Source organism: Planctellipticum variicoloris (assembly GCF_030622045.1).
Lineage (GTDB): Bacteria > Planctomycetota > Planctomycetia > Planctomycetales > Planctomycetaceae > Planctellipticum > Planctellipticum variicoloris.
The window spans coordinates 2,018,504-2,133,846 of the sequence record NZ_CP130886.1 but is presented as its reverse complement, the minus strand read 5'-3'; the positions used below and the strand labels follow the sequence as shown (position 1 = coordinate 2,133,846).

The window sequence follows — 115,343 nt, the reverse complement described above, 5'->3', positions numbered from 1 at the left end:
GGTCAGTTGCCGAGCGACCGACGTCTGGGGAAGCTCAAGGATTTGAACGGGTACTTCCCGTTCGAGCCGAGCGCGACGTGGGAAGGCTGGCAGGAGCGCTCGGAAGCGGTGCGCCGGCAGATTCTCGTCGCGCTGGGTCTGTGGCCCATGCCGACGAAATTGCCGATCCAGGCCACGATTCACGGCAAAGTCGAGCGGGACGACTACACCGTCGAACGCGTCTTCTTCGAAAGCTCGCCCGGTCTGTATGTCACCGGCAGTCTCTATCGGCCGAAGGCTTCCGGTCCCGCCGTGAAACGACCCGCGGTGCTGTGCCCTCACGGTCACTGGGCGAACGGTCGTTTCTACGATCACGGCGAAGCAAAAGTGCAGAAGGAGATTGAGCTGAAGGCCGAGACCGACCCGGTCAGCGGGCGGTATCCGCTCCAGGCCCGCTGCGTCCAGCTCGCCCGCATGGGCTGCGTGGTCTTCCTCTACGACATGCTCGGGAATGCGGACAATCAGATCCTGCCGCCGTCGCTGATTCACGGCTTCGCGAAGCAGCGACCGGACCTCAGCTCGCCCGACCGCTGGGGACTCTTCAGCGCCCAGGCGGAACTGCGGCTGCTGAGTCCCTGCGGACTGCAGACCTGGAACAGCATCCGGGCGCTGGACTGGATCACGACGCTGCCGGACGTCGATCCGCAGCGAATCGGCGTCACCGGGGCCAGCGGCGGCGGGACGCAGACGTTCCTGCTGGGCTGCGTCGACCCGCGGCCTGCGGCGTTGTTCCCGGCAGTGATGGTTTCAACCGCCATGCAGGGGGGCTGCACCTGCGAGAACTCGTCGCTGCTGAGAGTGAATACGGGCAACATCGAGTTCGCCGCGCTGGCGGCGCCGCGACCGATCGGCATGACCGCGGCCAACGACTGGACCGTCGAGCTGGAGACGAAGGGACTGCCGCAGCTCAAGGAACACTTTGCCCGGCTGGGCGTACCCGGCAACGTCGTCGGCAAGTACTTCCCGTTCGAGCACAACTACAATAAGCCCAGTCGGCAGATGATGTATGCGTTCTTCGACCGGTATCTGCACCTGGGCGTGCAGCAGCCGACAGAAGAACGTCCCTATCAGCCGCTGACGCAGGCCGAAGCGACCGTCTGGTCGGCGGAACATCCGATGCCGCCGGCAGGCGATGACGCCGAATTGAAGATCGTCCGCTGGTTCGACGCCGACGCTCAGCAGCAAGTCAAGGCGCTGACGCCGAAGGATGCCGCTTCGCTTAAAGAGTATCGCCGCGTGATTGGCGGGGCCTGGGATGTGCTGATTGGCCGGGCGCTGCCGGCCCGCGGGCAGACCACTTCGGACGAACGTTCGCGGATCGAGCACGACGGCTATCACGAGATTCTAGGAACGATCGGTCTGTCGAAGCAGGGCGAAGAGATTCCGGGCGTGTTCATCGCCCCGGAAAACTTCGCCGGCGAAGTCGTGATCTGGCTTTCTGCCGAAGGCAAATCCGGGCTCTATGGCGCCGACGGGAAGCCGACGGCAGCGGTTCAGGCTCTGATGAACGCCAACCGGGGCGTGCTGGGGATCGATGTCCTTTACACCGGGGAATTCCAGTCGGACGGTGCGGCCCTCACCAAAGCCCGTTCTGTCGAGAATCCGCGCGAGTTCGTCGGCTACACGCTGGGCTACAACCATCCGCTGTTCTCGCAGCGAGTGCACGATGTCCTGACGGCGATCTCGCGGTTCCGCGACCTGGATTCGGTCCGGTCGATCGACCTGGTCGGCTTCGGCGAAGCCGGACTCTGGGCCGCGGCGGCAGCGGCTCAAGCTGGCGACGCCGTCCGGCGGGTGGCTATCGGGACGGGGGGATACCGATTTGCTTCGATCACCGACATCCGCGATCCGCTGCTGGTGCCTGGGGCCGTGAAGTACGGCGACGTCCCCGGCCTCCTGTCGCTGGTCGCGCCCCATCCGCTGTGGGTCTCGGGGGAAGGCGCGGCGCTGCCGAGTCCGACACGAGAAACCTACGCGGCCTCCGGCGCCGCCGGCGCGGTCACCTCCTATTCCGGAGCCGACGAGCAGGCCGCAGTCGCCCGCTGGCTGCTGGGCTGATCAGGATCCCTCTCGCGCAGGAGCAACTTCGAAACACAATCCGGGCGGGTGGCCGGGGCAGGAGCGTCTGCGCGATGCCCCGGATTCAGAAGACCGGGGCTTCCCTTCGGTCCAGCCCCGGCCACCCATCGCCCGCTGGCTGCGGGGCTGACGGCAGCGGAGTGATCGTATCAACCGCAGTGTTCAGACGGGCGGGGATCGGCTACGATTCCCGCCCGTTGCATTGGCGAGACGAAGGAGCGGAGCGGCAAAGATGGAACTGGTCGAGCGGCCGGTGCTGACGTGGCGATGGCTGAGCCTGCTGGCGATCGGGTTCGCAACGGCGGCCACCATTCTGACCCTGGTCCGCCAGGCGGGCGAACTTCCCGTCTACACGACCGCCGCCGAGCGATACCTTCGCGGCGAGCAGTTCTACCGTCCGGACGATCCCCCGGCCTTCACTTATCCGCCGTTTTCCGTGCTCCCGTTCGTGCCGCTGACGGCCCTGCCCCCTCTGCTCCGCAAGACGCCGTGGTGGATCGCCAACTTTTCGCTTCTGGCCGGCAGCCTGTGGCTGCTGACGTTGATGGTCTGGCCGGTCCTGCGAGCCGGGGTGCATGCGGGGCGGGTTCGCCCGTGGGTCCCCGCACTGGCGGTCGGCCTGCTGTCGGGGCGCTATCTGATTACCGCGCTCAACTATCAGTCGACGGATTACATCGTGCTGTTCTGCGTCGTGGCCGCCGGGTATGGACTGTCCCGATCGAAGGGACTGGCGGCCGGCACTTTTGCGGGTCTGGCGACGGCGATGAAGGCCACGCCACTGCTGTTTCTGCCGCTGCTCGTCTGGCAGCGGCGCTGGCTGGCGACCGCGGCGTTCGTGGTCACCCTGATCGCGGCGACGCTGTTGCCCGACGCCTTCGTATCAAACCCCGACGGCAAGCTGTGGAGCGTCACCTGGTTTGAGCGCTTCGTGTCCAAGGTCGACGTCGGCGCGGCGGCCTCCGCCGAGGGGGCCTGGTCGAGCTGGAATCCGCTGAATCAGAGTCTGCCGGGAACGCTCTACCGACTTGCGACACCGATCGAGACGGCTCCGGAGCGATACAATGTCGCCGTTGCTGCGCTGTCGCCGCATTGGATCAAGCGACTGACTCAGCTCTGCGAATTGGCGGTCGTGATCGCGATTGCGTGGTGCACCCGACCCGGACTGTCAAAGGATGACTCGGTCGGCGATGCGTCGCTGCGGCGTCTCGGAGAGACCGGCGCTGCGATCTGCGGAATGCTGCTCCTGTCGCCGATGACCAGCACGCAGCATCTTTGCGGCCTGTGCGTCCCGATGACGTACTGCGTGGTCCAGTGGCTGTACGTCCGGAGGACGGTCGCGCTGTCGATCGTGCTGGGAATGCTCACCCTGATGGCCTTATGCGGCGGCAAGGACATCGTCGGGCATACCATCGCCGACTGGACCCAGGCGGCGGGCGTGGACACGCTGGCGACGCTGGCTTGTCTGGTCGGATGCGCGACCAGCCTGATCCGCCGGGAGCGTCGCGGCGCGACGCCGTAATCGAGACAGCCTGCCGCTGAACGCGGCACGCCGAGACAGGTTGTCATCCGGCCATGCGGCCAAATACCGATCGATTCTGGAATGTCAAGCGAGCTCGCCCATCACGAGGGGCGCTTGGCTTGAAGTCACGTTCGCACTGATTTTGTGTGCTGAGTGAATCGGGGAGCGGACGCGATCTCCTGCAGAAACCGTCGTGAATTGCCGATCGATGACGCGAATTTGCCGGGCAGAACTGCACACAAAAGCGTCATGCCAGACCGTCGTTTTCTGACGAAATTGCGAGCAGATCTCCCGATTTTTTCCGAGTTCGCCCGTTCCTGTCTCGTTTGTCAGGCGAACATCGGTAATTTCCCGAAATGTGAGGGAATTGTGAAGAATCTTCGTGGAGGCCGCGGCGTTTTGACGTGTTACTTCTTGTGTAGCCCCCGCGCTCAACATGGGGAGCCGTTGATGGAGACAGGATGTCTGTCTCTGCGGCGCCCTCGGGTCATTGAAGGAGTCCGTGTCTGATGCCATCCCGCCCCGTCCCCTCGCGCCGCGCGTTTACGCTGATCGAATTGCTGGTGGTCATCGCGATCATCGCCATTCTGATCGCTCTGCTGCTGCCAGCCGTGCAGCAGGCGCGCGAAGCGGCCCGCCGCACCCAGTGCAAGAACAACCTCAAGCAGATCGGTCTCGCCCTCCACAACTACCACGACCTGTTCAACACCTTCCCCCCCGGGTACATCAGCAATACCAACAACGCCGCGGCCAACTGGCAGGGCTGGAGCTGGACGACGATGCTGCTGCCGCAGTTCGATCAGGCGCCGCTCTACAACAACTTTTCCAACTTCTTTTCGACCGGCATGGTCTCGGCTCTCGTCAGCACGGCCTACAATCCGGTGGTGACGAACAACAGCATCGTCGCCATGCGTTGCCCGAGCGACTCGGGGCAGCAGAGCGTTAACTTCGTGGACGTTCTGCCGACCGTCGGCGGTTCGGCGACGACGTACACGAATCTGTTCGGCCGATCGAACTATGTCGGGAACGTCGGCTGGTGGATCAACACCGCCAACAGCAACGCGCCGACCGGGATCGTGGATGGCGTAGCCGTCACGACGATGAATTACCGGGGCGTGTTCGGCGAGAACTCCAAGATCGGCCTGCAGTCGATGACGGACGGGTCGTCGAACGGGCTGCTCGTGGGCGAACGTTATTCGCTGGCGGCCGGCGGGCAGGCCTCCATCGGACAACCGGTGGGCCATGCGGTCTGGGCCGGGGCGGGCAATCGCGCGACGGCCGACGGCCTGGCGCTGGTGCTGGGGGATACGGCCGGGCTGACGCTGACGCCGAACTCGTTGGCGACGAAGGTTGGCACCAGCTCCACCAGTTCGATTCTGTCGTACCAGATCAACGGCAATAACAAGTCGAACAGCGTCCGGGGCCAGACAACGGGCTTCGGCAGCATGCACACCGGCGGCGCGCACTTCCTGATGGGGGACGGCGCCGTGAAGTTTCTGTCCGAGAACCTGGATGCCGCGATCTACCGGAATCTGGGAACCATCAACGACGGAATTCCGGTCGGCGAATTCTAGAGCTGAGCGGAATTGAATGCAGAGGCAACCTCGCGCGGCACATCATCAGTGCTGCGCGAGGTTGTTCGCATTTGAGACCTATGCGTCGATCGGCCATTTTGCGGACCGGTTCGAGCGAACCGTCGCGAACGGACTGGGACGCCGGTGCGGGCGACGCTAATATTGCGAGACGGATTTCGCCTGTTTCCCCGCTATGGAACCGATTGTCATGGCTCACTCCGATCTGGATCGCAGAGACTTTCACCGCCTGACCCTGGCGGCATTCGGCGGACTGATGACGGGGGCTGTCGGCTGCGGCGAGACCAAGCCGCCTCCGGCTGCAGCTCCGACGGCAGACGCTCCGGCCGCCGCTTCCGAGGAAATGGTCCTTTCGGCGGACGCCGAAGCGCTGATTCTGGACGAACCGCACACCTGCCGCGGGCTGAATACGTGCAAGGAACTGGGTCGCGGCAAGGACAACACGTGCGCGGGGCTGGGGACTTGCGCGAGCGTCGCGGACCATGCCTGCGCGACTCAGAATGAATGCAAGGGCCAGGGGGGCTGCGGCCAGGATCCCGGCATGAACGCCTGCAAAGGTCAGGGGAGCTGTCATATTCCGCTGATGGATAACGCCTGGGAGACGGCCCGGAAGGCGTTCGAGACGGCGATGAAGAAGCAGGGGAAGACGTTCGGAGCCGCTCCGGCGAAGGCCTCCTGAGACAGTTGGTTTTCGAACCTCGCTCCGCGCTCTGACTGCGGGGTGTCGCGATCATTCGAGGAGCCCTCCCCATGCCGCCGCGACTCGGCCTGCCAAATCTGGGGCTGGGGGTCGGGCTGCGGACGGTCCATTTTCCGTACCTGCTGCAGCACTGGCCTGCGGTCGACTGGTTCGAGGCGATCAGCGAGAATTTTCTCGACTCGCGCGGTCGGCCGCGGTGGGTGCTCGACCAGGTTGCGGAACGGTATCCGGTGGTCATGCACGGGGTCTCGCTGTCGATCGGCAGCAGCGATCCGCTGGATTTCGAGTACCTGGCGAAACTCAAGCGTCTGGCGACCGAGATTCGAGCGGTGTGGGTCTCGGACCACCTGTGCTGGACCGGCGTCGCGGGGATCAACACGCACGATCTGCTGCCGCTGCCGCTGACTGAGGAGTCGTTGCGGCACGTCGCGGAACGGGTGCGAGTCGTGCAGGATGTTCTTGAACGGCCGCTGGTGCTGGAGAATCCGAGCACTTATGTCGAGTTCCGGGAGTCGACGCTGAGCGAGCCGGCGTTTCTGTCGGCCCTGGTCGCGGAAACAGGCTGCGGGCTGCTGCTGGACGTGAATAATGTCTATGTCTCAGCGCGGAATCACGAGTTCGATCCGCGGGAGTATCTGCGGAGCGTTCCGGCGGACGCGGTGGTCCAGATGCATCTGGCGGGGCATACTGACTGCGGTACGCACGTGATCGACACCCACGACGGTCGGGTGGTCGCGGCGGTGTGGGACTTGTATCGCGAGGCCGAGCGGCTGACGGGGGGCGTTTCGACGCTGCTGGAATGGGATGCGAAGATCCCTTCGTTTCCGGAGGTGCATGCGGAGGTGATGAAGGCGAGGGGGGCGGGTATCGGGAATCGGGTATCGGGTCTCGCAGAGGAAGAGCGGCGAGAAGTCGGTTGCGCGACTGCGGACATGGAGCGGGCGACGCCGCCGCAGCCGGTGGTGCTGGTGGCGATGGAGGCCGAGTGAGATGGCGGCCGGGCGCGTGGAGGAATTGCAGCGGTGGATGCAGGAGCAGATTCGTCATCCGCGAGCGGCGGGCGGTGAGGCGGCTGTTGACAACGTGCTGACGGCTTCGAGTCAGCTTTCGGGCCGGCAGCGGCTGGGGATCTACCAGTCGGCGTATGTGGCGCGGCTGCTGGAGTGTCTGCGGGCGGAGTTTCCGGCGACCGCGGCTCTGGCGGGAGAAGAGTCCTTCGCGGCACTGGCGCAGGGGTATCTGGAAACGCGTCCTTCGCGAAGCTACACCCTGGGGGATCTGGGGGCCGGGTTTCCGAAGTTTCTGCGGTCGGTTCGACCTTCGCGGGATGCGGAGGGGGCCGGGCTGGACTTTGCGGATGCGTTGATTGAGACGGCGCGGGTGGAGCGGATCTACAGCGAGGTCTTCGACGGGTCCGGGCCGGAGGAATTGCCGGCGTTCGATCCGAAGCAGGTATCGCCGGAGCAGTTTGCCGGAGCCCGGCTGACGTTTCATGCCTGCGTGCGGCTGGTTCGGTTGCCGCTGCCCGTTCACGGTCTGATCACGGCGGTGCGGCGGGGAGAGGCCTGGGAAGTTCCGGCGGAGGAGCTGACGTGCCTGGTGATCACGCGGCGGGACTATGTGGTGCGGCGGTTCGCTGTCGAGCCGCTGGCGTTTGCCCTGCTGGAGCGGCTGCAGGCCAGCGAGGGGGTCGGTGCGGCGCTGACAGAAGTCTTCGGCGACGGGGAGATCACGGCGGCGATGCTGCGGTCGGTTGGAGAGTGGTTTGAGGCGTGGGCGGCGGCGCCGCTGTTTCGTGGCATGAATTCGAGACTGGAATTGGTGTGCCGGACTGAATCGGAGTGATGTGACGATGCACTACGAAGACCTGCCGCCCAGAGCTTGAATTATCGCTCTGCAGTGACAATCCGGCAGACCGTGTTGAAGCGTTACTGAGTGCAGCTCTTCACGAACCGGACGTCGCATGGGTCGCGGGGCTTCGCGTTGAGAATCTTCAGGATCAAAGATTCCCACTCAGGTGCGCTGCCCTGACTGCTATGTCACATCTTGCCAGGCGACAGGCGCCGCTGGATCTTCGGGTGATTCTTCCGCTGCTCAACGAGCTCAGTCGAGACGATGCCTTGACCGGGCGAGTCTCCGATGTTCGCGACGATCTCACGCACATTGGATACTCCGCGAACACTCCGAACCACGGATGTCAGTAATCTCTGAGCCCGTCAATCGCGGCGAATACCCGAGAATCCATCAACATCGAAGTGAATAGAAGACCGTGGTTGACGGTCCCTCGACTCTCAACAAAAACAGCAGCCGGGACGCGAACGTTCCGGCTGCTGTTTGAGAATCTCAACGGCTGATCGCCGCGGGTCGCTTAGTAGCGACGGCCGCCGCCACCGCCGCCGTATCCGCCGCCGCCGCCGGAACGGCCGCCGCCGCCGCCACCATAACCGCCGCCGCCGCCGCTACGCTCTTCGCGAGGACGGGCTTCGTTGACGGTCAGCGAGCGACCGCCGACGTCTTTGCCGTTCATCGCAGCGATGGCGGCGCTGGCGGCCTGGGCGTCGCCGAATTCGACGAAGCCAAAGCCCTTGGAGCGACCGGTGTCGCGGTCCATGACAACCTGGGCCGAACGAACCTCGCCGAAGCTGGAGAACATTTCTTCCAGCGTGCTGTTGGTCGTGTCGTACGTCAGATTGCCCACATACAGTTTCGTAGCCATCTTCCTCAGTCCTCTTCCGAGACGTCCTGCCGAACCCGACATCCGAAAAGGACCGGTCGTTGCGAGACGAGACTCAAATCCTGGCCGTCGCTACGCGTGCGGCGGCCCTCCGATCTGCTGCATCGATGACACCGATGCAGCGTGCTTCCAAAAAACAATCTTCGTGTGGCGAGTCGAACTACAGACGTTGCAAGAAGCTGTCTGCGGCTGATTGCCGGGTTGGTCGATTCGATTCCGACTGGGCTTCGTTCACAACCAGTTGCCGCCCCGCGAGGCTGGCGCCGTTGAGCCGGGTGATGGCTTCATCGGCGTCGTCCCAGCGCGGCATGCCAATAAAGGCGAATCCGCGGGCGTTTCCTGTCTGTCGATCGAGAACCAGTCTGACGGACGAAACACGTCCATAGTGTTCAAATACCGAACGCAACTCGCGCTCAGTGGTGGTGTAGGCAAGATTGCCTACAAAGATTTGCGTCACTCGAAACAGTATCCTTCGGAGATTCCGCCGGGGTGCGGGCTGCGACGTTCGCAACGACCATCTCGGCGGCTTGTGTATTCAGGCGATCCATTTCGGCCTGGATTCGCAGCGTGCATTGTTCCAGTTCGTCGCGGGTGGCGTCGGGGGGAATGAAGATTCCTTCTCCCGCCATCGCGACAATCAATGTTCCCGGCTTGGGCACGACCAGGTCGGTCCAGCCGGCGCCCCAGGACCAGGAGCTGCGACAGGCAAAAGCGGTGGGGATGACTGGTTTTCCAGTACGGGACGCCAGATAGGCGACCCCCGATTTCATGGTGCGGCGCGGACCGCGGGGTCCGTCCGGTGTCAGGACGATATGGCTCCCCTGAGTTTCGTTCAGCAACTGGCGAACGGCTTCGGCGCCCCCTTTGGAACTCGAACCGCGGACGCTGGAGATCCCCAGTGCTGCGAGCGAATTCGCGAGGAAGGTGCCGTCCTGATGCCGTCCGACCAGAGCTTTGGTGGCGGGTTGCCGTCCCAGAAAGAGGGGCATCAGCAGCGAATCATGCCAGACGCTGTAGATACAGGTGGTTTCTGCAGGGGGGAGGTATGGACTTTGAGCCGGATCGGCGTAGTGCAATTGACGTCGGACGGTGGCGAACAGGCCGCGGGCGGCGGCTACAGCGAGCCACGCCAGGCACCGTTCAATCATCGCATTTCGAATCCGCAAGTGCGCCAGCCAGTGCCGCATCCGTCGCGGCCAACAAACAACGAGCAGGGAAAGAGAAGGCCGGGAGTACGGAGGAATTCGCCGATTTGCGGAACGAAAGGGCCGGACTTCAGAGCTTCGGAAGCAACACAACTCCCGCAAAGAATCGGCCAAGGTCGTCAGGACGGAGACGGACTGAGGAGTCAATTTCAGAACTCAACTCAGGACGATCGTCGAAGAACGAGACAGCAGACTTTCCGGGGATTTTTCACCAACGCTGAGCAGGCTAGCAGGTCTGGCATCAGTCGGGAAGGCCAGAATCCTTGGAATCCGCGGATTTCGGCAGAATCGAGGGGGGGAGCCCCAAGGTGGGAAACATGGAATTCTGGTCGGTGGTCTCCGGCATTCCGAGTTTCCGATCGCGTTTCAGACGCTTGTCGTCCGCACGCTGGCGCTTGTCCTGCTCTCGTTGACGCTTGGCGAAGGTGTTGCGGTTTTTAGCGATGAGATGTTCCCTTGGATGAATTGAACGGTGCGTTCAGGACGAGCTATTTTATCAGAATCCGGTCGCGGATGCATCCGGAGATCTCCGCTGGCGACTGGTTTTCCAAGGATTGCTGCGAGGGATCGATCCGGTGCCCGACAATCATCCGATGGATTCCACGCAGAATGGGACGAATACGGCCACGGGGTTGTCGAGGTTTCCGTATGGTCGCTGGCTCGCCCGGCTGACCGTTGACGGCGGCTGGCTGTGGGTGCTGATGCTGCTGACGCACGAGCTCGGACACGGACTTGCCGCCTGGCTGACCGGGGGTGAAGTCGTTTCGACCGATTTGCGACCTGGCGCGCTGGGGCACACGCTCGTGGAGCCGAATCCGCATCCGCACTGGGTCGTCTGGGGAGGCTTTCTGTCGGGTTGCCTGCTGCCGCTGGGAGCGTGGGCCGCAATTCACAGGGCGGTTCCGAGAATCGCGGGGGACCTGCGTCTGCTGGTCGGATTCTGTCTGCTGGCGAATGGCGCGTATCTGGCGGCTGGCGGAGGAGAATCGCTGACAGACACCGGGGTGCTGCTGTCGCTCGGATGGCCGTATCCGGTGCTGATCGCGATCGGGCTGCTGCTGGCGATTCCGGGGTATCTGCTGTGCCGCCGGGAACTGGGGTTACGCATGACGGCTGTTCGTACCGGCGGAATCGGCTGGGCGTCGATCACAGTGCGCTGGTTGGCGCTGGCGATCTGGGTCGCCGGGCAGGCGGCGATCGCGGCGGCGCTGGCGGCGGAATGATTCGCGGAGCTGAGAAGCCAGAAAAGAGTTCACCACGAATTTCACGAATGGACGCGAATCGGGGAGAAGAATTGGAACCAGGGAGAACTCGGAAGACACGGAGTGAATGAAGCAGTTGCCGGTGGCGGTGTTTTACTCAAGTCAGCGGCAGTCACCCCGGCGCTATGCGAGAAACAAGTCTCGGAACCTGCAGGTCTTTTCCGAACGGGCGTCAGCGTTTTGCTGCCTGCAATACAATTTCGAGGGAGAAGTCGAGGTCATGCCGCGTCATTCCAAGTCCGCTGACAAGTCTGACACCCGCGCTCTGGCGGTCTACCTGGATGCGGACAGCCAGAGCCTGCTTGTGCAGGCGGCGGAGCTTCGACGAATCAGTGTCAGCGACTACGTCCGCGCCGTGACGATTCCCCAGGCACATCGGGAAGTCGAGGCGGCGCGCCGGCAGACGATTTCGTTGAGTGCCGAGGAACAACTGGCATTCTGGCAGGCGCTGCACGCTCCGGCAGAGTTGACTCCTGCCCAGAAGCAACTTGGGACGCTGATGCAGGGACGAAGGTGAGGCACCTCCCGTCGCGCGAAGCACGGCCGTGACGCACGAGGACCAACTTGACATCCGCCTGAAATGTCGTGACGCGAAATGCCAGCCGGTTACAGTGCGAGCAGCCCCTGGACGACGCCAACCAACTCGGCTTCCGGCGTCTGGGTGGCTTGGCCTGACCGGAGGTCTTTGACCTGCCAGACGCCCTGTTCGAATTCGTTGCTGCCGGCGATCAGGGCGATGGCGAAGCCTTTGGCGTTGGCGTACTTGAGTTGCTTGCCGAGGGCTTTGGAGTCTGGAAAGACTTCGGTGTTGATGCCCGCAGCGCGGAGCACGCGGCCGATCCGGATGTAGTCGCCGATTCGGCCGGCGTCGAACTGGGTGACCAGGACGGGGGCTGGCGTCGAGGCCGGAGCGAGAAGTTTTAATTCTTCCATGGCGGCGAGCAGGCGGTCGAGGCCGAGGCTGGCGCCGACGCCGGGCAGGCGTTCCTTCGTAAACAGGCCGGCGAGGTTGTCATACCGACCGCCCGAACAGACGCTGCCGATCCCCGGCAGATCGCTCAGGAAGGTTTCGTAGATGGTTCCCGTGTAGTAGTCGAGACCGCGGGCGATGGAGACGTCGAGCTGGATGCGCTCGGCGGGAATCCCCGACTGAGCGGCGACGGCGAACAGCTCTTTGAGCCGGGTGACGCCGAGCAGACCGGCTTCGTTGCCGGCCAGGAGCTGTTCGAGTTCTTCGAGAGTGATATCGGGGCGGGTGGCCTGCAGGACCTGGCGGGCCTGCGGCTCGGTGACGCCGACCTTCTGAACCATCTCTTCGACGACGGCGTCGGCCCCAATTTTGGCGAGCTTGTCGAGGGCGCGCAGGATGCCAACGGACAGTTCTGCGACGCCGAGCTGCGCCAGGACGCCGCTGAGCACGAGGCGGTTATTGACGCGGATCTGAAAGCGTTCGAAGCCGAGCGCAACCATCAGGTCGTGGATGACGAGGAGCGTTTCGATATCGGCCGCGTTGGACTCGGTGCCGATCGTATCGAAGTCGCACTGCAGGAATTCGCGGTAGCGGCCTTTCTGGGGCTTTTCACCGCGCCAGACGGGGGCGATGTGATACCGCTTGAACGGGGTGCCCAGTTCAGCGAGATGCTGAGCGGTGAAGCGTGCGAAGGGAACGGTCAGATCGAAGCGGAGTGCGACGTCGCGTTCGCCCGCGTCGAGGAAACGGAAAAGCTGTTTGTCGGACTCATCGCCTCCTTTGCCGAGAAGGATCTCGGCGTATTCGAGGGCGGGGGTATCGATGGGGCTGAAGCCGTAACTGCGATAGACCCGACGGGCGATCTCGATCAGCCGCTCGCGATTCAGCATGGCCGAGGGGAGATAGTCGCGGAAACCCTTGAGGAGCTGCGGGGTGATGAGCTTATCGGCCACGGACGGAAGACTTTCTGATCGCACGGAGGGAGGTCGGACGAAAGGCCGAACCAGCGCCACGCAGTGGTTGCTAGACGCTGATGACGGGCAACTGGGGGAGCGGCGGCTGGCCGGCTTTGGGTTTCGGACGGGCCTTGAGCGGCAGGACGGCCTCGGCGTATTCCCAGATCTGCTGGGAAGTTTCGAAGTATTTGTCGTAGCAGCCTTCGTTTTCGAATTCGCAGTTTTCGGTGGAGTAGGTCCGGCAGATCTGCGGGCGGTTCTCGTAAAAGCCGCAGAAATTGTTCGGGAGCAGGTGCTCGCAGTCGCCGTAGACAAGCAGGAACCAGGAGCCCTCGTCGACAAAAATGGCGGTCCGGCCGTGCATGATGTACCAGCGCATGTGATCGAAATCCTCCCAGGTGGTGGGAGTTTCAATCGGCAGAGCGAAGTAGCGGCAGCAGCGGGCGGTGCAATAGGCGCAGAGGACCTCGCCCGGTTTGAGATTGTCGCGGTGCAGTTTGCGGCGGGCCATGCCGAACCTTTTGCAGGATCGAGGGATGGGTGGCGAAACAGGTTCGGGGAAAGTGTACCGATTCGCGCGGGGGGAGGGTATGCTGTCGCTGCGGGGGGCGGGGGCGGGCCGGGTCGCTTGAGGAATTCCGGGGCCGTCGGCGTAATCGGAGCGTTCCGGCGCCAAGGTTCGCCCGGTTTTCCGGACCGGCGCTTTGTGCTTGACCGTCGTTTTCCGGGACTCTTATCATCGTGAGTCGAGGGAATGCGGCGAATTTGAAGTGCTGACGTCCCATTCGGGGGCGTGGCTGCGCGATGTGACGGGTGCGCCGGTCGGCGGAACCGTGCTGGCGGATGATCGCGACGCAGGACGATAACAGCGAGCAGGCATGGTCCGGGCTCGTGCAGGAACGAAATATGAATTTCTGGGGCAAGGTTCTGGCGTGGCTGGTGGTATTCGCCGGGCTCGGCGCCACGTATTGCACAGCCAAGCTGATTCAGGTCCGGAACAGTTGGACGGCGAAGCTGGCCAAGGCGACGAAGCAGTATGAGGAGCTGGCTCCCAAAGTGCGGGATGCGAAGGCGGAGCTTGAGCGTCAGCAGGAAGAGCTGCACCGCGCGACGACGTTCTGGGGGCCGTTTTCCGACATGGTGCCGACGCAGATCGCCGATCCCGCGGGGGGCAAGCTGCAGATCAACATCGGCAAGAATGTGGGGCTGAAAGAGGGGCAGTGGCTGTATGGCTTTGAGCTGCAGCCGGACGGGACTTCGATCTACCGGGGCGACTTCAGCGTCGAAACGGCCTTGGACGCTCAGTCGCTGATGCGTCCGAATTTTCGCGTGCGTCCCGAGGAAATCGCGACGTGGAAGGGGGCCAACTGGCGGTGGCGAACGACGATTCCGGCGACGACGACCAAGCTGTTTGACGATATGGAGCTGGCGCTGGTGCGGGCCGACGAACTGCTCGGCGCCCGGCGACAGACGCTGCAGATCCAGGACAAGCTGATTGCGGAAGCCAAAGACCAGCATGCGCAGCGGATCGCCGAACTGATCGGCGGCGATCAGTTGCCGCAGGACGAGCAGCTTGCGACCGAGTACCGGGCGGGTCTGGTGGCGGCCGTCGAAGAATCGGAAGAGCTGCGAAACGGCCTGCTGATCGAAGTCGACCGGCTGCGGCGCGAACTGTTGGCGCTGCAGCAGGACGTGGATCGGATCAAGTCGGACAACGTACAGTCCGTCGGGAAGCTGCCCCAACCCGCGCCGAGCGTTGCGGGTCGGCCGTAGAAGATTTCTGCGGACCGGCGCGACGCCGAAATCGGGCGAGAGTCCGTTTGCGCCGGACGAGAATCTGCGGTCGGGCGATGCGTCCCCCCTTGTCGCCGCACGTGCGGCCGACCATGATTCTGCGAGGCGGATACTTCGGCGGATCTCGATGATCGTCGACGTGGAGCTGCCGAGGACGCCGTCGAAGGCAGGAGGAGCAGCCGGCGGGCTGCGGAGAGTCGATGGGGATTCAGAACCGCGAATACGTGCGTGAGGACTACGGCCAGCGGCCGCCGGGCTGGATGGTCGAAGCGCCTGCGACGCGTGCGCTGATCATCGTCACGATCGCGGCGTTTCTCGGTCAGTGGCTGCTTCCCGGGCGCGGATCGCTGTCGCCGCTCGAAGAGTGGGGGGTGATGTATCCGCCGTATGTGCTGCAGGGGCAGGTGTGGCGTCTGCTGACGTATGCGTTTCTCCACAGCCGCGATTCGCTGTTCCACATCATCTTCAACATGCTGTTTCTGTACTCCTTCGGGCGGGAGATGGAGCGGCTGTACGGGCGCGTGGAGTTTACGGTCTTTTACCTGGCGTCGGCGATCGTCGCCGGCTCGCTGTATGCGGCGTGGGGGCTGTTCAATCGCGAGTTTGCGCCGATGCTGGGGGCCTCCGGGGCGGTGATGGCCACCGTGATGTTGTACGCGTGCCATTACCCGCGTCAGAAGGTGTTTCTGTTCGGGCTGATCCAGCTCGAAATCCGGGTGCTGGTGGCGCTCTACGTGCTGATGGATCTGCTGCCGGTCCTGACGGACATGCGCGGAGATTTCGCCCGCGGCGGGGTCGCGCACATGGCGCACCTCGGCGGCCTGCTGTTTGGTTTTCTGTACTACAAGTACGGCTGGAGCCTGACGGGCTGGTGGACGCGGGGGGGGGCGCGCCGCTGGACGTCGCAACTGATGCGACCGAATCGGGGCGAACGGTTGAGGGTCTACCATCCGGATCCCGAGCCGGAAAATCTGGACGCCGAGGTGGACCGGATCCTGGCGAAGATTCACGAGCAGGGGACGGAGAGCCTGACGCGTCAGGAGCGTGCGCTGATGGAGCGTGCGAGTCAGCGGTACAAGGATCGCAAGTAGACTGCGATGCGCGGCTATTTCACGTCCGGAAGGGCCGGAGTGCGATTGTCGAGCAGTTGCTGCACCAGGCTGTCGAGCGAGCTTTCGTAGGGCCAGTCGCGAGCGAGCCACTGCTGATTCAGGCGGACTTCCAGTTCGGCCGATCCCGATTTTTCGGGGCGCGGCTGGAAGTAGCCGTCTTCGCGGAGACGACCGACCAGTTCTTCGACTTCGTGCTGGGAGATGTCCATCCGGGCGATTTCGCGGGAGGCCGGTTCGTGCTCGATGCCGACCCGCTCGCGAAACAATTGTTGCCGGAGCCGCGCCAGATGCCGCCGCTCGCGGAGCCGCTCGACGACGGGAGTGCGGACGCAGTCGGGGCAGTCGGCGACCGGTTCGAGGCAGAGGACGGCGAGCGCCTGATCTTCGCGGCCGTCGGGATGGGGAGCTGTGACGGTCAGGACCGGGCGATACCAGTCGCGAGCGGAGGTTTCTGCGCCTGTCGCCGAGACCTGGCGGATTTCGGAGGGGGGGAGCAGCGCCAGCCGGTCGGACGCATGCGCCCGATAGACGACTTCCAGCCTTTCGTAGCGATCGGGCCGTTCGCCCCAGAAGGCGGCCTTATAGGACGGAATCCGGCAGCCGCAGAGGCCGGACACGCCGACGAATCCCAGCAGGAACATCCAATGACGACGATTGAAGCGCATGGTCCGGCTTCCCTGCCGCCTCGTTGCGTGCCGCGCGAGCCCACCCTCGAACGCGGTCTGAGTTCCGGACATCGCCCCCCGCCCCAGGGAGCGATTTTCCGAAGCTCATCAGAACTTATCGGTCAGTCGGGGGGCGAGTTTGCGGTGCGGCGCCCGCCTCCGACGGTCTCCTTTCGGTATCGCGGCGGAAAATCGCTACGACCCGAATAAACGCCAAAGTTTGACAGATTCCGGGCGACTGCGGCAGGCGTCTGGCGGTATCAGAATCCGCGCAATCGGCAAACTCCGGCGCGATTCCGGGCGAAATCGAAGACACGCCCCGCGGAAATTGCGAACTTCGCCGCGAATTGTGACGTAGGGTTCCCAAGTGGGCCGAGGAGCGGCGGAGATTCCCGATGCTGTTAGATTACGTCTACGATCACTTTCACTTCTATCACCGCTTTGCGCTGGGCTACTGGCACAATCTGGGCCCGGACGGGTACGCCGCAATTCTGGCCGGAGTGGCCCTGCTGGGCTACGCGCTGATGAAGAGCGCTGCGCACCGGTAGTTGCCCGGTTGCGCTCGCGGTCCGCGTCCGTCGCCGGGTATCATGCGGGGGCACTCTGACCGCTTGAGGCCCCGGTGACGACTCCTTCCTTGCTGCCCCCCGCGCTGACTCTGTCCGGAACCCCTGTGGACGATACGTTCGCCGAGGCGTTTCCGATGACTGCTGCGCGGCTGATCGTGACGGCGATTGACGAAGAGTGGGTCGAGACGGCGGCGAACGTCTTTTGCGGCTATGCCACCAGCGTGATTGCCTGCGATCTGGAGACCGCGATTGAGCGTCGGCTGAGCGGTGAAGAGACCTGGGACGGTCGGCCTGGTGTGAGCATCCTGGCGTTCGCCTTCAGTCGAGACCGGCTGGCGGCGGCGCTGGTCAATCGCGTCGGGCAGTGCCTGCTGACATGCCCGACGACCGCCTGTTACGCGGGGCTGCTGGAGGCTCCCGCCGACAAGCAGGTTTCGGTCGGCGGGCAGATCCGGTTTTTCGGGGACGGGTTTCAGGCGTCGAAAGTGATCGGCGGCCGGCGGTTCTGGCGGATCCCGGTGATGGACGGGGAGTTCGTGTGCGAGGATCGCTTCGGGACGGTCAAAGGAGTTGCCGGAGGGAACCTGCTGATCGCCGGTCGAACGCAGGCCGCCGCGCTGCAGGCCACCAAGTTGGCGGCTGCGGCGGCTCGCAGCGTTGCGGATGTGATTCTTCCGTTTCCCGGCGGGATCGTCCGGAGCGGCAGCAAGGTGGGCTCGCGGTACAAGACTCTCAAGGCCAGCACGAACGACGCATACTGCCCCTCGCTGGCGCCAGTGACGCCGACGTCGCTGCCGGCCGGGACCGGGGCAATGTATGAGATCGTCGTCGACGGTTTGACGGCGGAGGCGGTTGCGGCCTCCATGCGGGCCGGTCTGCATGCGGCGGCGGCGTGTCCCGATCTGACGCTGATCACCGCGGGCAATTATGGCGGCAAGCTGGGGCCGCACCATTTCCGGCTGCGCGACCTGATGAGCTGACTCGTTGACACTGGATCAGACGCCCGTATGAGTTCTCTCCCGCCCGCCGAGTCTGGAACCCGCGACGCCGATCTGGTCTGGCGGCGGTCGGTCTATCTGTGGATCGGACTCATTGCGGCCTGCGTCCATCTGGCGGTGATCGTTCGATCGCAACCGTTGCAGAGCGCCAACGATCGTTCCCGCTGGTGCACGATTGCGGCGCTGCTCGAGCAGGGGACGTATCGCATCGACGAAATCCGGCAGCGACCGGGCTGGAATACGATCGATCTGATTCACGTCGACGGGCACTTCTATTCGACCAAGCCTCCGCTGCTGGCGACGGTTGCGGCGGGGGTGACGTGGTGTGTCGAGCGGATCACCGGCTGGAACCTGACGACCTCGACTCAGCCGGTCGCGGCAGCGACGCTGATCGTGCTCAACTGGTTGCCGTTCTGTCTGAGTCTGATCTGCCTGGCCGGTCTGCTGGAACGGTTGGCGGCCAGTTCGCTGGCCCGAGTGGCGACGTTTGGAATGGCGTGCTTCGGGACGCTGCTGACTCCGTTTCTTTCGACGCTCAACAACCATACGGTGGCGGCGGCGAGCGTCGTGGTGGCTCTCTGGTCGCTGATGAAAGCCAGCGAAGTCACTGGACTCCGACGGATGCTGTGGCTGCTGGTGTGCGGGCTGGCGGCGGGGTGGACGGTCTGCAACGAGCTGCCGGCCGCGGCACTGGCGGCGTTGCTCCTGGGGCTGTGCCTCTGGCGCTGGCCGGCGGCCGCGATGGAGGGTTTTGTGCCTGGGGCCGCGGTGATGTGTGCAGCGTTTCTGGGGACGAACTGGCTGGCGACCGGCCACTGGAAACCGGCGTATGCCGGGTATGGTTCGGAACAGTATCTCTTTGTCATCGACGGCGAGCCGAGCTATTGGATGCACCCGCAGGGGGTCGATCGGAACCTCGATTCGCCGCCGGTCTATCTGATGCACTGTCTCATCGGACATCACGGCCTCTGGTCGCTGACGCCGGTCTGGCTGCTGGTCGTGGTGAGCTGGTTCCGTCCGCGGGCCCCGGGTGCGGGTCTCCTGCGGACGCTGGCCCTGAGCGGGACCGGGCTGACGGTGATCGTGCTCGGCTTCTACCTGACTCGGACGGGGAACTACAATTATGGCGGCGTGAGCTGCGCCCTGCGATGGATGCTCTGGCTGGTTCCGTTCTGGCTGCTGGCGCTGCCGGCGGGATTTGACGCGCTGTGGCGATTGCCCGGCGGCCGGTGGCTGGCGTTGCCGTTGATGGCTGTGTCGGTCTTTTCGGCGTGGGAGCCGCTCGGGCAGCCGTGGCAGCAGCCGTGGCTCTTCCGCCAGATGGAGCGGCTGGGCTGGATCGACTACTCGGAACCGCCCCCTCCCCTGCCCCGCACGCTATGGACCTGGTTCGATCGGGTTCCGGACGCCGCGGATGGCGTGCAGTTTGTGGAATTCACGTCTCCGGGCGCCCTGGGTGAAGTCAGGCGATGGAGACTCTCCGCTCTGAGCAACCGCGAAGTCCGCGGCAGGCTCTGCACGGAGATCGAATCGCGATTCGCGACCCCCGGGCAACCCGACCGGGTCCAGCGGTTCGCAATTGACCGGGCGCGCTTCGAAGCGGGCGAAACGCCTGGGAAATGTCTGGTCTGGCTGGACGACCAAGTGGAACTTTCCGCGCAAATGGCTGATCTGGCGCTGGTGCGCGGCCTGCCGCTGTTGAAGCAGTACCACGGGGGCACGTTTCGCTATGTCCATACGAAAGTCCGCCGGGATGCATTCCGGTGCCAGCGAGCGGCAGCGCAACTGGAGTTCGCCGCGAGCGAGGGAGCCTCGCCGCTGCGTTATCGGAGCGATCTATGGCTGGCCCCGGAACTGCCGTTCGGGACGGCCCAGCTCGAATTCACGGTGACTGATCCGGGGAGCGGCCAGATTCTGCGACAGGAACGCTGGACGGCGGCGCGTGTTTCCGCGCTGCAGGAGCAATCGGCAAGAGCGGCGGTCGATCGGGTGGAGAAGTGAGTTTTGAAGTCCGGGGAATGTTGCAGCGCGGCGAACCTCCGGGTATCGTCTGCGGTCCCTGAGAGAGGGAGCGTGTAGCTCAGCCGGTAGAGCAACGGACTTTTAATCCGTAGGTCCTGGGTTCGAGTCCCAGCACGCTCATTGTTTCGCCAGAAACCCTTGCAAGACAAGGGCTTCCAGCATCGACTATTGCTGATGGCGGCGTATTTCCGTCGCTGACGGAGTCGCTTTCGCGGCCGTTGCGAAGTGCTTGTCGGTCACCTGCAGAGAATGCCGGTGAGCAACGGCTGCGCTGTTGCCCGAGCCATGCGCACACCACGTGTGCCGCAATCTTCTCGTCGAACTAGAGAGATCCGCGGCCTTCTTTCGTTTCCGCCCGGCGATTGCGTCCTCGGTCAGATTCGCTGCATACTTCCGAGGCGTTCCATCTCGATCACGGGATGGAGCGGATTCACGCCGTTCGGAAGGCGGACGTCCCAGGAGAACCGCTTGCCGTCCACGCTCATGACGATCTTCGCGTTGCAGCAGTCCAGCGACCGCTCAAGGTCGAAGTCGTTTTGCGCCACGATCTCATCCGGCCCGACACTCGCCAATGCGAAGACTTTGCCGCCTGCCTGCAGCTCCAACCGGACTTCGGCGGAATAGGCTTCGAACGCAGGAACCGCGGCTTCCATGACTTCCCCTTCACTTACTCCGGAAGAACGAGCCGAACTCTACATCCGGCAGCGACGCCTGACAATCTCGGATCGACTTGGCAGCGGACAGGAAGGGATCGTTCTCGGGACCGACCGGGCGACCGCCATCAAGGTGTTCAGGTATGCTGCCCACTATCGCCGGGAACGCGACGTCTACCTGAGACTGATGGAACGTGCCGTCCAGAAGGTCGCCGGATTCAACGTGCCCACAATCACGGACCACGAAAATACGCTTCTCGTGGTCGAAATGACAATCGTCTCCGCTCCATTCGTGCTCGACTTCGCCACGGCCGGTCTGGACGAGCCAATTCACCTGGATGCCGAAGGATGGCTGGCATGGGAAGAGGATTTGCGGGACAGATTCGATGACGACTACCGAACGGTGAGGCTGGTCTTCTACGCTCTTCAGCGGTTTGGCGTATTTCTCAACGACATTCACCCCGGAAATATCCGGTGCCGGTAGCGACCTCCCAGGATAGCAGCAGACGCATCGGCCAGCCTGAATGTCGAGTGACTGCGGAAGCCCGTCAAACGCAAAGCCTCGCAGCCAAACAACCGCAACTGCAGGCGGGCGAACAAGAAAGCCCCGGCCAGATCGAATCTCGCCGCTGACCGGGGCCGGGATTACAGGCAGTTCCCCATGTTGCGACCGCGAACCCGCTCGCGCCAGTTCAAGTCATCTGCCGGTCCCGAAGATTTTCCGTGACGCTGATCCTGCGGCGGAATAGCATCCAGCAGGCGACTGGCGACCGAGTTCGAGTGTTCGCCAGTGCGACTTCAGCAGTCGAGCTGCTGGCCCTTGGAGAGCCCGACATGCGCTGGATCGTTGGAATCGTCCTGGGAATGCTGTCAACCACGGCCTCCGCCGAGGAGCCCGCCGTACACGCCCGTGAAGTCGACGCCGCAATCTCGCGCGGCCTCAACTTTCTGGTCCAGGATGCGGCGGCGTGGAAGGCCAAGCACAACTGCGTTTCATGCCATCACGCGGCGCTGGTGATCTGGGCGATGCAGGAAGCCCGCCAGAGCGGTTCCAAGGTCGATGAACCCGCTCTGGCTGAACTCACCCGGTGGGTGGCCGAGTCCGGCGACGGGCGAACCGGCGTTCCGCGCCCCGACGGGATACCCAAGGCGCTCAATGCCAAGGCGGTCTGGTTCGCTCTCGGACTCGCCGCCGATCCGAATCCCGCGCACGTGTCCCGGCAAGGACAGCGATTGATGCTGCAGACCATCGTCCGCGATCAGGGTGAAAACGGGCAGTGGTTTTCCTGGCCCAACACCCGCCCGCCGATTTTCGGGAACTCCGATGAGAGCATGACCGCCCTCGCGACGCTGGCCCTTTCGTCTGCGTCGGCGGCCGAAGATCAGACTGTCATCGCCGCTCGGGACAAGGGTCTGCGCTGGCTGGCGGAAACTCCATCCGACAACGATCCTCAATCGCTGGCCGTCCGCGTCATCCTCGGGGCGCGACTCCGCCGGCCGGCGGCCGAGTGGGAGCCGCTCGTCCGGCTGATCAAGGAGCGGCAGCAGGCCGATGGCGGATGGAGGCAGGCCGACAGCATGCCCAGCGATGCGTGGGCCACCGGCCAGGCGCTGTATGCCCTCGCTCAGGCAGGACTGGGATCAGACGATCTCTCGATCGAGCGGGGCCGCGCATCCTTGATCAAGTCCCAGCGTGCGAACGGTTCCTGGGCCATGACATCCCGTCCGACCAAACCCGGAGACGACGGCGCCGACAGTCTGATCCCGATCACCGGCGCGGGCAGCGCGTGGGCGGTCCTGGGGCTGGTTCGCAGCCGCTGAACCGGCCGCAAGCCATCGCGCCCTCGCCAGAACGCGACCCGAGTTCCAATGTGGATGTGATCAAGGGATAAGGAGATCACTCCAACAGGCCGGGCAAGGTCTGGGGGGCTGTCGCTGGGGGGCGACTCGGGCGAAGCATCAGCGGATGATCTCCCGCGGAGATGAGTCGGGGCGGGCTCACGTCTGCGGACGAACTGAAGAATCGATCAGACCGCGGCGGGCAAGACGAGGGCGATGGTCGGCGGGTCGGTCGCGAACTTCACGGGCGTGCCCGGAGAATTCCATTTCGTTTTGACCATCGCGATGGCGGCGATGGCGGGGGGCTGGGCGTCGTGGACGGGGGCCGCTGAGGTGATCAGGCCAGCGGGCTGGTCGGAATCGGGGTCCATGATCGGCGTCCCGGGCGCCGGCACGGCGGTCCCTTCCCAGCGCAGTCGCCGAAGTTCTTTGTTCGTATGTCCCAGGGCATCCAGCCGGGCGACTGGTTCCTGGCCCAGATAGCAGCCCTTTTTGAACGAGATGCTCCGTTCGGTCCGGGCGGCCTCCTGCGAGAGGTTGTCGGCGGTCAGATCCTGGCCGTACGTCGGGAAACCGGCTTCGATCCGCAACGATTCGAGGACTTCCGCGGCGCCCGCGATCACGCCGCGCTCGACGAGGGCGGTTTGCAGCCGCTTGATCGCCTCTTGCGAGCCACTTATCAGCCAGCCGGCGGAGCCGAGCCAGTCAATCCGGCGCAGGCGCATTGGCTGACCGCCCCACACGAAGGTTTGCTGACTCAGGAGAGGGGCATCATCTCCGGCGAATCCGGGGAACAGAGCCGACAGATGGTCGGGGACCTGCGGACCGGCCAGCCATAGTTCGCCCAGCTCATCTGCGCGGCCGTGCAGTTCCACGTCTTCGCGGATCAGGTACTTGTCGAAATGCGCCAGCAGGGCCGCTTCGACGCCTGGCACAGTCTCGATCCAGAGGCCGTCTTCAGCCGCGAAAACGGCGATGTATCCCAGCACACGGCCCATTGCGTTGCAGACGAAGGCCTCGCATCCCTGCCCGACCGGCAGGGCCTTGATGTCCTGCGTGCAGAAATTGTGCAGGAACTTGACCCGATCCACGCCACGCAGTTCGATCTGCGTCCGATCGGAGACATCGAACACAATCGCCCCAGTGCGGGCTGCGACTGCCTGCTCCGCCAACGTCTGCATCAACCGCCGCCTCGTCTCGACGTTCAACTCCCAACGCTCACCGGCATTATTGCAGGCCGAGCTGTTCCCGCAACCAGGCCGGTCGGTCGGTGGTGATCCCTTCGACGCCGGCGGCGATCATCTGCTTCGCCACTTTGGGATCGTTGACCGTCCAGACGAGCAGTTTCAGACCGGCGTCTTTGATGGTTTTGCCGAAGGCCGGCGTAATGGCATCGCAGGCGGACAGATCGACGCCGTCGGCGTGCAGTTCTTTGGCCTTCTCGACGAGTTGTTCGGCGGTGTGCGACCAGGCGCCGCTCTTTTTATCCTGCTTCAACCCTACGAGCCAGTAGACCTGCAGATCGGGTCGGGCTTCCTTCATCGCAGCGACCACGTCCGCGTTGAAGCAGATGACGGCCGTTTCCGCGGGCCGGCGACCGGCGGCCCGAAGTTCCTTGACGAGCGTCGGCACGATTTCGGGGCCGCACTTGATCTCGATCAGCAGGCGCTTGCCGGTCGGGATCGTCGGCAGGACTTCGCTGAGGACCGGCATCCGCTCCCCGGCGTACTTTTCATTCTTCCATTGGCCGACGTCGAGCTGGCGAAGTTCGGCGAGGGTCTGGTCGACGACGAGCTTGTCGACGCCGGCGCACTTCTTCGTGTCCTTATCGTGAGAGAGGACGATGTGGCCGTCTTTCGACAGCCAGACGTCGATCTCGACCGAGTCGGCGTTCTGTTCCCAGCCGAGCCGGACGGAGGAGAGCGTGTTTTCGGGGGCGTCGTACGAGGCGCCGCGATGTCCTGTGATTTCCACTTCGACCTGCTCCGCAGCGTTCGCGAAGGAACTGGTTGTCAGCATCAGCGTGGCCAGAAAGATCTGCAATCGCATGGATTTCGTCTCGACATCGGGTGGACGTAAATAAGAAAATGGTCGGCGGAGCCGGCCCTGCGGGGTCAGCCGGCCGGACAGAGGACCTGCAGCATGCCGCGACAGAAATCCGGAAGATCATCGGGTTTCCGGCTGCTGACGAAGTGGCGGTCGACGACGACGGGTGCGTCTTCAAAGATCGCCCCTGCGTTGACCAGATCGTCTTTGATGCCCGGCGAGCCGGTCACTTTGACGCCGCGGTAGACGTTGGCGGAAATCGGCATCCAACCGCCGTGGCAGATGGCGGCGACCAGTTTGCCGGCGTCGGCGAATTCCCTGATCAGGAACAGCACCTTGGGGTCGCGGCGGAGTTTGTCGGGCATCCAGCCGCCCGGGCAGAGGACGCCGTGGAAATCGGCGGACTCCATGTCGGCAATGGCGGCGTCGGCGACGCAGGGATAGCCGTTCTTGCCGGTATAGTTCTGTCCGGCCTTAGGGCCGGCGACGACGACATGCCCGCCCGCTTCGATCATGCGGAGTTTCGGGTACCACAATTCCAGATCTTCGTAGTCGTCGCCTACGAACATCAGAATCCGGCAGCCTTCGGGCAGAGTGGTGATTGTCATGGCGTCAGCTCCCGAACGGACAGTTTGGATTTACGCGGGGTCCGTTTCCGACCACAATACAAAAGGATGATGAACGCTGCGAGAAGACCGGCTTCCCGGCGGCCAGCTTACCTGGGAATCAGACGAATGTCGCAGCCGATGGAGTACCGGGCGCTCGTGGCCGACGACGATGAGTCGTTCCGGGCGGTGCTGTGCGAACTGCTGTCCCCATTTTTTGAGCTGGTCGAGGCGAAAAATGGGGCGGAAGCCGTCGAAATCGCACTTGCCGAGCCGGTGCATATCGCCGTCTTCGACTGGCAGATGCCGAGCCTGAATGGCTTGGAGGCGGTTCAGGAACTGCGGGAGCATCGGCTGGAGTTTCCCTGTCTGCTGGTGACCGCGAGCGAGCCGGATGAACTCGAACTGGCCGCCGCGGCCGCCGCGATCTTCAGCGTCCTCCGCAAGCCGGTCCGTCGGCAGATGCTGCTGAGCCGCCTCGCGGATGCAGTTCGCAGCAGCTACGCGGACGAATCCATGTCGGCCAGACTGGCGACGGGCTGACGGGACATCCGGAGTTCGCGACGAGGACAAGGTCCGGAGAGTGAAAAGTGAGTATTGAGTCGTGATCAGCGCAAAGTGACAAAAGCCGGCGGGTCTCGCCATCCCTGCTCTTTGCGTTTTTCAGGACTCACTTTTCACTCACTTCGCTCTTCTCCCACGTATTCTCCACGTCCTCCGCGGTGAGTCCTCTTCTTCCGGCTATTTCAGGACGCGGTCGAAGAGCCGGTATGCTTCCTCGCGCATCTCGGGCGGGAAGTCGTGCGGGCAGTCGGGGTGCTCGACTTTGAGATTGTCAGCAGCTCCGTAGAGGTTGAAGACCGGGCGGGCGGCGTCGGCGATGCGATCGACGCTGGCGTGCTGGAAATTGCTGTCGTGGAGCGGCGCGAAGATCAGGAGATGCCTGGGGGCGAGGGCGCCGATCAGTTCGTGGAAGTCGAACGGGATGTCCTGCAGGCGGCCTCGGAAGGCGGTCAGACGGAGCATGTAGCGGGTCTGACACCACCCCTGTTCGGGATGCCAGACGCGATCGACGCCGTTGTAGTAGTCGAGGTACGAATCCAGGCCGCAACTCGTCACGACGGCTTTGATGCGATCGTCGAAGACCGCCGTGTAGACGGAATTGTGTCCTCCGAGGGAATGGCCAATCGCGCCGAGAGCGTCTCGTTTGACGTAGGGGAGCGACTGCAGGAGATCGAGACCGCGGATGTTGTCCCAGACCGCCTTGAGCGTGCCGCTGTCCCAGCCGAGCGTTTTGAGATCGGGTTGATACTTCGCGAGCAGCGGATAGCTGGGGGCGAGGACGACGTAGCCTCGCTCGGCCAGCTCGCGGGCGAACTGTCGATTCGTGGTGTTGTTGATTCCGACGACCGTGCCGTGACCGATGACGTTGTTGGTGCCGTGCAAGGCCAGGATTCCGGGAGCGGGGGGGACTTTGCCGTCGCGGACGGCTTTGGGGATCAGCAGGTAAGCGGGGACGCGGCCACCGGGCTCGGACTGATAGGTGATGAGCTGGCGGATGTAGCTGCCCCCGTCGAACTCTTCTTCGACTTTGACGTCGAGCGGCGAACGCTTCTCGTCGCCAGGCAACTTGCCCATGACCGCCTGCATGCCTGCGAGGATTTCTGTTCGGCGCTTCTGCCAGTCGTCGACATTCTTAACCGGAATCTGCAGGTTGTCCGGGCCGCGGTAGACGAGCAGGTTGTCGCGCGGCAGTCGGGGTGCGGGGAGCTGGATGGCCTGGATCGCTGCGGCGGCGTCGAGTTCGGCGAGCTTGAGGCGAATGCTGACGACGTAGGGATCGGCGTTCGGCTCCCAGTGCCCGTAGGTGGTGGTGACGATAGTCCCGTCGGGGAGGACTTCGACGCCGGGATAGGCGCAGTCGGCTCCCTTGTGGTTGTCCATCAGGCGGACGCGATACTGGCCTTCGGCGCCGGAAACCAAGTCTTCATACTTGCCGACCCAGGCGACCCAGTCCCCTTTGGTTTTCGATTCGAGCGTGGTGTCACGGAAGCTGATAAAGATGCGGCCGTCGGGAGCGTACTTGCCGGTGTGTCGATCGCCGGTGAGGGAACCGGGGACTTCGTGGGGGGCGGTCCAGGTGGTTCCTTCGTCGTCGGAAAAAATGATGTGGGAATTTTTGCGACGTGAGTTTTCCCGCAGCAGCACGGCAAGCTGCTTGCCGTCGGGCGAGCGGATGCAGCCGGGCTCGCAGAGATGGACGTCGCTGGACTGATAGACGGATTCCGGCTTCGACCATGTCAGGCCGCCGTCGTCGGAGAAGGTCTTGTAGAGCGTGAAGGCCGGCGGCTTCTGCGGGTTGGCGGGTTGGCTGAAGAAGCGGCCGTCGTCGTGGAACATGGCGAGATAGCGGCCGGGAGTTTTGAGGGCCTCGACAAAGCCCATCACGACGATGCCGCCCCAGTCGCCGGCCTGTTTGAGTTCGGACCAGGTCTTGCCGTCGTCTTCGCTGACAGCCAGGCGGGCGGGAGAGAGTCCCGACCAGACGATGAGCCGTTTCTTCCCGGCGGCATCGACGACGCGATGGATTGTGGGGGTTTCGAGGCTGGTGGACCAGTTGGAGGGCGTGGGGAGTCGATCGCTCCAGGTGAGACCGCCGTCGGGGCTGCGTTTGTACTGGATTGCACCCTTTCCATGCCCCTTGGGATAGACGCAGAGGATTGTTTTTCCGTCTTCGAGGAGGACGGTGGTGGGGTGGCCGAGGTACTGGCCTGGTTCGCGGTCGACGATGACCTGACGGAACGTCTGCGGAGCGAGGTCGATCAGGGGGATCGTGTAGCCGCGAGCGGGAGGATCGGCGGCTTGAAGGGAGGCAGGGAACAGCACCAGTCCCAGGAGCAGACAGCGGAGCATCAGGGACCTCCAGCGGGGTACGGGGAAAGAGCGTCCAGCAGGAAGTGCTACACTACCAGCCAACGACCGTGAGTGCGAGTCGTTGCGGCGAGACTCATCGTCTCTGCCGCGGCGAAGAAATGGAGGACACTGAAGGTCCTGCGGCGCCCCCCCTGCCACGACTCACCTGGAACTTTAGTTGCTCTCTGCGGCAGCCGGCGGGTCGGAGTCCTTGCGGACGCGGATCCAGTGATCGGTCAGCACCAGTTTGTCCGCGACATTGACGGACGGCATATGGCAGCTTAGACAATTCGATGCCGACTGCGGGGAGGTGCATTCGCGGGCTTGCGACTTCTGCGGTCCATGACATTGCAGGCACGTCTGGACGTACGGCTGAAAGGACTTTTCTGCGGGGCGATGCGGATCGTGACATGTCAGGCAGTCCAGCCGGGCGGATTTCTCCCCCCCGTCGAGCTGGCCTTGTTCCAGAAAACAGCGACTCATCGCCAGTCCGACCGATGCAAACCGGACGAGGACGGTTCTCTCCGGCGACAGTTCCTCGGGGGTCAACTGGTCAGCCCGGCGATGGCATTCGCCGCAGCGATTCACCGATTCGAGCGGCGTCAGATCGGACCAGGACTGCAGGGAGAGAGGCCCGCCCTGCTCCATGGCCCGGGCATGCTGTTCTCCGCCTGCATGGCAGCGCTCGCACGAGACTCCTCGAAACAGCGCGTCGGTGCGAATTCGTCCCCGCTCGACAGGCAAGTGGGTGACGTGACAACCAAAGCACTCCAGAGTCGTAGCGTGATCGTGCGGAGCGCCTAGAGGCGCGATTCCCGAAGCGTCCGTCAGATTCGCGCCGGGAGTGACTCCCAGCTCGCCCGGCGGAAACCAGGAAACGCTTCCTTCGATCAGCTCCGTCGCACCGTCCGAGTTCACCATCAGGCTGACCGGAGTCATCGCATGCCGACCCGAGCCGAACATCCAGTCAACTCGAATGGCCTCGGGCGAGGCGTCGGACTTCATCCAGAGCTGCTGGTTCCGGTCTTCAAAGGAGACCGTCGGCCCGCCTGGGGCGGACTGATAGCTACGCCCTGCGAAACGTGACAGGATCTGGGGATCGTGGCCGTCGCTCAGAGTGCGGCTATGGGGCGATGCGGCCATCTCCTGGCAAACGCCCGGATGGCAGGCGGCGCAGCGTTCTGCGACCGGAGCGACGGCGTCGGCAGTTCGTAATGCGGGGTCGAACGAACTTCGGTCGCTTCTCTGCCCGATCAACCACGCCTGCATGCCCCAGCAAAGAACGATCACGACGCCCGCGAATACCAGTCTCACGCCATTCGATGTTCGTGGCAGAGGCATGCAAACGGGCTCCAGACACTCTGCCGAATACGACGAACGCAGGAATTCACAAAGGATGCGAGAAGCGTCTGTCGGCACGGACCGCAGGGTCTCCCCGACAGGGACGTAGTTCACATTGGCAGTCTCCGGTTTTCCGCGGGGGACTGCAAGCCGCGCCGATCGGCCCTGCGCGGTTTGCAAGGAGGGCGTTCCGTTCGCCGACTGGGCGACAGCATTCTGACATTTCCTGGCAAAGATTCGCTCCACAAGCCGGACAGTCCGGAGTTGAGTCCTGCTCCGGAATCCTGGACACTGGGCCTAGGCGGACGTAGATTCGAGCGAGTTGCCGATAGATCTCCCCGGATGTCTTGAGGATTCCGCTTTTCCGTCGGTTGGCCACAGCACCGATTTCCCGGTTCATCAACCGCCGGCATCGTTCTGCATGCGGACTGATGCATGAAATGGATCGCCGCTCCGGATGATGCACGATGTTACTGCAGCTCCTCGCGTGAACTCAATTGCCGCCTGAATGTGACATCATGAAGCTGCTCCTGCTTTCTGCGGTCTGTCTAGGAATCGGCTTCGCAGCACATCGTATGCAGCGTCCGAGCGTCGGCGACCTGGAGCAGCAGGCGACTGCGGCCTGGAACGAGGGTAGGCTGGAGGCCGCGGAAGGTCTGGCGCGATCGGCGCTGGGGCGGAAGGCTGATTCCGTGCGGGCGCGGGAGGTGCTCCTGCAGTTGTCGCACGCCCAGCAGCGACCGGAGATTCCACTGACACTCGCTCTGGCGGACTACGCGAGCGGCAAGTCCCAGGAGCGGACGCTGGCTGAGCTGGGGCGGATGGCCCTGTCCTGCAACTTGTTTCGCCTGGCGGACGGGTATTTCGCCGAAGGTGTCGATCGATTTCCCAAGAATGGAGCGATTCAGCGTCAGTACGTGGCACTCAGCGGACTGCGGCTGGATGCCGAGGAAATGCAGAGGCGGCTGACGCAGTGGGGGCAGCATGGGGCTCCCACCGCCGACCTGGTGATCATGTCGCTCGGTTTATGGTCGATTGACAGCCGCGGCGTCGAACCCTCGGAGACGTGGCTGCGAGCGGCGGTTGAAGCGGATGCAACGGATGTCGGATCGCGGCTGGGGCTGGGGCGATGCCTGCTGGCGATGGGGCGATACCGTGAATGCGTGGAGCTGCTCAAGCCGTACAGTCAGCATCCCCGGGCCGGTCTCCTGCTGGCCGTCGTTGACGCGACGACGCAGGACGCGTCGGCGGCGGCAGAGCTGCTTCCGACGACGGAGCCGACCGAGATGCGTGGCGAATACTGGTTCGCCCGGGGGCTCGTCGCCCTGGAGCAACGGGACGTTCCGGCCGCGGAGGAGGCTCTGGCGAGAGCCGTGCACTGCCAGCCGTTGAATAAGTCCTACCGGTCGCGTTACTGTGACGTATTGCGACGACAGCATCGGACGGAACAACTCCAGCGGCACGTCAAGGAACTCGAAATCGTGGTTCGGATCGTGCAGCGATCAATGCAGCCTGGGGTGAGCGACGATGCCGTTGCCCTCGGGGAGCTGGCGGAGTCGTGCCGGAGCGTCGGCGCGGACGAGGCGGCGCGGCTGATTTTCCAGGCGGTTCGCCAGTAAGGGGCGCCGATGCGAGCTCGTCGCTGGCAGCCCGTCTGGATGATCGTCCTCGTCGCGGCGGGCTTCGTTCTGAGCGAGATGATTGATCGCACGTCCGTCTGGACTGCGGATCGGAAGCTGTTTGCCAGACTGGGCGTGCGCCCCGAACCGCTGCCGAAGTTCGCCGCTGAAGCCGCGGCGGAGGGCTTTGCCGCCGGATTGCGGTTCAGCCCGCTTGAGGATTCCGGCGTTGCGTTCGTCTACGACAACGGCCCGGATGATCAGTTCCACCTTGCAGAGACGCTCGGTGGAGGGGTCGGCGCGATCGACTTTGACAAGGACGATCAACCCGATCTGATTTTCCTCGACGGCGGCGATCCGGTCCGCTGGCCGTCCAATCGGACTTCTCGCATCCATCTGTTTCGCAACTGGAACTCGGAGCGGTTCGAACCCGTGACTCCGGCCAGCGGCCTCACGTGGACCGGATACGGGCATGGCTGCGCCGTGGCGGATGTGAACAACGACGGATTCGACGACGTACTGCTGACCGGTTATCAGCAGAGCGGATTGTTTCTGAATCATGGTGACGGAACATTCGCGGAGTCCGAGATCTTGCGACTACTGACCGGCGAACGCTGGTGCGCCACGGCCTGCTGGTCAGATCTTGACGTGGACGGCGATCTGGATCTGTATATCACCTGCTACGCCGACAGTTCGAGAGACTTGCCGACGCCGTTCTGCGAGTCGAAGGGCGTGAGGATTCACTGCAATCCTCATTCGTACCGGCCGGTTGAGGACGTGATGCTCGAAAACAGCGGCGATGGCAGTTTTGCAGACCGATCGGAGTCTTCCGGGATTGGAAATTACCGGGAGTACGGGCTGGGAGTGGTCGCCGCGGACCTGGACCGCGATGGGACGCCCGAGATCTTTGTCGCCAACGATGGCGACCGCAATCTGCTGTTCCGACGGACCGCCGACTGGGTTTACGAGGAGATCGCCCTTGCCAGCGGGGTGGCGTTCAACGGGCAGGGAGAAACGATGGGGTCGATGGGGGTCGCGTGTGCGGACTTCGATCGCAACGGGCGCCTGGACCTGTTCACGACGAACTTCTCCAACGAATCGAACGCCCTCTTCCGCCAGGAAGAAGAGCTGATGTTCGTCGACAGCACTCAGGGGACGCTCGTGGATCGCACCAGTCGTCCGTCCGTGGGCTGGTCGGCGATCGCCTTTGATGCCGACTGTGACAGATTGACGGACCTGTTCGTCGCCAACGGCCACGTGACTCAGATGCCGGGCGAGGACTGGGCTCAGTTGCCGACGTTATTGCGCGGAGGCGAGAAAGACTTCCAGGAATCGCGTGGCGCCGGCCTCTGGTTTGAGCAGCACTGGAATGCGCGCGGAGCTTGCCGCGTCGACCTGAATCGAGACGGTCTGGACGATCTGGTGGTCAGCCTGATCGACTCGCCAGCCGCACTGCTGTTGAACGCGTCGGCCGAACCGGGTCACAGGATTCAACTGGAGCTTGTGGGGACGTCCTCGCCACGGTCGGCCGAAGGGGCGATTGTCGAAGTCGAAAGCGCATCCGGGACGCTCGTGCGCTTGTTGTGTCGCAACGCCGGCTACCTGTCGTCGCATGGTGGAGTCACGACGCTGGGCCTGGGAGCCGATTCCGTGGCGGGCGCGATCCGCATTGACTGGCCGAGCGGCGAGCGGCAAGAAATCCGGAACATCGCGGCGGGTCGGAAGATCACGGTCATCGAAGGCCACGACAGGATCATCGAAACCAGGTTCTCAGGTTCCGCCGAGTGAATGATGCAGCGTTTCCGGGGATGGATAATGTCATTGCAAAAAGGGCGACCAGGGGGATCTCACGGCCGGGCGACCGACGAGACCTGAATCTGGAGCTCAGTCCGTGCAGCGAATCACAGAGGCCTCTTGAGCGGCGGAGAGAATGTTGAGATGGAATCACGTCGCGTGTCGAGACAGAGCCTGCGGCAAAGCGGGGCTCCTGCTCCTCATCGGGTGCCTGGCCGTTCTGCCGCAGGAATTGGCGGGACAGGACGGGGGAATTCGATTTTCGGACGTCTCCCAGGAGACGGGACTTCGCTTCACGCACTATGCACCGCTGACTCCCGAGCGGCATCTACACCTGTTCATGGGCTCTGGGCTGGGCTGGCTCGACTACGACGGCGACGACTGGCCCGACGTGTACTTGTGCCAGGGCGCCGCATGGCCTCCCCGGAAGGAGAGCAATCTCGCTCGCAGCGACCAGTTGTTTCGAAACCGGCACGGGACGTTCGAGAATGTCACGGAAGTCTGCGGACTTCGGAATTTCGAGTACTCCATGGGGGCGGCCGTCGGCGACTTTGACAGCGACGGGTTTCCGGATCTGTACGTCACGAGCTTCGGTCCGAACAGCCTCTACCGGAATAACGGGGATGGCACCTGGACGGAAGTCGTCGGTCAGCCGGCGTTGAATGACGGGCGGTTTGGGGCCAGTTGTACGTGGGCGGATATTGAGGGGGACGGCGATCTGGATCTCTACGTGACCAACTACCTGCAGTTGGACCGCGCCGACTATCCGCTGTGCAGCCACGTCGAACTCGGACGACGCTATCCCGGCGGGTGTCACCCGCGCTACCAGAAGCATGAATACGATCTGCTGCTTCGCAACAACGGCGACGGCACGTTCGACGACGTCAGCGCGGCCTCGGGGCTGTTGGCGGAATCCCCGCGCGCCGGCCTGGGAGTTGTCGTCTGCGATTTCGACGAAGACGGCGATCAGGATTTCTACGTCGCCAACGACACCGTGAACAATCAGCTCTGGATCAACGCGGGGGATGGAACATTCACCGACGATGCCCTGTTGATGGGGGTGGCCGTGAACGGACTTGGCGTGGCTGAGGCTGGGATGGGAGTGGCAGCCGGAGACGTCGACGGCGACGGAATGACCGATCTGTTCGTGACCAACTACTTCAATGAGACCAACACCCTCTACAGAAACGATCGGGTCGCCTTTACGGACGTGACCGCCGAGTTTGGACTGGCCGCCCCCAGTCGGCAGCGGCTGGGCTTCGGAACATCGCTGGTGGACGCCAACAACGACGGCTGGCTCGACCTGTTCGTCGCGAACGGGCACGTGCAGTCGTATCCCCCCGAGCTCGACCGGCGCGAGCCGTTTGCACAACTGCCGCAGGTCTTTTGGAATCAGCGGGGAGCCCGGTTCCAGGAAGTTTCCGCCGAGGCCGGTCCCTATTTTCAACGGGCGATCGTGGGGCGTTCATCGGGACTGGCCGACTTCAATCGCGACGGCAGACTGGATATTGCCGTGCTGCATCTCAACGGTCCCGCGGCTTTGCTGCAGAATCTTGACGAGGCTGCCGGCCGGTCTTTGACTCTGAGGCTCGTGGGGACGGCCAGCAATCGCGATGCGATCGGCGCGCGAGTCGAAGTGCGCATCGGCGACCGCACGATCGTGCGGTCGTGCCAGGGAAGTCAGGGGTATCTTGCGACTGATGACCGACGAATTCCTGTCGGTCTCAGCGATGCCATGCAGGCGGATGTCGTGTCGATCCGGTGGCCGTCGGGAGCCCGAGAATCCTGGAAATCGCTGCGTGCCGGCCAGACGCACAACCTGATCGAGGGACGCGGCCTTGCAAACTGACGGAACTGCGAGGCGTGGCCGGGACGTCGCTGGCGGCCGACGACCGACGTTTGCGATGGCCCTCGCGGCGATCGGCGCGCTGCTGGTCGCCGGTTGCGGAACGGCTGCACCCGACTATCTGTCCGAGGCATCCTCTGCACTGGAGCGCGGAGATCGCGCGGCCGCCACGACCGCACTGCGGGCCCATCTGCGGACCGCCCCCGAATCGTCGGACGCACGGCTCAGACTGGCATCGTTGCTGCGGGAGTCCAAGCCGGACGAGGCCCTGGAGATTCTCGCTCGGATACCGAAGTCCGACCCGCAACGGATTGCGGCCATGCAGCAGGTTGCGATCATCCAGATCGTCGCCGGGCGGACCGCCGCTGCCGAGCAGGCCCTGAGGGAGGTGGTTGCCGCGCAGCCGGAGAACCTGGGGGCGCAGCTATCGCTGGCGGAACTGTATTTTCGCGACAGGATCCCGGAGTCTGCGCTTCCCCATGCGCTGGCGGCTGCGCGGCTGGCCCCCAATCGCGCCCAGACGTTTCTGCTGATTGCAGAAATTCACGACGAACTGCACGACTATGCCGCGATGATTGAGCCTCTGCAGGCGGCGATCGCCATCGATCCCGGCTCTTACGATGCAAGGTTGAATCTGGCGTACGCGTCCAACAGGATCGGCGACCTGGAGACTGCCGAGGTTCAGGCGAAATGGTGCCTCAATGCGAACCCTCGCGAGGTCTCTGCGCTCCGGATCCTGGCCACGATTGCGCGCGATCAGGGTCGATTCGCAGACGCCAGAAGTTTCATTGCGAAGGCCCAGCAGATTCAGCCGGAGGATGTCGATTGCCGCATTCTGGAAGCCGACATGCTCTTATACGAGCGCCAGCCGCAAGCCGCTTACGAGCGGCTCAAAGAGATCTTCAACGCACATCGGAGCACGGTGCGCTATCTGGGCGCCCTGGCGCGTGCCGCCGCGCTGGCAGGCGACCGGGAGGAGTCCCGGAAGCACTATCGGACTGTCGAAAGGCTGGTGCAGGAGTCGCGCAAGAAGGTCGAACCGAGGCAACCTCAAGCGCCCGGCGGAGACTCGGCTCCCCGCTGACCTGCCGGAGAAGCGACCGGACGGGCTTGCGGGAGTAGCGAGTTTCGTCGTCGGAATCCGAGAACGATTTTCCGGATTCACGCAGCGCCGGGAGCTGCCGGGAACTCCCTCGGAGATCGGCAGCAGCATTCCGGATCACGGCAGAGCGGGAGAGGGCTCTGAGGGAACCGGTGCCGGGTCTTCGTCGTTCCGAACGCGAATCCAGTGGTCGTGAAAGGCAGCCACGCCCTCGAATGCGACTTTCGGCATGTGGCAATTGATGCAGTCGGAACGGCTCTGGGGGCAGTCGGGGGCGGACTGCGAACGGTGACAGTTCAGGCAGATGGATTCGTAGTAAGCGGCGTCGCTGGAAACCTTTGCATGCGGATCGTGGCAGGTCGTGCATCGAAGCGCTCCCTCGGATTCCAGGAAGCAACGGCTTTGCATCAGCCCTGCCGGTTGAAATCGAGGCAGGATTCGAGAGCTCCGGACCAGTTCCGAGGGTTTCAACGACTCGGGAAGTCGATGGCACTCGCCGCACGCGCGAAGTTCGTCCAGGGCGGTTGGCCAGCGATGGGCCGAACTGATATCGGGGCCTTCCAGGCCGGCGCGCTTCGCTGCGATGTGATCCCTTCCGGGACCATGGCACCTTTCGCAGCCAACGTGCGGAATCAGGCCGGTCAACTGGTGATCTTCGATCGCGAATCGGGTCGTGTGACAGCCGAGACAATCCGTCAGCTTCTTCCCATCGAGAACGCGGCCGAAGTGCTCGACCTCTTCGACGGGCTCCGAGCGATCCGGATGACCGACGGTCAGTCCCAACCCGTGGAGCTGGTTGTAGTGGGTGGCCCGATGTTCGAGGCCGACGGTGCCCCCCTCCCGATGAGGCAGCAGCGTCAGGAACGAAACCGCGTGCGTTCCGGACCCGAGGGCATACGTCAGCGGGAACTGCTCCTCGCCGAAGACGGCCGGAAGGGAAACCGCAAGTCCCTCGCGATCAAAGTGATACCGCAGGTTCCGGCGACGTCGAGGATCTGCGAACTCGACGCCCGCCAGTTGCCGGGCAAGGTCGAGTTCAGCGGTCAGATGAAAGGTGTGAGCGTGCCCGCTGGTTTCGTAGGCCGCGGCAACTTCACGGTGGCACTGCAGGCAAGCGGCTGATCCGACAAACTCGTCGGATGAGTAGCTCGAAAGCTCGGGCGCGCTCGCAGAGAGAACGCCGCTCCGATTCTGGCGACTCAGCGAATAGCCCCACCAGACGCCGAACAGAAGCATGGCCATCAGGCCAGCAACGATGATTGTCATCCGAGTCATCGTTCGCGACCTGCAAAGGCAAAAGGCACGCTCTGCGCGAGCAGAGCGTGCCTGGAATACGGCTGAACTTCATCAGACGTCAACCGTCAATTAGAACTCGCCCTGGACCTCGCCGCCGGCTCGCGAGTGCGCGGCGTTCCAGATGTTCGAGTCGACGTTGTTCGAGGCGAACTTGACGGAGCCGTCGGCCATCAGGATATGAACGCCGCCGGTGTGAGTGCTGGACGCCGGACGGAAGCCATCGTGCACGCCTTCGTCGTTCTCGCCATTCCAGCTTACCTGATCGGCCCGGTTGTCGTTCGGACCGCCATCGCCGGTCTGTCCGGCAGTCGCACCGAGTTGCAGGAGTCCGCCGGGATTCCCGCCGCTGGCTTCAAACCCGCCGGACATCGAACCGAGCGTGCCGCCGCGGCCGAGAGTTCCCGTGACGCCGCAGCTTCCTTCGACCATCCAACGGCTGCACCGTCCCTGCTGGAGGCCGTAAGAGCCGCCGCCCCTGACTGCGGTGACTCGACCACGGTAAACTTCCGCGATGGCGATCGTGTTGCTCGTCCCGTCCTTGATATCGGTCATCGAAACGCGGGTGGCGCCCACGTTGTCCATCTGGAAAAACGCCTTCAAACGCGGACTTGTGATCGAGCCGGAAGTCGTAGCAAACCCCAACTTCGCCTGGGCGCTTGCCGAAACGACACCGGCATAGTTCGCTCCGGTCGAGGACCCGTTGCTGGGCGGAGTTTCGTCGGACGGACAAATGTAGACCGGGATCACGTTGTTGTTGAACGTCCCCCACGAATTCGTCGATCCCGGACAAGTCGCCTGCGAATGGTGATTGATGAAGTCAATCTTGTTATACGCTGCTGCCTGGTCGACGAACGGCAGGATCATGACGCGCCAGCTATATCCCCCCTGGTTGGTCCAGCCGTCCGGACCGCCCGCGCAATCCTGACCGTTGTTCCACGTCTTGTAAGGGGGAAAGACGTTGTGCGTGTCGTGGTAATTGTGGAGCGCCAGCCCGACCTGCTTCAGGTTGTTTTTGCACTGCGAACGCCGAGCGGCTTCGCGCGCCTGCTGCACGGCGGGGAGCAGCAGCGCAATCAGGATTGCGATGATCGCGATGACCACCAGCAGCTCGATCAGCGTAAAGCCATACAAATGGCTGCGCCTGGACCTCTGCGTTTGAAAACTCATGGCGAACTCCGTCAGAAAAGAGATAAAAAAGAAGTGCAGGTTAAGTCCCAACCGACCGCGGGCCACAGAGAAAGAATGCCGAACGGCTGACAATGGCCTGAGGAATTCTGGCCGAACTTGACCCATCTGGCCTCGTTTATATCGGCAGGCCTCGCCATTTTCCAGACAAATCGTTCCACAAAAGTCGAATCTTGACGTTTGGCAGAAGCTGAAATCCGCCCACCTCCAATGAGTGGCATTGGAGTCATGCCATGCAGAAGTCGTTGCAGTAGGAGACGGAGCACGCACACATCGATGTATCGCGACATTCCTGCAATGCAATTCCTCCGTCACTTCGATCTGCGGAATCAGGATTCGGAAGCTGGGCACGATGATCGGGAAAAAGTGGCAAGTCGCTGTTACCATGAAAGGCACATTGATGCGTGTCGCCGTTGATTCTCCTGATGGGGCTTGCCGCGCGAGATGATTCCAGCCCACCTGCAAGGCTGACGTCACGGAACCGCGGCCCATGATGTGGCTGCAATCGCCCCGGGCCGCGGGTCCTGCGACTGGCGCCGGAGCGGACTTGGCAGCAGGGAACGCTGCGCGCGCGTCTACTTCTTGCCCTTGCCGCCGAACTGCTTGGCGTATTCGGGGTCGTTCCCCAGATCTTGGGGAGCAGGGGCGATCTTTTCCGGCGGGACATTGGCGTTCGGATTGGATTTCCCGCAGCCGATGATGCTCAGTACAAATACCGAGAACACAAGAATACAGGTCGATTTCATCAAACTCACGGTCGGTCCCTTCAGAGTACGCACGTCGACGAAGCAAAAGTTCCGAATATCCGTGGCTCGGCTGTTGATGCCAGCCGGAATGAATTCCATCGTGTCGGCGTCGGTCGCTCCAAGAGGCGCCGCGACGTCCATCGCCAAGGCCAGAAGTCACATTCAGGGAGGGAGATCCGAGCTTGCCCGGCACGGTTCCGTAGAACAGAGTCTGTCTCTGATTGCCTGCCAGCGAAGGCTGTCCAATTGATCGACATTCACCATTCCGTCGATGTTAGGTTTTATCCAACTCCCGTCCCCTCGGCAACCCCCTGTATCGCCAGTTTCACGCGGTTCGTCGCATGGATGACGCGTTTTGAAGGGCCGGCGCGTCAGCCGTGAAGAGATGACGCTCTCCACGACCCAGAAACACGACTGCCTCAAAACACCAGCGACGCCGCCAGTATCTGGGCCATCGCACTTAATCGATGGTCCGGGAATTTCTCGAGAAAGTCTCGCAGAACCGTCTGTGCGGTGCGCGGCTCGCCTGCTTCCAGCAGCAGTTGAGCCTTCGCATACAGTGCCTCCGGTCGATCCTCGGGCAGCTCTGCCAGCGCCGCCGTGATATCGCGCTCGACATACAACCGAATCGCCTGCCTGAATCGATCGTCGGGCGGGACATCCGGGGCAGCGGGCCAGCTCAAGATTTCCTGAACCTCCGGGCGAATCGAGTCTCGAGGGCCAGCCAGCAGGCTTGACCGGAGACGCAGCTCACTGCTCCTGCCGACACGGAGTCGTTCCTGATAGCCGAGTGCAAGTTGATTCGCGTAGAACTCTTCGCGAACCGCGTCTTGAGAGCTGTCGGAAAGCGAATGCAGGACCTTCAAAGACCCGATATGCATCTGCATTGCACGAAAGACTCGCGCCAGGCGAAGGCCCTGGAACGTCGTTGAGCCTTCTCTAAACCACGCGAGAAACTCGACCGTACTGGAACTCTCCTCGCTCGAAGGCTGATAGGTCCAGACGCCGCGATCGACCATCTGACGCACGGACAGCGTTTCAACGATCTGGCGAGTGCATCCCGGGTCGCCCGCCTTTCCGTAAACCAGGCTGACGGCATTCAGCGACAGAGGTTTCCAGATCGTCGGTTCGAGCGACTCGACGAGCCGCAAATCTTCCGATGGAACCACCAGCGCCGTTGTGCCTCGGTCACGCAGGACCGTCCACCATCCACCCCAGCTTCCGTCCGCCCGGCGGTGCGGAATCTGCCAGCGGTCCGACAGGTCTCTGGTTAAAAGAACATGCTCTCTCAGGCGTCGATTCAACAACGCAGTGGTCGGAGTGTCGTAGGGACGCATCGCCCGCGCCTCATGCCAGCTCAGCAGCCCGGCCTCTCGCAGGCCAACGCAGTGCGCATTTCCCTCGAAGGAGACCTCGGCGAGCGAAGCCGCGAAGGCGTCAGGACCGATTCGGGGATCGATTCCCCAACCGAGGCCGCTGCCGCAGTCGTCCCACGGGCGGACTGCCGCGAAGCTGGCGCAGAGCACCACACCGACGGTCGCCAGGATCGGCCAGACGGGTTGGCCGGGCCGGATTGGTTCCGCCGTTTCGTCCCTTCCCGGAGCCTGGGGGGCGCCAGTGCGGGAGCGAGACTGAATTCGACACGCCGCCGCCGGCGGCACTGCCGGGACAATGGAACTCGAGGTCGCAACCAGCGCAATCCAGATCGCCGCCATTGGCAGATTGTCCGGTGACGCGGCGGCCAGAGCATGGGCCACGAACAGGACAAACAGGATGCGGGCCGAGAAATTCCTCCGCAAGGCGAGGACATACGCTGCGCTCAGTCCGACAAATGCGATGGCATCCGACCGGGCAGGGCGATCCCACCAGGGATGCCAGCCCGCCATCGTCAGAATCTCGGTCCTTTCGATCGTTTGCGGAACCGTGATGCATAGCGAATCGAGCGGAGTTCGCCACCCTGCGGGTGTCAGGCAGCAGGCGCCGAGCATCAGGAACGTGAACCCCAGCCCGACGACCGGCTTCTGTGGTTGACGATAGAGGTTGATCAGGACGACCGGTATTCCGACGATGCAGCGCGGGCCGAAGTTCGACCAGAGGCACAGCAGCAGCAACGCGACAACAATTGGAGCGCTGCTGTTCCGGTTCGCGATCTGCTCTGCGGCCAGATAGACCAGCACAAGACCGAGAGTGTCGAAGAATACGGAGCCAGGTTCCCATGCCTGACGGGCGGCGATCAGTGTCGTCACCAGCAGGACGCCATTCCATAACCACGATCCGGTCAAACTGGGCCGGGAAACGCGGCGCAGGAACAGGCCGGTGATCGCCAGCACGCAGGCCAATTTGAGCCACATCAGGCCGGACAGTCCGAACCACGAAAAGACCAGATAGGGAATCACGCCGCTGAGCCAGTCCGCTTCAGCACCGACGGTTCCGGCGATCAAGTCTGCCGTGGGATTCCAACTGCCGCTGACGAACGCTCGTCCCTTGCTGAGCTCCCACCAGAGGCCGTCTGACGATAAAGGATGGGCGGCCGTGAGGATCGCGCACAGCCAGATTGCCGCGGTGATCAACCGGCGATGCGGCGGCCTCTCGTTGGGAATCATTGCAGCGCGAGTCATTCGAACATCCCACGGGACCGAGCGACCAATCGCTCGAGAGGCCGGGTAAGTGCAGCAGGCCAGTCCGATTGCCGGGCAAGAAGCTGGAAGTCGCAGCCGCCCATCGAAACCAGGGTTCGGCGATTCCGGGAACTCTGCAGGTTTTGGCGGTGATTGGCAAGCCGGTTAGCGGCCGATGCGAGGCCAGAGACATCAGAGGAGAGTGAAGCGGTTCAGAAACGGATCGCGCCGGCGATGCTTGTCCCGGCGCCCCTGTCGCAGCGTCGACCGTCGTCACTCCTTCGCCTTGAGGTGCAGGTCCAGAAACCGGTACGCCTGCTGGCGAGTGGCCGTCGGGAAATCGTGGCTTGAGTCGGGGTATTCGGCCCGCAAGTGGTCGGGTTGCCCCAGCAGGCGATAGACCGGACGGGCGGCGGCCATCACATCGCGAACACCTTCGACATCAAAGTCGTCGTCACCCGTCGCAGCGCACGCCAGAAAGGGCCGGGGGGCCAGTCCGCCGACAATTTCGTGGAAGTCGAAGGGGAGTCGGCGCACATCGGCGCCGAACAGGCTGGAGATCCGAGGCATGTAGCGGGGACCGGTCCAACTCGGCAGGTCGTCCTTCTGCAAGTTGGTGAAACCGCAACTGGAGACGACCGCCTTTAAACGAGGCTCGAAGACCGCCGTGAAGAGGGCGTTGTGTCCACCGAGGGAGTGACCGATGACGCCGATCCGGTCGCGGTCGACTTCCGGCAGCGTCGCCAGCAGATCGACGGCGCGGATGTTGTCCCACACGGCCTTCAGGCTGCCGCTGGGGAATTCGGGATGTTGTGCGAAGTCGTACGCGTGCTCGCCCATCGAGGGATAGTCGGGAGCCAGGACGACGTAGCCCCGTTCGGCCAGCTCGCGCCCGTAGTGCATGTTGGGCGAACCGGCCAGTCCGACGGGCTCGTCTTTCCCTGCGCCAATCGTCTGATGCAGGCAGAGCACCGCCGGACTCGGCTTTCCCGCGGCGATATCCGGCACGAGGAGCCAGGCGGTCACGCGATCGAACGGATCGCTCTGGAAACTCAGTTTCCGGCGGATGATCTTGCCGTCTCGCGATTCTACGAGGACACGGACATCGAGCGGCACGCGGAACGACGCGCCGGGCAGGCGGCCCATCACGGTCTGCAGGTTGTCCTGAATCTGCTGCCGCCTGATCTGCCAGTCCTCGGGGGTTTGAATCTTGCTCCGCTGGCCGTACTGATCGATGACAATACTGAGATCCTGGTGGTCTGCGTAATGCGCGGGGGGCGGATCCGGCTCAAATCGACCGACGGGATAGCCCGCGGCGTAAGAAATCACGAACTGTCCGCCCGGCGCACGGTACTGCACGAGCTCGTCGCGCCGGTCGAAGTCGCTCCGTCCGGCGCGGACCAGCCGGCGCGGACCATCCGCCGAGAGAAATTCTCCCGCAACCTGGAAGACGATTTCAGTCAGATTGCCAAGGGCGTGGCCGGTACCCGTGAAGACTTTGCCGTCGACATTGGCCGGTGTAACGAAGTGGGGTTCGACGACAAGGCCGGCGGCCTGCAGGTTGGCGACGAGCTCGCGGGCGTCGGGAAACGGGCACTTGGCGTCGTCGACGCCGTGCACGATGACAGTGCGGGACGACGTGCCGAGGCGGTGCATCGTCTGGAGATGCTCGGGGTGACCAAGGAACCGCAGATCCTGATCGTCCGGGCTGAGATAGCTGGAACTGGCGGGATCGCGACTCCAGCGGGCGTTGAGGTCGCTCCCTCCCGGAAGATGAAACGCGATATCGGCGCTAAGCTGTTTCATGCCGCAGAGGTCGACGACACACGCAAACGTGCGCGGCGCCAGCTTGTTCGCCATGAGCGTCACGTTGCCGCCTCCGGAACCTCCGGTGGCGAAAACGCGTCCTTCGGCGAAGGCGCGTTGCTGGCTGTGGAGGCCGTTGATCGTCCACCAGAGGGCACGGAGGGCGTCGAGCGACTGGAGATAGCCGAAGTCGTAAGGCTCGGGGCCGTCGATCGAGTCGGCTCGTCCGCTCTGGAGATAGTTGACGCACAGCGCGACGACGTTGAGCTGGTCGGCCAGCGATTGTGGATCGGCGGTGCCGACGCAGAATTCGCCACCCCAGTTGTGCAGAGTCAGCATGACGCCGGTTTGCGGTGTGACGCGAGCGAGCTGGCCGCCCGGGTAATGCACGCGAACGGCCACCTGCCGCGGCCCCGGGCACTGCGGCCATTCCTGTGCCGGGAGTGAGACGGTGGCATTGGCCTCTGGCAGCGTCGGCCAGGCAGCCGGACGCGTCTGGTCCTGCTCGTCGATCCAGGACGCCAGGATCTCCTGCGGGCTGCGGACATCGCCGGCAGTGCGTTCCAGGAAGCGGACGTCTTTGCCGGCTACGATTTCGTGAGCGATGCGGGCATTGCTCAGTTCGTCGGGGGCAATTTCCGCCGTCAGCGAGGGGAGGACGGGGACGACGTCCCAGGCGCGGCCGCCGAACGGAAAGCTCCAGTTCAGAATCCATTCGTAATCGCGAATGAAGTTCCCGACATCGCCACCTGCAGTTGCAGCAGGAACCGCCGGCACGACGAGATCGGGCTTCAACGCGCGAATCCCTTTGGCCCAGGTGCTGAGATCGTGAACCGATTGCGCCTCGGTCGGCCAGACAGTCACCCGGATCTCGGCCTGTGGAAAGCGTTGACGGAGCGCCGCCGCGAACCATTCGTCATACGGCGGCATGGCGACCAGATGGACACTCTCACCGACCTGTAATCGGGACAGCGTATGATGGAGGGCGTCGGGCGGAGGGGGGGCGTGATCCAGCACGATGCGACGGCCGGTGATGACTTCGGCCATCTGCTCGGCGAAGCGTCGATGACCGTGCATGTTGGGATGAATCTCGTCGCTCATCAGGAGCATCCACGCCAGTTCGTCCCGTTCGCGAAGCGTTCGATACTCCTCGAAACAGTCCACAAGTGGCAGGTCCGCCGCCTGCGTCACCTGCCTGATCCGTGCGGAGTACTCCGCCAGCTTCGCCGTCGGACGCGCGGCGTTCTCGTAGACGGAGTTCGGCGTACAGAGCACCACGGCGGCTCCCGCGGCGTGGCACTTCTGCGTGATCGTCTGCAAATTGGCGACGAAGGTTTCCAGCGGAACCCGGGTCACGTCGTTCATGCCGAACATGACGACGACCAGATGGGGCTGCCGGTCGAGCACGTCGCGCTGGATCCGGGCAAGCCCGTCGACCGTGGTCTGGCCGCTGATGCCGGCGTTGATCATTTCCAGCCGGGCATTCGGCTCAATCCGCTCCAGGGCGAGCCCCAGCATGTCGCACCAGGCGCGCAGACCGCCGGTGTGGTAGTAGGCCCCGGTGATGCTGTCGCCGAAGCAAACAACTCGAGTCGTCTCGCCCGACTGCAGGCGTTCTCGCACCTGTTCCAGTCCGACTGGCGGGTTCGCAGCCCGAGCGTCACTTTCAGAGGCCGTCAGCGCGGCCAGAATCAGGAGCCCGCCCCAAAATATCCGCATGGATCCCCGCCGATGTCGAGCAAATGACACGTTCGTTTCCGGGCGATCATAGATCCTTACCCGGACCCTGATTGCTCTCGAAGGTAACCGCCGTCATCGATTGAGGCCAGTCGTTGCGTGCAGGAACGGGAGCCGCGGCTTCCTGCTGGCGCTCTCACGGTCCGGAAATCCGAAAGACCTCGTTTTCATCAGGGACATTGCGAGAATTCACGACAGCAATGCTCCCGGTCGAGGAAATACAGCCGGATGTGCGACAGATTGCGGTACATCGCTGGCAAACTTGCCCCGTCAGCGGCGTTATGCGGCGCAGCGGCGTCAATGGAGGGGATCGACGATGGCAAAGAGCCAAAGGGCCAGCGGAGAATCCCGGCGCGACCAGTCGTGAGCGGTCGTTCTGCCGTGGCCGATAGAACAGCAGACCCGCAGGAGAACTGCCGCCGGAAAGACCAGCGGCAGCTTGGCTTCGCGCCGTCCGGAACCGGGACCGTCCACATCGGCAGACTCCAGGGACTCGCTGGACTGTCGAAAAAATCACGCCAGCAACGACGTTACTCGTTGCCTTTCTTGTCGTTCTTGGCTTTGCGTTTCTCCTTAAGCGTCAACGCGGGCTTCTTCCGAGGTTCCTTCTTGCCTTTGTCGCCCTTCCCCTTGTCCGCCATCTTGATCGCCCTCTCTTCTGTTTGATCGCGCCACGGATTGCGCATTGCCGACCGATGCGGGACGCATTATGGGTGCAGGGTGCGATTGCGTCAAACCCCGATGTGTCCATGTTCAGATTCCGGGGACAGCTCTCGACCGTCGGGATCAGGCGGCCGACGCGGTCGCATCGGCAACCAGCCCTGTGTTCTCGCATCCCCCACGCGTTGTGCTTTCCCGCCGCGCGTTGTAATTTGAGATCGCTGTAAGTCATCGGCGACGGATTCGGCCGCAGAACGTCGGATGGGCTTGCCCGCAATTCGTTGCAGCATCAGGGCGCTGACTTGAGCATCGGACCGCGAACCTCTCGACCGCAGTTGCGTCTGATCGCCCCGGCAGGATCTCGGCGTATTCGACGCCCGATCCTCCCCGAATGTTCATTTCGAACTCTCTCGATAGTTGGCGAGAGGGCCGTGCGGTAGTATCGACATCGGTTGCGCGACAGCGGCGACGCCTCATCGGTGTGGTATTTTGCCGCTTTGTCCGGCGTCGTCGGCCTCCTCCCCCCAAGGCGGATTGAGCCTCGACTCAGAAAATGGTGGTGCCGCGCTAACCGAGCGTCCCCAGAGAATGGAGCAGGTGGATGAAGTTTCGATTTCCGATCGTCATCATCGACGAGGACTTCCGGTCCGAGAACGCATCCGGTCTCGGAATTCGGGCGCTCGCCGGGGCGATCGAGCAGGAAGGGATGGAGATCCTGGGGGCAACCAGCTATGGCGATCTCTCCCAGTTCGCGCAGCAGCAGAGCCGTGCGTCCGCCTTCATCCTCTCCATCGACGACGAAGACCTGATGGGGGGGGCCGACATCGACCCCGCGATCATCAAGCTGCGGAGGTTCATTGAGGAAATCCGCTTTCGGAACGCCGAAATCCCGATTTACCTCTACGGCGAAACGCGGACCTCGCACCATATCCCCAACGACATTCTGCGGCAGTTGCACGGTTTCATTCACATGTTCGAGGATACGCCGGAGTTTGTCGCCCGGCACATTATCCGCGAAGCCAAGGCCTACCTCGACAGTCTGCCTCCGCCGTTCTTTCGCGCGCTCATGCACTACGCGCAGGACGGTTCCTACTCGTGGCATTGCCCGGGGCACTCCGGCGGCGTGGCGTTTCTGAAGAGTCCCGTGGGACAGATGTTTCACCAGTTCTTCGGCGAGAACATGCTCCGCGCCGACGTCTGCAACGCAGTGGAAGAGCTGGGCCAACTCCTCGACCACTCGGGTCCGGTGGCAGCCTCCGAGCGGAATGCCGCCCGGATCTTCAACGCCGATCATTGCTTCTTCGTGACGAACGGAACGTCGACGTCCAACAAAATGGTCTGGCACTCGACGGTCGCCTCGGGCGACATCGTCGTCGTCGACCGGAACTGCCACGTCTCCATCCTGCACTCGATCATCATGACCGGCGCCGTGCCGGTGTTCCTGATGCCCACGCGCAATCACCTGGGAATCATCGGCCCGATTCCGCTCGAGGAGTTCCAGCCGGAGAACATTCAGGCGAAAATCGAAGCCAATCCGTTCGCGCGCGAAGCGCAGGCCCGCAACCCTGGGCGCAAGCCGCGGATTCTCACCATCACGCAGAGCACGTACGACGGCATCATCTACAACGTCGAAACCCTCAAGGAGCTTCTCGACGGGAACATCGGCACGCTGCACTTCGACGAGGCGTGGCTGCCGCACGCGACATTTCACGAGTTCTATAAGGACATGCATGCCATCGGCCGCGACCGCCCGCCCCCGAAAGACTCGATGATTTTTGCGACGCACTCGACCCACAAGCTGCTCGCGGGGATCTCGCAGGCTTCGCAGATTCTCGTTCAGGAGTCGGAGGCGGAGAAGCTCGACCGGCATATCTTCAACGAAGCCTACCTGATGCACACCTCGACATCGCCGCAATATGCGATCATCGCTTCGTGCGACGTGGCGGCGGCGATGATGGAGCCTCCCGGCGGGACGTCGCTGGTCGAAGAGTCGATACTGGAAGCGATCAACTTCCGCCGCGCCATGCGCAAAGTCGACGACGAGTGGGGCCAGGACTGGTGGTTCAAGGTCTGGGGCCCCGACCGCCTCGCCACCGACGGAATCGGACATCGCGACGACTGGCTGCTCCGGGCGAACGACGAGTGGCACGGGTTCGGCAATATCGCACCCGGCTTCAACATGCTCGACCCCATCAAGGCCACGCTCATCACCCCCGGCCTGGATCTCTCCGGCCGGTTCTCCGAGACCGGCATTCCCGCCTCGATCGTCACCCGTTATCTCGCCGAACACGGGGTCATCGTCGAGAAGACCGGGCTCTATTCCTTCTTCATCATGTTCACCATCGGCATCACCAAGGGCCGCTGGAACACGCTCGTCAGCGCGCTGCAGCAGTTCAAGGACGACTACGACAAGAATCACAAGATGTGGCGGATTCTGCCCGAGTTCGTGGTTCAGTACCCGCAGTACGAGCAGCTCGGCCTCAAGGATCTTTGTCAGCAGATCCACGACACCTACAAGGCCAACGACGTCGCCCGCGTAACCACCGACATGTATCTCTCTGTGACCCAGCCGACGATGAAACCGTCGGATGCCTTCGACCGGGTCGCCCATCGCGATATCGACCGCGTCGAAATCGACCACCTCGACGGCCGCACCACAGCAGTCCTGCTCACGCCCTACCCGCCGGGTATCCCGCTGCTCATCCCCGGCGAACGGTTCAATCCGACCATCGTCCAGTACCTGACATTCGCCCGCGAGTTCAACGACCGCTTCCCCGGCTTCGACACAGATATCCACGGCCTCGTGGAACAGGTCGACCGCGGCCATCGGCGATATTTCGTCGACTGCATCCGCGTCAACGGCGAGGGCTCTCATGGCTGAGTACGATGCGGCCGGATGGAAATTGCCGTTTGCCAGGAGCTCTGCGGCAAGAGTCCGCTGATTGGCCCATCCGACGAACGCGCATTTCATGCAATGGATCGCAGAGAGTTTGAGCTGGAAGAACTTGAAGTCGAGATCACGAAAAGCATCGCGCTGCGGCAGGCGGATCTTGCGGTTCACAGCTTCCAGCGGGTCCGTTGAGATCGTCCTTCAAGAAGTCAGCGACCGCCCGTCAGAGCCTCTTCGAATCCATTGAAGCGTTCTACAACCGTCAACGCCTCCACTCCGCCCTCGGCTATCGGTCACCAGTCCAGTTCGCCAAAGCGGCGTAACCTGAACTCAGCACCCGCAAAACGTGGGGGAGTCCAGTTCGTCTTCCGGTTCGGATCGCGTGCGATGAACCTCTGCTCGTGGCGCCAGCGTTCAGCCTCGGCCGGTGCGAAGCAGTACGTCTCCGGGGCTCGCTCCAGGTACGGCGCCAGAATGGCCTGGACCTTGGGTCCCAACGGGACACCTGCTTATCGACGCCCAAGTACAGAGTCTTGTGCTGGCGGGGGGGGGGTAGATCCAGATTTCGTCCGAGCGATTGACGTCGGCCGACCGCATCTGCAGCACTTCCGAAGGTCGCATGCCGGTCAGCAACTGCAGCCGGCAGACCGCCGCCACCGGCGGAGACAGAAACGGCAGCGTCTGTTCGACGGTTTCGATTGCCACCGGCCTGATCGGCTCTTTCTCCCGGGCCTCAGACTGTCCACGCCGGAGCCCGGTCACGGCCTGCAAGCCGTGAAAAACGTTGGCCGGGATCAGTTCCTCCGAGACGGCCCACTTGATGCCGCGCTTGATTCGGCCATAGTGGCCCCGCCCCCGATGGCAAATCCGGGCTTGACCGCTGGCTTTGTGGAGCGTCAGACGGGGGTCAGACGGGGGACAGAAGGCTGGCGTGGCCTGAGCGCTCCTCAATCCCGGCGAAAAGGGTAGGACCACCACTTGTCGGAGGGGTTTTGAGCCGCTCTGCCCGACGTAAGCAGGTACGCTAAGTCCAGCGTTCGGCAGTAGTTAGGAAAAAGCCACCGGTCGGATTCGAACCGACGACCTACGCTTTACGAAAGCGTCGCTCTGCCAGCTGAGCTACGGCGGCACTCATTGACCCTTCGGGAAGACAGTCGCTGTTCCCGAAAGGTTCAACTCTCGCTGGATGCGGATGATAGCAAAAAACAACCGCTTGGCAAGGACTGGCGGACCCGATCGTATGCCGCGCTGCAGACGAGCTCGCGTCGAAGTCCCGTTCGTGGTTGTGTCCTTCGCAGGATGCGCTAAAATGTCCTCAGTGTCGGCCCCGTCATTCTCGTCGGTTCAGCCGCTCTGACCAGTTGAACAACTTTTCCGCGGAGCTCCTCACGATGGCCTACACTCTCCCGGCCCTGCCCTATGCGTACAACGCGCTGGAGCCTTCCATCGACGCCCGGACGATGGAGATTCACCACACCAAGCACCACCAGGCCTACATCAACAACGCCAACAAGGCCCTCGAAGGCCACGCCGACCTCGCCGCTAAAACTGCCGAAGAACTCATCGGCAACCTCGCCGCCGTCCCGGAAGCCATTCGAACCGTCCTGCGCAACAACGCCGGCGGACATGCCAACCATTCGCTGTTCTGGACCGTCATGGCGCCGAACGCGGGCGGGGCTCCGACCGGCGAGCTGGCGTCGGCAATCGAATCGACGTTCGGCGGCTTCGAGACGTTCAAGACGCAGTTTGGCGATGCCGCCACCAAGCGGTTCGGCAGCGGCTGGGCCTGGCTCTCGGTCGACAAGGGCAAGCTTCTGATCGAAAGCACAGCCAATCAGGACAGTCCGCTGATGGAAGGGCGGACGCCGATCCTCGGCCTCGACGTCTGGGAGCACGCCTATTACCTGCACTACCAGAACCGCCGTCCGGATTACATCGGAGCGTTCTGGAACGTGGTGAACTGGCCGGAAGTCGCGCGGCGCCTCGCGGCCGCCAAGTAGATCGAACCGCCAGAATCTGCAATGGATTGAACGGCGCGAGTCAACTCGCGCCGTTTTTTTGTTGCCCCGAATGCGTTCCAACAGCCGATCATTCAGAGGTGTTTTGCAGAACTAAGTCATTCGCTGCCAACAGTCTGCCAAGAATCGCGAAGCCAGGGCGGGCAGGTAGTCTGCGTTGGGAAGGTTTTTCTGGAAGCTGCTGATGGATCGCCAACGGTTTCCATTGCGAACTTCTGACCGCGCCATCGCCCTGTGGCTGCTGGCGACGTGCGGCGGCTGCGCCATTCCCGACTACCACATGCCGCATGGGTTCAGCTCCACCTACTTTCGAGCCCTGCAGCACCAGAACGCGGTGAGCTCCGCGGTCGATTCTGTGATCATGCGGCCTTCACCGGCATCCGCCCCGGCCCCGGTGGAATCCCCGCCGATCGAACCCTCCCCGCTCTATGTCCCGCAGAATTCCGAGCAGTCCCCGGCGGCGTGGAACCGGTTTCGCAGTTCGCTGAGCGTGTCGACGACCACATTGCCGCCGACGCCCTCACCGGCCCCGTCGACTCTGCCGTAGACAGGCCGCGTCGGTGCCGTAAATCCGCTAAAGCCCGCAGAAACCAGAGAATTCCTCCAGATTTCTCTTTTCCTGTCGCGCAATTTCTGGTAGGTCTGTGCCGCAAGTCTTGTCGAGGCCGGATGCTTCGTGGACTTGAGGGCCGGTTCCGCGTGACGTTTGGCGTTCTGTGGAGTTGGTCCAGCCAGGGGTGGCTGTTTCGGGAAAGGACTCCCCATGTCCAATGGATTGGTCAAGCTGATTGCATTGACCGGCGCGATCGGCGTCGGGCTGCTGGTCGTTCTGCAGCTTCAGAAGAGTCTCTCGACCCCGAAGTTCACGATCTCCGATGCGGTCGATTCTGACCCGGAATCATCGTCCCCCAGGCTCACTAATCTGGGCGATGCTTCCCCTGTGGTTGCCGCACTCGGCGGGCTAGACGGTTCATTGGCGGGGGCGGCCGAACCGCCGAAGTCCCTGCTGGATTTCGGCGACGCTCCTCCGGACACTTCTCGATCTGCCATCCAGCGAACCGCGGCCCTGTTGCCGGAAGTGGCGGAGTCTGCGGCAGAGCCTCCGGCCCCTACCGCGCCGCGACTCTCATTTAAAGACGACACCAACCTCGAAGATCCGTTTGGCAGCGATCCGGCGCCAGCGTCTGGCGAGGTGGTGGCGGAAGCTTCGGGACAAGCTGGGCCGGGTTTGCTGGCTCCCGGAACGACGGCCCCTGCGCGGCCCGTTCCTGCTCAGAAAACGGTGGAACCCTCCAGCGGGTTGCGGCTGGTGAAGGGAGACGCCTCGGATCTCGCTGATCCGTTCGGCGAAGACCCGCCTCCGGCGCGAACCTCCCCCGCAGCCGGTCCGCCCCGACAGATTCCAGGTGAGTTCGATTTTGGAGGCAAGCCCGAGGGTGCGACTTCTGGTCCCGGACGCGTCAGTCTGTCCGAGGAGGACGACGGCGAAGAGGTGATGGAGGCCGATCCGTTCGGTTCCGACGTGCCCGCTCCCCGGGCGGCTCAGCCAGCAGCGGCGAAATCGCAGCCGGCTCCGCTGAAACCTGTTCCGGTCCCAGACGATGACGTCGATCCCTTCGGGGCAGAATCTGCTCCGTCACCGTTGCGATCCCCGGCAAGCGACGAGCGGAAGCCGGCTCCGCCGCGGCAGCCCGCGATTGATACCGAACCCGATCCCTTTGGGACCGAACCGGCCTCAGCCCCGTTGCGATCTCCCATGGGCGAGGAACGGAAGCCGGCTCCCCCGCGACTTCCCGCGGTCAATTCCGAGCCCGATCCTTTTGGAGTTGAAGAGCTGCCACAATCCGGCGGGCCGGCGGCCCCGACGGAGCCGGTTGTTGAAACGCCAGCGGCCGAGGTCCCCGACAAAGATCCCTGGCCGGATCTGGGTCTGCCAGAGCCGGTTCCTCCGGCCCGCAGTCTGGATTTCGGGGAGGAACCTGAAACCGAACCCTCCAGCCTGCCGCCATCCATTCCCAACCTCCCAGTCCTGCGTCGCGCGCCCGCCCCGAGCAGCGACCCGCTGTTTGAAGATGACGCCCCGTCGATGCAGCGCGGCGAGCGGGCTCAGCAGGAAATTGACATCCCGCGAACCCCTCCGGCCCTCCCCGAGCGAGACCTGTCGGTGGAAGAACCGGCCGAGGAGCGGCGGGAACCGTTGCGGCTGACTGGCGAGCGCGAGCTCTCGCCGGCCTCCGAGTCCGACGGGAACGGCACCGCCCGCGAAGGAGTTCCCCGCGGCGAGCAGCAGCCGCGCCTGACAATCCGCAAAATCGCCCCTCCCCAGGCCACGCTGGGCCAGCCGCTGATTTACGAAGTGCTCGTCAAGAACATCGGCGACGTCTCCGCCCATCAGGTGGTTGTTGAAGACCGGATTCCGCGCGGCTCGCGACTGACCGGGACCATTCCGCGGGCGGAGATGCTTGAGAATCGGCTGTTCTGGAGACTGGGAACCGTCGAACCTGGCAGCGAGCGGAAGATCTCGATCCGAGTAATTCCGGAACAGGAGGGGCCGATTGGCAGCGTGGCCAAGGTCAATTTTGTCGCCGAGATCGCTGCGGAAATCGTCATCACCGCGCCTCAGTTGTCGCTGAAAGTGGAGTGCCCGTCACAGGTCCGGACTGGCGAAGCAGTCGACATGAAATTCGTGATTCGCAACGCCGGAAACGGCGAAGCGAAGAACGTGGTCCTGCGCGATATCCTGCCGGCGAACCTGCAACATCCCGCCGGGACCGATCTGGAAAACGCCATCGGCGATTTGAAGCCGGGCGAAACGCGCGAGCTGACGCTGCAACTGACCGCCGGCGAGTCCGGGAGCGTGGAGAACCAGGCGGTTGTGACGGCGGATGGCGGCCTGAAGGTGGAAGACAACACGCATCTCGAGATCGTCGGGGAGCAATTGACGCTGACCCGCAAGGGACAGACGAAGGTCTATGTCGGCCGGGCCGCGGTCTACACGAACAATATCAAGAACGAAGGAAGTCAGCCGGTCCGGCAGACGATGGTGGTTGAGGACATCCCCGCCGGATTCGACTTTGTCGAGGCGTCGGAAGGGGGGCGGTACGATTCGCAGACTCGCACGGTCACCTGGACGCTGGGAGAGATGCAGCCGGGCGAGACCCGCATGATTTCCGCGAAGTATTCCGCGCGAACCGCGGGGGAGTATTCGAGCCGGATTCAGCTCACCGGGGCATCGGGAAGCATCGCGAACATTCAGGGTCGGGTGAGCGTGGCTGGGATGCCGGCGCTCTCGATCGATTCGCCGGGCGAAGGCCGGGTGGTGGCGGTCGGGGAGCGGCTGATTTCGAAGATCCTGGTGCAGAATCGGGGAACCGCTCAAGCGGAAAACGTCGAGCTGATTGTGAATCTGCCGGCCGAGTTGAAGCTGGTTGACGCCAAGGGGCCCTCGCCGTTCAGGCGCGACGGCCGGGCTGTCATTTTCGAGGCGGTCCCCGTAGTGGGGGCTCGGACAAAGGCGACGTACGAGCTGACGCTGGAAGCGGTGTCTGAGGGGGACAGCCGGCTGGAGCTGGAGATCGCGGCCGATCACCTGACGAAGCCGGTCCACCGGGAAGAGGTGGTGCAGGTGGTGACGGGGGAAGCCCAGCCGCTGCGGTGAGCCGGGAGTGGCCCGCAGAAAGCTCGGCAGCACGACCCACACCAGCAGAAGCTAATTTGATATTGGGTCGGGTAGTCGGGGCTGGATCTAACGGACTTGAACTCTTCGCTTCGGGGCGTCGCAAGAATGATCCGGCGTCGGCGGCTGGATTGAAATCATCTGCGCAACAAAACGGCCATCGCCCGATGGCATCGTTCCGCCACCCGGCGATGGCCATCGGATCAATGGTCCATCGTTCGCGAAATTCCGCGTCCAGCTACTTTGTCAGCGTAAACGGAATATCGTTTGCGGCCGATTTCACTTCGGCAGTCAACTCGGTCTTATCGTTGTATTTTTTGGGAATGTACATCTCGCCGACCGGCTGAGGTTCATCATCCGGATTCGATTTATCGAACTTGCCGGGAATAATTCGCGAGGCCGTGATGCTGACTGACATCTTGCCGGCTTCGCACTGCAAATTGTACGTCCCATTCTTGATCTCGCCGCTGTAGGCGCGTCCATCCCCATCCATCTTGCGAAATTCAATCCGCCCGGTCTCAACTGGCGTCCCGTCAAAGGTGACCGCGCCTTTGACCGCAAAGAGCGCCGGCCCCTTGGGTCCGCCCCCGCATCCCGCCAGCATGCAGACAAGGAGCGCCGCCGCAAGACAGCTTCCCAAGCGGGGGATCGTAGTCCAGACCATGAAAATTCCTTCGTCGAATTGGTGTTTGCCTGCGACGGACTTGATGTCGAGATGCCAGCCCAATGCTGATTGGTCAGGCCAAGCCCTTGCCCGCATTGCCGGGCGATTGTTATTTCACGACGCGCTTGGCCGGCTGGCGAGGACGTTAACAAGAACAGGGGTGCTGATAACGTCTTCGGACGTTACCAGCACCCGCTTCCGCTCTGCGTAGGGTGCAACTAGAAGTCGCCAATCGTCAGCCCATCGTTATAGACGCCGAGTTTCATCCACGTCTGACGATCGATGTTCGTCGAAATGAACCGGACGGAACCATCTGCCATCGTCGCCTGCACGCCCCCGACGTGGAAGCTGCGAGCCGAATTCCAGCGGCCCGCCAGACCGCCCGCATTGCCATTCTCGCACGGGGCAGCGTTCGGCGCGGCAAGATAAACCGTCGCCTTGCAACTGTAGACACGGTCGGCCACAGAGGTATTCGGCGGTTCTGCTGTCGAGAAGCCGAACGAACCGTGCGGGGCGCCGCCCCAGTGGCCTCCCAGTTCACCCCACGCTCCGACGGAGTTGTTCCGAATGATTCCTTCGCTGACAAGGAGGGTGTTCGACGAACCATCGGTGCATGCGCGGAAACCCAGCCGGGAGTTCTGGAAAAACAAACCGGTCCCCGTGTTCGTAATCATGGTCTTGTCGGTGACAGACATCAGCCGCGTCGCGACATCAATGACCATTCCCGATAACGGTCCCACTCCAGCGCATACCGCATAATTACTCTGGAACGCGGTCAGACCTCCGTTGCCCCCGACACCCGGTGCATTGGGATCTGACGGGCAACTCATCCCGGGCACGTTTCCAACAATCGACTTATTCGTAATCCGATGGATATACTCACCTTCATAAGCGTTTACTGCTGGATATCCTTCGTACAGATTGTAAAGGGGGGACTGGTCAACGTAGGGCATGATCCGTTGAAACCAGCAGTCCCGCCGCTTGGTCTGCCCGGCATACAACTCGGCCTGATGCCCGTAGGGGAACGTGTCAAAAGTGTCATGGTAATTGTGAAACGCCAATCCAAGTTGTTTGAGGTTGTTCTTGCACTGCGTCCTTCGGGCAGCCTCCCGAGCCTGCTGAACGGCTGGAAGCAGCAGCGCGATCAGGATCGCAATGATCGCGATCACGACCAGTAATTCGATCAGCGTAAATCCGAGGCGATGTTTTCGCATAGAACCGTCTCCCGAAATGAAACAGCAAAGAAGACTAGAAGCAACCGCCGAGACAGTCGGCGGCAAAAGACATGGGGAAAATTGCGAAAATGCGGCGGAAGCAGTCCCGGCTTATTCAATTGGGCGAAACAGCGAGTGCCTGAAACTCATCCAAGGTTAACCATGCGTACTCGAAAACTCCAACCTAAAGTTCGTAATTCATCGGCAGCGATCGTCGCTGGCCTGCAGCGGTTTGGCAGGTGCAGCAACCGGGCGTCCCGCTGATCTTGCTCCAGCGCCACGCCGTACAGTTGGGGCGGGCAAGTCTGAAGCCAACGCGTCTGGCGTCTCGCAATCATCGTCCCAAGTTCCATTTGGCCATTTGCCCTGAGTTCTAGCCAGCATGATTCATCAAGCAGTTCATCATTCCGACGTCGGCTCGGTCCGAGTGCAAGCGGCGATCGAGCGGTGATCCGCGCCGGGCGGCGCGCAGAACCTCCCCCTTCCCCGGAAGCGTCGAATAGCGATGTCGGGTCTGTGGCAGCACGACGGGAGAAGGCGTCAGGAGCCGCGCGGCCAGGGCAGCACCACCTGCGAGATTCGACGGTACTCGTCCGCACGCGGCCAGCTCGCGCTCAGCCGGAGCGCCACCTGGCGGGCGCTGACCGTGATCTCCGCCGCGGCCTTGATCAGACGCTGACGCCGCGACGTGGCCCCCCCCTCGCCCAGCGAATTCCCGCGACGACAATTGGACCGGCGTCGCCGGTGAGCTGCGCCCGGGAGATCTCGATTTCAATCGGTTTTCGGAGGAGGAAATCGAGGGCAAACGGCAACACGCCCTGCCAGCTTATGCCCGGCCTCCTTGTGGCGTTGAAGTGCTGATCTGACAACACCTTCTACGCCGCGGGAGGCCTTTGTCTTGGAGCGGGGTGAATCATTCGGGATGGGCTGATTCGGCTCTGTCAATCCGTGTGATCGGGAAATCATCGCGCGTACTGGTGAACCATTCCCGCATAAAGTACGCTTCTATCCCGCTTCTACAGCGATCTTCCGGGAGACGGTGGGCGAACGGAACGAGCCCCGCGGCCTTGAAGGAAATGCAGCGTCAGTCCACGATCAGAATGGGAATGAAGTTCTACCTCGGCCAATCAATCCGCCCGAAGCGGAACGCCGTACCGACGGCCATCATGACGATGAAAAGGGACATTTCAGGTAACACGTAGCAAGAGAAAACGACGTAAGTCCCTGCCTTGCAACAGGGCCGAGTGGCGAAACCGGCAGACGCAACGGACTTAAAATCCGTTGGGGAGCAATCCCCGTGCGGGTTCGAACCCCGCCTCGGTCATCTTTCGAAAACGCAAGGTTCGTAGCAAATTCCGCAGTATTGGGGAGGCTCTGCTGCGTTTTGTGCTGCGGATTTTCGTCCCCGTCGACCGCCCTCTGGAAATGCTGGTCAGTGACCTGCAGGGAGTGCTTCTGCACGATCTGCTCGCTGCTTCCCAGCCACTGACAAACCACGTGAGTCGGAAACCGCTCCGTCAACTCAGTCCGGCAGCTCGACCGCAAAATGTGACACAGGCGGGGCCAGGGCTGCTGGCCGGCTTTGCGAATGAGCTTCTGGCAGAGCGATCACAGATTAGACGCCCCCTGGTCCCGTTTGGGGCGGGCATCGCAGTGGATGAGCCGCTGGGGCACGTGCTCGGTTCTTTCTGGAGCAGCAGCGTAAACGTCAGCCAGCAACGAGCGAAGCTCCACACGTGCAGCCGTCCGTGCTCCACATCAACGTCCGAACATCGCAGGCTGAAAGGTTCGGACGGAGTCCGCAGTCCCGCGTAGCAGGCCAGACCGATCGCCGGCCGCTTCGACGATTCCAAGTTCGATTCGACCGATGCCACGACGTCCATGAAGCCTTCCTGGCGCTCGCCGAAAGACTTATCTGCGTCCAAGACCTTCAAGCAGGGTTTTGTCAGCGGTTCTCAGTGATTTGGTGATTCGTGGAGATGAATTTCCTGATTTACCATAGATTGGCGCCAGGCCTGGAGCATCAGGACGGGCCAGAGCCAGTATTTCCAGTCGACTCGCCCGGCGACGTGGTCTTGCCAGGCCCGCCGGATCGGTTGCGGATTGAGCAGCCCGTCGTGCGACAGAGCCGGGACGCTCAGCAGATTCTCGGACCAGTCGCGCAATGGCCCGCGGAGCCATTCCCCCAGCGGGACGCCGAAGCCGAGCTTTGGGCGTTCGAACATTTCCCGAGGGACGTGGCGGGCGAGGACGTCGCGGAGCAACTGCTTTCCGCCGGTCGGACCGAGCTGCCATTCCAGGGGCAACGTCCACGCGAACTCGACAACGCGGTGATCGATCAGGGGTACGCGAGCCTCCAGGGCGACGGCCATGCTGGTCCGGTCGACCTTGGTGAGAATGTCATCCGGTAGATACGTGCGCGCGTCGATCCACATCCACCGCCGCTGCTGGTCGGCAAATTCCGGCCACTGCTCCCGCTGCCCGAACAGCGTGGGGGGCTCTGCGACTTCCGGCAAGAGGCCCTCGGCGGCCTGCCAGTAGCACATATTGCGGCAATAGACTGCCTCGGCATCGGTGTCCGCCAGAAGCCGGCCTGCGCCGCGGAACAACCGTCCGATCGGCCGCGGCAGTTGCCGACTGATCGCCTGACACAGTCCGCTCGCAGCGGGGAGGACAGCGCCGGGCAGCAAGTTCCGGAGCCAGGCGAGGCGATACGGATGGAAGTAACGCGAGTAACCGCAGAACAGTTCGTCCCCACCGTCGCCCGACAAGGCCACCGTGACGTGCCGACGGGCCAGTTCGCAGACCAGGAACGTGGGAATCTGCGAGGAATCGGCGAAGGGTTCGTCGAACATCGTCGGCAGCCGCGGAATCACCGCCTGGGCCTGGGCGGCCGTGACGTAGTGCTCGGTATGGTCGGTCCGCAGATGCTCTGCGACTCGTCGTGCAAAGGGCGCTTCATCGTACGGGGCCTGTTCGAAGCCGATGGAGAATGTCTTCACCGGCCGACCACTTTGCGACTGCATCATCGCGACGACCGCCGACGAGTCGATGCCGCCGGAAAGGAAGGCCCCCAGCGGCACGTCGGCGATCATCCGCAGTCGAACGGCGTCGGCCAGCAGAGCTTCGAGACGGTCGACCGCCTCGGCCCGGGTTCCGGCAAACTGCTCGATCTGGCCTCGTCGGGCGATGACATCAAAGCTCCAGAACGGTTGCGGCTCCGGCAGCTCCGATTGTCCGGGAGACAGGGTCAGCATCGTGCCGGGGGGAAGTTTTTTCGTCCCCGCATCGATGGACAAAGGCGTCGGCACGTAGCCGTGCTTGAGGAAGAGCAGCGTCGCGCCGCGATCGAGTTCCCGCCGATAGGCCGGATGCGCGCGGAGGGCTTTCAATTCGGACCCAAAAAACAGCGTCTGCCGCTGCCGGCCGTAGTAGAGCGGCTTGATTCCCATCCGGTCGCGGACGAGGGTCAGGGTTCGCTCCCGTCGGTCCCAGAGAGCGATGGCGAACATGCCGATGCAGCGCTGAATCGTCGCCCGCAAGCCCCAGCGTACGGTCCCGGCGAGCAGCACCTCGGTGTCCGAATGGCTGCGAAACGGGTAGGCGTCTTCGAGGTCGGTGCGCAGTTCGGCGTGGTTGTAGATTTCGCCGTTGAAGACGATCGTGAATCGCCCGCAGGCCGAGGACATCGGCTGGTGGCCGCCGGGGGACAGATCGATGATCGCGAGCCGGGTCTGGCCGAGCCCGACGCCGGCCTCCGGATCCGACCAGGCTCCGGCGTCATCGGGTCCGCGGTGGTGCAGCGTCGCGGCCATCCGCCGGGCAAGACGTTCCAGCTCGGCCGGCGAGGCGTCCGCCGTCTGGTTCCAGAATCCGGTGATGCCGCACACGCGTTTCCCCGCAGTCTCCCGTCGGAACTACTTCTCGGCGAGCGCCCGGTCGACGGCGGACTCGATCGAATCGGGCGACGAGTAATCCCACACGATGGTCCCGGAGCGATTGATGACCCACGTCTGAGGAATGGCGTCGGCCCGGAATCCGATGAGAGTTTCGATCGCCCCGTAGCCGTTGAGCCAGGTGATCCCGGCTTTTTCGAGAAACAGCTTGCTTCTGTCGAGTACGTCTGACTGCTCGGTCGTCAGGCCCACGAAGACGACCCCCTGGTCGGAGTACTTCTGATGCAGGGCGATCAGTTCGGGAGCGGCTTCGAAACAGGGACGGCACCAGTAGGCCCAGGCGTCTACGACGACGACCTTGCCCTGGAAGTAATCGTCGGCCGGAGCTTCACCATTCAGCCAGCCCGCCGCTTTGATCGCCGGCGCCGGCTGCCCCAGCAGGTCGGAAGTTCGATAGGAACCGGCCATCGGCCCCCGGGGCTCTTCGTTGAGGATGGACCGCACCAGCGCCGCCAGCGCGACGACCACAACGACCGCCGTCGCCACCTTGAAGAACGGCGACGTCGGTTGCGGGTCAGGTTCGTAGTCGGCCGTGGACATAGAGCTTTCCTGCAAATGGGAGCGTTGCGACGGACGCGCGCCGGCTCAGAGGCCATACAGCTCGGCGTATTTGTTCCACAGGTGCTTCACGAGCGGATCCGCCGACAACGGCCGACCGGTCACGACCTGAACCAGTTCGGTTGCGGTGTATCGTCGACCGTGCCGGTGAATCTGCTCGTTGAGCCAGGACTTTAACGGCCGGAACTGTCCCGAGGCAAAGAGGGTCTGCAGGTCCGGCTGGGCCGCCTCGGCCGATTCAAAGAACTGGGCGGCATACATGTTGCCCAGCGCATACGTCGGGAAATATCCCATCAGGCCCGCGCTCCAGTGGATGTCCTGCAGGCAGCCGACGGAGTCGTCCGGCGGAGTGATTTCGAAGTAATTTCGAAAGGTTTCGTTCCAGGCGGTCGGCACGTCTGCGGCCGCAAGGCTGCCGTCGAGCAGTTTCACTTCGAGTTCGAACCGCAGCATGATGTGCAGGTTGTAGGTGACTTCGTCGGCTTCCACCCGGATGAACGACGGATGAACGTCGTTGATGGCGGCGTAGAACTGCTCCAGGGGCGTCGATCCGAGCGCCACGGGAAACGCCGTTCGGGCATGCGGATACAGGTAGTTCCAGAACGCCCGTCCGCGTCCGACGAAGTTTTCCCACAGGCGCGACTGGGACTCGTGGATGCCGAGCGAGACCGCCTGTCCGAGCGGGAGGCCGAACGCTTCCGGGGGGAGTCCCTGTTCGTAGATGCCGTGTCCGGCTTCGTGCAGGACGCCGAAGAATGCGGAGGAGAAGTGGTGGTCGTGGTAGCGGGTGGTGAGCCGGCAGTCGCCGGGGCCGAATGCGCTGCAGAAGGGATGTGCCGAGCGGTCGATGCGACCGCGTTCGAAGTCGAAGCCGATCAGCTTCGCCGCCGCCTCAGCGAAGACCTGCTGGGCTTCAATGGGATAGTGCCGCTCCAGCAGCTCGTTTCGGGGCTGGCGACCAGACGATTGAATCGCTGCGACCAGCTTGACCAGTTCGTCGCGGAGGGGCGCGAATACGGCCAGGATGTCGGCCGATCGAGCGCCAGGCTCATATTCATCGAGCAGGGCGTCGTAGGGGACGCCCCCGGCGTACCCGATCGCGGCCGCCTCTTCTCGCTTGAGGCCGATGAGCTTGTCGAGCCAGGGCTGGAAGACGGAGAAAGCCTTGTCCTTGCGAGCCTCTTTCCAGACCTGCTGAGCCAGGCTGGTTGTGCGGGTCAGCTCTTCGACGAGCCGCCTCGGCAGTTTGGTTGCTCGATTCCAGGTGCGCCTGGCTTCGCGGACGTTGGATGCCAGGTCCCCGTGCGGATCGCCCAGGTCGCCTCCGGATTCCAGTTCGCTCAACAGCTCTCCGATTCGCGGGCTGGTCCGGCGTTCGTGCGTCAGGCCGGCGAGGAGTCCCAGTTGATTCGCGCGGTGCTCGGCGCCGCCGGCCGGCATGCAGGTCTGCTCGTCCCAGCTCAATACGCTGGCGCAGCTCCCGAGCAGTTCCGATTGGGTCAACAGTTGATACAGCTCACCCGCGCGTTCTGCAGTTTGCGTCATGCGTGTTCTTCGCTCCAGCGGCGGCCATCCTTCGGCCATGAACCTGTCGAGCGGGGTCGCCGCCCCGCTCGAACTTCGATGCCATTCGCAGCGGAACGCAGAGCTGCGTTCCGAGCCCTCTCCGGCGAGCGTCTCAAATCAGTTTCGATTCAGACGGCTCCGGCGGTCCTGCCATTCGATGTTCAAAGGTTTCAGGAACTTGTCGAGAAATGCGACCATGTGGGCTTCGACCGGCGGATTCATCCGTTTGAAGAGGAGATCGGTGCCGTGATACTTGCCGTCGTACTTCTCCAGGAAAACCGTTTCCATTTCGGGTTTCTTGGGGACGAGCTGGTCGAAGAGCTTATTCGCTGTGGCGAGGCTGGCGGCGTCTTTCGTTCCGACGGCGAGCATGACGGCGATCGGAAACTGTCGCAGCTTGGCTCCGACGGCGGACATCGAAATTCCGGGGGTGGTCGTATCGGGGGACAACATGATCAGACACTTCACGTCCTGGCCGCGCGGGGTGCGGTCCATCAGCAGCGGGGCGTCGTCGTAAGGGGTTTTGGCCCAGTCCTGGAGGGCGAATTCGCCGACGACAGGAGTCATGACGTCGGCCGCCACGATGGCCAGCTTCGCAATGTTGAGTTTCTTGTTCTGGTGCTCGTCGAGCAGGAACTTTTTGACGGCGTCGAGGTCCAGATTCACAATCGCCTGATAATCCCGGCCATTCAGGTCTTTGGAAGCGGCTTTTTTTCCGTCAGCGCTTCCCTTGCCGCCGGTGCTTTCGCCGTGTCCGCGGGGATCGACGGTGACGACGGCGTAGCCGAGGTCCTGCAGGGCTTTGGCGAGCGGTTTGGCGCCCTGCGGAGCGTTGTTGTAGATCAACCGGCTGCTTCCCTTGCCGGGGAGCATGACGACGACGGGAGTATCTTTTCCTCCGGTGCCGGGGTAGTAGGTGATGCGGATTTCGAAGTTGTCTTTGGTGGTCAGCGTCTTATCTTCGGCGGCCCCTGCCTTGGCGGCCGGGGCCTGAGCCCAGGCGCCGTCGGGGCCGGCGAGCGAGGTCAGCGCCAGCAGTCCGACGGCGAGGGTTTGCCGGAGAATGGTCGTAATTCGCTTCGTGCGGCAGACCTTGGATTGCATGAAAGATACCCTGTTGCTGGAGCCAGCAGATTCCGACAGCGGGGAGAATTGACGCATTCCCCGCCTCTCTGTCAGTTTAGGGCGAGTGTGTGACAGGGTCAATCAGCCTGCCCGAGCCGATCGGGTTTCGTTGGAATCCCAGTCAGGCGCAGCAGGCATAGTACCTCTGCTTTGCGATGGCGGAGCGGGAGCGGCTATCGCCGGCTGACAAACCGTAACGATCCATTCATTCCTCACAGCCAGAAGATCGCGATGGCCGCTTTGAAGCTGTTTCCCTGCCGAGGCCTGTTTGTGACCGGGACTGATACGGGAGTCGGCAAGACTGTTGCGACGACTCTGATTCTTCGAGACTTATGCTCGCGCGGGCTGCGAGTCGGCGCTTATAAACCCGCGTGCTCGGGCGCCGCGACAGGGCCGGATGGCGTTCCAACCTGGGATGATGTCTCGGCCCTTCGGAATGCAATTGCCTTCGACGGTCCGGACGATGCGATCTGTCCGCAGCGGTTCCTGGCCGCCGTGGCGCCGCCCCAGGCGGCCCGCCTCGAACGTCGCGAAGTGAATGATGCGCTGCTCACTGCCGGTGCAGCCTGGTGGTGCGGTCGGTCGGACGTCCTCGTCGTCGAAGGGGCCGGCGGGTGGCTGTCGCCGCTCAGCGACCAATCGCTGGTGGCGGATGTGGCGGCCGCTTTGCAGTATCCGGTGCTCGTGGTCGCCCGGGCGGGCCTGGGGACCATCAATCACACTTTGCTGACGATTGAATCTGTCCGGGCGCGCGGACTCCGTGTCGCTGGAATTGTGCTCAACGAACCCGACGCGAATTCGCATGATCTTTCCACGGCGGAGAATGCCGCACAGATCGAGCGATTCGGTGGCGTCGGCGTCCTGGGGAGAATTTTGTTCGGCCGATCGGATCAGTTGGTTTCCGCCGGTCCTGTCGCCAGCGTAGACTGGCAGTCTCTGGCGGACGGCCCGCGAGCCGCCGTCTGACGGGAAGTCATCAGTCTGTGTTGCGAGGACGTCGCCGATGCCGATGGAAGTGACCTGCGGACAATGTCACCAGCCGTTGCTGGTCGAAGCCACCGGCGTGGTTGTCGCCTGTCCGCATTGCGGAGCGCATCTGGAGATTCCCGATGAAGAACCGGCTACGGAAGGAGCGGTCCTCTCCGAAGCCGCGGCGGTCAGCGAGTCCGCCCCGTCGTCGATCACGGACGCCATCGCAGCGCTTGGGGCGCCCCCAGTCGCACCGGGAGACGCGAACGGCCAGACGGCTCTGGAAGATCCCTCGAGCCATGTCTACGAGTCGCCTGCGGAACCGTGGACCGGAGGGGATCTGAAGGCTTCTTCCGTCGAATCGGAGAACTCGGCGCCCCTGGGTGACAGCTTTCCGAAGCTGCCCGTTCCCGTTGAAGTCGCGGATCAAACGGCAACTGCCGCCATCGGCGCGGCTGAGGACAACCCGTTTGCCTTCCTGACGACGAGCGGTTCGCCCGCTCCCGAGCCGGCCAGGGGGTCGTTCGACCTGGGAGGCTTTGAGCCGGCTCCCGCCGTGGCGGAGTCCGTCTTTCCCGTGGTCGTCGACGCTCCACTGCCGGAACCGGAACGGGAGGCGATTTCTGCAGAAAAACGGGAGGCGGCTCCAGCGTCCGTCGCACCGGCGTTTCCGCCTGGTGATTTTGTTCCCCGCAAGCAGTTTCTGATGGTCGCCAGCTATGCCAGCGCTGTCACACTGATACTGATTTATGTGCTCTTCCTCCGTCCGGTGCGCACGCATCAGCTTGAGAGCCTGCCCGATCTCAAACCACCGGTCGATTCTTCCGGCGAGATCGGCATGAAGGTCGCTCCTCCGGACGCCGATGTCGCGCCGGGGCATGTGCTCCGGCTGGGTGAGTCCCGCCGATTCGGGAACGTACGAGTCACGCCACTCCGCGTGACCCGCGCTTCGCTGGCATTTCGCCACTTCGACAAGTCCAGCAAGTCGAAGCGGGAACCGTCCGGTCCGGTCCTCAAGCTCTGGCTCAAGCTGGAGAACGTCTCCAGCGATCAGACGTTTGCCCCACTCGATCGGCTGGTCGTCTACAAGCGGGGATTCGCCGACAGCGGCGTGATCGTCAAGACGAACGCTTTTCTTGGCAACGAGACGGAGCGTCGCAAGGGCCGGGAGGGGCAGCTCCACTATCTCTACCCGCTGCCCGAAGAGAGCGAATGGCTGATCACCGGCCAGGTGATCGACGACGACCTCGCGCCGGGAGCAACGCTCGAAACATTCCTTCCCAGCGAAGAGAACGTGGACCTGACGGGCGACGACCTTGTCTGGCGGTTTCAGTTCCGCAAGGGGTATCACCCCCGCTCTCACCGGGGCGTTCTGACGCTCGTCGACGTGCGGTTTCGCGCGGATCAGATCGAGGACGAGGCCGTTCCGCGAGCGTGAATTCGATATGCGGAACAGTCTCACTCTGCTGCGAGACTATTCCGGGGCTGAGCCAGGCTGGAGTCGAGCAACTGCTTCGGCGGCACGCCGTGGACCCGCTTGAAGGCCCGCGAAAACTGGAACGGATCTGCGAAGCCGAGCCGGGCGGCGGCCTGCTTGACCAGGAGTCCCTGATCGAGCAGCAGCTCGGCGGCGTAGTCCATCTTCAGCCGGAGCAGGAATTGATATGCTCCGGTCCCGCCGAAGCGGCGAAAGAGTCGCGAGACGTACATGGGGGTCGCGCGACACTCGCGGGCGACGTCTTCTATTGTCTGCAGCCGCAGGAAGTGTTCTTCCATGTGACGACGGACCCGCTCATAGGTCGTGAAAGAACGCGGGACATCGCGTCCTCCTGAGACTGCTCGCTGCTGGATTTTCAGCAGCACCAGCCGCGCCAGCGTGTCGCACACGGTGCGTGCAATGGGGCTTTCCTCGCGGGCTTCGCGCCCCAACGACTCGAAGAGGTCGACGACTTCGTGCAGCGCCGCGACGCGGAGGGCTCTCCAGTCGGCCAGGCCGGTCGCTGCGAGGAGAGGCTGGGCCTCGGCCCCGGCGAAGTCGAGATAGTACTTCCGCATGCGGTGCTGCGGGTCGGTCCGGATGGTGTGGGGAATCCCGGGCCCGTAGGCAAAGACGACGCCCGGCGCGAGCTGAAAGCGGCGACCGTTGAGGAGCAGCATGCCTTCTCCTTCAGCGACCAGTTCCACGGCGAAGTGCGGGAAGTCACGGCGACACACCTCATACTCGGGACGCATGCGCTCGACGCCGCCGCAGACGACGACGAATCCTGCATCCGGGGGCGGGTTCAGATTCAGGTAGTATCGCCGCTCGTCCGTGACCTGACGGGACACAAAGGAGGGTTCATCACGGGTGGAAGCGGGTTTCCGAACCATGCAAGTGAGGATAAGAATCGCCATGCCAGGGTCAAGTCCAGCCATTCCATTCGCGGCCCAATGACCTCACAATACTCGCCGGATTCGCGACGTTTTTGAAAGAACATCCGCATGCTGACTCTCGAAAGATTCTCGTTCGGCGTTGGCGACCGGTTCGCCCATCAGGCGAAGGCGCAACTGCGCGCCTTTCAGAAGCTCGCCGGCGACGGGATCGATGTCGCCCCCGTCTGGAACAAGTCGAATCGCGAGCACACCTTTGTTGGGTCCGAACCTCAGAGCGTGTATGACGCCGCTCAAGCTGCCGTGAAAGAACTCGGCTGGACCAGGCCGTGGCATGTCGACGCCGACCATATCCGCCTGGAAACCGTCGACCGCTTCCTGGCGTGCTCCGACTTTTTCACGATCGACGTCGCCGACTCGATCGGCAAGCCGGCGGCGGCCGGGGACGTGCAGGCGTTTATCGGCCGGCACCCGGAGCTGGTCGGTTCGCTCCAGATCCCCGGCGTCAGCGGGATGCTGACGATTACGCGAGCTGACATTGAACGGGTCGCCGCCAAATACTTGCTCGCCGTGCAGGATGCGGGGAAGATTTATCGCCATATCGCGGCGGCGAAGGGCGAAGACAAGATTATCGCCGAAGTCTCGACGGATGAGACCGACGCCCCGCAGACGCCGCCCGAGCTGCTGATCATTCTGGCGGCGCTGGCCGACGAGAAGATCCGGCTGCAGACGATTGCTCCGAAGTTCACCGGCCGGTTCAACAAGGGAGTGGACTACGTCGGCGACCTGGTCCAGTTCGAGAAGGAGTTCAACGACGACCTCGCGGTGATCGCACACGCCGTGGAGCAGTACGGGCTTCCGGCCGGTCTGAAACTGAGCGTGCACAGCGGGAGCGACAAGTTCAGCCTGTATCCGATCATCCGGCGGGCGCTGGCGCGCACGGGGGCGGGGCTGCATGTCAAGACGGCAGGCACGACGTGGCTGGAGGAGGTCATCGGCCTGGCCGAGGCCGGCGGCGACGGGCTCGTTCTGGCAAAGGAGATCTATGCGTACGCCCTGTCGCATGTCGACGAACTTTGCGCTCCCTACGCCAGCGTGATTGACATCGACCGCAGCAAGCTCCCGAGCGCCGTCACCGTCAACGGCTGGACGGGGCCGCAGCTTGCCAGCGCGGTCCGGCACATTCCGACACACCCGGAGTTCAATGCGCACGTCCGGCAGTTGTTGCATGTCTCGTTCAAGATCGCCGCCCAGGCGGGGTCCCGCTATACGAACCTGCTAGAGGCAAACGAAGCGATCGTCGCGCAGCAGGTGACGGAAAATCTCTACGAACGCCACATGCGGCCGTTGTTCATCGGCTGAGTCGTCGCGGACTGATCTCTCGCTGTTCGTTCCGGAGTGCACACCATGCAGACTCGCGCCCTTGGCAAGACCGGCCTCGAACTTCCGATTCTCAGCTTCGGCGCATCGTCGCTGGGGCAGGAGTTCCGCAGCGTCCAGCTCGATGAGGCGCTCCAGAGCGTGCGGGTTGCCCTCGACTCCGGACTGAACTTCATCGACACGTCGCCGTTCTACGGACGCGGCATGAGCGAAGTGCTGCTGGGAATCGCCCTGCGCGGCGTGCCGCGAGACAATTACACGCTTTGCACCAAGCTTGGCCGCTATGATCTCGGGCACTTTGATTTCAGCGCAAAACGGGTTGCCGAAAGCGTCGACGTCAGCCTGCACCGGCTCGGCACGGATCATCTCGATATCATTCTCTGCCACGATATCGAATTCGTTCCAATGCAGCAGATCGTCAATGAGACCATTCCTGCGCTCCGGAAAATTCAGCAGGCGGGGAAAGTGCGGTTTATCGGCTTCAGCGGCTATCCGCAGAAGATCTTTCGCTTCATCTGCGACCAGATCGACGTCGACTGCGTCTTATCGTACAACCAGTACACGCTCCAGAACACCCGTTTCCTGGACGAGTCAGTGCCCTACCTCAAGTCAAAGGGCGTTGGCGTCATGAACGCCGGCCCCTTCTCAGCGCGACTGCTGACCAATGCACCGCTGCCTCCGTGGCTGAAGGAGCCGGAGGCGGTTAAGGCGGCTGCGCGGGAGGCGGCCGCATTGTGCATGAAGCGAGGCTCGAACATTGCTCAGCTTGCGCTGCAGTTTTCCTGCGCGCATCCCGACATTGCGACGACTGTCGCTGGCAGTGCGAATCCGGCCAACATCCGCCAGTGGGCCAAGTGGCTTGCCGAACCTCTTGACCAGCAGCTCCTGCACGACGTTCTCCAGATCTTTGCCCCCGTTCACAACATCGGCCATGCGGAAGGCCTTCCCGAGAACAATTGAGTCAACATCCCATGCACGCATTGCAGCTCGAAAAGCCCCTTGCCTGGCGAATGATCGACATCCCTGAACCGACGGCTCCGGGACCGGGGGAGGCCCTCGTCCGCGTACAGCGGGTCGGCATCTGCGGCACCGACTTTGGCGGTTATCTCGGAAAAATGCCGTTCTTCTCCTACCCCCGCATTCCCGGGCACGAACTCGGCGTGGAAGTCCTGGCGGTCGGCGAGGGCGTTGCAAACGTGAAACCCGGCGACCGCTGCTCGGTCGAGCCGTACATCAACTGCCAGAAGTGTTATTCGTGCCGCCGAGGATTCACCAACTGCTGCGAGCACCACAAGACGCTCGGCGTGATGTGCGACGGCGGCCTGACTGAGCGAATCATTCTCCCCGCGCGAAAGCTGCATCTGGCGACCAACCTGACCCCCGATCAGTGCGCTCTTGTCGAGACGCTCGCCATCGGCTGCCACGCCGTCGACCGCTGCCACCCGCAGCCGGGCGAGAACGTGCTGGTGATCGGCGCGGGACCGATCGGCCTGTCAGTGATCGAATTTGCCAAGCTGAGTGGCGCTCGCATCATCGTCATGGACATCAGCGAGTCCCGCCTGGCGTTCGTGCGAAACAAGATGGGCGTCCCGGACACCCTGATCGTCCGCGGCGATGAATCCGACGTCAAGACGCTGGCCGACCTGACGAACGGCCAACTCGCCGACGTGGTGATCGATGCGACCGGGAGCAACAAGTCGATGACCCGGGCGATGGAATTCGCTGCTTTCGCCGGGCGGGTCGTCTACGTCGGCATCACGCAGCAGATGCTCGAATTCCCACACGCCCCGACCATGCACCGCCGCGAGTTGACATTGCTGGCCAGCCGGAATGCGCTGTCGCGCGATTTCAGCCGGATCATCGCGCTGATCGAGGCGGGGACGATCGACACCCAGCCTTGGATTACGCACCACGCCCAGTTTGCAGAAGTCCCGGAAATCTTTCCCACTTGGATCAAGCCCGAGACGGGAGTCATCAAGGCAATTGTCCACATGAGTTGAGCCGGTCGCTGGCAACTTGACCGATCCCGGACGCCCTATCCTGCACTGTGAACATCAGACCACATTCAGCGGCAACCTGGAGCCGTCGTCACGGGAGACAGTCGGCGGGAGGTGATCACGGAAAACCAACTTGGCCGGAGACGAATTCAGGATGGCGGGTCGTGATAATTTCGGCCATCGGAGGTTTCCGACCCGATGAAGCGGGTGGCCAGCGGCCGCTCGCCGTTCCGAGTCGTCAGTTTGCGGTCTCGACGTCAGCCGCATCCAGATACGCCATGCGATAAAAGAGCTGCTGCGCTTCGCAACGCGAGACATAGTCCGCGGGCATTGCGTTCAACGTAACGTCGTCCCATTCGACGATCAGTTTGAGGGAGGGCGGCTTGCCGGACGTTTCGACAACGGAACCGCTCCAGCCGGCGATCGACACGTCTGGAAACTCCGAAGACGCGACACCGACCTTGACGCGGATTCGAGTTCCCTCTTCCCAGCCGCCTGCTGCCTTTTTCTTCGCCATCTGCCAAGCTGCCCTTGCCCTGGTGACTACCTCGGAAGGCTTGCTGAAGCCTCGCCGATCAACGACTGCGATCGACCCGGCGGAACGAAGTTCGCGGCGTCGCAGCAGGTCGCTGGAGTGCATTCCCGTGCACCGGCCGATTCGACACTATCCCTGACCGGGCCAGTGTTTGCAAGGACTTCGCCCCGAAAGATCGGCGTGAAAACGGGGATCGACAGGTCCCCCGTTTTCGGGGACGCGACAACCCTCAAACCACGGCCCAAATCCCCGACAGTCGACGGTTCGCCGGGTGTCGCGCTGACGAGCCAATTTGCGAGGGCGCGACGGGCTGCGTGCGGTCGCCCGGAGGAGAAGAGCTTTCCGAGGACTCCGCCTTCGCCCCGCGATCTTGAGCTCACTGCGATCCCATTCTGATCTGCCGGGCCCGCATCGCTTGCCGCATCGGCAATCTCGCCCGGGAAGTGATGAGGCCAGCCGTCAGCGAGGGATGGCGACATTCGCGCCGCAGACGTTCGCCATGGTCGTTGATGAAAACGTCGCGTCACCTGGCGACGTTGCCGATGCGTACCGCCCGCACGCTCCGGTTACCGGGCATATTGCGCCCCATCCGGCCGCACACATCCACGCATCTCGCGACATCTCCAGCTTGCTATTCGGATTGCACCGACTTCTCCGACTCAGCCTCGTGCACCGTCTCTGCGGAAGATGATCGTGATTCGAGCATTCGTCGACCAATCTGGCGTAATTCCCTCGCCTCGCTGATCTTCCGATTTGACTTCCGACGATATGCATCTTGTTCGCTTCGTCCGCTCCCGGGGCGTTCCGCGGTGCAGGAACATGTTGTCATTGCACGGGTCTGAACGTCGCTCGGCGTCGCCCGCTCCGGCTCGCTCGACAACTCCTTTTCCCGTCCCAGGAACGGCTTTACGATGGACGACGATCTGCTGAAAGAATTCCTTGCCGAGAGCTGGGAGAATCTCGGACAACTGGATTCCGAGATTGTCACTCTCGAAAAGGAGCCGAACAACAGCGACCTGCTCGCCAGCGTGTTCCGCACGATCCATACGATCAAAGGGACCTGCGGTTTCATTGGCCTCGCTCGTCTCGGCAAAGTCGCTCATGCGACTGAGAACGTGCTGGGCAAGATGCGGGAAGGAACCCTGGCAGTCTCGTCGCCTTCCATTTCGATCGTGCTGGAAGGGATCGACCGGATCAAGGATCTTCTGAACGGTCTGGAAACGGCCGGCGAAGAACCGAATCTCGAGTCCGGCGATCTGATTCATCGGCTCGACATGCTCGCCTCGCTCGCCGAGCCAGTTGCCCATAAACCGACTCCGCCGGCCCCTTCGCCCAGTCCGGCGCCGGCGGCGCCCGTCCGGGCGGCGGTCTCGGAGCCGACCCCGGCCCAATTCACACCAGTCTCCGCGCCAGAGCCGATTGCCGAAGCGAGGCCGGTCGCGTCTCCGCAGTCGGCCCCGATTGCGGCCAAGGCCCCGCCTCAACCGCCTGCGATCGATCCGGAACACGATCCCCTCCAGGAAAGTGGCAAGAAGACCATTTCCGATCTGTCGATCCGCGTGAATGTGGACGTGCTCGACCGCCTGATGAATCTGGTCGGCGAACTGGTCCTGACCCGCAACCAGCTCCTGCAGATGGTCCGCGGCGAAGACGAGTCCAAGTACGCCGCCCCGATCGTTCATCTCAATCGCGTGACAACCGATCTGCAGGAGGGGGTCATGAAGACCCGCATGCAGCCGATCGGCAACGCGTGGAACAAGCTGCCCCGGCTGGTGCGCGACCTCTGCAAAGTCACCGACAAGCAGATCGAACTGGAAATGTCCGGGGCTGAGACCGAACTCGACCGGACGGTTCTCGACGCCATCAAAGACCCGCTGACGCACATGATCCGCAATTCGGCGGACCACGGGGTCGAGACTCCCGCCATTCGGCTGGCGAATGGAAAGTCCGAAATCGGCCGCATCTGTCTCGACGCGTACCACGAGGGCGGTCACGTCATCATCCGCATCGAAGACGACGGCGCCGGCATCAATCGAGTTCGAGTCCTCAAGAAGGCCATCGAGAACGGCCTTGTTTCAGAGGCGGACGCGGCTGCGATGCCGGATTCCGAGGTTTTCAAGCTGATCTTTCTGCCGGGTTTCTCGACGGCCGAGACGATCAGTTCGGTTTCGGGCCGCGGGGTCGGGATGGACGTGGTCCGCACCGCGATCGAACGGATCGGCGGGACCGTCGAACTGAACTCCGTTCTCGGCGTCGGAACGACCGTCAAGATCAAGATTCCTCTGACGTTGGCCATCATTTCGGCGCTGGTCGTGGAGAGCGGGGGCGAGACGTTTGCGATTCCGCAGCTCGGGGTCGTCGAACTCGTCCGCGTTCCGTTCGACGAACGCCAGCGGATCGAGCGGATTCACAGCCACGAGGTGTTCCGCCTGCGGAACCGGCTCCTGCCTCTGATTCACCTCAACGATGTCCTGCAACTTCCGGAGGATACTGCCCCGGAGGACGACATCAACATTGTCGTCGTGCAGGTCGGCGAAGAGCAGTTCGGACTGCTGGTTTCCGAAGTGTTCGACACTCAGGAAATCGTCGTCAAACCGGTCGGCACGCTCCTCAGATCGATCAAGGCCTACCAGGGGACCACGATTCTCGGCGACGGACGAGTCATCATCATTCTGGATGTCGCCGGCATCGCTTCGGAATACGGCGGCCAGGCGTCCCGGGCGGCCCAGATGGAACAGGCCCGGCAAGAAGAGGATCACGGGATTCCGCAGGAGTCGACCTCGCTGCTGCTGTTCCGCTCCGCCCAGAGCGGTACGCTCGCCGTGCCGCTGGCGCTGGTCTCGCGCCTGGAAGAGATTCCCCGCAACCAGATCGAGCGGAGCGGCGACCGCATGGTCGTCCAGTACCGTGGCAACCTGCTCCCCCTGATTGCGATGGTGGGTTACGGAGCCAGCTCGGAAGACGCCGGAGATATGCAGTCGGTCGTCGTCTTCTCGGACGGCATCAGCTCGGTCGGGCTGCTGGTCGACGAGATTGAAGACATCATCGACGAACCGCTGACCATCCGGATGGCGTCGCAGCGACCGGGAACCCTGGGGACTGCGATCATCAACGGCAAAGCGACCGACGTGCTGGATACGCAGCACTATCTGACGCAGGTTTATCCGGACTGGTTCCGCGGCGACAAGGTCAAGAAGGCGCGCCGCCTGCTCGTCGTCGACGACTCGATGTTCTTCCGTCAGCTCGCCCGCACGGCGTTGGAGGCCGACGGCTACCGAGTACACACGGCGTCTTCGGCGTCGGATGCAATGACGATTCTCGAGCACGACACCCACTTCGACGGGATCATCTGCGACATCGAGATGCCGCAGGTCGACGGCTGCCAGTTTGCGGAGTGGGCTCGAAAGCGGCCCGGCACGATCGAGCTTCCGCTGATCGCGATGACGTCGCTCGACGGCGACGTTCATGGCGAGCGGATCCTGGGTGCGGGCTTCGACGAAATGCTGATGAAGTTCAATCCGTCGCAACTGATGAGCACGCTGAAGCGCATCTTCCAGAATGTCGACCGCCAGCGAGGAAAGTCCGCATGAGCACCGCACTCGCGACTCAGGAATCGAATATCGTGTCCCGGCATCTGGACTACCAGAACCAGTACGTTTCGTTCTGGATCGACAAGCAGCTTCTGGGTGTCCGGGTCAACGTGGTTCAGGAGGTGCTCAATCCGCAGACGATTTCGCGGACGCCGCTGGCGCGGCGGGAGATCGCCGGTCTGTTGAATCTCCGCGGACAGATCGTCACGGCCGTCAATTTGCGGAGGCGGCTCGGTCTGCCCGATCTGCCGGAAGACCGGAAGAGCATCAACGTCGTGGTGCAGCACCGGGGCGAGCCGTTCAGCCTGCTCGTCGACGAAGTCGGCGACGTCATTAACGTGGCGGCCCAGGATCTGGAGCCGGCGCCACGAACCGTCGCCGCGCAGTGGAAGCAGGTAACTTCCGGAGTCTTCCGAATGGAGCGGGGACTGTTTGTGATTCTGGACGTGCCGGCATTGTTGTCACTTCCCTGAGGGACCAGGGCTCGGCTGGCTGTCACTCATCCTTCGTCCAGGGAATCGGTCGGGGGCCTTGCGCGGAGCGAACTGTCCTGTCGCCCATCGGGCCCCGCTGAAGAGACACTCCCCGTGAGCCTGAATGTCGAACTCCTGACGTCAACTTTCGCGGCGCTGGCGCCTCACGCCGATGTGTGGTCGGCGCGGTTCTACGACGAACTGTTTCAGCGGCATCCGCATCTGAAGCCCATGTTTGCCGGCGCGGATCTGGAGGAGCAGCGTCGCAAGCTCGTCCAGTCGCTGGTGATCGTCATCCGCTCCCTCGAACGACCGGAGGCGCTCGAACGGCTGTTGCACGATCTGGGAGGCCGGCACGTCGATTACGGCGCCGCAGAAACCGATTATCCGCTGGTCGGGACGACGCTGCTGGATGTTCTGGGAGAGTTTGCCGGTCCGAAGGTCTGGACCGACGACGTGGCAGAGGCGTGGACCGCGGCCGTCGGGGCTGTCGCGGCGAAGATGCTCGAAGGCGCCGCGCTCAAGACGTCCCGACAGCCCGTGCTGGTCGGCGCCGCAACGGCCTCTTCCGGCAACACCGATTCGTTGTCTTCCGATTCCGATGATTTCGCTTCCGATTCGTATTCAACCACTTCCGAAACCACTCTGGGACTCTCTTTGGAAGAGCCCGCTCTGCCTCAGGAGAAGATCGAGATGACCGCCAGCACGATTCCCGCCGTTCCGCAGACGGCCCCCGGCACGGACAACTTCTACGGCATGGTGGAAGCCGCTCCGCAGGCGATGTTGTACGTCGACGGCAACGGCGTCGTCACCTATCTCAATCGCAAGGGGCACGAGCAGGTTCGGCAGCTTGCGTCCGCTCTGGGATTCGGCCCCGAACAACTCGTGGGGGGCTCGATTGAGCGGCTGTTCACGGCAATTCCGACTCTCCGGAACGAGTTGCAGCAGCTTTCCGCGGCGCGTTCCTTCGACGCTTCGATCGCTGGCGCAACTTTGAATGTCGTGCTGTCTCCGGTTCATTCCGCAGACGGACGTCGCACAGGCGTTTCGGTCTCGCTGTTCGACGTCACGACGGAACGCCACGAGACGGCGCGAACGGCCGAGAACGCTCAGAATCAGTCGGCGGTCAATCAGGTCCTTGCAGCGGTGCAGTCCGCCGAGACGTCCGAGAAGGCCGCCATCGCAGCGCTGCAGACGGTGCGCGAGGGGTTCGGCTGGGCCTACGGCTCCTACTGGGCCGTCGATCCGGCCGACCGGACGCTCAAGTTCACGGCAGAATCGGGGACGGTGACGCCGGAGTTCGCCCGGGTGACTGCGACCGCGTCGTTTGCGGAGGGAGTCGGCCTCAGCGGGCGCGCCTGGCGGCAGCGCGATCTGGTGTTCGTCGAAGATCTCGCAAAGGTCACAGACTGCGTCCGTGCTCCCGTCGCCCAGCGGGCCGGAGTCAAGTCGGGCATTGCGATTCCCATCGAGATTGACGGGAAAGTGGTCGGTACGTTGGACTTCTTCGCCACCACCACGCTGTCGCTGTCGGACGAGCGGCGCGAAACGCTTCGCAACGTGGGGCGTCTGGTGTCGCAGTCGATGACCCGCCTGCGGGATCAGACGGAGCAGGCGCGGATCAACAGCATGGTGGAGAACATGCCCATCAACGTGCTGCTCGCCAACCGCGACTTCGAGCTGGTCTACATGAATCCGAGTTCTCGGCGCACGCTGAAGAGACTGGAGCATCTGCTGCCGCGCCCCGTCGATCAACTGATCGGCCAGAAGATCGACATCTTCCACAAGAATCCCGAAATGCAGCGGAAGCTGCTCGGCGACCCGCGCAACCTGCCGCACAACGCTCGCATCCAACTGGCCGACGAATGGCTCGACCTCAGCGTTTCGGCCATCTCCGACAATACCGGCAAGTACCTCGGCCCGATGGTTTCCTGGGAGATCATCACGGAAAAGGTGAAAATGGAAGCGGAAGTCAGCCGCATCCAGAACATGATGGATCAGTTGCCGATTAACGTCATGCTGGCCAATCGCGACCTCGAGCTGGTCTACATCAACCCCTGCTCGATCGCCACGCTCAAGAAAATCGAGCACCTGCTGCCGCGGCCCGTCAACCAGTTGCTGGGCCAGAAGATCGACATCTTCCACAAGAACCCCGAAATGCAGCGGAAGTTGCTGGCCGATCCGCGCAACCTGCCGCACAAGGCCCGCATCCAGCTCGGCGAGGAGTTTCTCGATCTCAGCATCAGCGCCATCACCGATAAGTCGGGAACCTACGTCGGTCCGATGGTCGCCTGGTCGGTTGTGACCGGGCAGGTCAAGCTGGCCAACGACTTCGAACGGGACGTCAAGGCCGTCGTCGAGATCGTGACGTCGTCTGCGACGGAGATGCAGGCCAGTTCCAAGTCGATGGCCGCGGCGAGCGAGGAAACGGCCCGCCAGTCGCAGGTCGTGGCAGCCGCTTCGGAAGAGGCCACTCGCAACGTCGAGACGGTTTCTTCCGCCGCGGAAGAGCTGAGCAAGTCCATCGCCGAGATTGCCCGGCACGTGCAGGAAGCGTCCAAGATGACGGCGAACGCCGTTTCCGAGGCTGATCGGACGAACGTGACGATTCGTCAGCTCGGCGACTCCAGCAACGAGATCGGCCACGTGGTCAAGGTGATCACGTCCATCGCCCAGCAGACCAACCTGCTGGCCCTGAACGCCACGATTGAAGCGGCCCGGGCGGGCGAAGCGGGCAAAGGCTTTGCGGTCGTCGCAAACGAAGTGAAGGAACTCGCCCGCCAGACCGCCAAGGCGACCGAGGAGATCAGCCAGAAGATCAACGCGATCCAGGGCGCAACCTCGACGGCCGTCACCGCCATCGGCTCGATCGGCGACAACATTCGCAAGATCAACGAGATCTCGACGACGATTGCGAGTGCCGTCGAGGAACAGACGGCGGCGACCAATGAGATCTCCCGGAATGTCGCCGAAGCCGCCCGGGGCACGGCGGAAGTCTCCAGCAATATCGCGGGCGTGTCGCAGGCCGCGGACGAAGGTGGACGGGGGGCCAGCGATATCCTGGCCGCGTCCGAGGGGCTGGCCCAGGAATCGACGCGACTGGACAGCGTCGCCACCGATTTCCTGAAGCGGATGCGCGCTTTGTAACCTAGACTTGAGAGTTGTAATTGCGGGGGGCGGCGTCCCGGCTGCACCGGAGCGCCGCCCCCATTGCTTTGAAATTGTCCGTCGCGGCGGCGGACAGGGGTGATTTGCGCTCCGCAGTGGACGGCCATGCCATGAAACGAATCCTGCTGGTCGACGATTCTCGCGCCGTTCGCCTTGCGGCCGGACGCATGGTTCGGCAACTGGGCTTCGAAGTCCTTGAAGCCGAGGATGGTCAGGACGCTCTCCGCGTCGTGCGCGAGCAAGGCCCGGTCGATGCGGTGCTGCTGGACTGGAACATGCCCGTCATGGACGGCCTGTCGTTCCTGAAGGCGCTGCGCGCGGACAGCTCGGTCCCGCAGCCCAAGGTGGTGATGTGCACGACCGAGAATGACATGCAGCGGATCATTGAAGCGATCCAGGCGGGCGCCAACGAATACATCATGAAGCCCTTCAACGAAGACATCGTGCGGGACAAGCTGCAGGAAGCGGGGCTGCTATGAGCGCCGATCGAGTGACCGTGCTCGTGGTCGACGACTCCGCGGTGGTGCGGGGCCTCCTCGCGCGGGCCATTGAGACGGATCCGGAGATCCGGTTGATCGGTACGGCAATGCACGGCCAGCTCGCGCTGAATGCACTCCGCAAGGAACACGCGGATGTGGTCGTGCTGGATGTCGAAATGCCTGTCATGGACGGTCTGACGGCACTACAGCACATCCAGAAAGAGTTTCCGCGGACCAAGGTCATTATGGCGAGCGGCCAGACCTACGACGGCGCGGAAACGACGATGAAGGCGCTGGCGCTCGGCGCCGCCGGATGCATCGCAAAGCCCGTGACGGCAAGCACTTCGGCGAGCATCGAGCAGGTCGCCCGCGAACTGCTCCCGCTGATCAAAGCGCTCAGCCCCTCGTCTCAGCGCGGCTCCGGCGCCCCGGCGGCCGCCCGACCTGCGGCGCCGCTGGTCTCGACCGCCGCCCCTCCGCGTACCCGCAGAACGCCCTCGATCCTTGTGATCGGCTCGAGCACCGGTGGTCCCCAGGCGCTGCGGGCCGTGCTGTGCAATCTGCCCCAGGACTATCCGCTGCCGATATTGATCACTCAGCATATGCCTCCGCTGTTCACGCCGATGCTTGCGAAGCATCTGGGCGTTGATACCGGACGCCCCGCGCTCGAAGGAGCCGAGGGGATGCTGATCGAGCGCAATCACACTTACGTCGCCCCCGGGGACTTCCATATGGAGGTCGCGAAGCGCGACGACCGCATGGCGATTCATCTGACGCAGAGTCCGCCGGAGCACTTCTGTCGCCCGTCGGTCAATCCGATGTTCCGCACCGCCGCCGACTGGTACGGCAACGGCGTGCTCGCCGTGATGCTGACGGGCATGGGCGACGATGGAATTGAGGCGACTCGCACAGTTGTGGAGCGCGGCGGCTACATGATTGCGCAGGACGAAGCCTCGAGCGTCGTCTGGGGCATGCCGGGGGCCGTCGTCCGAGCCGGACTGGCCCACGAGGTGCTCCCCGTTCAAGACATCGCCGGCGCAATCCTGCGTCGCAGCCTGCAGGAGGTCGCCGGATGATTGCGAGTTCTGATTACGAATTCCTGTGCGCGTTCCTGCTCAAGCGATCCGGTCTGTACCTGGGCCCCAGTAAGGAGTACCTCCTTGAGGCCCGGCTGATTCCCGTTGCTCAGACCTGGGGGCTGGCGGGCCTGGAACAACTCGTACTGGATCTGCGCCGGAACAACAACGAGCGTCTCAACTCGGCCGTCACGGAAGCGATGACGACCAACGAAACGCTGTTCTTCCGCGACAAGACTCCTTTCGACGAACTGCGAGACCTGCTGCTTCCTCCGATTCTGGAGTCCCGCAAGTCCTCCGCCCGTCTGCGAATCTGGTGCGCCGCGGCTTCGACCGGCCAGGAGCCGTACTCCCTGGCGATGATGCTGCTGGATTCCTTCCCGCAGCTTGAGTCGTGGAAGATCGACATCGTCGGCACGGACCTGTGCACCAAGGCGCTGGCTCGCGCCGAAGAAGGGGTCTATTCGCAGTTCGAGGTTCAGCGGGGACTGCCGATTCAGCACCTGATGAAGAACTTCGAGCAGGTCCCGACCGGCTGGAAGATCAAATCCGTTCTGAAAAAGCACATCCAATACCGCTCGCTCAATCTCCTCGACAACTTCACCCACCTGGGCCAGTTCGATCTGATCATGTGCCGCAATGTTCTCATTTACTTTGAGAACGATGTCAAGAAACGGATTCTTGATCGGATGTCCGGCATGCTCCGCTCTGACGGTTACCTGATCCTCGGCGCCGCCGAGACCGTCATGGGGATTACGGACAAGTTCGACCGGAACCGCGACTGCAAGGCCGCAGTTTATCGGCCGATGAGCGCTGTCCGAGTCTGAGAGATACGGGGCGCGACGTCGGGAACTGCGGTTCCCGACTCATCGGCGACCGTGTTAGCATCCCGGCATGATGACGCCCACAGGTCGCCGACGATTTCGGTTTGGCGTCCGGCTGCAACTGGCAGCCGGATGGTGGCGGATTCGCCTGCGGTTTCCGCCGCGGGTCCGGTGCGGCTGGCTGGTGCTCCTGCTTCTGGGGGCGCCGTTCGGCTACGTCCTCAGCCTGCCCATTGTCGTCTATCTCTACTCGCGCCTCGAAATTGCCGGCGGTTGGCTGGAACCCTTTCTCGAGATCTACTACCTGCCGCTGATCTGGCTGGCGGAAAACTGGCCCTGGCTCGAAACCTTCGTCGACTGGTGCGTCGAGACGCTGGAGTTTGTGTTCGGCGAGAGTTGACTTCATCTGCGGCGAACCGCCAACCGGCGGATTTCGCCGGTTGCCAGGCCGAATCAGTCGTCAACCGGAGGCTGGCAGGCGAACCGGTTGCAGCGGGCGGTCGGGCGATGTCGATACCGGACAAGGACAGGGTGCGGTGACTGCTGCGCCCTCCGGGCTCGGGTCAGGGATCGACCATGTCAATCTGCGCGGGATGCCACGCGGGATGCTGCCGCTCGTTTGCGGTACCGCTCAGCGGTGCGGACGTCCTGCGCATCGAACGCGACCGCGGGGCAAGTTTCTGGGATTTCGCCTGCCGCTGGGAAGACTCGCAGGGGGTCATCGCCGGCCGTTACGCCCCCCACTTCCATTTTGACGACGAACCTGAGACCCCATTCGCCATCTGTCTGCAGCATGTCCCCAGCGCCACCATGCCGGGCTCGACGCGCTGCCAGTTTCTGAATGAAGAATCGCCGTCGACGGAATTCCCGCGCGGCCGGGGCTCGTGCGGGGCTTATTCGCACCGTCCCGCCGCCTGCCGGGTGTTCCCCACGACCCTCCACGATTCGGGCCTGCTGGCGGTGATCGAGCCGGTGCCGTCCTGCAGACGCGAAGGGCATCCCGAAGCTTACGCACTCTGCCCGCGCCCCTGGACTCCGGAGGATATTGACCCGGTCCAGTCGGTCCAGGATCTGGTCATTGCAAAGTTCGAGATGCAGTTCTTTCACGTCGTGGCCAGCCGGTGGAACCGGCAACCGGGAGCCTGGGCAGACTTTCCCCAGTTTCTGCGCATCGTCTACGAACACCGCGTGATGACCCGCGACGCCGACGAGATTCACGCCGAGCTGCCCGCCGCGGTCCCGTTCGAATCCCTCTCCAAGCGCCGCCAATCCCGCGCCGCCTGACCCGCCACGGGCGGGGCCGGGGCCGACTCAGAGATGGGTTGGGCGTGGATACCGCATTCGGCGGCGATGGAAGAGTGCTGACGGCAAAGACGGACCATCTGTGAAAAGCGCACAGGCGGGCGACCTGCCAGTACCGCACGGTTCGTCTGGCTTGCCCTTGCCAATCCGCCCCCTCGTTCCCAGGCTCCGCCTGGGCTGCGCGAAATCCGTCGTTTTCAGGGGCAATTGGCCTCGGCGAATCGTCGCGTTTTTGTTCCACTGGGCTTTTTGTTCAAGGAGGAACGTCATGACCTGCGAAACCAGCGAAACAGCCGTCGCCCGGTATTCGTCGCCGGCGGGCAAGTTGGTGCGGTTCTTCGAGCGGAGTCGCAATCGGTGGAAGGCGAAGTCCGGCCAGTGGAAGCGAACCTGCAAGCTCCTGCAGAACCAGACCCGCGCCGTCGAGAAGAGCCGCGCGATGTGGCGCACGCGGGCCGCCGCGGCCGAACGCCGCGCGGCGGACCTGGAACGTGAGATCGCCGCCTTAAAATCCGGGCGCTGACCGGGTCGCCGACGCAGCCCCTGGCCCCCTCCCGGACGCCGTCCGACCGGCCCATCATGCGTATTCGGCAGCGGCCATCGGCCTGACGTTGCAGTTCTGTCTGGCCGGAGCGGTCAGCTTTCGCGGCTGCCGGGCGGTGGTCGAACTGCTGCGGGACAGCCTGCCCCAGTTCCGGGGGGCTCCTGCGGCCAATACTGCGGAAGCGTGGCTGCTGCGGCTGGGACTGCACGAGTTGCGGCGGCCCAAGGAATTCGCCGCCGACTGGGTGTTCCTCGTCGACCACACGCTGCAACTGGGGTCGCGGAAGTGTCTGGTCATCGCGGGGCTGCGATTGTCGGCGTGGAAAGCGCTGACGGCGCCGCTGACGCACCAGGATCTGACGCTGCTGGCGCTGCAGCCGGTCGAAAAATCCAGCGGCGAGATCGTCCAGCGGCAGCTCGCGGCTGCGGCCGGGCTGGTCGGCGTGCCGGCCGCCATCCTCAGCGACGAGGGTTCGGATCTTCTCGGCGGCGCTCAGCGTTTCCGCGAACAGCACCCGACGACGCAGGTGCTGCACGACATCGCCCACAAGACGGCGATCGTGCTCAAGCACGAACTGCTCGCCGATCCGCGGTGGATCGCGTTCGTCAAACACTGCGGGCAGACGCAGCCACGGGTGAAGCAGACGGAACTCGGACACCTTGCTCCCCCCACGCAGAAAGTCAAAGGGCGTTACTTGAACTTGGGGCCGCTGATCGGCTGGGGCGCCCGCATGCTGCGGCTGATCGACACGCCCGCGGCCGAACGTCCCGCGGGTCTCGACCTGACGCGGCTCGAGGAGAAGTTCGGCTGGATCCGCGACTTCCGGGAGGCGCTCGTGGACTGGAACGACTTGCAGGCGGTCAAGGACCACATGCTGGAGTTCCTGCGCGTGGCGGGCTACCACGCCGCCGCCGGCGAGACGCTGCGCCGGCAACTGGAGACGGTGGCCCGAACGCCTGCCGGTGAGCGTGCGGCGGCGCGGCTGGTGGAGTTCGTGAGCGAGCAGTCGAGCGGCGTGCTCCCCGGACAGAGTCTGCCGGCCAGCAGCGAAGTGCTGGAATCGCTGATCGGCAAGGGCAAGCGTTTGCAGGGCCAGCACAGCCGCGGCGGCTTTACGAAACTGATTCTGGGGATGGCCGCGTCGGTCGTGCGGATCAGCGAGGAAAAGATCTGCGAAGCCCTGAACGCCGTGCGGCATCGCGACCTGCTCGCGTGGATCGACGACCACTTAGGCAAGTCGCTGACAGCCCAGCGCCGCCAGGCCCTCCCCGTCCTTCCAGGAACAAAAGCCGGATCAACCGGGACCGCCAACAATTGACGATTTCGCGCAGCCCAGGCTCCGCCTGGGAACGCCTCTTCAGACGCTCCGCGTCCTCTTCGTCTTCCGTCCCCTCCTCACTAATCATCTGCTACTAACCACTTGCCACTTCCGCCTTTACAACAATCCGCGCAACAAACCCCCTATTTATGAAGGGGTCAAGGAAGTGCACTCGTGTCTGCGGACCTCCGCAGGCGTCCGGAATGACCCCTTCACCCGGGCCTGATCAGGGCCCAGCGACGGACCGTTCGCAAGAACGGTCCGAGGGGCGCACCCCGTGTGCGCACAGCCTCGACGTCGAGCTTTTCCCGTTCACCCGGCCGCAAAACCGGCGAACCTGATCAACGTGACTGAGCCGCCGGGACTTCCACCGGCGCAACATCACCGCCAGACGGACTCCGGCGGGACGGCCGTAAGAAAGCCGGCCCGCCGGAGCCGATCGCGGTACGTACGGCGGACGTCCTCGTCCGCCGCGTAGGGCAGGCTCCCGCCCAATCTCGTTCGGCACGCTTTTTGCGCAGGCCGATTGAGATTGTAGTCTTTCTCCCTGCGGAGGGAGTGGCGATGGCGGAGAAGGGGCTGACGGAGGAGGAGCGGCGGGAGCTGATTGGTCCTTTGGCCGGGACCGTCCTGCTGCGGCGCATCTTTCCGCTGCTGCAACGATTGGCTCCCTGCGGGACAGAACGCGACACCGCTCGCAACCGGCAGCTGTTCTACAGCCAGTATGCCGCGCTCCTCCTGATCGGCTTCTTCAACCCCGTTCTCAAGTCCGCCCGGGCGCTCGTCGCAGCCTCGGGACTGAAAAAGGTCCAACAGCTCGCCGGCGGGCAAAAGGTCTCGGCCGGGGCCTTCTCCGAGGCCTCGTCCGTCTTCGATCCCTCGCTCCTGGAAGGACTCGTTCACGAACTCCGCCGCCAGTTCGCCCGGCATCAGTTCCGCGTGAGCCGCAGCGGTCGGCTGGGACGCCTTCCCAACCCGATCGTCGAACGTCTCGTCGCCGTCGACGGGACCGTGCTGTCGGCCTTGCCGCAGATCGCCGCCCGGCTGGGACGCGGTTCTCAAGGCCAGTGGCGGCTGCACACCCAGCTTCGCATTCACGACCAGAGGGTCGTGGCCTCGACCCTCACCGAGGAGCCGGCCAAAGGGCCGCACTCCGAGCGCGCCGTCACGCTCCAGCAGATCCAGGCCCGCGAACCGCAACCCGCCGGTGCGCCGGGAGACCTTTATATTCTGGACCGGGGCTATCGCTCGGCCGTGGTGTTCAACGAACTGGTCGAAGCCCGCTGCGACTACGTCTGCCGGCTCAATCGCGGGGACGGTCGCGTGGTCGAGGGACCGGTCAACGACGCGAACGGTCATGCGGTTCAACTCCCCGCGCTCACCGAAGCCGATCGCGCCGCGGGGGTCGTGGCGGATGAACTGATCGCGCTGGGCGGCGGCAGCGGAGCCAGTCCCGCAAGAACCAATCACGTCGTGCGGCGGATCACCGTCGAGCCAGTGCCCGGTCGACCAAGTTCGGCAAGGCAGGGGCGGCTTCGCAGCGACCAGACCGGGCGGGAAGGCCTGATCCTGGCCACGACGCTGCTGGATCTCCCGGCCGAACAGGTGGTGCTAATCTATGAATGCCGGTGGCAGATCGAGCTGTTCTTCCGGTTTCTGAAGCAGGTGCTGGGCTGCCAGCAACTGCTCTCGGCGAAGACGCGGGGCGTGGAGATCCAGCTCTACTGTTCGCTGCTCGCCGGGCTGCTCCTGGCCCTGGCGACGGGAGGCAACCTGTCGCGTCGAGCGTATGAAATGGTCTGTCTCTACATGACCGGCTGGGCCGACGACGAAGAACTCCTCGCCGCCTTCCCCCAGCCGCCATAGATTATGCAAGCACCGTGCCGAACGAGATTGGGCTCCCGCCTGCCGAAATACGCCATCTACTGCAAATCAACTCTCCCCCACCCCCGCCTTCTCCCCACTAACCACCAGCCACTAGTCACTAGCCACTCCTCCCCCACCCTTCTTGAGCCAGTGGCACACGGCTCGATTGGCTTGCCTCTCCGTTCCTCGCCGGGCATGATCCATCAAGACTTGTTTCTGCGTCTTGGAAGGATCGTCGTTCATGCATGCCGCCGCTGCGCTCGCCCTGCTGGCTCTCGCCGCCGGGCCGTTTTCGACCGATGGGAACCGGCTGGCGTATCTGGACGACCCGTCGCCGTACTATCCGCACACGAACTTCCCCAAGCTCGTGACGCCGCAGTGGGTCGGCGACGACGGGGTCGAAGCGGTCGTCATCCTGGCGATCGACGACATGCGCGAGCCGGCGAAGTATGAGGCGTATCTCCGGCCGATTCTGCAGCGATTGAAGGCGATCGACGGGCGGGCGCCGGTCAGCATCATGACCTGCAACGTGAAGCCGGACGATCCGCAGCTTCAGACCTGGCTGCAGGAGGGGCTGAGCCTGGAAATCCACACGTTCGACCATCCCTGCCCGCTGCTGTACGGCGGCGACTTTGCCAAGGCGAAAGGGACGTACGACAAGTGCGTCGACCTGCTGTTTTCGGTGCCGCACAATGCACCGGTCGCGTTCCGGATGCCGTGCTGCGATTCGCTCAACACCGTCAGTCCCCGGTTCTACGCCGAGATTTTCAACAAGACGACGCCGGGGGGCAAGTTCCTGCAGATCAGTTCGTCGGTCTTCCAGGTCTTCACGTCGGAAGATCCGTCGATTCCGGAGGACCTGGTCCTCGACGCCAACGGCGACGAGCGGTTTCTGAAGTATTTCCCGAAGGGGCTCAAGCGTGGGGAAGTGACGCACGACCGGTTTGTGAACTACGTCGAGAACTACCCGTACCCGTACGTCGCCAACAAGCTCTGCTGGGAGTTCCCCTGCATGACGCCGAGCGATTGGGAAGCCAACTTCCTCCATCAGCCGAACAACCCGCAGACGGTCGAGGACCTGAAGGCGGCACTCGACATCACGGTCCACAAGCAGGGGGTGCTGAATCTCGTGTTCCATCCGCACGGCTGGATCAAGGCGGAGCAGGTCAACGAGCTGATCGACCATGCGGTGGCGAAGCACGGGAAGAAGGTGAAGTTTTTGACGTTCAAGGAGGCGCTGGAACGGCTGAACAAGAACCTGCTGGCGGGGCAGTCGTTGCGGGATGAGCAGGGGAGTGACAATGACATTCGCATCGTTGATCTCGACAACGATGGGTTTCTGGATGTCATGATCCAGCAGAAGACAAATCGGTACGTCAACCACTGGGATGTGACTCAATCGGCATGGCGGCGCGATCTTCCTTCTCACGATCACTTTCAAGCCTCCGACCTACGGTTTTCCATTGATGAAGATCACGGGAGAGCGACCGTTTGGGCCGGGTCGAACACTTCTGTCGGACGAACATGGCCCTGGGGATGGTCCGTCGATAACGAACGTGAACCGCCAACCCCCAAAGAAGTTGTGAGATTCCTGGACATTGATGGCGACGGGATCTCAGAGAGCATCAGTTCGAAATGGAGCAAACAAAACTTGCTCTTCGGCCCCGAATCATGCTTCACAATCGTTCGAAAGACAAAGGGACGTGAAGAGACTGTCTTTTGGGATTTGCCTGCGGCATTGCATTTGATCGACGCGAGTGGACGTGCGGAAGCACTGCGGTTCGTTGACATCAATCAAGACGGGCGGTTGGACATTGTTTTATCGAACTCGCAGCGCTACGGCGTCTGGCTGTTCGAATCACTGGAGAAAGGCTGGTCCACGGAGCTGCTCTCCGGCACCCGCGGCGACGCCAACCCGCTCGAACTGCCGCCGATCGTGCGGGCCGACGGGACCAACAATGGCTTCTTCGTCCAGGGGCGGGCGCTCCACTGGATGAACGAGGACACCGCCGATCGGCCGAATCTGATCGTCAGCATCGATTTCGATCAGCTCCTCGGCGACCGGATGCCGGCGGCAAAGACGCCCGCCGCGGCGATCAAGTCCATGCATCCCCGCCCCGGCTACGTCGTCGAACTGATGGCCGCCGAACCACTCGTCATGGACCCGGTGGCGATGGCCTGGGGCGCCGACGGCAAGCTGTGGGTGGCCGAGATGGCCGACTATCCCAACGGCCTCGACGGCAAAGGCCGGCCCGGCGGCCGGATTCGCTCTCTCACAGACACCGACGGCGACGGGAACTACGACAAGTCGACGCTGTTTCTCGATGGCGTGAACTTTCCGAATGGAGTCTTTCCGTGGAAGAAAGGAGTGCTCGTCTCAGCCGCTCCCGAAATCTTCTATGCCGAGGACACCGACGGCGATGGCATGGCGGACCGGCGCGAGGCGCTCTATACCGGCTTCGTCGAAGGAAATCAGCAGCACCGCGTGAACGGCTTCGAATGGGGCCTCGACGGCTGGCTCTACCTGGCCAACGGTGACAGCGGTGGCGTAGTGAAATCGATCAAGACGGGGGAGACCGTCGACATCCGCGGCCGCGATCTGCGGATTCATCCCGGGACGGGACGGATTGAAGCCGTGGCCGGGCAGGCGCAGTTCGGCCGGCGGCGCGACGACTGGGGCCGCTGGTACGGGAACAACAACAGCAACCCGATGTTCCAGTACGTCTACGAAGACCGCTACCTGAGCCGGAATCCGCACTTCGCCGCTCCGTCGGGCCGGCGGGATGTCCCCACGGTGGCCGGGGCGGCGCCGGTCTTTCCCCGCAGCCGGACGCTGACCCGGTTCAACGACTTCCACGCCGTGAACCGGTTTACCTCAGCGTCCTCGGCGATGGTATATCGGGATGAGCTGCTGACGCGGGAGTTGAGAGTTGAGAGCGGAGAGTTGAGAGGAAGAGATGCAGGTCGACCCTCCGACTCTCAACTCTCATCTCTCAACTCTCAACTGACCTTCGTTAGCGAGCCCGTTCACAATCTGGTTCATTGCGAAGTGGCGCATCAGGACGGTGTCGCGACGGTCAGCGAACGTCTGGCTGATGAGCGGCAGCGGGAGTTTCTGGCGTCGAGCGATAACTGGTTCCGGCCGACGATGGTGACGACGGGACCGGATGGTGCCGTCTGGATCGCCGACATGTACCGGCTGGTGATCGAGCATCCGCAGTGGATTCCGATCGAGTGGCAGCAGAAACTCAACGTTCGCGACGGGGACGACAAAGGCCGGCTGTGGCGCGTCCATCCGTACGGCGTCGCGCCGCGGCCGATACCCAAGCTGGCGGACCTCGCCACACCGCAGCTCGTGGCGGCGCTCGACAGTCCCAGCGGCTGGCAGCGGGATACGGTCCAGCGGTTGCTGATCGAACGAGGCGACAAGGCCGCGATTCCTGAGCTCGAAAAGCTACTGTCGACCTGCCCGCGACCGGTCGCCCGGCTGCAGGCGCTGTGTGCTCTGGCGAGTCTTGAGGCCCTGACGGAACAGCATCTCATCCGTGCGCTGGCCGATGACCACCCCGGCGTCCGCCGCTGGGCGGTGCAGTTCGCGGAGCGCTTCCCCGCGGGGAGCCCGCAGCTCTGGGTGGCGCTGGCGTCGCGCGTGGACGATCCGGATGACGAAGTCCGGTTGCAGCTCGCTTTCACCCTTGGTGAAGTGCAGTTCGCAGAGGCGGGGGAACTGCTGGGGTGGCTGGCGGTGAAGCATCCGGCAGACCGGTGGTTGATCCCGGCGATCATGACTTCGCTCAACGAACGCAATCTGTCGCGCGTGGTGCACAACGTCCTCGCCGCGACGAGCGATGGCCAGGACGTCTCCGAGTTGCTGCAGACGCTGATCGGCCAGTCGGTCGCCTGGAAGAATCTCGACGCTCAGCTCGCGCTGCTGGAACTGGCGTGCCCGTCCGATCGCCAGTCCCCGGCCGAGTGGCAGCTCGTCGCCCTCCGTCAGTTCCTGCAAGCTCTCAGTCGGCAGAATCTTTCCCTCGGCGCCTGGCAGAAGTCGCTGCCGCCGGCTCAGATTTCGATGGCTGAGCGTCTCAACAAAACGCTGGCGCTGGCAGCGACCCTGACGACGGACGCCAAACAGCCGGAAGCTCTGAGAGTCGCCGCGGTCAGCCTGCTCGGCCAGCGTCCGCAGGCTCGGGCAGACGAGGAAATCGTTCTCGAAAAGTTGCTGCAGCCGCAGGAGTCCCCCGCCATTCAACAGGCCGCCATTGCCGCCGCCGGACGCTGGCCGGGGGAATTCGGGACGCAGTTGCTGCTGAAAGTCTGGACGAAACTCGGCCCGGCGCAGCGGACGGCTGCGGCCGACTTGCTGCTGGCGCGTCCCGCAGCCCGGGATGCGCTGCTGACGGCCGTCGAAGCCGGCGCGATTCCGGTCGCGACAATCGACGCCCAGACCCGCCAACGCCTTGTCGAGCAGCGAGATCCCGCCGTGGCCAGCCGGGCCGAGAAGCTCTTTGCCAGCTCCGGCAAGGATCGACAGGCCGTGGTGGCCGAGTATCGCGCTTCCTTGAAACTGCCAGTCGATCAGCAGCGGGGGGCGGAGGTCTTCAAGAAACTCTGCAGCACCTGCCACAAGCTGCAGGGGCAAGGGCATGAAGTCGGGCCGGATCTGGCCGCCCTCGTCGACAAGTCCCCCGAGGCGATGCTGCTGGCGATCCTTGATCCCAATCGCGCGGTCGAGAGCAAGTTCTTCAACTACACGGCGGTCACCGATGCCGGGCTGACCTTTCAGGGACTGCTCGCGGAGGAATCCGCGGGAAGTCTGACGCTGATGGCGGCCGAAGCGCGGAAGCAGACCGTGCTGCGGGCCGATCTGGAAGAGTTCTTCACGGCCAGCAAGTCGCTGATGCCCGAAGGCCTGGAAAAGGATCTGCCGCCGGCGGATCTGGCGAACGTGATCGGCTACATCCGCTCGAACGTGCCGTTGCCGCAGCGAAAGAGTTTCCCCGGCAATGAGCCGAAAACGGTCGTTGCCGACGCGACGGGGCGTTTCGTACTGCAGCCGGTCGACGCCGAGATCTACGGCAGCACGCTGGTCCTCGAAGAGAAGTACGGCAATCTGGGTTTCTGGAGCAGCGCCGATGACCAGGCGGTCTGGACGGTGCAGGTTCCCGAGGCAGGCAAGTACACCGTCAAGATCGAATGGGCCCGCGACCCGCTGATCACCAGCCATCGGGCCGTTGTCCGGGCGGGCGGCGAGTCGCTCACGTTCAGCGTCCCCGCGACGGCGAGCTGGGACGACTATCAGACGCAGGCCGTCGGCGCATTGAATCTGTACGCCGGCGAGCAGCGGCTGACAATTCAGCCGGCATCGCGTCCGCTGCCGGCGCTGATGGATTTGAAGTCGGTGGTCTTGGAGCGGGTGAGGTGACGAGGATGGTCGCTGCCACATCGCGTGGCAAGAGACTTGACGCGAGGAAGCCATGACCGCAAGAATACTCTAACACAGTGGTCGGACGCATCCATTTCGGAGACGCTCTCTGACCCGCCAATCCAGTCGTAATCGATCGACAATTGGACGTTTCCACACGACGGGAAATGGAACTCATGCGAGGACTGTCGCATTTCCGCCACTATGATTGGGCGTCATGAAGAAGAAGTCTGCCAATTTGCCGGCGGACGACCGCGTCTATCGCGTGTTCTTGAGTCATGCGACGTACGATAAATGGATCGCCGAAGTGATCCACGAGAAGATCGAAGTGGCAATTCCCCGCGTCAAAGTCTGGCGGGATGACCGGGACATTCGCGGCGGGGACTGAATCCCCGACGAGATCCGAGAATCGCTGCGGGATTGTGACGAAGTTCTGGTCCTCGTGACTCCGGAATCGTGGAAGCGAATCTGGATTCAGGTCGAAGTCGGCGCCGCCTGGGGACTGGGAAAACGCCTCGTGCCAGTCTTCTACTATGTCGATCCTGGCGAGATGTTTGATATCCTGAAAGAGCGTCGCGGCTATCACCTCCACGAATTCGCGGGTTACCTCGAAGATTTGAAGTCCCGAGCCGCCGGCAGGGTGCCACATGGCTGAACCGATTTACGATGTGTTTCTGACTCACTCCGAGCAGGATCGCGGGCTGGCGGCACTGGTTGCCCGCGAGTTTGAGTCCGCCGGCTGCGGTGTCTTTGCGGTGCATGCCATCGAGGCCGGGGATGATTTCCGCGAGAAGATCGTCGATGCACTGGTCGAGAGTTCCGCGGTCGTCATTCTCCTGACCCGTTCTTCTGCGGTTTCGCCGGTTGTCGCGTTCGAAATTGGCGCTGCGCTGGCATGGTCAAAGCCGGTATTCGTCGTCTACGACGGTCTGCTGGACCAGGAGATTCCTGCGTATCTGCGAGAGTATCCGATGATTCCCGTGGGGAAAGTCGGTGATGCCGTCCGACAGGTGCTTGAACTGCGAAAACCGCTTTCGGAACAGCAGCGTGTGCTGCTGACGCAAACCTACGAGCAACTGCGGATGCCCGTCGATCGCCTGCTGCTCGATCAATCGCAATTGCGTGCGTTTACCGAAGCCTATCGCCAGCGGGACGCCAGTCAGGTGGCCGGGAAACAGTTGATGCAGGAACTTGTCCGGCTTCGAAAGCAGGGTAAGCTGCCACGAGTGGCGGATCGCAGCGAACTTCCTGCTGCGGGCTGATCGGATTGATGGCCGGTTTGTTACCGCAGTTCTTTCCGCGGCAGCGGCCGCGACCGCCACTCCTTCCACTCGTCGAGTGTCGCCTGAGCGGCCTTCCGGACGTTTTCGTCGGCGTCAGCGCTGAGCCTCTCCAGCAGCTTGCGCGAGGCCGGGTCCGTGCGATAGAGCCCCGATTCGGCCACGAGGAGGTGGATCTCGGGTCGCTCGAACTCCGCCAGGCGCTGCATGACGGACAGCGCCAGCCGGCCTTCGCGCAGCGCTTCGAGCACGTCTCCTCGCTGAAAACCGGTATCCTTGCGGTCCAGTTCGCTGACCAGCAGATCTGCGAGACCGGGATGGTCCACCGTCAGGATTCCTCGCAGCAGGATGGCGCGATCCGAACGCAGATCCCGCGACGGAGCAGGGCGCACCGGCTCCTGCGCCTGTCGCTCGAGCTCAGCCAGCAGCGCCGTGACCGTTTGCAACGCCGAGTCGGCCGGCATCAGTGCAAACATCTCCCCCGCCGATCCGTCGAGCCAGTCTGGCGGATTCTTCCGCAGGACGTCGACGAATTGCTCCGGACGGGAATCGGGCGACATCCGGGCCAGATACTCCCATTGGATTTTCACCAGCTCGCGATTGTCATTGAACGACGGTCGGCGTTCGGTGAACCGGCGCCAGAACGACTCGGCGGGCGTCAGTCGCTTTCCGTCCGCATCCGGATCTGCGGGGGGCAGGTCGGCGCGATGATCGAGAAACAGGAAGTGCAGCTCGGAGGGCAACCGGAAGGAGGCCATCGGGCTGGTCCACAGGTCCTGGGCCAGTCGTTCGACCAGGTCCTGGTGACTGAGTCGGAAGTTTCGCCCGAAACGGGACTCCAGATTCACCAGACGAGACTGCCAGCGGTTGATCTGCATTCCCGAGAAATACTCCGTGTCTTCCCACTTCGCAGGGTCGGGGGCCGCACGCCAGTCGTGGCGGAACAGGACGCGTTCATAGGCCGTTCCCCCGATCTGTCGCTCGACCCCGTCTCCCACGCGGTGCAATCGCATCAGCGCCGGCGTGACGAGTGTTTCGATCGGATTGTCGGGCTCGGGCGACTCGGCGTCGAGCTGCGTGTCGCGTTCGACGGCCAGTTCCTGCAGAACCGGTTGCCGAAGCCAGCGTCCATCGTCGTGCGCAGCGTGTTGCTGGAGGCGAATCAGGGTCACTTTGCCGTTCCGATTGCGGTGCGTTTCCAGACTGTAGGACTGACCGGATGAGCCTTCGGAGAGAGCTGCGACAGTCCGTCGGGCCAGCGTCTCGTCGGAGAGTTGCTCGGCCAGCTTGCGGACGGTTGCTCCTGCAACTCCGCCGAACGGAAATTCTCCCGCGCGGCCCGCGGTATCGAGAATGGTCTCGATCCGTCGCCAGGCTGCGGTCTCCGAGAGCGGCTCCTCCGGGAGCTGAAACGCCCTCGTTGCAAGTCTCTCCAGAACCCGCTGCAACTGCGGATCGCTATCGGACAGACCGGCCAGCGCACTCTCGCCGAGATGGCCGTAAGTCGCAAAGGCTTCGCACCAGGCGTCGTCGACGGCGTAGTCCATCATGCGGGCGCGATGCAGCAGGAACTGCACGTCGTCCGCCCAGTCTGGCAACGTGAGGGAGTGCTGCGCCCGGAAGGGAGTCACCCGGCCGAAGACTTTGGAACCACTCGCGATGCCCCCATTGCCTCCAGTAAACGTAGGACGGAGCAAGGCAGTCCACTGGAACGAATTCTGGTCGTATTGATAGAGGGGCTGTCCGTCGAGATGGTACCGGAAGAACAGCGTTTTCTCGTCCCGTGGCGCCGGCTCGCGGCTGAAGCTGCGGGCCGTGGAATGGACGCTCAGCGGGCACCAGAGCAGCGTGCCCCCTTCAGACTGCTGATGGAATTCGGGTTCCACTTTCCAGTCGGGCGTCCGGGCCTTCAGGTCTTCCCACGTAGTGACGATGGGAGTCGATCCGAGTTCGACGTCGTTGACGCTGACCGTCACGGGCGGCAGATCTTGCGGCGTCTCAATTGCGAAAGGGATCGGAGCCGTTTCCACGGCCTCGGCGACGTTCGGCCAGTCGTAGAGCGGAGTACTGGACAGTCCGACGGTGGCGGTGACCAGCAGCAGAAGCAGGGCCGCCGCGGTGCGATGCCAGCGACAGGCGGCGGCAATCGCAATTGCAATCGAGGCGAGCCCGCCGATGGCGAATCCGGTGCGAAGGACGTTGACCAGAGCCGGAGAGGTCTCGGGATTGTTGAGGTAGTCGCGGAACTGCCAGTATTGCCCGAGGAGAAAGAAGGCGGCGGTCAGCAGCCACAGGCCAGTTTCGCCCCAACGGACCGCGGCTGGTGACTTTTGACGCGGGTGGGAGAACCCTGCGGCCCGCAGCCGCGCGATCAGCGAGACCGCGAGCAGCGCCAATCCGCCCAGAGCTAAAGGCATTGCATATGCAAGGATTTCGACGACTACGGAGAGTTTCATGCCTGCACCTCCACTTCGCGAAACAGTCGCAGGCCCGACACGAGCGCGATTCCTGCCACGAGCAGCCCGCCGGCGAAGAGAGGCCAGCGTTCCAGGACGACCGGTCCAGGGCCCCACAGTCTCGCCCCTTCGATGGGCCCCAATAAAAGCCCCAGCAAGAGCAGTCCGAGCACGACGCCCGTATCATTTCCTTTGGCGGGATTCCCCCAACGGGCCGCGACGTACAGGCTCACCGGAACGCACACTGCATACAACCAGAGTGAGAACCACACGAAGCGGTGCTCGACGGGAGCCATGTACGGAAAGTACGGGTTCTGTGTCATGTCCTGCCACAGACTGCGCAGCGGCGTCAGGATCAGAATCGCCGCCGGCAGCCAGGCGCACAGGGCGCAGCCGTAGCCGCTCACCACGCCATGCCACCACAGCCGGTCGCGGGAGAAACCCTGCAGATGCAGGTAGCCGACTGCCAGCGTTGTCGTCCGGCCCAGAAACCATGCGATGACCGCTGCGTGCAGCGGCGGAAACCACCAGGGGGACTCGTACGTGAATGGCTTCGCACGCGTCAGGACATAGATTGTCGCGACGATCGCGACGGCCGCGTTCCAGAACTGCATGGACCGCATCTGCCAGCGGATCAGGGGCCACTTCAGGGACATTGCGCGATCTCCTGCAGAGTGTTCGACGGAGTCTCGTGTTTGCCAACCAGCGCCAGATACAGGTCTTCCAGCCCGACCGAGCGTCGACTGCGCTCGCCGGGCCACTGCCGAGCGCCGGAATCCCAGTCGGGCCGCCGGAGCCAGGCCAGCGTGCCGTCGGCGAGCGACTTCGTCGCCAGCACGGCGACCTCGTCGGCGGGAGCGAAGGGGGGCAGTTCGCTGGAAAACTCGACTTCGCGAACCTGGTCGCGCAGGTCTTCGAGATCGCCGGTCAGCCGGACCTTTCCGGCCTGCAGCACCAGGACGGAGTCCGCCACCCGTTCCAGATCAGTCAGCACGTGCGAGGCGATCAGCACCGTTGCGCCTCGTTCGTCAACGGACTCACGCAGCAGGGCCAGCAGTCGCCGGCGCATGGCGGTGTCGAGCCCGTCCGCCGGTTCGTCGAGGACGAGCAGGTCCGCCCGGCTGGCCAGCACGACCGCGGCAAGCGCCCATTGCCGCTGTCCCTTGCTCAGCTCGCCGAAGCGCCTCTTGTGAGTCACTCCGGGCAGCTCCCGGAGCAGTTCGCCGCACCAATAGCGATCAAAGTGTGGCGTGGCCGCGGCCTTCAGGTCGATCAGCGCCTGCAGCCGGATTCCTGCGGGAGGAACGTGATTGTCGAGCATTCCGGCCACGCGGCCAAGAACATGAGTCGGGCGTGGCAGCGCAGAGTCGCCCCATAGACCGATGGTCCCCGCCGTCGGGCGCATCAGCCCCATCACCAGCTTGAACAGCGTCGTCTTGCCCGATCCGTTCGGGCCGACGATCGCCGCCAGCCGGCCAGGTTCGACGTTCAGCGAAACGCCCGACAGCGCCTCACTCGAACCGTAACGGCGCGTGACATCGCAGATCTCAATCATGGCGACTCCATTTCGATCGCGGCCTGGCGGAGAATTTCGACGACTTCGTCGGGCGTCGCTCCCAGACAGGCGGCTTCGGCCAGGAGCCGCCGGGCGAGTTCCTGCAGTTTCTGATTGCGCTCGCGGACCGGGAGCGTGCTGCGTGGCGGAGTGACAAATGCACCCCGTCCGTGCTGCAGCGAGACGACACCGTCCTGCTGCAGTTCCTCGTAGGCTTTGATGACTGTTCGCGGATTCACGACGAGCGTTTGCGCGAGCTCGCGAATGCTGGGGAGCTGGGTCCCCTCGGCGAGCTGGCCGCTGGCGATCCGGAATTTGATCGCCTCGACAATCTGTCGATAAATCGGCTCGCCCGAATGGTGGTCCAGCGGAATGTGCATCGCAGCTCACTGTGTCAGTGTTGTACAACATACGCAACAGTCCGTCGGCGAGCAAGCAGATTCCGCCAAGAAATCTACGGATTGATGGTCCCGGTCCGGGCCCCGCGCGGCAGTCTGCCGCTCGCCCGGTTTTCCGGGGAACTCCCCGCTTGCGACGCGCGTCGAACCCTCAGCACGGTCCCATCCACATCCGCAGGCCGGTTTCCCAGCCTGCGCAGCCTGACTCTCCTGCGGCGGCACGCCTTCGGTGTCGCACCTCTTTCGAGGAGCAACGATCATGCGACGACTTCTGGCAGTTCTGACCGCATGGATGGGGTTCTGCTGTCCCGCCGCGGGATGGGCGCAAGGCGTGCTGGTCATCGTCGACCATCCCCTGCCCCGCCCGATCCTCCGGCCGACGCCCGTCCCGGCGACTCAGGCGACCTACGCTCTCAAGGAACTGGCCATCCAGGCCCGGCTGATGGATCAGGTCGCCCGCGTGCAGGTCTCGCAGACCTTCGTGAACACCGGTCCCCGGCAGATCGAAACCCAGTTCATTTTTCCCCTCCCCTACGACGGCGCGGTCGAACAACTGACGCTGCTGGTCGACGGCAAGGAATACCCCGCAAAGCTGCTCCCTGCGGCCGAGGCCCGCGCTCGGTACGAGGCGATCGTCCGTTCCAATCGTGATCCCGCGCTGCTGGAGTGGATGGGGCACGGCATGTTCCAGACCAGTGTCTTCCCCATTCCTCCTGGGGCGACCCGGACCGTCACGCTCAACTACAACCAACTGCTGCGGAAGGACCACGGCCTGACCGATTTTCTGTTCCCGCTGGGGACGGCGAAGTACACCGCCAAGCCGGTGGAGAAAGTCGACCTGCAGGTCACGGTCGAAAGCTCGCAGGACATCAAAAACATCTACAGTCCCACGCACCCGATCGAGATCCAGCGGCCGGACGGCAAGCATGCCGTCATTCGCTGGAACCGGACCAACGAAATTCCCGCCAGCGACTTCCGGCTCTTCTACGACGTCGGCACGGGAGGGTTGGCGGCCCGCGTGATCACGTATCGCCCCTCCGAGTCCGACGACGGCTACTTCCTGCTGCTGGCCAGCCCGCCGGTCACGGCGGCGAACGCCGAACGGCCGAAAAAAACCGTGATGTTCGTCGTCGACAAGTCGGGGAGCATGTCCGGCAAGAAGATCGATCAGGCGAAGGCCGCCCTCAAGTTCGTGCTCAACAACCTGCACGAGGGGGATCTGTTCAACATCGTCGCCTACGACAGCGCCGTGGAGTCATTCCGGCCCGAACTCGAACGCTACACCGACGAGACTCGTAAAGCGGCCATCGGCTACGTGGAGGGGCTGTTCGCTGGGGGCGGGACCAACATTCATGGTTCATTAACGGCCGCACTGGGCCAGCTCAAGGACTCGTCCCGGCCAAACTTCATCCTGTTCCTGACAGACGGGATGCCGACGGCCGGAATCACTGGCGAATCGCAGATCGTCGCCGCCGCGAAGGAAGCCAACGGCGTTCGCGCCCGCGTGCTGCCGTTCGGAGTCGGCTTCGACGTCAACAGCCGGTTGCTGGACCGGATCGCCCGCGAAAATTTCGGGCTCAGCGAGTACGTCCGTCCCGATGAGGACATCGAGGAGCACGTCGCCCGGGTCTACGGTCGGATCGGTTCGCCGATGCTGACCGACGTCAATGTGGCCATTGAGTTCGACGCCGTCCGCCCTGAAGACGGCCCGGCGATCAATCGTCAGTACCCCCGGCAGGTCTTCGACCTGTTCGAAGGGGAGCAGCTTGTGCTCGTCGGCCGCTACAAGAAAAAGGGCGTCGCGAAGATTGTCATTGATGGAAAGCAGGGGAGCGACGTCCGCAAATTTGAGTTTCCCGCGGAATTCGCCGCGAAAAGCGGGGACGCCTCGCTCTCCTTCGTCGAAAAACTCTGGGCCACGCGCCGGATCGGCGAGATCATCGATGAACTCGATCTGAAGGGAAAGAACGACGAGCTGGTACAGGAGCTGGTCGATCTCTCGATCAAGCACGGTATTCTAACCCCGTACACGTCGTTCCTGGCGGACGAAACAGCCCGACCGATGGACCTGGCATCCGGTCCGACCAACTTTCGACTGACGCGGGAGAACCTGGAGCAACTGCAGATGTCGGAGGGTCGCGGCGGTTTCATTCAGCGAGCTCAGAAGGGGGGCTTGCAGTCCGCCACGACGGCCCCTGCGGCGGCGGGAGGCGCTTTTGGCGGAGTTCCTGCGCTTCGCGAAATCGAAACGGATCGCGCGATCCCCACCGGCGGCCTGCGTCAGTCCGGCAAGGATACGCTTTACGAACGCCGGGTCGAAGTCGCCGGCAAGCCGCAAAAGCGGCTGGTTACGCCCGAGACGGCGAAGCTCGATCCGGAGAAGGACAAAGACCAGATCACGACGATCGAACGCTTCAGCGACGAATACTTCGCCCTGATCCGCGCCAACACGGCCGAGGAGAACCAGCTCCTCAGCCTGCAGCAGCCCGACGAAGAACTGCTGCTGCAGTTGCGGGGGCAGGCCTATCTGGTGAAGTAGATGCGTGAATCCTGGAAAGTCTGCGGACGGAGCGGGCGGCGGATTGCGTCGCCCGCTCTGCTCGCTGGAAAGCGATGCTCCAGGCTTTCTCGTCATCGCCACGGAGCGGAAGAACGGCTTGCTCCGTTCTCCCGGTTGGCCTAGTATCCGCCCGCGTTCTGCCGGGCGTCATCTCCGCCGAGCACATCCAGGAAGACTCTTCTCCGTGCATCCACACACGCTGCCGCTTCCCGAAGAAATGCTGCTCGGGCAGTTCATCCCGCTGCACTACCACTTCAACATGCTTCGCGACCAGTCGCGGATGCTGCCGTTTCGGGAAGCCATCGAGCGGATGGTTCCCGAAGGGGGCCGGGTTCTGGAACTGGGGGGCGGAACCGGCGTCCTGTCCTGGTTCGCCGCTCAGCAGGCCGCGAAAGTGTGGTGCGTCGAACGGAACCCGGCCCTGGTCCGGGCCGCCCGGTCGTTTCTCGCGAAGAATCCCGGCGGCGAGCGTGTGGAAGTCGTCCACGCCGACGCGATGACGTACCTGCCCCCCGAGCCGGTCGACGTCGTGATCTGCGAGATGCTGCACGTCGCGCTGATTCGCGAAAAGCAGCTCGAAGTCCTGACCGCCTTCAAAGAGGCATACGTCCGGAAATTCGGTCCCCGCCTGCCGGCGTTTATTCCCGACGCCACGTTGCTGGGAGTCCAGTTGCTGGAGCAGGATTTTTCGTTCTGCGGCTACGTCGCCCCGGTCCCCCTGTTTGAACCGCCGGGGCGGCATGAAACAAGTCGCACACTCGCGGAGCCCCAGATCTACCGCACGATCTCGTACGACGCGGCGCTCCCGGAGGACTTTGCCTGGGAGTCGCAGTTCACGATCGAGCAAGCGGGAACGCTGAACGCGCTCGGCTTCCTGACGAACAACTTTCTGGCGTTCGTGCTGGAAGAGGGCCGGGGGATCCAGTGGCCGATGAACCAGCTTATTCTGCCGCTCGCCGAGCCGATGGAGGTGTCGGCGGGAGAGACGATCTCGGTCCGGCTCAACTACCGGGCGGGATGTCCGCTGGAAGAGCTGCAGCAGGCGCTGAGCGTGGAGCGGAAGCAGCAGGCCGTTCCGTTCCGTCGGGCGGCGTGACCATTACTCAAGAAATCGACCGCCGCGCCCAGCCCGGAAATCAGGTCAGGGGGGTCTTGCCACCGGCGTCGGTGGTCCGGGCGACCACATTCCAGCCACAATTGACAGGCTGCTGCCGATCCCGCCCGTGAGCGGAACATTCCGGTCGTCAAACTGCGACTCGCCGGCGGGAAGAGTATTGAATCTTCAAGCACGCGCGAGGGATGGTCGATCCAGGATCAAGGCGTGCCGATCACCTCGACGTGAGAAGCGGCGGAGAGTACAGAAGCCACGTCCCCTTCAATCTGCGCCTCCTGCAGGTCCAGCCTCTTGAGATGGGGGAGATTCAGGAACGGCCGCAGTTCGTCGGCAGTCAGCATTCCGGTCACCGCCGCGTCCTCTATGGGCATGTCGCGGGCGAACTCGGCGAAGTCAATCCTCCAGCGATTATCCTCGCGCCGGTCGGCAGGCACGGCTCCAAACGTGGCAACCAGGCGCAATCGATCAGGCGAAACCGTAAATCTCATAATCGATTTCCGTCCGCGGTCGCCGAGGAAGTACCGCCAGAATGGTCGATCAGGGATTCGGTACGGCTCGCTGCGTTGAGCCGTCAGCCTTGGTGTCGGTTTCAACGATTCGGGGCCGGAGTAGGCGGCGGTGATCTCCGGTGAAACGGACTCCGGCACAAACTCAACGTGTCCATCGGCAAATAACACGTGCGTTCCGCTCGTCCGAAAGGGGTGTCCGAACCCCAGCGGCGCAGTCCGATAGGACAGTGTGGCATCGCGCCAGTTGATCGGATCGCCATATGCGGCATAACTGCCGAAAGCGTCTGCCATCAGGAGCGTATGCCCGCGATCGGGAATGTCGTTGAGCCGCACGGAACTGTTGCGGTACATCAGCCACTGGTTGGGAGAGTAATGAATAGCTCTGAGGCCGGTCTCGGTCTTCTCGATCGGAACCGACGGATCGCGGTACCCGTAGCCGCCTCCAAAACTCCCGCTGACAATCAAGTCGAAGTTGACGGGATCATCCCACGGCCGACCGGTATCGATCACGGAGTAGACCGGAGTGGCTTCCATGTAAGGCAGCAGGTAGACCGTCCAACTCTGGTATGGCGTGCCATCGGCGTCAAACGTTCCACCGGGTGGAAAGACTTGGTGAGTGTCGTGGTAGTTGTCCAGCGCCAGGCCAAGCTGCTTGAGATTATTTCGACTCTGCGTCCGTCGAGCGGCTTCGCGGGCCTGCTGAATCGCCGGCAGGATCAGGGCCGCGGCTACCACCACAACCACCGCCACAACGATGGCCTCGATCCAGAAGATGCGGCGGCCGGTGCGGGGTTCGCTCATGGTGGATAGCCCTGGTGGGAAGCGCGACGATGGACTCTCAACGCTACTCATCCGTCGACCAGCATCGCAACTGGAAACGCGGCTGACATGAACCACCAAGGACCGGGGCGTTGCGGACTCTGTCCCGGCCACCCAGCAACGCGGTCACCCGGCAAACCGGCCACACGGCCACCGCCCTACCGGCCGCCCAGGCGTTCAAACAGGCCGACTGCCTCGCGGAAATCGCGCAGGAGATGATCGGCCTCGTGCAGAAACGGCGGCAGCGGTTCGCCGGGCCAGAACAGGATGGTCTGCATTCCCGCCCGCTGCCCGGCCTGCAGGTCGAACAGGTAGTCGCCGCAGAAGACCAGTTCCGCCGGGGGGAGCTTCCATTGCCCGGCGATGTCCAGCAGCCCCCTAGGGTCGGGTTTGGGGGGCGCGTCGTCCCTGGTCAGGATAAGATCCAGCCGGAGTCCGAGCCGGTCGAGCATGGCGTCGGTCGACTCGCGCGAGTTCCGCGTCAGAATGCCCGTCGGCCAGCCCCATTCGCGCAAGGCCGCCAGCGTCTCTTCGACGCCGGGAAAGATCGTCGCGCAGTCGACGCCGCGCAACTCGTGTGCGCGGAGAATCCGCAGCCGGCGATCCAGCTCCGGTCCAGGCGGAGTCGCCTGCAGGCCCTCCAGGATCGGCATCCGATCCGGCAGGCCCATGTCGCGGCGCATCGCGTCGAAGTCGAGCTGCGAATCGATCAGCGTGCCGTCCATGTCGAAGATCGCGCCGCGCACCGGCGGCCGGGCCGCGGCGTTCACAGGTACTCCAGATGCAGCACGGAGTTCAGCGTAATCAGTTCAATCGCCCCTTCGATGCGCTGCAGCAGGTTGATGCAGCAGTTCGTCTGCCGCAGCTTGCGGGCGTGCTTGAGATCAATGCCGACGTGCTCCGCCAGGAAGACACGGTTCACCATGTTGTGAGCGACCACCAGAATGTTCTGGCCGGCGTGCTCGACGAGGAGTCGTTCGATCGCCGGTTTGGCCCGGTGGAGCACGTCGCTGTAGGACTCGCCCCCCGGATGCGGGTTGTTGACCGGATCAGCGAAGAAGTTGCGATGTCCTTCCGCGTCGCGGGTTTTAATCTCTTCCCACGACAGACCTTCCCAGCGACCAACGCTGCATTCCCGCAGTTCGGGGAGGGGGATCACGGCCAGACCGCGGGGCTCGGCAACCGCCTCCGCCGTCTGCCGGGCGCGACGCATGGGGCTGGCATAGACGGCGGCGAAACTGAACTCGGCCAGGCCCCGCGCGAGCGCGGCCGCCTGCTTGCGGCCGGTTTCGGTCAGGTCGCCGTCGAGCTCGCTTCCCTGCAGGATGAACGGCAGGCGTTCGTTGGCTTCGGTGGAACCGTGGCGGGCCAGGAACAGGCGGGTCACGTTGCCGCCGGGGCCTTTCTGGAGCGTACCAATTCTCACGGAGCTGTTTTCCTTCCCGAACAGACTGAGGATGGCACGCCCGGAGGCTTTGCGATGGGCGTGAACAATCTGTCTCAGACACGCCCATCGAGGACTCTGGGCGTGCCACCCGGTTTCCTCGCCAGTATCCCTCTTGTCCTCGATCCGGCGACTCTCGGCAAGTCTGCGGGCTTACCGTGTCGTCGCCAGGGCCGCCGCGATCCGGGCGGCTTCGACCAGTCCGTCGCAACTCGCCTTCCCCTGCCAGGCGATGTCGAAGGCGGTGCCGTGGCTGGGGCTGGTGCGGACGATCGGCAGTCCCAGCGTGACGTTGACCGCCCGCTCAAATCCAATCAGCTTGAGGGCGATATGTCCCTGATCGTGGTACATCGCCGCCACGCCGTCGAATTCCCCCAGCACGGCCCGGCGGAGCAGCGTATCGGCAGGAAACGGCCCGGCCGCCCGGATACCCTGAGCAACGGCGGCCTGGACTGCGGGTGCAATCAGGGTGGCTTCTTCGTCGCCGAAGAGGCCGTCTTCGCCGGCATGGGGGTTGAGGGCGCAGACGCCAACCCGTGGTTGATCGCAGCCGATCCGCTTCATAAAACCATCGATCAATTCGACGGTCTCGCGAATCTTCGATTCGGACAGCAGCCCCGGCACGCTGCGAACCGAGGTGTGCAGGGTCACGTGCGCGACGCCCAGGCCATGCGGACTGCGGACTTCGGGACCGGGCGGCAGATAGAGCATCATGGCAAACTCGGCGACGCCGCACTCGGCCGCCAGGATCTCCGTATGGCCGGGGAAATTCACCCCGCCGGCATGGAGGGCGGCTTTGTTGAGAGGGGCCGTCGTGATCGCGTCGATCTCGCTGCGGAGCGCGGCCCGCGTGGCGGCGACGAGATAGTCGTACGCCCCCTTCCCCGCGCGGCCGTCGATCTGACCGGCCGGCACATCACGGACAACGTCCGCACCGGGATTCCAGCAGGCGATGGCGCCGTCAGAGACCGGTTCGGCAGGGCTGGCGACGAGTTGCAGTCGCAACGGCGTATCGAGGAGTTTCGCGGCGCGGGCGACGACATCCGGATGCCCGACAATCAACGGCGTGCAGAACTCGCGCAGGCGGCCGGACGTCACGGCCCGAACGATGATCTCGGGACCGATCCCGGCAACGTCTCCCAGAGTCAAAGCAAGGCGGGGCAGTGGCACGAACAGCTCTCACCAGGCGGGAATGGAGTGGCAATCCGCCTATGAGACATCGCCCGCGGTCAATCTGCAATCGAAGCCGGAAGAGGAAGACGGGATTCACAGGGAGACGCGGAGGACGCGGAGAAGATCAGGGAAAATGCCGAGGAGAGTGAAAAGTGAGTATTGAGTGGCCAGGTGTCAGTCAAAAGAGGTCACTTGTTTTGTTGCGCGATGGCGGCGTGTCGGTCAAAAGAGGTCAGTCGTGGAAACGCTTCTGCGGGACGTCATAGCAGTAGCTTTTGAGCAGCGGCTGCCGGCTCGGTTCGCGGCGGCGGAGCTGGTAGATCCGGATCCGGCCGGCGGTGAGATCCACCTCGCAACGGACGAGCCGATGACGCCAGGTCTCGCTCACGGCGTAGTCGCGTCCCAGGAGAGACACGTGACCTCGATCGTCGGTACGTCGCAGGAAGATGACTGTCCCGGACAGCGGCTGCGAGAAGTCGGGGCGCCAGCCGGACGGCAGTTGCCAGCGCGTGGGGGCGGCTTCGATGCGGCTGGCCGATCGCTGCCGGCGCGCCGCGACGAAGCGGTCGGAACGTTGCCGCACGTCGGCGAGAGATTGATGCTGAAAGCGGCTCCAGACCTTTTCCTGCCAGCGTCCGTTGTAGGCCTCGATCGCCGCCTGAAAACCGGTTTCGCGTGGCGGAGCGAAGACCACCTTCATCCCCAATTGCAGACAGGTCCGCGTCACGCGGCCGAAGCTGTCGGGCCACTGATGAGCCCCCTGAAAGATCGTGTCGTTGTCGAATTGAACGTAGTCCGGGAAACCGTGTTCGCTCCAGTGCGACAGGAGGGCTGTGACTGTCTTTTTCGCGGTCCAGGAGTCGTCCACCCAACTGCCGCAGAGTCCGCCATGCAGGCTGACGGCGTTCAGGACTTCCACGTCCGTGCCGCCCTTGATGACCAGTCCTTCCACGATGTCGAAACTGTCCAGTTCGGCCCGCCCTGCGGCGACCTCCGCCAGATACCAGCCGCGGGGCGGCGCAGGCCGGCGGACACGACGCCCCGCGTCCAGAACTCCCCGGCGTTCCAGGATGCGGCCAATGGTGCGGATCGCCGGGACCGTGGCGAGTCCGAGCACCTGCTGACGTTCGAGCAGGGTACGATGAATCGCCGCAGCCCCGAACTCGCCCAGGTCGCTCTGGTCTCGCAGTTCCCGGCGCAGTTGCAGAACCAGCTCTTCGACGTCCGGCGGCGTCGCCTGAACAGCACGACGTCCGCCGCGCGTTTCCGACCAGTCCACGCGATCCAGCCGCTGGTCGCCGGCTCGCACTACCCAGCGCTGCACCGTCGCCAGACTGACGCCGTGTCGAGCCGCGACCGCCCTCATCGAAGTTCCTTGCCGAACCGCGGCGACCAGCGCCTTCCGGAGCAGTTCGTCCCGCAGTTTTTGCTCATCGATCTTGCCTTGAACGGGAGGTCATTTCCCTCACAGCATGACCTCCTTTGACTGACACTCAAGCGACCTCTTTTGACTGGCACCTGGCCATTGAGTAGTGATCAGTGCAAAATGACTGGAGGCTTCTTAATTTTGCACTTCTCAATCAACACTACTCACTTTTCACTTTCCGGAGGCATTCTTCAGATCTCCGCGTCCTCCGCGCCTCCCTGTCAACCTTCTTCTTCAATTCGTCATTTCAGCTCCAGTCGAAGGTCCTTGAAGCGGACTTCCGACGGGCCGCCGGAGTGGAGTTGGAAGGCGGTGATTCCCCGTTTTGCGCCGGGGGCGTCGTCCAGGTCGACGCAGGGCTGGCCGTTGATCCAGGTCTGGATCCGATTGCCGGTCGCCTGGATTACGTACTCGTTCCACTCGCCGGAACGGACGTGAGCCTCGCCCGACTTGTCCCACAGGATCGCCCGGCCGTGCTCTTCGTAGAGCTTGCCCCACCAGCCCGCACCGGCGTCGGCCTGATAGCCCTTCACGTCGCCGTTGTCGAGAACCTGGCTGCGGAACTGGATACCACTGTTCCCCTCGTTCTTCACGAGCTTCACCTGCAGTGTCAGGCGGAAATCGCCCAGCAGCAGGTCGCTCTTGAGAAACTCGTTGATCTTCAGTCCCTGGGACTTGCCGACGATCTCACCGTTCTCCACGCTCCACAGCTCCGGATTGCCAACCCAGCCGGTCAGATCTTTGCCATTGAAGAACAGCGGCAGAGTGTCGGCAGTCGCCAGCAGCGGCGTCTGCACCGGGCTGGCCAGGTAGGCCACCAGCGACCGGAGATCCTTTTCCGTCAGCGGCCGGAGAATGTCGTCCGGCATCATCGACTTCGGACTGACGATCCGCTCGTCGATCTCGTCCTTGGGAACGACCACGACTTCGTTCGCGGTGGCCAGCGTCACCGAACGGGCGTCCTCGGCCCGAATCAGACCCGTCAGGACACGACCGGCTTCGGTCGTGATGACGTGAGCCTGATAGTCCTTGCCGATCAGGGCACTGGGATCCACCAAGTTCGCGAGGACGTAATCCAGGTTCGCCCGGTTCGATCCAGTCAGATCCGGTCCAACCTTGCCCCCGGTTGCGAACAGCGTGTGGCACTGCTGACAGATCTTGGCGTACACCGCCCGGCCCTGGGCCAGCTCCGGCACATGGTCCGCCTTCGGCTTGCCGGTCAGCAGCTTCGTCAACCGGGCAATCTCCTTCGCCTTGTCCTCCGGCGTATCGCGGACCGTCCCCCACAGGTCGTTGAGTTTCTTGTCGAGCCCTGGATGCTTCAGATTGCGAAGCTGCCGGACCACGTCGGCGGTCAGTTCAATCGACGCGATCTGCTTTTTCTCCAGGGCGTCCATCAGGGCCAGCGCATAGGCCGGGCGCGAGGCCAGCGTATTGAGAGCATCCCGCTTTGCGGCGCCGGGTAACGCTCCATATGCCCCCAGGATTGCGGTCGCCGAGGTCGGATCGTCGTAGGCGGCCAGCGCCCGCAGGGCGGGGACCAGCAGGGCCGGATCCTTGAGGAGTCCCTGCAACATGGGGGCCAGTCCCGGCGCGTTGATTCGGACCAGCGCCTCCAGCGCCGCAATGCGAACGCTGACCGGGGCGGAAGCATCCACAAGGACTTTCCGCCGTTCCTCAACGGCGTGCGGATCGCCGAATGTCAGCGCCAACGAGGCCGCCAGACTCAGGACTTCGCTGTTGTCGGACTTGCGAAGCGATGCGTAGAGGCCGCCCCACGCTGGCGGCAATGGAACCTGACGCCGGCCTTTGAGGCCTTCCTGCACTTCCTGCAGCAGGCGGATCTGCTCGTCGACTGGCTGACTGGCAGCAAAGGCGTCTTTCAACACGGCGTTCAGCCACTGATCTTCGCCAAGCTGAGTCAGCCGACGTACGAGGTAACCCTTCACGACTGGAATCCGGATCGTCTTCAGCAGCCCGACGGCCAGGTCCGGGCGCTGGCTGGCGATCGGTTCGAGGGCATACCAGTTCATCAGCGGCAGATTGTGATCGCCCGCGTCTTCGGCGTGGGCGGTCAGCGCCGTCACCATTGGCAGTCGTTGCTCGATGTTCAGCCGCTGGGCGGCGCTGGCCAGCGCCAGCCGGACCTGCGGAGCAGGGTCGGAGGCAGCCAGTTGTGCGAACCGCGAAATCAACGGAGCCGAGGGCGCCCCCTGCTCGGTCGCCAGTCGGATTGCCCACGCCCGCACGTACGGGCTTCTGTCCTGCAGCGCCCGGGTCAACAATGCGTCATTGAGACCGCCAGTGACGGAGAGCGCCCAGAGCCCGCGCAGCCGCCGGGTGTCATCCGCATGTTCGAAGGCGATCTTCTGCAAGCCGGCGTAGACCTCTGGATTGCCCCCCCGTTCCTGCAAAATCCGTCGGGCATGCCGGACGTACCAGTCGTTGGGATTCAGTTGCAGTTCCACCAGTTCGCGATCGCTCAACGACTTCAGATCGACCGCGACCGGCTTCGTCCCTTTGTAACTGACCTTAAAGATCCGGCCGTTGCTGCGGTCGTGGCCGGGGACATTGCCGTGATGGCACTGATTGCGGTCGTACCAGTCGATCGTGTAGACGTTGCCATCGGGACCGTAGGTGAAGTACAGGATCTGTGACCAGACGTCGTTGGCGAGCAGGAAGTCCGGAGCGCGATTCCCCTCGTAGCCCGAACCCTTGGGGCTGAGCAGATCCATGTTGAGCCGGGCGCCGTGAATGTTGTTCATGAAGATCTGATCGCGGTACTCCGCCGGCCAGGCGCCGCCGAGATAGATCATCGCCCCGGCGTGCGCGTGCCCGCCGCCGGCACTGTCGGACTTGCCGTTGCCGCTGTGCGGCGTGGCGCCCAGGTAGTGCCGGTGGACGGCGATCGTTTTGATGTCGTCGTAGGTGTAGGGATTGAAGTGCGGTCCCGCCTGCCGCTGATAGCGGGCCCCTTCGATAATGTGAAACAGATGCGGAATGACGCACGCCGTCAGGAATGCGTCGCCCCGGTCGTTGAAATCAACGCCCCAAGGATTACTGGTCCCGGACGCAAAGACCTCGAAGACGTGCCGCGTCGGGTGGTACCGCCAGATCCCGGCATTGAGCGGCACGCGCTGGTCGTCCGGCGTCCCCGGCTTGCCGATGCGCGAGTGCGTGAAGACGCCGTGGCAACCATAGAGCCAGCCGTCCGGCCCCCAGATGAAGGCGTTCAACGTTTCGTGCGTGTCGTGGTAGCCCCACCCGTCGAGCAGCACCACTGGCGGCCCGTCCGGTTTGTCGTCGCCGTTCTTGTCGGGAATGAACAGGAAATTCGGGGCCGCACCGACCCACACGCCGCCAAAGCCGACCGCCAGCCCGCTCACGAGGTTGAGCTTGTCGGCGAAGACCTTGCGGGAGTCAAACTTCCCGTCGCCATTGACGTCTTCGAAAATCAGAATCCGGTCGCGGGCCTGATCGTCCGGCACCCGGATCGGGTAGGAGTAGGCTTCCGCGACCCACAGCCGGCCGCGATCGTCGAGGGCCATCGCGATCGGCTGCTGCACGTCGGGCTCCCCGGCGAACAGGCTGACCGAAAAGCCTTCGGGAACGGTCATCGCTTTCGCCGCTTCTTCCGGACTCAAACCGGAGTGGGCGAAGACGTCCGCCTGCAGGGGGGCTTCGGGCTGGGGGTAGTTCGGTTTTTCCGCATGAAAGCGAAAGTCGTCGAAGTTGATGTGCCCCCAGCCGCCGCTGTGCTTGTCGACCAGTCGAACAAGGATCTCTTTCCCGACGTATTTCGTCAGGTCGACTGCAACCGGGCGGAGATCTTCCGTATTCATTCCGGACGCCCGGGCGACCAGCTTGCTCCCGTCTTTCTGGACAATTTCCACGCAGGTGGTCGGCTCGCTGCCGCCGGCGATCAGAAAGCTGGCCCACGGCTGGCGGACCACAAATGAAACAGAGGTCAGGGTCCCCTGCGGGGCGTCGCCGTTGATTTCGTATGTGCCAACCCAGTACTCGCCCGCGTGATTGCTTTTCATATCTCCGCGACGGCGGGCGACGGTATCGCCGCGCACGGGTTGCTTCTCGAAGGCATCCCCTTCGGCGGTCCAGTCCTTGAGCGAACCGGTTTCGAAGTCGAAGTTGAGCGACTTTCCCTGAGCATCGGTCGGCAGTTCGCCGGGCCGGAGCTTGGCGGGGGCTTGAGCGAACGTCACCTGCGACAGAGACAACAGAGTCAGCAAACCAGCAGCCATGCGGAAGCGCGAACGCATGCTCAAAACCCCCGAGCGGTCAATCAGCGAAAGAGATATCAACAGATTCTTGTCTGTTGTAACCGATGGGGCCGCCGCCGCCATGCAACTTTGCGCGGGCTGCTTGAGATTTTTCCCCGACAGCCTGGGTAACGTCAGACGGCGGGCCTCCGCCGAAAGCCCGGACGCGACTTAGCCCCAGACTCGGAGCCTTTCATTTTTTGGACGCGCCGAGCCGTCGTCGGCGAATTTGATATCCTGACGCCCGATCGAATTTGCTGCATCGTATCCTTCAAGAGCCGCCCCCATGACCGACCTGCTGCGACGCATTCCGATGCTGTGCCTCCTCGTCGCCGGAACCGCCATTCCATGCCTTTCCCAGGACCGCGCCGACATCGTCATCGCGGACTTTGAAGGCACTGACTATGGAGGCTGGGTCGCCGCGGGGGAGGCCTTCGGAACGGCGCCGGCCAAAGGGACACTCCCGGGCCAGATGCCGGTGGCCAACTTTCAGGGGAAACAACTCGTCAACAGCTTCCTCAAGGGAGATGGCTCAACGGGTACGCTGACCTCGCCGCCGTTCACACTCGAACGGAAATTTCTGAACTTCCTGGTGGGTGGCGGCGGCTACCCCGACGAAACCTGCCTGCAACTGCTGATCGACGGCAAGGTCGTCTGCACGGCGACGGGTCCGAACACCAACTCTGGCGGCAGCGAGGCCCTCGAATGGGCCGCGTGGGATGTCGCCGAGTTCGCCGGCAAACCGGCGGTGATCAAGATTGTCGACGCCCGCACCGGCGGCTGGGGCCACATCAACGTCGATCACATCGTGCAGAGCGACCGCAGCCGGGGGGTGTCGCCGCGGACCCGCGAAATGCGGATCGCTCAGCCCTACCTTCAGTTTCCGGTCAGAACCGGCGCCCCGAAGCGAGTGCTGAAAATTCGCAACGGAGACGAAGTCCTCCGCGAGTTTGAAATCGAGCTGGCCGACGGCGAGCCGGAACTTTGGGTCTTCACCGACGTCGCGCCCTGGCGCGGGCAGACCGTCACGCTGGAATGCAAACTGCCGGAGGACTCGCGCGCACTCGACGCCGTCCACGGCAGCGATGTGGCGATTGAAGGACCGGAACTCTATCGCGAAAGGCTCCGGCCGCAGTTTCACTTCACGTCCCGCCGGGGCTGGCTCAACGACCCGAACGGGCTGGTCTATTTCGACGGCGAGTACCACCTTTTCTATCAGCACAATCCATACGGCGTGAACTGGGGCAACATGCACTGGGGTCACGCCGTCAGCCCCGACCTCGTCCACTGGAAGGAACTGGGCATCGGCCTTTACCCGAAGAAGTTCGGCGACTGGGCCTTTTCCGGCAGCGCCGTGGTTGACATCGCCAACACCTCCGGCTGGGGCAAAGACGGCCAGCCCCCGCTGGTCCTGGCCTACACGAGCACCGGCCGCGGCGAGTGCATCGCCTGGAGCAATGACAAAGGTCGGACGTGGACCGAGTTCGATGGCAATCCGGTCGTCAAGCACACTGGTCGCGACCCGCGGCTGTTGTGGCACGCTGCCAGCCGACAATGGGTCATGGCCGTCTACACCGAGGCCGGGCCGGGGCTCGAGAACCGTTTCATCGCGTTCCATACTTCGCCCGATCTGAAGAACTGGACCTACCGCAGCCGGATTGCAGGCTTCTACGAATGCCCGGATCTCGTCGAACTGCCGGTGATCGGCGGCGCGCCGGACGAGCGGAAGTGGATTCTCTACGGAGCCGATGGGCAATATCTGGTGGGGCGATTCGACGGCCAGACATTCGAGCCGGAATCCGCGAAGCAGCGTTTGTGGCACGGAAATTTTTACGCGGCCCAGACCTTCACGAATACGCCGGGCGGCCGGTGCGTGCAAATCGGCTGGGGAAGCGGCATCACGTTTCCGGGAATGCCGTTCAATCAGCAGATGGTGGCGCCGGTTGAGCTGACGCTGCACCGCACCGGCGACCACGTCGCTCTGCGGGCCGCACCGGTTGCCGAACTGGCCACGCTCCGGGGGCAGGCTCAGGTCGTCGAAGTTTCTGCCGCGAAGGTCGGCACATGGACCGCACCGGTGCAGCCCCAGGACGGTTTCGAACTCGTGCTGAGACTGATTCCCGCCAGGACAGGCGACACCGGCCTCAATGTCCGGGGTCTACCGATTCGCTACTCCGCCGAAAAGCAGGAACTGACAGTCGCAGGGAAAACAGCCTCACTCCCGCTGGACGGCGAAACGCTCGACCTGCGAGTGCTGACGGATCGGGGTTCGGTCGAAGTCTTCGCAGAAGACGGCCGCGCGGCGTTTTCGGTACTCCATGTTCCGCCGGAAAAGCAGGCTGCCCTGGAGCTGGTTCTACCGCAAGGCGCGAGCCTGAAATCGCTGACCGCCTATGACTTGAAGTCGGCATGGGGCAGGTAGCGCGATTATCGACTTACATCATCCTCGACTCCCAGAACAGTCCGTTTGGCGACGCGCGTCATGGGCTGAAGGCAACTCGATTGCGTACGCTTGAAGTACGCCCACACCCCCTGTTGCTGGCAGAAACACATGCCGACACATTGATATGAACGGCTATTTGCCCTACAAAGGAGGCTCCAACGACTCTTGGATGCCGCCCTGCGGCCCATCGGAGCAACCGAGATGCTGACTCTGCAGGGACGACCGGACTCGCCAAATGCCTTCTGCGACGGAGTCAGTCGCCGCAGCGCCCTCAAGATCGGCACGCTCGCCGCGCTGGGCACCGCCGGCGGCTGGTCTCTCCCCGACATCCTGCGGGCCGAATCGCAGTCGGGGCGTAAGTCCCCCAAGTCAGTCATCATGATCTACCTGGTCGGCGGACCGCCGCATCAGGACATGTTCGATCTGAAGCCGGACGCCCCCCGCGAAATCGCCGGGCCGTGGCGTCCGATCGCCACCAACGTCCCCGGCCTGGAAATCTGCGAAGCGTTTCCCCGTTTGGCGGGCATGGCGGACAAGCTGACGGTCATCCGCTCACTCGTCGGCAACCAGGCCGGCCACGACGCCATCCAGGTTTTTAACGGCCACCATCCGCAGAAGGCCAAACCGTCCGGCGGCTGGCCCCAGTTCGGCTCGATGGTTTCCAAAGTCCAGGGAGCCTTGACGCCGACCGCTCCCCCGTTCGTGAGCCTCTGCTACAAATGCACTCACGGTCCCTACAACGAGCCCGGCCCCGGCTTCCTCGGCTCGCCCCATTCGCCGTTCCGCCCGCTCGGACCGACGCGGGACGACATGATCCTCAACGGCGTGACGCTCGACCGGCTCGCCGACCGCCACTCGCTGCTGAAGAGCTTCGACTCGTTCCGCCGCGACGTCGATACAACGACGGCGATGGCCGGCATGGATGCCTTCACCGAACAGGCGATGGGGCTGCTGACCTCGTCGCGGCTGGCCGAAGCGCTGGACATTTCTCAAGAAGATCCGCGGACCATCGAGCGGTACGGCACCGGCAATCCGAAAGTTTTCATCGACGGCAACGGCGCTCCGCGGGTGCCGCAGAGCCTGTTGCTGGCCCGCCGGCTCATTGAAGCGGGCGTCCGCGTCGTCACGCTGAACTACAGCAAGTGGGACTGGCACGGCGGCTCTTACAACACCATCTTCAAACGCGAGGAAGAAGATTTCCCGATCTTCGACCAGTGCGTGAGCGCGCTGATCGAAGACCTGCACGTCCGCGGCCTCGCCGAGGACTGCGCGATCGTCGTCTGGGGCGAATTCGGCCGGACGCCGAAGATCAGCGCCCAGGTCGGTCGCGATCACTGGCCGCAGGTGAATTGCGCGCTGATGGCCGGTGGCGGCATGACGCATGGTCAGGTGATCGGAGCGACCGACCGGATCGCGGGCGAAGCCGTCGCCCGGCCGGTGACGTTCGGCGAAGTCTACGCGACGCTGTTCCGCCACCTGGGAATCGACGCCCGAACGACGATCACCGACCTCAACGGCCGCCCGCAATATCTGGTCGAAGACGACGCGCCGGTGATGCCGGAGCTGGTGTGAAGGCGGATCGCCGCAATCGCAAATCCCCTCTGTTGTGCCGCGACCGTGTTCGCCTTGTGTGAACGGGGCGGACATGGCCGAAGCGTCAGGGACCGCCGATTGCAGACAGCACCCGGCACCGGCAGTCAACTGGCCCTTGTCGACTTCGGGACCGGCTTCGACGGCTGATATTCCGGGGCAAATCCATCGGGTTGAGGAACGGATTGCGGACGACGAGGGACCAGCGAAGGGGCCGGATCGTCATAGACGCCGGAGGGGACCAGCGCCGGCGACGGATAATACGCGGGAGTGTTCGCATTCGGGACGTAAGCGGGCTGCGCGCCGGGATGTTGATTCTGCAAGACGCGCTCCGCCTCCGCCGCCAGGTTGGCGCCGACAGTCCCAGGGAACTTTTCCGTAATGGTCCGCAATTCCTGCTGCACCCGCTTCAACTCAGCCAGCGCTTCGGCCTGTCGCAACTGTTGATCGAGCAGGCCCAGAGCCTGTTGCTGCTGCTCGGGCGTCAGCGTCCGGAAGAGCTGCCGCGACTTCTCCACGTACTTCCGTTCCAGGTCGGACTCGGCCGGCTGTTCGGCGGCTGGTGCAGCGGCGGCCGGCGGCGGGGCAACTGCGTCCTGGGCCACGCTGCGGGACTCGGCGAGTTGCCACTGCCCGACGGCGTAGCCGGCCAGCGCGGTCGCGAGATAGAGGCCAATCGTCATACGGCGCATGAGATCATCCTGTACTTCAAGGGGATTCCGGGGAAACTTCGGCCACAGCCTATTTGGCTTCATCGGAGGGCGCAAATCCGTCATCCGACGCTGGCAGCGACGTCGGAGCAGCCGGCGCCGCGGCATCGACCGGCGTCGGCGGACTGATGATCGGCAGCGTCTGAATCGCCTCCAGCGCCTTTTTCGCCGCCCCGGTCTTCGGATACTTCTCCGAAAGCTGCTGCAGTTCGGTCCGGAGTCTCAACAGCTCGGCCGCAGCGTCCTGTTCTTCCATCGTGGCGACCATCTGCTCGACCGCCAACAGCCGCTCGTTCTCGCCGATGCCGCGGAACACTTTCAACGCGGCGTTCAGGTACTTTTCTTCCTGCTCGGTATGCGCAGCAATGGGAGTTGGAATAAACGCGGGAGCGGTTTTCGGCTGCGACTCGGAAGCTGGGATCTCGAATAACTCTGTCGGCACGGACTCGGTCTTCGCTGGCGATGGTTCGACTGATCGTCCAAAGAACTCGGGACCGTCTACAGTCACCGTCGGCAGTCTGGCAGCCGGCGGCTTCGCCTCCGCGACTGCCGCAGAGGCGACGGAAAGTCGGTCCGCCTTGTCC

At 63.4% G+C, this 115,343-nt stretch carries 89 protein-coding genes, 3 tRNA genes and 1 pseudogene (1 of these 93 cut by a window edge); 52 read left to right on the top strand and 41 right to left on the bottom strand.

Going from position 1 to position 115,343, the window contains the following annotated elements:
• The 6 genes from SH412_RS08410 to SH412_RS08385 all read left to right on the top strand — a co-directional run.
• Positions 1-2,097 carry the 3' portion of an alpha/beta hydrolase family protein gene (locus SH412_RS08410; RefSeq protein ID WP_336523060.1) on the top strand. 129 nt of this gene lie to the left of the window's left edge, so only the last 2,097 of its 2,226 coding nucleotides appear in the window; its start codon lies beyond the left edge, outside the window; the stop codon is at positions 2,095-2,097.
• 253 nt (positions 2,098-2,350) lie between these two features.
• Positions 2,351-3,637 (top strand): glycosyltransferase family 87 protein, encoded by a 1,287-nt coding sequence (locus SH412_RS08405; RefSeq protein ID WP_336523059.1) that lies wholly within the window; start codon positions 2,351-2,353, stop codon positions 3,635-3,637.
• A 509-nt stretch (positions 3,638-4,146) separates the two neighbouring features.
• Complete coding sequence (locus tag SH412_RS08400) at positions 4,147-5,211, top strand: DUF1559 domain-containing protein (protein ID WP_336523058.1); 1,065 nt, start codon at positions 4,147-4,149, stop codon at positions 5,209-5,211.
• A 208-nt stretch (positions 5,212-5,419) separates the two neighbouring features.
• Positions 5,420-5,908, top strand: coding sequence for a hypothetical protein (locus tag SH412_RS08395; RefSeq protein WP_336523057.1), 489 nt, complete (start codon positions 5,420-5,422; stop codon positions 5,906-5,908).
• Between the two features lie 71 nt (positions 5,909-5,979).
• A complete protein-coding gene (bufB, locus tag SH412_RS08390; RefSeq protein WP_336523056.1) occupies positions 5,980-6,918 on the top strand; it encodes an MNIO family bufferin maturase in 939 nt (312 codons plus the stop codon).
• 1 nt (position 6,919) lies between these two features.
• Positions 6,920-7,774 (top strand): HvfC/BufC N-terminal domain-containing protein, encoded by an 855-nt coding sequence (locus SH412_RS08385; protein ID WP_336523055.1) that lies wholly within the window; start codon positions 6,920-6,922, stop codon positions 7,772-7,774.
• Positions 7,775-8,297: 523 nt separating this feature from the next.
• Here the strand turns inward: SH412_RS08385 and SH412_RS08380 are convergent.
• The 3 genes from SH412_RS08380 to SH412_RS08370 all read right to left on the bottom strand — a co-directional run bounded on the left by SH412_RS08380 (position 8,298) and on the right by SH412_RS08370 (position 9,811).
• Positions 8,298-8,645 (bottom strand): RNA recognition motif domain-containing protein, encoded by a 348-nt coding sequence (locus SH412_RS08380; RefSeq protein WP_336523054.1) that lies wholly within the window; start codon positions 8,643-8,645, stop codon positions 8,298-8,300.
• Positions 8,646-8,823: 178 nt separating this feature from the next.
• Entirely contained in the window at positions 8,824-9,120 is a 297-nt protein-coding gene (locus SH412_RS08375) for an RNA recognition motif domain-containing protein (RefSeq protein WP_336523053.1), read from the bottom strand.
• Positions 9,077-9,811, bottom strand: a complete 735-nt coding sequence (locus SH412_RS08370; RefSeq protein WP_336523052.1) for a lysophospholipid acyltransferase family protein — start codon at positions 9,809-9,811, stop codon at positions 9,077-9,079. The genes SH412_RS08375 and SH412_RS08370 overlap by 44 nt, the downstream gene beginning before the upstream one ends.
• Before the next feature lie 632 nt (positions 9,812-10,443).
• On the opposite strand from SH412_RS08370, the gene SH412_RS08365 reads away from it, so the two are divergent.
• Together SH412_RS08365 and SH412_RS08360 are read left to right on the top strand one after the other, a co-directional pair.
• Positions 10,444-11,091 (top strand): M50 family metallopeptidase, encoded by a 648-nt coding sequence (locus SH412_RS08365; RefSeq protein ID WP_336523051.1) that lies wholly within the window; start codon positions 10,444-10,446, stop codon positions 11,089-11,091.
• Positions 11,092-11,350: 259 nt separating this feature from the next.
• On the top strand, positions 11,351-11,647 hold the full coding sequence (locus SH412_RS08360; RefSeq protein WP_336523050.1) for a type II toxin -antitoxin system TacA 1-like antitoxin: 297 nt from the start codon (positions 11,351-11,353) through the stop codon (positions 11,645-11,647).
• A gap of 89 nt (positions 11,648-11,736) precedes the next feature.
• Here the strand turns inward: SH412_RS08360 and hisS are convergent, their stop codons facing one another.
• Entirely contained in the window at positions 11,737-12,990 is a 1,254-nt protein-coding gene (gene hisS / locus SH412_RS08355) for a histidine--tRNA ligase (RefSeq protein WP_419555793.1), read from the bottom strand.
• Positions 12,991-13,123: 133 nt separating this feature from the next.
• Positions 13,124-13,567 (bottom strand): YkgJ family cysteine cluster protein, encoded by a 444-nt coding sequence (locus SH412_RS08350; RefSeq protein ID WP_336523048.1) that lies wholly within the window; start codon positions 13,565-13,567, stop codon positions 13,124-13,126.
• A gap of 332 nt (positions 13,568-13,899) precedes the next feature.
• On the opposite strand from SH412_RS08350, the gene SH412_RS08345 reads away from it, so the two are divergent.
• Together SH412_RS08345 and SH412_RS08340 are read left to right on the top strand one after the other, a co-directional pair.
• The gene (locus tag SH412_RS08345) at positions 13,900-14,829 is read left to right on the top strand and encodes a hypothetical protein (protein WP_336523047.1); all 930 of its coding nucleotides are present in this window, start codon (positions 13,900-13,902) and stop codon (positions 14,827-14,829) included.
• Positions 14,830-15,050: 221 nt separating this feature from the next.
• Positions 15,051-15,941, top strand: coding sequence for a rhomboid family intramembrane serine protease (locus SH412_RS08340; protein ID WP_336523046.1), 891 nt, complete (start codon positions 15,051-15,053; stop codon positions 15,939-15,941).
• 14 nt (positions 15,942-15,955) lie between these two features.
• Here the strand turns inward: SH412_RS08340 and SH412_RS08335 are convergent, their stop codons facing one another.
• A complete protein-coding gene (locus SH412_RS08335; protein WP_336523045.1) occupies positions 15,956-16,627 on the bottom strand; it encodes a hypothetical protein in 672 nt (223 codons plus the stop codon).
• Between the two features lie 395 nt (positions 16,628-17,022).
• On the opposite strand from SH412_RS08335, the gene SH412_RS08330 reads away from it, so the two are divergent.
• The 4 genes from SH412_RS08330 (at position 17,023) to SH412_RS08315 (ending at position 20,336) form a co-directional block, all read left to right on the top strand.
• Positions 17,023-17,175, top strand: a complete 153-nt coding sequence (locus SH412_RS08330) for a hypothetical protein (RefSeq protein WP_336523044.1) — start codon at positions 17,023-17,025, stop codon at positions 17,173-17,175.
• A 74-nt stretch (positions 17,176-17,249) separates the two neighbouring features.
• Positions 17,250-18,176, top strand: a complete 927-nt coding sequence (fhcD, locus tag SH412_RS08325; protein ID WP_336523043.1) for a formylmethanofuran--tetrahydromethanopterin N-formyltransferase — start codon at positions 17,250-17,252, stop codon at positions 18,174-18,176.
• Positions 18,177-18,203: 27 nt separating this feature from the next.
• Complete coding sequence (locus SH412_RS08320; RefSeq protein WP_336523042.1) at positions 18,204-20,195, top strand: hypothetical protein; 1,992 nt, start codon at positions 18,204-18,206, stop codon at positions 20,193-20,195.
• Between the two features lie 68 nt (positions 20,196-20,263).
• Positions 20,264-20,336, top strand: a tRNA-Lys gene (locus tag SH412_RS08315).
• 254 nt (positions 20,337-20,590) lie between these two features.
• On the opposite strand, the gene SH412_RS08310 is transcribed toward SH412_RS08315, so the two are convergent.
• Positions 20,591-20,869, bottom strand: a complete 279-nt coding sequence (locus tag SH412_RS08310; RefSeq protein ID WP_336523041.1) for a hypothetical protein — start codon at positions 20,867-20,869, stop codon at positions 20,591-20,593.
• Between SH412_RS08310 and SH412_RS08305 the strand changes: the two genes are divergently transcribed.
• Both SH412_RS08305 and SH412_RS08300 read left to right on the top strand, forming a co-directional pair.
• Entirely contained in the window at positions 20,868-21,353 is a 486-nt protein-coding gene (locus SH412_RS08305) for a hypothetical protein (RefSeq protein ID WP_336523040.1), read from the top strand. The genes SH412_RS08310 and SH412_RS08305 overlap by 2 nt on opposite strands.
• A gap of 239 nt (positions 21,354-21,592) precedes the next feature.
• Positions 21,593-22,690 (top strand): prenyltransferase/squalene oxidase repeat-containing protein, encoded by a 1,098-nt coding sequence (locus SH412_RS08300; RefSeq protein ID WP_336523039.1) that lies wholly within the window; start codon positions 21,593-21,595, stop codon positions 22,688-22,690.
• Positions 22,691-22,896: 206 nt separating this feature from the next.
• On the opposite strand, the gene ygfZ is transcribed toward SH412_RS08300, so the two are convergent.
• From ygfZ to SH412_RS08285, 3 genes are all read right to left on the bottom strand, one after another.
• Complete coding sequence (ygfZ, locus tag SH412_RS08295) at positions 22,897-23,889, bottom strand: CAF17-like 4Fe-4S cluster assembly/insertion protein YgfZ (protein WP_336523038.1); 993 nt, start codon at positions 23,887-23,889, stop codon at positions 22,897-22,899.
• Between the two features lie 46 nt (positions 23,890-23,935).
• Positions 23,936-24,757 carry a glycerophosphodiester phosphodiesterase gene (locus tag SH412_RS08290; protein WP_336523037.1) on the bottom strand — a complete coding sequence of 274 codons (822 nt, stop codon included), beginning with the start codon at positions 24,755-24,757 and terminating at the stop codon, positions 23,936-23,938.
• A gap of 65 nt (positions 24,758-24,822) precedes the next feature.
• Positions 24,823-25,362, bottom strand: a complete 540-nt coding sequence (locus SH412_RS08285) for a type 1 glutamine amidotransferase domain-containing protein (RefSeq protein ID WP_336523036.1) — start codon at positions 25,360-25,362, stop codon at positions 24,823-24,825.
• Positions 25,363-25,488: 126 nt separating this feature from the next.
• On the opposite strand from SH412_RS08285, the gene SH412_RS08280 reads away from it, so the two are divergent.
• Positions 25,489-25,902 (top strand): response regulator, encoded by a 414-nt coding sequence (locus SH412_RS08280; RefSeq protein ID WP_336523035.1) that lies wholly within the window; start codon positions 25,489-25,491, stop codon positions 25,900-25,902.
• Between the two features lie 198 nt (positions 25,903-26,100).
• Here the strand turns inward: SH412_RS08280 and SH412_RS08275 are convergent, their stop codons facing one another.
• Both SH412_RS08275 and SH412_RS08270 read right to left on the bottom strand, forming a co-directional pair.
• The gene (locus tag SH412_RS08275; protein WP_336523034.1) at positions 26,101-28,272 is read right to left on the bottom strand and encodes an exo-alpha-sialidase; all 2,172 of its coding nucleotides are present in this window, start codon (positions 28,270-28,272) and stop codon (positions 26,101-26,103) included.
• Between the two features lie 174 nt (positions 28,273-28,446).
• Complete coding sequence (locus SH412_RS08270) at positions 28,447-29,613, bottom strand: multiheme c-type cytochrome (RefSeq protein WP_336523033.1); 1,167 nt, start codon at positions 29,611-29,613, stop codon at positions 28,447-28,449.
• A 518-nt stretch (positions 29,614-30,131) separates the two neighbouring features.
• On the opposite strand from SH412_RS08270, the gene SH412_RS08265 reads away from it, so the two are divergent.
• From SH412_RS08265 to SH412_RS08250, 4 genes are all read left to right on the top strand, one after another.
• Positions 30,132-31,232: a tetratricopeptide repeat protein gene (locus SH412_RS08265; RefSeq protein ID WP_336523032.1), complete on the top strand. Its 1,101-nt coding sequence runs from the start codon at positions 30,132-30,134 to the stop codon at positions 31,230-31,232.
• Between the two features lie 9 nt (positions 31,233-31,241).
• A complete protein-coding gene (locus SH412_RS08260) occupies positions 31,242-33,020 on the top strand; it encodes a CRTAC1 family protein (protein ID WP_336523031.1) in 1,779 nt (592 codons plus the stop codon).
• 142 nt (positions 33,021-33,162) lie between these two features.
• A complete protein-coding gene (locus SH412_RS08255; protein WP_336523030.1) occupies positions 33,163-34,875 on the top strand; it encodes a CRTAC1 family protein in 1,713 nt (570 codons plus the stop codon).
• The gene (locus SH412_RS08250; RefSeq protein ID WP_336523029.1) at positions 34,865-35,956 is read left to right on the top strand and encodes a tetratricopeptide repeat protein; all 1,092 of its coding nucleotides are present in this window, start codon (positions 34,865-34,867) and stop codon (positions 35,954-35,956) included. Before SH412_RS08255 ends, SH412_RS08250 begins: the two co-directional genes overlap by 11 nt.
• 135 nt (positions 35,957-36,091) lie before the next feature.
• Here the strand turns inward: SH412_RS08250 and SH412_RS28570 are convergent, their stop codons facing one another.
• The 7 genes from SH412_RS28570 to SH412_RS08215 all read right to left on the bottom strand — a co-directional run bounded on the left by SH412_RS28570 (position 36,092) and on the right by SH412_RS08215 (position 46,048).
• A complete protein-coding gene (locus SH412_RS28570) occupies positions 36,092-37,210 on the bottom strand; it encodes a multiheme c-type cytochrome (protein ID WP_419555792.1) in 1,119 nt (372 codons plus the stop codon).
• 129 nt (positions 37,211-37,339) lie between these two features.
• Positions 37,340-38,437, bottom strand: coding sequence for a DUF1559 domain-containing protein (locus SH412_RS08240; RefSeq protein WP_336523027.1), 1,098 nt, complete (start codon positions 38,435-38,437; stop codon positions 37,340-37,342).
• A gap of 593 nt (positions 38,438-39,030) precedes the next feature.
• The gene (locus SH412_RS08235; protein WP_336523026.1) at positions 39,031-39,348 is read right to left on the bottom strand and encodes a hypothetical protein; all 318 of its coding nucleotides are present in this window, start codon (positions 39,346-39,348) and stop codon (positions 39,031-39,033) included.
• Positions 39,349-39,620: 272 nt separating this feature from the next.
• Complete coding sequence (locus SH412_RS08230) at positions 39,621-41,819, bottom strand: tetratricopeptide repeat protein (protein ID WP_336523025.1); 2,199 nt, start codon at positions 41,817-41,819, stop codon at positions 39,621-39,623.
• A 273-nt stretch (positions 41,820-42,092) separates the two neighbouring features.
• Entirely contained in the window at positions 42,093-45,344 is a 3,252-nt protein-coding gene (locus SH412_RS08225; RefSeq protein ID WP_336523024.1) for a DUF2920 family protein, read from the bottom strand.
• 315 nt (positions 45,345-45,659) lie between these two features.
• Positions 45,660-45,836: a hypothetical protein gene (locus tag SH412_RS08220; RefSeq protein ID WP_336523023.1), complete on the bottom strand. Its 177-nt coding sequence runs from the start codon at positions 45,834-45,836 to the stop codon at positions 45,660-45,662.
• A 56-nt stretch (positions 45,837-45,892) separates the two neighbouring features.
• Positions 45,893-46,048 (bottom strand): hypothetical protein, encoded by a 156-nt coding sequence (locus SH412_RS08215; RefSeq protein WP_336523022.1) that lies wholly within the window; start codon positions 46,046-46,048, stop codon positions 45,893-45,895.
• Between the two features lie 575 nt (positions 46,049-46,623).
• On the opposite strand from SH412_RS08215, the gene SH412_RS08210 reads away from it, so the two are divergent.
• The 3 genes and pseudogenes from SH412_RS08210 to SH412_RS08200 form a co-directional block, all read left to right on the top strand.
• Entirely contained in the window at positions 46,624-48,903 is a 2,280-nt protein-coding gene (locus SH412_RS08210) for an arginine/lysine/ornithine decarboxylase (RefSeq protein WP_336523021.1), read from the top strand.
• A 15-nt stretch (positions 48,904-48,918) separates the two neighbouring features.
• Positions 48,919-49,104, top strand: a complete 186-nt coding sequence (locus SH412_RS08205; protein WP_336523020.1) for a hypothetical protein — start codon at positions 48,919-48,921, stop codon at positions 49,102-49,104.
• A gap of 8 nt (positions 49,105-49,112) precedes the next feature.
• Positions 49,113-49,235, top strand: a pseudogene (locus SH412_RS08200) (IS3 family transposase); the annotation flags it as partial.
• Between the two features lie 733 nt (positions 49,236-49,968).
• On the opposite strand, the gene SH412_RS08195 reads toward SH412_RS08200, so the two are convergent.
• A tRNA-Thr gene (locus SH412_RS08195) sits at positions 49,969-50,041 on the bottom strand.
• Positions 50,042-50,303: 262 nt separating this feature from the next.
• On the opposite strand from SH412_RS08195, the gene SH412_RS08190 reads away from it, so the two are divergent.
• From SH412_RS08190 to SH412_RS08180, 3 genes are all read left to right on the top strand, one after another.
• Positions 50,304-50,912, top strand: a complete 609-nt coding sequence (locus tag SH412_RS08190; RefSeq protein WP_336523019.1) for a superoxide dismutase — start codon at positions 50,304-50,306, stop codon at positions 50,910-50,912.
• 202 nt (positions 50,913-51,114) lie between these two features.
• Positions 51,115-51,477 (top strand): hypothetical protein, encoded by a 363-nt coding sequence (locus SH412_RS08185; protein ID WP_336523018.1) that lies wholly within the window; start codon positions 51,115-51,117, stop codon positions 51,475-51,477.
• Between the two features lie 216 nt (positions 51,478-51,693).
• On the top strand, positions 51,694-54,588 hold the full coding sequence (locus tag SH412_RS08180) for a hypothetical protein (protein ID WP_336523017.1): 2,895 nt from the start codon (positions 51,694-51,696) through the stop codon (positions 54,586-54,588).
• 256 nt (positions 54,589-54,844) lie between these two features.
• Here the strand turns inward: SH412_RS08180 and SH412_RS08175 are convergent, their stop codons facing one another.
• The gene (locus tag SH412_RS08175) at positions 54,845-55,270 is read right to left on the bottom strand and encodes a hypothetical protein (protein ID WP_336523016.1); all 426 of its coding nucleotides are present in this window, start codon (positions 55,268-55,270) and stop codon (positions 54,845-54,847) included.
• A 218-nt stretch (positions 55,271-55,488) separates the two neighbouring features.
• Complete coding sequence (locus SH412_RS08170; RefSeq protein ID WP_336523015.1) at positions 55,489-56,484, bottom strand: DUF1559 domain-containing protein; 996 nt, start codon at positions 56,482-56,484, stop codon at positions 55,489-55,491.
• Positions 56,485-57,722: 1,238 nt separating this feature from the next.
• On the opposite strand from SH412_RS08170, the gene SH412_RS08165 reads away from it, so the two are divergent.
• Positions 57,723-57,808: transfer RNA gene (locus SH412_RS08165), tRNA-Leu, on the top strand.
• A gap of 631 nt (positions 57,809-58,439) precedes the next feature.
• On the opposite strand, the gene asnB is transcribed toward SH412_RS08165, so the two are convergent.
• The 4 genes from asnB to SH412_RS08145 all read right to left on the bottom strand — a co-directional run bounded on the left by asnB (position 58,440) and on the right by SH412_RS08145 (position 63,668).
• Positions 58,440-60,374, bottom strand: a complete 1,935-nt coding sequence (gene asnB / locus SH412_RS08160; protein WP_336523014.1) for an asparagine synthase (glutamine-hydrolyzing) — start codon at positions 60,372-60,374, stop codon at positions 58,440-58,442.
• A gap of 27 nt (positions 60,375-60,401) precedes the next feature.
• Entirely contained in the window at positions 60,402-60,980 is a 579-nt protein-coding gene (locus tag SH412_RS08155) for a TlpA family protein disulfide reductase (protein ID WP_336523013.1), read from the bottom strand.
• A gap of 45 nt (positions 60,981-61,025) precedes the next feature.
• Complete coding sequence (locus SH412_RS08150) at positions 61,026-62,543, bottom strand: carboxypeptidase M32 (RefSeq protein WP_336523012.1); 1,518 nt, start codon at positions 62,541-62,543, stop codon at positions 61,026-61,028.
• Positions 62,544-62,681: 138 nt separating this feature from the next.
• Positions 62,682-63,668 (bottom strand): alpha/beta hydrolase, encoded by a 987-nt coding sequence (locus SH412_RS08145; RefSeq protein ID WP_336523011.1) that lies wholly within the window; start codon positions 63,666-63,668, stop codon positions 62,682-62,684.
• A 252-nt stretch (positions 63,669-63,920) separates the two neighbouring features.
• On the opposite strand from SH412_RS08145, the gene bioD reads away from it, so the two are divergent.
• Together bioD and SH412_RS08135 are read left to right on the top strand one after the other, a co-directional pair.
• Positions 63,921-64,655, top strand: a complete 735-nt coding sequence (gene bioD / locus SH412_RS08140; protein WP_336523010.1) for a dethiobiotin synthase — start codon at positions 63,921-63,923, stop codon at positions 64,653-64,655.
• 37 nt (positions 64,656-64,692) lie between these two features.
• Complete coding sequence (locus tag SH412_RS08135) at positions 64,693-66,096, top strand: hypothetical protein (protein ID WP_336523009.1); 1,404 nt, start codon at positions 64,693-64,695, stop codon at positions 66,094-66,096.
• Between the two features lie 20 nt (positions 66,097-66,116).
• Here SH412_RS08135 and SH412_RS08130 read toward each other — a convergent pair whose 3' ends face one another.
• The gene (locus SH412_RS08130; protein WP_336523008.1) at positions 66,117-66,986 is read right to left on the bottom strand and encodes a helix-turn-helix transcriptional regulator; all 870 of its coding nucleotides are present in this window, start codon (positions 66,984-66,986) and stop codon (positions 66,117-66,119) included.
• A gap of 153 nt (positions 66,987-67,139) precedes the next feature.
• Here SH412_RS08130 and SH412_RS08125 point away from each other — a divergent pair, with 153 nt between their 5' ends.
• Genes SH412_RS08125 through SH412_RS08115 form a run of 3 tightly spaced genes read left to right on the top strand, consistent with a single transcriptional unit; the run spans position 67,140 to position 70,408 of the window.
• Complete coding sequence (locus tag SH412_RS08125) at positions 67,140-68,390, top strand: tagaturonate epimerase family protein (RefSeq protein WP_336523007.1); 1,251 nt, start codon at positions 67,140-67,142, stop codon at positions 68,388-68,390.
• 45 nt (positions 68,391-68,435) lie between these two features.
• Complete coding sequence (locus tag SH412_RS08120; protein ID WP_336523006.1) at positions 68,436-69,368, top strand: aldo/keto reductase; 933 nt, start codon at positions 68,436-68,438, stop codon at positions 69,366-69,368.
• An 11-nt stretch (positions 69,369-69,379) separates the two neighbouring features.
• Complete coding sequence (locus SH412_RS08115; protein ID WP_336523005.1) at positions 69,380-70,408, top strand: zinc-binding alcohol dehydrogenase family protein; 1,029 nt, start codon at positions 69,380-69,382, stop codon at positions 70,406-70,408.
• 235 nt (positions 70,409-70,643) lie between these two features.
• On the opposite strand, the gene SH412_RS08110 is transcribed toward SH412_RS08115, so the two are convergent.
• A complete protein-coding gene (locus SH412_RS08110; protein WP_336523004.1) occupies positions 70,644-70,922 on the bottom strand; it encodes a hypothetical protein in 279 nt (92 codons plus the stop codon).
• A gap of 929 nt (positions 70,923-71,851) precedes the next feature.
• On the opposite strand from SH412_RS08110, the gene SH412_RS08105 reads away from it, so the two are divergent.
• The 3 genes from SH412_RS08105 (at position 71,852) to SH412_RS08095 (ending at position 78,150) form a co-directional block, all read left to right on the top strand.
• Positions 71,852-74,530 (top strand): hybrid sensor histidine kinase/response regulator, encoded by a 2,679-nt coding sequence (locus SH412_RS08105; RefSeq protein WP_336523003.1) that lies wholly within the window; start codon positions 71,852-71,854, stop codon positions 74,528-74,530.
• Positions 74,527-75,003 (top strand): chemotaxis protein CheW, encoded by a 477-nt coding sequence (locus SH412_RS08100; RefSeq protein ID WP_336523002.1) that lies wholly within the window; start codon positions 74,527-74,529, stop codon positions 75,001-75,003. The genes SH412_RS08105 and SH412_RS08100 overlap by 4 nt, the downstream gene beginning before the upstream one ends.
• Before the next feature lie 114 nt (positions 75,004-75,117).
• Positions 75,118-78,150: a methyl-accepting chemotaxis protein gene (locus SH412_RS08095; RefSeq protein WP_336523001.1), complete on the top strand. Its 3,033-nt coding sequence runs from the start codon at positions 75,118-75,120 to the stop codon at positions 78,148-78,150.
• Between the two features lies 1 nt (position 78,151).
• On the opposite strand, the gene SH412_RS08090 is transcribed toward SH412_RS08095, so the two are convergent.
• Positions 78,152-78,283, bottom strand: coding sequence for a hypothetical protein (locus SH412_RS08090; RefSeq protein WP_336523000.1), 132 nt, complete (start codon positions 78,281-78,283; stop codon positions 78,152-78,154).
• On the opposite strand from SH412_RS08090, the gene SH412_RS08085 reads away from it, so the two are divergent.
• From SH412_RS08085 to SH412_RS08030, 12 genes are all read left to right on the top strand, one after another.
• Positions 78,282-78,650, top strand: a complete 369-nt coding sequence (locus tag SH412_RS08085; RefSeq protein WP_336522999.1) for a response regulator — start codon at positions 78,282-78,284, stop codon at positions 78,648-78,650. The genes SH412_RS08090 and SH412_RS08085 overlap by 2 nt on opposite strands.
• A complete protein-coding gene (locus tag SH412_RS08080; RefSeq protein WP_336522998.1) occupies positions 78,647-79,726 on the top strand; it encodes a protein-glutamate methylesterase/protein-glutamine glutaminase in 1,080 nt (359 codons plus the stop codon). The genes SH412_RS08085 and SH412_RS08080 overlap by 4 nt, the downstream gene beginning before the upstream one ends.
• On the top strand, positions 79,723-80,553 hold the full coding sequence (locus tag SH412_RS08075) for a CheR family methyltransferase (RefSeq protein WP_336522997.1): 831 nt from the start codon (positions 79,723-79,725) through the stop codon (positions 80,551-80,553). The genes SH412_RS08080 and SH412_RS08075 overlap by 4 nt, the downstream gene beginning before the upstream one ends.
• A gap of 67 nt (positions 80,554-80,620) precedes the next feature.
• Complete coding sequence (locus SH412_RS08070) at positions 80,621-80,950, top strand: hypothetical protein (protein ID WP_336522996.1); 330 nt, start codon at positions 80,621-80,623, stop codon at positions 80,948-80,950.
• 176 nt (positions 80,951-81,126) lie between these two features.
• On the top strand, positions 81,127-81,834 hold the full coding sequence (locus tag SH412_RS08065) for a YkgJ family cysteine cluster protein (RefSeq protein WP_336522995.1): 708 nt from the start codon (positions 81,127-81,129) through the stop codon (positions 81,832-81,834).
• A 286-nt stretch (positions 81,835-82,120) separates the two neighbouring features.
• Positions 82,121-82,375 carry a hypothetical protein gene (locus SH412_RS08060; protein WP_336518717.1) on the top strand — a complete coding sequence of 85 codons (255 nt, stop codon included), beginning with the start codon at positions 82,121-82,123 and terminating at the stop codon, positions 82,373-82,375.
• Positions 82,376-82,463: 88 nt separating this feature from the next.
• Positions 82,464-83,714 carry a hypothetical protein gene (locus SH412_RS08055; protein WP_336518718.1) on the top strand — a complete coding sequence of 417 codons (1,251 nt, stop codon included), beginning with the start codon at positions 82,464-82,466 and terminating at the stop codon, positions 83,712-83,714.
• Between the two features lie 564 nt (positions 83,715-84,278).
• On the top strand, positions 84,279-85,580 hold the full coding sequence (locus SH412_RS08050) for an IS4 family transposase (protein WP_419555790.1): 1,302 nt from the start codon (positions 84,279-84,281) through the stop codon (positions 85,578-85,580).
• A gap of 241 nt (positions 85,581-85,821) precedes the next feature.
• Positions 85,822-91,005 (top strand): PVC-type heme-binding CxxCH protein, encoded by a 5,184-nt coding sequence (locus SH412_RS08045; RefSeq protein WP_336522994.1) that lies wholly within the window; start codon positions 85,822-85,824, stop codon positions 91,003-91,005.
• A 217-nt stretch (positions 91,006-91,222) separates the two neighbouring features.
• Positions 91,223-91,393 (top strand): hypothetical protein, encoded by a 171-nt coding sequence (locus tag SH412_RS08040; protein WP_336522993.1) that lies wholly within the window; start codon positions 91,223-91,225, stop codon positions 91,391-91,393.
• The gene (locus tag SH412_RS08035; RefSeq protein ID WP_336524157.1) at positions 91,394-91,660 is read left to right on the top strand and encodes a TIR domain-containing protein; all 267 of its coding nucleotides are present in this window, start codon (positions 91,394-91,396) and stop codon (positions 91,658-91,660) included.
• The gene (locus SH412_RS08030) at positions 91,653-92,267 is read left to right on the top strand and encodes a toll/interleukin-1 receptor domain-containing protein (RefSeq protein ID WP_336522992.1); all 615 of its coding nucleotides are present in this window, start codon (positions 91,653-91,655) and stop codon (positions 92,265-92,267) included. The genes SH412_RS08035 and SH412_RS08030 overlap by 8 nt, the downstream gene beginning before the upstream one ends.
• A gap of 20 nt (positions 92,268-92,287) precedes the next feature.
• Here the strand turns inward: SH412_RS08030 and SH412_RS08025 are convergent, their stop codons facing one another.
• Genes SH412_RS08025 through SH412_RS08010 form a run of 4 tightly spaced genes read right to left on the bottom strand, consistent with a single transcriptional unit; the run spans position 92,288 to position 96,676 of the window.
• Positions 92,288-94,741 (bottom strand): hypothetical protein, encoded by a 2,454-nt coding sequence (locus tag SH412_RS08025; protein ID WP_336522991.1) that lies wholly within the window; start codon positions 94,739-94,741, stop codon positions 92,288-92,290.
• Entirely contained in the window at positions 94,738-95,397 is a 660-nt protein-coding gene (locus SH412_RS08020) for a hypothetical protein (RefSeq protein WP_336522990.1), read from the bottom strand. The genes SH412_RS08025 and SH412_RS08020 overlap by 4 nt, the downstream gene beginning before the upstream one ends.
• Positions 95,388-96,296 (bottom strand): ATP-binding cassette domain-containing protein, encoded by a 909-nt coding sequence (locus tag SH412_RS08015; protein ID WP_336522989.1) that lies wholly within the window; start codon positions 96,294-96,296, stop codon positions 95,388-95,390. The genes SH412_RS08020 and SH412_RS08015 overlap by 10 nt, the downstream gene beginning before the upstream one ends.
• On the bottom strand, positions 96,293-96,676 hold the full coding sequence (locus SH412_RS08010) for a GntR family transcriptional regulator (protein WP_336522988.1): 384 nt from the start codon (positions 96,674-96,676) through the stop codon (positions 96,293-96,295). Before SH412_RS08010 ends, SH412_RS08015 begins: the two co-directional genes overlap by 4 nt.
• 277 nt (positions 96,677-96,953) lie before the next feature.
• Between SH412_RS08010 and SH412_RS08005 the strand changes: the two genes are divergently transcribed.
• Complete coding sequence (locus SH412_RS08005) at positions 96,954-99,233, top strand: VIT domain-containing protein (RefSeq protein ID WP_336522987.1); 2,280 nt, start codon at positions 96,954-96,956, stop codon at positions 99,231-99,233.
• 205 nt (positions 99,234-99,438) lie between these two features.
• Entirely contained in the window at positions 99,439-100,350 is a 912-nt protein-coding gene (locus tag SH412_RS08000; RefSeq protein ID WP_336522986.1) for a methyltransferase domain-containing protein, read from the top strand.
• 218 nt (positions 100,351-100,568) lie between these two features.
• On the opposite strand, the gene SH412_RS07995 is transcribed toward SH412_RS08000, so the two are convergent.
• The 6 genes from SH412_RS07995 to SH412_RS07970 form a co-directional block, all read right to left on the bottom strand.
• On the bottom strand, positions 100,569-101,678 hold the full coding sequence (locus SH412_RS07995) for a DUF1559 family PulG-like putative transporter (RefSeq protein ID WP_336522985.1): 1,110 nt from the start codon (positions 101,676-101,678) through the stop codon (positions 100,569-100,571).
• A gap of 176 nt (positions 101,679-101,854) precedes the next feature.
• Entirely contained in the window at positions 101,855-102,466 is a 612-nt protein-coding gene (locus SH412_RS07990; RefSeq protein ID WP_336522984.1) for an HAD family hydrolase, read from the bottom strand.
• Entirely contained in the window at positions 102,463-103,122 is a 660-nt protein-coding gene (locus tag SH412_RS07985; RefSeq protein ID WP_336522983.1) for a histidine phosphatase family protein, read from the bottom strand. Before SH412_RS07985 ends, SH412_RS07990 begins: the two co-directional genes overlap by 4 nt.
• A 171-nt stretch (positions 103,123-103,293) precedes the next feature.
• Positions 103,294-104,310 carry a 4-hydroxythreonine-4-phosphate dehydrogenase PdxA gene (gene pdxA, locus SH412_RS07980; protein ID WP_336522982.1) on the bottom strand — a complete coding sequence of 339 codons (1,017 nt, stop codon included), beginning with the start codon at positions 104,308-104,310 and terminating at the stop codon, positions 103,294-103,296.
• A gap of 235 nt (positions 104,311-104,545) precedes the next feature.
• Entirely contained in the window at positions 104,546-105,679 is a 1,134-nt protein-coding gene (locus SH412_RS07975; protein WP_336520026.1) for a hypothetical protein, read from the bottom strand.
• A 302-nt stretch (positions 105,680-105,981) separates the two neighbouring features.
• Positions 105,982-110,016, bottom strand: coding sequence for a PVC-type heme-binding CxxCH protein (locus SH412_RS07970; RefSeq protein ID WP_336522981.1), 4,035 nt, complete (start codon positions 110,014-110,016; stop codon positions 105,982-105,984).
• Between the two features lie 286 nt (positions 110,017-110,302).
• Here SH412_RS07970 and SH412_RS07965 point away from each other — a divergent pair, with 286 nt between their 5' ends.
• Positions 110,303-112,438 carry a glycoside hydrolase family 32 protein gene (locus SH412_RS07965; RefSeq protein WP_336522980.1) on the top strand — a complete coding sequence of 712 codons (2,136 nt, stop codon included), beginning with the start codon at positions 110,303-110,305 and terminating at the stop codon, positions 112,436-112,438.
• 222 nt (positions 112,439-112,660) lie between these two features.
• Entirely contained in the window at positions 112,661-114,031 is a 1,371-nt protein-coding gene (locus tag SH412_RS07960; protein WP_336522979.1) for a DUF1501 domain-containing protein, read from the top strand.
• A 125-nt stretch (positions 114,032-114,156) separates the two neighbouring features.
• Here SH412_RS07960 and SH412_RS07955 read toward each other — a convergent pair whose 3' ends face one another.
• Both SH412_RS07955 and SH412_RS07950 read right to left on the bottom strand, forming a co-directional pair.
• Complete coding sequence (locus tag SH412_RS07955; RefSeq protein WP_336522978.1) at positions 114,157-114,741, bottom strand: hypothetical protein; 585 nt, start codon at positions 114,739-114,741, stop codon at positions 114,157-114,159.
• A 49-nt stretch (positions 114,742-114,790) separates the two neighbouring features.
• Positions 114,791-115,201, bottom strand: a complete 411-nt coding sequence (locus SH412_RS07950; RefSeq protein ID WP_336522977.1) for a hypothetical protein — start codon at positions 115,199-115,201, stop codon at positions 114,791-114,793.
• Positions 115,202-115,343: the final 142 nt, after the last annotated feature.

What these genes read in the sequence shown, in the direction of transcription:
- SH412_RS08170 (WP_336523015.1), bottom strand. Translation starts at nt 56,484, where the DNA reads ATGCGAAAACATCGCCTCGGATTTACGCTGATCGAATTACTGGTCGTG.
- SH412_RS08395 (WP_336523057.1), top strand. Translation starts at nt 5,420, where the DNA reads ATGGCTCACTCCGATCTGGATCGCAGAGACTTTCACCGCCTGACCCTG.
- SH412_RS08080 (WP_336522998.1), top strand. Translation starts at nt 78,647, where the DNA reads ATGAGCGCCGATCGAGTGACCGTGCTCGTGGTCGACGACTCCGCGGTG.
- SH412_RS08400 (WP_336523058.1), top strand. Translation starts at nt 4,147, where the DNA reads ATGCCATCCCGCCCCGTCCCCTCGCGCCGCGCGTTTACGCTGATCGAA.
- SH412_RS08180 (WP_336523017.1), top strand. Translation starts at nt 51,694, where the DNA reads ATGTCCAATGGATTGGTCAAGCTGATTGCATTGACCGGCGCGATCGGC.
- SH412_RS08275 (WP_336523034.1), bottom strand. Translation starts at nt 28,272, where the DNA reads ATGCTCCGCTGTCTGCTCCTGGGACTGGTGCTGTTCCCTGCCTCCCTT.
- SH412_RS08265 (WP_336523032.1), top strand. Translation starts at nt 30,132, where the DNA reads ATGAAGCTGCTCCTGCTTTCTGCGGTCTGTCTAGGAATCGGCTTCGCA.
- SH412_RS08005 (WP_336522987.1), top strand. Translation starts at nt 96,954, where the DNA reads ATGCGACGACTTCTGGCAGTTCTGACCGCATGGATGGGGTTCTGCTGT.
- SH412_RS08155 (WP_336523013.1), bottom strand. Translation starts at nt 60,980, where the DNA reads ATGTCCACGGCCGACTACGAACCTGACCCGCAACCGACGTCGCCGTTC.
- SH412_RS08010 (WP_336522988.1), bottom strand. Translation starts at nt 96,676, where the DNA reads ATGCACATTCCGCTGGACCACCATTCGGGCGAGCCGATTTATCGACAG.
- SH412_RS08070 (WP_336522996.1), top strand. Translation starts at nt 80,621, where the DNA reads ATGATGACGCCCACAGGTCGCCGACGATTTCGGTTTGGCGTCCGGCTG.
- SH412_RS08260 (WP_336523031.1), top strand. Translation starts at nt 31,242, where the DNA reads ATGCGAGCTCGTCGCTGGCAGCCCGTCTGGATGATCGTCCTCGTCGCG.
- SH412_RS08320 (WP_336523042.1), top strand. Translation starts at nt 18,204, where the DNA reads ATGAGTTCTCTCCCGCCCGCCGAGTCTGGAACCCGCGACGCCGATCTG.
- SH412_RS08120 (WP_336523006.1), top strand. Translation starts at nt 68,436, where the DNA reads ATGCAGACTCGCGCCCTTGGCAAGACCGGCCTCGAACTTCCGATTCTC.
- SH412_RS08045 (WP_336522994.1), top strand. Translation starts at nt 85,822, where the DNA reads ATGCATGCCGCCGCTGCGCTCGCCCTGCTGGCTCTCGCCGCCGGGCCG.
- SH412_RS08280 (WP_336523035.1), top strand. Translation starts at nt 25,489, where the DNA reads ATGTCGCAGCCGATGGAGTACCGGGCGCTCGTGGCCGACGACGATGAG.
- SH412_RS08105 (WP_336523003.1), top strand. Translation starts at nt 71,852, where the DNA reads ATGGACGACGATCTGCTGAAAGAATTCCTTGCCGAGAGCTGGGAGAAT.
- SH412_RS08060 (WP_336518717.1), top strand. Translation starts at nt 82,121, where the DNA reads ATGACCTGCGAAACCAGCGAAACAGCCGTCGCCCGGTATTCGTCGCCG.
- SH412_RS08285 (WP_336523036.1), bottom strand. Translation starts at nt 25,362, where the DNA reads ATGACAATCACCACTCTGCCCGAAGGCTGCCGGATTCTGATGTTCGTA.
- SH412_RS08330 (WP_336523044.1), top strand. Translation starts at nt 17,023, where the DNA reads ATGCTGTTAGATTACGTCTACGATCACTTTCACTTCTATCACCGCTTT.
- SH412_RS08370 (WP_336523052.1), bottom strand. Translation starts at nt 9,811, where the DNA reads ATGATTGAACGGTGCCTGGCGTGGCTCGCTGTAGCCGCCGCCCGCGGC.
- SH412_RS07975 (WP_336520026.1), bottom strand. Translation starts at nt 105,679, where the DNA reads ATGAGGGCGGTCGCGGCTCGACACGGCGTCAGTCTGGCGACGGTGCAG.
- SH412_RS08190 (WP_336523019.1), top strand. Translation starts at nt 50,304, where the DNA reads ATGGCCTACACTCTCCCGGCCCTGCCCTATGCGTACAACGCGCTGGAG.
- SH412_RS08150 (WP_336523012.1), bottom strand. Translation starts at nt 62,543, where the DNA reads ATGACGCAAACTGCAGAACGCGCGGGTGAGCTGTATCAACTGTTGACC.
- SH412_RS08270 (WP_336523033.1), bottom strand. Translation starts at nt 29,613, where the DNA reads ATGCCTCTGCCACGAACATCGAATGGCGTGAGACTGGTATTCGCGGGC.
- SH412_RS07970 (WP_336522981.1), bottom strand. Translation starts at nt 110,016, where the DNA reads ATGCGTTCGCGCTTCCGCATGGCTGCTGGTTTGCTGACTCTGTTGTCT.
- SH412_RS08255 (WP_336523030.1), top strand. Translation starts at nt 33,163, where the DNA reads ATGTTGAGATGGAATCACGTCGCGTGTCGAGACAGAGCCTGCGGCAAA.
- SH412_RS08115 (WP_336523005.1), top strand. Translation starts at nt 69,380, where the DNA reads ATGCACGCATTGCAGCTCGAAAAGCCCCTTGCCTGGCGAATGATCGAC.
- ygfZ (WP_336523038.1), bottom strand. Translation starts at nt 23,889, where the DNA reads ATGCAGACGTTGGCGGAGCAGGCAGTCGCAGCCCGCACTGGGGCGATT.
- SH412_RS08385 (WP_336523055.1), top strand. Translation starts at nt 6,920, where the DNA reads ATGGCGGCCGGGCGCGTGGAGGAATTGCAGCGGTGGATGCAGGAGCAG.
- SH412_RS08020 (WP_336522990.1), bottom strand. Translation starts at nt 95,397, where the DNA reads ATGTCCCTGAAGTGGCCCCTGATCCGCTGGCAGATGCGGTCCATGCAG.
- SH412_RS08135 (WP_336523009.1), top strand. Translation starts at nt 64,693, where the DNA reads ATGCCGATGGAAGTGACCTGCGGACAATGTCACCAGCCGTTGCTGGTC.
- SH412_RS08125 (WP_336523007.1), top strand. Translation starts at nt 67,140, where the DNA reads ATGCTGACTCTCGAAAGATTCTCGTTCGGCGTTGGCGACCGGTTCGCC.
- SH412_RS08175 (WP_336523016.1), bottom strand. Translation starts at nt 55,270, where the DNA reads ATGGTCTGGACTACGATCCCCCGCTTGGGAAGCTGTCTTGCGGCGGCG.
- SH412_RS08335 (WP_336523045.1), bottom strand. Translation starts at nt 16,627, where the DNA reads ATGCGCTTCAATCGTCGTCATTGGATGTTCCTGCTGGGATTCGTCGGC.
- SH412_RS08405 (WP_336523059.1), top strand. Translation starts at nt 2,351, where the DNA reads ATGGAACTGGTCGAGCGGCCGGTGCTGACGTGGCGATGGCTGAGCCTG.
- bufB (WP_336523056.1), top strand. Translation starts at nt 5,980, where the DNA reads ATGCCGCCGCGACTCGGCCTGCCAAATCTGGGGCTGGGGGTCGGGCTG.
- SH412_RS08075 (WP_336522997.1), top strand. Translation starts at nt 79,723, where the DNA reads ATGATTGCGAGTTCTGATTACGAATTCCTGTGCGCGTTCCTGCTCAAG.
- SH412_RS08225 (WP_336523024.1), bottom strand. Translation starts at nt 45,344, where the DNA reads ATGCGGATATTTTGGGGCGGGCTCCTGATTCTGGCCGCGCTGACGGCC.
- SH412_RS28570 (WP_419555792.1), bottom strand. Translation starts at nt 37,210, where the DNA reads ATGCTTCTGTTCGGCGTCTGGTGGGGCTATTCGCTGAGTCGCCAGAAT.
- SH412_RS08050 (WP_419555790.1), top strand. Translation starts at nt 84,279, where the DNA reads ATGGCGGAGAAGGGGCTGACGGAGGAGGAGCGGCGGGAGCTGATTGGT.
- SH412_RS08040 (WP_336522993.1), top strand. Translation starts at nt 91,223, where the DNA reads ATGAAGAAGAAGTCTGCCAATTTGCCGGCGGACGACCGCGTCTATCGC.
- SH412_RS08025 (WP_336522991.1), bottom strand. Translation starts at nt 94,741, where the DNA reads ATGAAACTCTCCGTAGTCGTCGAAATCCTTGCATATGCAATGCCTTTA.
- hisS (WP_419555793.1), bottom strand. Translation starts at nt 12,990, where the DNA reads ATGCTGAATCGCGAGCGGCTGATCGAGATCGCCCGTCGGGTCTATCGC.
- SH412_RS08145 (WP_336523011.1), bottom strand. Translation starts at nt 63,668, where the DNA reads ATGCAATCCAAGGTCTGCCGCACGAAGCGAATTACGACCATTCTCCGG.
- SH412_RS08310 (WP_336523041.1), bottom strand. Translation starts at nt 20,869, where the DNA reads ATGGAAGCCGCGGTTCCTGCGTTCGAAGCCTATTCCGCCGAAGTCCGG.
- bioD (WP_336523010.1), top strand. Translation starts at nt 63,921, where the DNA reads ATGGCCGCTTTGAAGCTGTTTCCCTGCCGAGGCCTGTTTGTGACCGGG.
- SH412_RS08230 (WP_336523025.1), bottom strand. Translation starts at nt 41,819, where the DNA reads ATGACTCGCGCTGCAATGATTCCCAACGAGAGGCCGCCGCATCGCCGG.
- SH412_RS08205 (WP_336523020.1), top strand. Translation starts at nt 48,919, where the DNA reads ATGGAAATTGCCGTTTGCCAGGAGCTCTGCGGCAAGAGTCCGCTGATT.
- SH412_RS08380 (WP_336523054.1), bottom strand. Translation starts at nt 8,645, where the DNA reads ATGGCTACGAAACTGTATGTGGGCAATCTGACGTACGACACGACCAAC.
- SH412_RS08360 (WP_336523050.1), top strand. Translation starts at nt 11,351, where the DNA reads ATGCCGCGTCATTCCAAGTCCGCTGACAAGTCTGACACCCGCGCTCTG.
- SH412_RS08350 (WP_336523048.1), bottom strand. Translation starts at nt 13,567, where the DNA reads ATGGCCCGCCGCAAACTGCACCGCGACAATCTCAAACCGGGCGAGGTC.
- SH412_RS08085 (WP_336522999.1), top strand. Translation starts at nt 78,282, where the DNA reads ATGAAACGAATCCTGCTGGTCGACGATTCTCGCGCCGTTCGCCTTGCG.
- SH412_RS07955 (WP_336522978.1), bottom strand. Translation starts at nt 114,741, where the DNA reads ATGCGCCGTATGACGATTGGCCTCTATCTCGCGACCGCGCTGGCCGGC.
- SH412_RS08065 (WP_336522995.1), top strand. Translation starts at nt 81,127, where the DNA reads ATGTCAATCTGCGCGGGATGCCACGCGGGATGCTGCCGCTCGTTTGCG.
- SH412_RS08290 (WP_336523037.1), bottom strand. Translation starts at nt 24,757, where the DNA reads ATGCGATTGCAGATCTTTCTGGCCACGCTGATGCTGACAACCAGTTCC.
- SH412_RS08240 (WP_336523027.1), bottom strand. Translation starts at nt 38,437, where the DNA reads ATGAGTTTTCAAACGCAGAGGTCCAGGCGCAGCCATTTGTATGGCTTT.
- SH412_RS08345 (WP_336523047.1), top strand. Translation starts at nt 13,900, where the DNA reads ATGATCGCGACGCAGGACGATAACAGCGAGCAGGCATGGTCCGGGCTC.
- SH412_RS08015 (WP_336522989.1), bottom strand. Translation starts at nt 96,296, where the DNA reads ATGATTGAGATCTGCGATGTCACGCGCCGTTACGGTTCGAGTGAGGCG.
- SH412_RS08090 (WP_336523000.1), bottom strand. Translation starts at nt 78,283, where the DNA reads ATGGCATGGCCGTCCACTGCGGAGCGCAAATCACCCCTGTCCGCCGCC.
- SH412_RS08340 (WP_336523046.1), top strand. Translation starts at nt 15,051, where the DNA reads ATGGGGATTCAGAACCGCGAATACGTGCGTGAGGACTACGGCCAGCGG.
- SH412_RS08110 (WP_336523004.1), bottom strand. Translation starts at nt 70,922, where the DNA reads ATGGCGAAGAAAAAGGCAGCAGGCGGCTGGGAAGAGGGAACTCGAATC.
- SH412_RS08215 (WP_336523022.1), bottom strand. Translation starts at nt 46,048, where the DNA reads ATGCGCAATCCGTGGCGCGATCAAACAGAAGAGAGGGCGATCAAGATG.
- SH412_RS08100 (WP_336523002.1), top strand. Translation starts at nt 74,527, where the DNA reads ATGAGCACCGCACTCGCGACTCAGGAATCGAATATCGTGTCCCGGCAT.
- SH412_RS07960 (WP_336522979.1), top strand. Translation starts at nt 112,661, where the DNA reads ATGCTGACTCTGCAGGGACGACCGGACTCGCCAAATGCCTTCTGCGAC.
- SH412_RS07995 (WP_336522985.1), bottom strand. Translation starts at nt 101,678, where the DNA reads ATGAGCGAACCCCGCACCGGCCGCCGCATCTTCTGGATCGAGGCCATC.
- SH412_RS08305 (WP_336523040.1), top strand. Translation starts at nt 20,868, where the DNA reads ATGACTTCCCCTTCACTTACTCCGGAAGAACGAGCCGAACTCTACATC.
- SH412_RS08185 (WP_336523018.1), top strand. Translation starts at nt 51,115, where the DNA reads ATGGATCGCCAACGGTTTCCATTGCGAACTTCTGACCGCGCCATCGCC.
- SH412_RS07965 (WP_336522980.1), top strand. Translation starts at nt 110,303, where the DNA reads ATGACCGACCTGCTGCGACGCATTCCGATGCTGTGCCTCCTCGTCGCC.
- SH412_RS08030 (WP_336522992.1), top strand. Translation starts at nt 91,653, where the DNA reads ATGGCTGAACCGATTTACGATGTGTTTCTGACTCACTCCGAGCAGGAT.
- SH412_RS08210 (WP_336523021.1), top strand. Translation starts at nt 46,624, where the DNA reads ATGAAGTTTCGATTTCCGATCGTCATCATCGACGAGGACTTCCGGTCC.